This window comes from Nocardia sp. bgisy134 (assembly GCF_965341865.1).
Taxonomy (GTDB): domain Bacteria; phylum Actinomycetota; class Actinomycetes; order Mycobacteriales; family Mycobacteriaceae; genus Nocardia.
Genome location: NZ_CBDQZP010000019.1, coordinates 1 through 113,226, shown reverse-complemented (window position 1 = coordinate 113,226; position 113,226 = coordinate 1). Strand labels below are relative to the sequence as shown.

At 68.9% G+C, this 113,226-nt stretch carries 107 protein-coding genes and 1 pseudogene (1 of these 108 only partly in view); 51 read left to right on the top strand and 57 right to left on the bottom strand.

Annotated features, from left to right (window positions below):
- The 7 genes from ACRWNM_RS28780 to ACRWNM_RS28750 form a co-directional block, all read right to left on the bottom strand.
- Window positions 1-232, bottom strand: the 5' portion of a protein-coding gene (locus ACRWNM_RS28780) for an alpha/beta hydrolase family protein (protein WP_431971244.1). It extends 629 nt beyond the left edge of the window; 232 of the gene's 861 nt are visible here — the first part of the coding sequence; it begins with the start codon at window positions 230-232; its stop codon lies off the left edge, out of view.
- A 61-nt stretch (window positions 233-293) separates the two neighbouring features.
- Window positions 294-899: a TetR/AcrR family transcriptional regulator gene (locus ACRWNM_RS28775; protein WP_431971321.1), complete on the bottom strand. Its 606-nt coding sequence runs from the start codon at window positions 897-899 to the stop codon at window positions 294-296.
- 279 nt (window positions 900-1,178) lie between these two features.
- Window positions 1,179-1,973 (bottom strand): HAD-IIA family hydrolase, encoded by a 795-nt coding sequence (locus ACRWNM_RS28770; RefSeq protein WP_431971243.1) that lies wholly within the window; start codon window positions 1,971-1,973, stop codon window positions 1,179-1,181.
- Between the two features lie 187 nt (window positions 1,974-2,160).
- Window positions 2,161-2,313, bottom strand: coding sequence for a hypothetical protein (locus ACRWNM_RS28765; RefSeq protein WP_431971242.1), 153 nt, complete (start codon window positions 2,311-2,313; stop codon window positions 2,161-2,163).
- 4 nt (window positions 2,314-2,317) lie between these two features.
- Complete coding sequence (locus ACRWNM_RS28760; RefSeq protein WP_431971241.1) at window positions 2,318-3,325, bottom strand: putative FMN-dependent luciferase-like monooxygenase; 1,008 nt, start codon at window positions 3,323-3,325, stop codon at window positions 2,318-2,320.
- Entirely contained in the window at window positions 3,322-3,486 is a 165-nt protein-coding gene (locus tag ACRWNM_RS28755) for a hypothetical protein (protein ID WP_431971240.1), read from the bottom strand. Before ACRWNM_RS28755 ends, ACRWNM_RS28760 begins: the two co-directional genes overlap by 4 nt.
- A 16-nt stretch (window positions 3,487-3,502) precedes the next feature.
- Window positions 3,503-3,961 (bottom strand): MarR family winged helix-turn-helix transcriptional regulator, encoded by a 459-nt coding sequence (locus ACRWNM_RS28750; RefSeq protein WP_431971239.1) that lies wholly within the window; start codon window positions 3,959-3,961, stop codon window positions 3,503-3,505.
- Between the two features lie 104 nt (window positions 3,962-4,065).
- Between ACRWNM_RS28750 and ACRWNM_RS28745 the strand changes: the two genes are divergently transcribed.
- The 3 genes from ACRWNM_RS28745 (at window position 4,066) to ACRWNM_RS28735 (ending at window position 6,665) form a co-directional block, all read left to right on the top strand.
- Complete coding sequence (locus ACRWNM_RS28745) at window positions 4,066-5,043, top strand: SMP-30/gluconolactonase/LRE family protein (protein ID WP_431971238.1); 978 nt, start codon at window positions 4,066-4,068, stop codon at window positions 5,041-5,043.
- An 18-nt stretch (window positions 5,044-5,061) separates the two neighbouring features.
- Window positions 5,062-5,751, top strand: a complete 690-nt coding sequence (locus ACRWNM_RS28740; protein ID WP_431971237.1) for a ZIP family metal transporter — start codon at window positions 5,062-5,064, stop codon at window positions 5,749-5,751.
- Between the two features lie 188 nt (window positions 5,752-5,939).
- The gene (locus tag ACRWNM_RS28735; protein ID WP_431971236.1) at window positions 5,940-6,665 is read left to right on the top strand and encodes a DUF6585 family protein; all 726 of its coding nucleotides are present in this window, start codon (window positions 5,940-5,942) and stop codon (window positions 6,663-6,665) included.
- A 112-nt stretch (window positions 6,666-6,777) separates the two neighbouring features.
- Here the strand turns inward: ACRWNM_RS28735 and groL are convergent, their stop codons facing one another.
- Together groL and ACRWNM_RS28725 are read right to left on the bottom strand one after the other, a co-directional pair.
- Entirely contained in the window at window positions 6,778-8,403 is a 1,626-nt protein-coding gene (gene groL, locus ACRWNM_RS28730; RefSeq protein ID WP_431971235.1) for a chaperonin GroEL, read from the bottom strand.
- A 259-nt stretch (window positions 8,404-8,662) separates the two neighbouring features.
- Window positions 8,663-8,965 carry a hypothetical protein gene (locus tag ACRWNM_RS28725; protein ID WP_431971234.1) on the bottom strand — a complete coding sequence of 101 codons (303 nt, stop codon included), beginning with the start codon at window positions 8,963-8,965 and terminating at the stop codon, window positions 8,663-8,665.
- Between the two features lie 155 nt (window positions 8,966-9,120).
- Between ACRWNM_RS28725 and ACRWNM_RS28720 the strand changes: the two genes are divergently transcribed.
- Window positions 9,121-9,795 (top strand): suppressor of fused domain protein, encoded by a 675-nt coding sequence (locus tag ACRWNM_RS28720; protein ID WP_431971233.1) that lies wholly within the window; start codon window positions 9,121-9,123, stop codon window positions 9,793-9,795.
- A gap of 46 nt (window positions 9,796-9,841) precedes the next feature.
- Window positions 9,842-11,899, top strand: coding sequence for an NAD(+) synthase (locus ACRWNM_RS28715; RefSeq protein ID WP_431971232.1), 2,058 nt, complete (start codon window positions 9,842-9,844; stop codon window positions 11,897-11,899).
- A 187-nt stretch (window positions 11,900-12,086) separates the two neighbouring features.
- On the opposite strand, the gene ACRWNM_RS28710 is transcribed toward ACRWNM_RS28715, so the two are convergent.
- The 6 genes from ACRWNM_RS28710 to ACRWNM_RS28685 all read right to left on the bottom strand — a co-directional run bounded on the left by ACRWNM_RS28710 (window position 12,087) and on the right by ACRWNM_RS28685 (window position 16,998).
- Window positions 12,087-12,824, bottom strand: a complete 738-nt coding sequence (locus tag ACRWNM_RS28710; protein WP_431971231.1) for a Clp protease N-terminal domain-containing protein — start codon at window positions 12,822-12,824, stop codon at window positions 12,087-12,089.
- Window positions 12,825-12,896: 72 nt separating this feature from the next.
- A complete protein-coding gene (locus ACRWNM_RS28705) occupies window positions 12,897-13,985 on the bottom strand; it encodes an NAD(P)/FAD-dependent oxidoreductase (RefSeq protein ID WP_431971230.1) in 1,089 nt (362 codons plus the stop codon).
- A 96-nt stretch (window positions 13,986-14,081) separates the two neighbouring features.
- Window positions 14,082-14,975 (bottom strand): RNA polymerase sigma-70 factor, encoded by an 894-nt coding sequence (locus tag ACRWNM_RS28700; protein WP_431971229.1) that lies wholly within the window; start codon window positions 14,973-14,975, stop codon window positions 14,082-14,084.
- A gap of 34 nt (window positions 14,976-15,009) precedes the next feature.
- Window positions 15,010-15,912, bottom strand: coding sequence for a CDP-alcohol phosphatidyltransferase family protein (locus ACRWNM_RS28695; protein ID WP_431971320.1), 903 nt, complete (start codon window positions 15,910-15,912; stop codon window positions 15,010-15,012).
- Window positions 15,912-16,625 (bottom strand): phosphatidylserine decarboxylase, encoded by a 714-nt coding sequence (locus tag ACRWNM_RS28690; protein WP_431971228.1) that lies wholly within the window; start codon window positions 16,623-16,625, stop codon window positions 15,912-15,914. The genes ACRWNM_RS28695 and ACRWNM_RS28690 overlap by 1 nt, the downstream gene beginning before the upstream one ends.
- 100 nt (window positions 16,626-16,725) lie before the next feature.
- Window positions 16,726-16,998, bottom strand: a complete 273-nt coding sequence (locus ACRWNM_RS28685; RefSeq protein ID WP_431971227.1) for a GlsB/YeaQ/YmgE family stress response membrane protein — start codon at window positions 16,996-16,998, stop codon at window positions 16,726-16,728.
- Window positions 16,999-17,220: 222 nt separating this feature from the next.
- Here ACRWNM_RS28685 and ACRWNM_RS28680 point away from each other — a divergent pair, with 222 nt between their 5' ends.
- Window positions 17,221-18,249, top strand: coding sequence for a beta-ketoacyl-ACP synthase III (locus ACRWNM_RS28680; protein ID WP_431971226.1), 1,029 nt, complete (start codon window positions 17,221-17,223; stop codon window positions 18,247-18,249).
- A 97-nt stretch (window positions 18,250-18,346) separates the two neighbouring features.
- Here the strand turns inward: ACRWNM_RS28680 and ACRWNM_RS28675 are convergent, their stop codons facing one another.
- A complete protein-coding gene (locus ACRWNM_RS28675) occupies window positions 18,347-18,802 on the bottom strand; it encodes an SRPBCC family protein (RefSeq protein WP_431971225.1) in 456 nt (151 codons plus the stop codon).
- Between the two features lie 507 nt (window positions 18,803-19,309).
- Here ACRWNM_RS28675 and ACRWNM_RS28670 point away from each other — a divergent pair.
- The 12 genes from ACRWNM_RS28670 (at window position 19,310) to mnhG (ending at window position 33,211) form a co-directional block, all read left to right on the top strand.
- Window positions 19,310-20,977 (top strand): FAD-dependent oxidoreductase, encoded by a 1,668-nt coding sequence (locus ACRWNM_RS28670; RefSeq protein WP_431971224.1) that lies wholly within the window; start codon window positions 19,310-19,312, stop codon window positions 20,975-20,977.
- A gap of 16 nt (window positions 20,978-20,993) precedes the next feature.
- Window positions 20,994-22,490, top strand: a complete 1,497-nt coding sequence (locus ACRWNM_RS28665) for an ATP-binding protein (RefSeq protein WP_431971223.1) — start codon at window positions 20,994-20,996, stop codon at window positions 22,488-22,490.
- Window positions 22,487-22,840: a UBP-type zinc finger domain-containing protein gene (locus ACRWNM_RS28660; RefSeq protein ID WP_431971222.1), complete on the top strand. Its 354-nt coding sequence runs from the start codon at window positions 22,487-22,489 to the stop codon at window positions 22,838-22,840. Before ACRWNM_RS28665 ends, ACRWNM_RS28660 begins: the two co-directional genes overlap by 4 nt.
- 66 nt (window positions 22,841-22,906) lie before the next feature.
- Window positions 22,907-23,338 carry a hypothetical protein gene (locus tag ACRWNM_RS28655; protein WP_431971221.1) on the top strand — a complete coding sequence of 144 codons (432 nt, stop codon included), beginning with the start codon at window positions 22,907-22,909 and terminating at the stop codon, window positions 23,336-23,338.
- A 126-nt stretch (window positions 23,339-23,464) separates the two neighbouring features.
- Window positions 23,465-25,711: an AAA family ATPase gene (locus ACRWNM_RS28650; protein WP_431971220.1), complete on the top strand. Its 2,247-nt coding sequence runs from the start codon at window positions 23,465-23,467 to the stop codon at window positions 25,709-25,711.
- Window positions 25,712-25,785: 74 nt separating this feature from the next.
- A complete protein-coding gene (locus ACRWNM_RS28645) occupies window positions 25,786-27,099 on the top strand; it encodes a hypothetical protein (RefSeq protein WP_431971219.1) in 1,314 nt (437 codons plus the stop codon).
- 110 nt (window positions 27,100-27,209) lie between these two features.
- Window positions 27,210-30,038 (top strand): Na+/H+ antiporter subunit A, encoded by a 2,829-nt coding sequence (locus ACRWNM_RS28640; protein ID WP_431971218.1) that lies wholly within the window; start codon window positions 27,210-27,212, stop codon window positions 30,036-30,038.
- Window positions 30,035-30,415, top strand: coding sequence for a Na(+)/H(+) antiporter subunit C (locus ACRWNM_RS28635; protein WP_431971217.1), 381 nt, complete (start codon window positions 30,035-30,037; stop codon window positions 30,413-30,415). Before ACRWNM_RS28640 ends, ACRWNM_RS28635 begins: the two co-directional genes overlap by 4 nt.
- Window positions 30,412-32,013, top strand: a complete 1,602-nt coding sequence (locus ACRWNM_RS28630; protein WP_431971216.1) for a Na+/H+ antiporter subunit D — start codon at window positions 30,412-30,414, stop codon at window positions 32,011-32,013. The genes ACRWNM_RS28635 and ACRWNM_RS28630 overlap by 4 nt, the downstream gene beginning before the upstream one ends.
- A gap of 31 nt (window positions 32,014-32,044) precedes the next feature.
- Window positions 32,045-32,617, top strand: coding sequence for a Na+/H+ antiporter subunit E (locus ACRWNM_RS28625; protein WP_431971215.1), 573 nt, complete (start codon window positions 32,045-32,047; stop codon window positions 32,615-32,617).
- Window positions 32,618-32,621: 4 nt separating this feature from the next.
- Window positions 32,622-32,882, top strand: coding sequence for a monovalent cation/H+ antiporter complex subunit F (locus ACRWNM_RS28620; protein WP_431971214.1), 261 nt, complete (start codon window positions 32,622-32,624; stop codon window positions 32,880-32,882).
- A complete protein-coding gene (gene mnhG / locus ACRWNM_RS28615) occupies window positions 32,879-33,211 on the top strand; it encodes a monovalent cation/H(+) antiporter subunit G (RefSeq protein WP_431971213.1) in 333 nt (110 codons plus the stop codon). Before ACRWNM_RS28620 ends, mnhG begins: the two co-directional genes overlap by 4 nt.
- 139 nt (window positions 33,212-33,350) lie before the next feature.
- On the opposite strand, the gene ACRWNM_RS28610 is transcribed toward mnhG, so the two are convergent.
- From ACRWNM_RS28610 to ACRWNM_RS28580, 7 genes are all read right to left on the bottom strand, one after another.
- Window positions 33,351-33,584, bottom strand: a complete 234-nt coding sequence (locus ACRWNM_RS28610; RefSeq protein WP_431971212.1) for a hypothetical protein — start codon at window positions 33,582-33,584, stop codon at window positions 33,351-33,353.
- A 133-nt stretch (window positions 33,585-33,717) separates the two neighbouring features.
- Window positions 33,718-34,707, bottom strand: coding sequence for an Rpn family recombination-promoting nuclease/putative transposase (locus ACRWNM_RS28605; RefSeq protein ID WP_431971211.1), 990 nt, complete (start codon window positions 34,705-34,707; stop codon window positions 33,718-33,720).
- 124 nt (window positions 34,708-34,831) lie between these two features.
- Complete coding sequence (locus tag ACRWNM_RS28600) at window positions 34,832-36,199, bottom strand: DUF5933 domain-containing protein (RefSeq protein ID WP_431971210.1); 1,368 nt, start codon at window positions 36,197-36,199, stop codon at window positions 34,832-34,834.
- Between the two features lie 70 nt (window positions 36,200-36,269).
- Window positions 36,270-37,412: a glutamate--cysteine ligase gene (locus tag ACRWNM_RS28595; protein WP_431971209.1), complete on the bottom strand. Its 1,143-nt coding sequence runs from the start codon at window positions 37,410-37,412 to the stop codon at window positions 36,270-36,272.
- Between the two features lie 13 nt (window positions 37,413-37,425).
- Window positions 37,426-38,115: a superoxide dismutase[Cu-Zn] gene (gene sodC, locus ACRWNM_RS28590; RefSeq protein ID WP_431971208.1), complete on the bottom strand. Its 690-nt coding sequence runs from the start codon at window positions 38,113-38,115 to the stop codon at window positions 37,426-37,428.
- Between the two features lie 126 nt (window positions 38,116-38,241).
- Window positions 38,242-38,823 (bottom strand): LytR C-terminal domain-containing protein, encoded by a 582-nt coding sequence (locus tag ACRWNM_RS28585; protein WP_431971207.1) that lies wholly within the window; start codon window positions 38,821-38,823, stop codon window positions 38,242-38,244.
- Between the two features lie 58 nt (window positions 38,824-38,881).
- Window positions 38,882-39,226: a DUF3263 domain-containing protein gene (locus tag ACRWNM_RS28580; RefSeq protein ID WP_431971206.1), complete on the bottom strand. Its 345-nt coding sequence runs from the start codon at window positions 39,224-39,226 to the stop codon at window positions 38,882-38,884.
- A 358-nt stretch (window positions 39,227-39,584) separates the two neighbouring features.
- On the opposite strand from ACRWNM_RS28580, the gene ACRWNM_RS28575 reads away from it, so the two are divergent.
- Genes ACRWNM_RS28575 through ACRWNM_RS28565 form a run of 3 tightly spaced genes read left to right on the top strand, consistent with a single transcriptional unit; the run spans window position 39,585 to window position 42,001 of the window.
- Window positions 39,585-40,175, top strand: coding sequence for a peptide deformylase (locus ACRWNM_RS28575; protein WP_431971205.1), 591 nt, complete (start codon window positions 39,585-39,587; stop codon window positions 40,173-40,175).
- Window positions 40,165-41,142, top strand: a complete 978-nt coding sequence (locus ACRWNM_RS28570) for an N-acetylglutamate synthase, CG3035 family (RefSeq protein ID WP_431971204.1) — start codon at window positions 40,165-40,167, stop codon at window positions 41,140-41,142. Before ACRWNM_RS28575 ends, ACRWNM_RS28570 begins: the two co-directional genes overlap by 11 nt.
- A gap of 28 nt (window positions 41,143-41,170) precedes the next feature.
- The gene (locus ACRWNM_RS28565) at window positions 41,171-42,001 is read left to right on the top strand and encodes an exodeoxyribonuclease III (protein WP_431971203.1); all 831 of its coding nucleotides are present in this window, start codon (window positions 41,171-41,173) and stop codon (window positions 41,999-42,001) included.
- A 65-nt stretch (window positions 42,002-42,066) separates the two neighbouring features.
- Here ACRWNM_RS28565 and ACRWNM_RS28560 read toward each other — a convergent pair whose 3' ends face one another.
- From ACRWNM_RS28560 to ACRWNM_RS28550, 3 genes are all read right to left on the bottom strand, one after another.
- Window positions 42,067-42,432: a hypothetical protein gene (locus tag ACRWNM_RS28560; RefSeq protein WP_431971202.1), complete on the bottom strand. Its 366-nt coding sequence runs from the start codon at window positions 42,430-42,432 to the stop codon at window positions 42,067-42,069.
- 49 nt (window positions 42,433-42,481) lie between these two features.
- On the bottom strand, window positions 42,482-43,444 hold the full coding sequence (locus ACRWNM_RS28555; protein ID WP_431971201.1) for an oxygenase MpaB family protein: 963 nt from the start codon (window positions 43,442-43,444) through the stop codon (window positions 42,482-42,484).
- Between the two features lie 67 nt (window positions 43,445-43,511).
- The gene (locus ACRWNM_RS28550) at window positions 43,512-45,434 is read right to left on the bottom strand and encodes an acyl-CoA dehydrogenase family protein (RefSeq protein ID WP_431971200.1); all 1,923 of its coding nucleotides are present in this window, start codon (window positions 45,432-45,434) and stop codon (window positions 43,512-43,514) included.
- Between the two features lie 150 nt (window positions 45,435-45,584).
- Between ACRWNM_RS28550 and ACRWNM_RS28545 the strand changes: the two genes are divergently transcribed.
- From ACRWNM_RS28545 to ACRWNM_RS28530, 4 genes are all read left to right on the top strand, one after another.
- The gene (locus tag ACRWNM_RS28545) at window positions 45,585-46,211 is read left to right on the top strand and encodes a TetR/AcrR family transcriptional regulator (protein WP_431971199.1); all 627 of its coding nucleotides are present in this window, start codon (window positions 45,585-45,587) and stop codon (window positions 46,209-46,211) included.
- A 265-nt stretch (window positions 46,212-46,476) separates the two neighbouring features.
- The gene (locus tag ACRWNM_RS28540; protein WP_431971198.1) at window positions 46,477-47,673 is read left to right on the top strand and encodes a homogentisate 1,2-dioxygenase; all 1,197 of its coding nucleotides are present in this window, start codon (window positions 46,477-46,479) and stop codon (window positions 47,671-47,673) included.
- Between the two features lie 14 nt (window positions 47,674-47,687).
- Window positions 47,688-48,887, top strand: coding sequence for a fumarylacetoacetase (gene fahA / locus ACRWNM_RS28535; protein ID WP_431971197.1), 1,200 nt, complete (start codon window positions 47,688-47,690; stop codon window positions 48,885-48,887).
- Between the two features lie 382 nt (window positions 48,888-49,269).
- The gene (locus tag ACRWNM_RS28530) at window positions 49,270-51,558 is read left to right on the top strand and encodes an MMPL family transporter (RefSeq protein ID WP_431971196.1); all 2,289 of its coding nucleotides are present in this window, start codon (window positions 49,270-49,272) and stop codon (window positions 51,556-51,558) included.
- 12 nt (window positions 51,559-51,570) lie between these two features.
- Here the strand turns inward: ACRWNM_RS28530 and ACRWNM_RS28525 are convergent, their stop codons facing one another.
- Entirely contained in the window at window positions 51,571-52,254 is a 684-nt protein-coding gene (locus ACRWNM_RS28525) for a TetR/AcrR family transcriptional regulator (protein ID WP_431971195.1), read from the bottom strand.
- Between the two features lie 92 nt (window positions 52,255-52,346).
- Between ACRWNM_RS28525 and ACRWNM_RS28520 the strand changes: the two genes are divergently transcribed.
- The 3 genes from ACRWNM_RS28520 to thiC all read left to right on the top strand — a co-directional run bounded on the left by ACRWNM_RS28520 (window position 52,347) and on the right by thiC (window position 56,193).
- Window positions 52,347-53,741, top strand: a complete 1,395-nt coding sequence (locus tag ACRWNM_RS28520) for a lipase family protein (protein ID WP_431971194.1) — start codon at window positions 52,347-52,349, stop codon at window positions 53,739-53,741.
- A gap of 94 nt (window positions 53,742-53,835) precedes the next feature.
- Window positions 53,836-54,309, top strand: a complete 474-nt coding sequence (locus ACRWNM_RS28515) for a VOC family protein (protein ID WP_431971193.1) — start codon at window positions 53,836-53,838, stop codon at window positions 54,307-54,309.
- A gap of 240 nt (window positions 54,310-54,549) precedes the next feature.
- Entirely contained in the window at window positions 54,550-56,193 is a 1,644-nt protein-coding gene (gene thiC, locus ACRWNM_RS28510; protein WP_431971192.1) for a phosphomethylpyrimidine synthase ThiC, read from the top strand.
- 166 nt (window positions 56,194-56,359) lie between these two features.
- Here the strand turns inward: thiC and ACRWNM_RS28505 are convergent, their stop codons facing one another.
- The gene (locus ACRWNM_RS28505) at window positions 56,360-56,914 is read right to left on the bottom strand and encodes a TetR family transcriptional regulator (protein WP_431971190.1); all 555 of its coding nucleotides are present in this window, start codon (window positions 56,912-56,914) and stop codon (window positions 56,360-56,362) included.
- A 39-nt stretch (window positions 56,915-56,953) separates the two neighbouring features.
- Between ACRWNM_RS28505 and ACRWNM_RS28500 the strand changes: the two genes are divergently transcribed.
- Entirely contained in the window at window positions 56,954-58,198 is a 1,245-nt protein-coding gene (locus ACRWNM_RS28500) for a KasA/KasB family beta-ketoacyl-ACP synthase (RefSeq protein WP_431971189.1), read from the top strand.
- Between the two features lie 296 nt (window positions 58,199-58,494).
- Window positions 58,495-59,289, top strand: coding sequence for a thioesterase family protein (locus ACRWNM_RS28495; RefSeq protein ID WP_431971188.1), 795 nt, complete (start codon window positions 58,495-58,497; stop codon window positions 59,287-59,289).
- 1 nt (window position 59,290) lies between these two features.
- Here ACRWNM_RS28495 and ACRWNM_RS28490 read toward each other — a convergent pair whose 3' ends face one another.
- Together ACRWNM_RS28490 and ACRWNM_RS28485 are read right to left on the bottom strand one after the other, a co-directional pair.
- Window positions 59,291-59,698, bottom strand: a complete 408-nt coding sequence (locus ACRWNM_RS28490; protein WP_431971187.1) for a VOC family protein — start codon at window positions 59,696-59,698, stop codon at window positions 59,291-59,293.
- Between the two features lie 215 nt (window positions 59,699-59,913).
- Window positions 59,914-60,561, bottom strand: a complete 648-nt coding sequence (locus ACRWNM_RS28485; protein ID WP_431971186.1) for a TetR/AcrR family transcriptional regulator — start codon at window positions 60,559-60,561, stop codon at window positions 59,914-59,916.
- Window positions 60,562-60,651: 90 nt separating this feature from the next.
- On the opposite strand from ACRWNM_RS28485, the gene ACRWNM_RS28480 reads away from it, so the two are divergent.
- Together ACRWNM_RS28480 and ACRWNM_RS28475 are read left to right on the top strand one after the other, a co-directional pair.
- The gene (locus tag ACRWNM_RS28480) at window positions 60,652-61,737 is read left to right on the top strand and encodes an epoxide hydrolase family protein (protein ID WP_431971185.1); all 1,086 of its coding nucleotides are present in this window, start codon (window positions 60,652-60,654) and stop codon (window positions 61,735-61,737) included.
- A 161-nt stretch (window positions 61,738-61,898) separates the two neighbouring features.
- A complete protein-coding gene (locus tag ACRWNM_RS28475) occupies window positions 61,899-62,522 on the top strand; it encodes an NAD(P)-dependent oxidoreductase (RefSeq protein WP_431971184.1) in 624 nt (207 codons plus the stop codon).
- A gap of 208 nt (window positions 62,523-62,730) precedes the next feature.
- Here ACRWNM_RS28475 and ACRWNM_RS28470 read toward each other — a convergent pair whose 3' ends face one another.
- The gene (locus ACRWNM_RS28470; protein WP_431971183.1) at window positions 62,731-63,879 is read right to left on the bottom strand and encodes a GTP-binding protein; all 1,149 of its coding nucleotides are present in this window, start codon (window positions 63,877-63,879) and stop codon (window positions 62,731-62,733) included.
- 76 nt (window positions 63,880-63,955) lie between these two features.
- Between ACRWNM_RS28470 and thiD the strand changes: the two genes are divergently transcribed.
- Complete coding sequence (gene thiD, locus ACRWNM_RS28465; RefSeq protein WP_431971182.1) at window positions 63,956-64,801, top strand: bifunctional hydroxymethylpyrimidine kinase/phosphomethylpyrimidine kinase; 846 nt, start codon at window positions 63,956-63,958, stop codon at window positions 64,799-64,801.
- 172 nt (window positions 64,802-64,973) lie between these two features.
- On the opposite strand, the gene ACRWNM_RS28460 is transcribed toward thiD, so the two are convergent.
- Together ACRWNM_RS28460 and ACRWNM_RS28455 are read right to left on the bottom strand one after the other, a co-directional pair.
- Window positions 64,974-65,702 (bottom strand): TetR/AcrR family transcriptional regulator, encoded by a 729-nt coding sequence (locus ACRWNM_RS28460; RefSeq protein WP_431971319.1) that lies wholly within the window; start codon window positions 65,700-65,702, stop codon window positions 64,974-64,976.
- 24 nt (window positions 65,703-65,726) lie between these two features.
- Window positions 65,727-66,062, bottom strand: coding sequence for a DUF4873 domain-containing protein (locus ACRWNM_RS28455; RefSeq protein ID WP_431971181.1), 336 nt, complete (start codon window positions 66,060-66,062; stop codon window positions 65,727-65,729).
- 194 nt (window positions 66,063-66,256) lie between these two features.
- Here ACRWNM_RS28455 and ACRWNM_RS28450 point away from each other — a divergent pair, with 194 nt between their 5' ends.
- The 8 genes from ACRWNM_RS28450 (at window position 66,257) to ACRWNM_RS28415 (ending at window position 75,964) form a co-directional block, all read left to right on the top strand.
- Complete coding sequence (locus ACRWNM_RS28450; protein WP_431971180.1) at window positions 66,257-67,222, top strand: diiron oxygenase; 966 nt, start codon at window positions 66,257-66,259, stop codon at window positions 67,220-67,222.
- Complete coding sequence (locus tag ACRWNM_RS28445; RefSeq protein WP_431971179.1) at window positions 67,219-68,208, top strand: AurF N-oxygenase family protein; 990 nt, start codon at window positions 67,219-67,221, stop codon at window positions 68,206-68,208. The genes ACRWNM_RS28450 and ACRWNM_RS28445 overlap by 4 nt, the downstream gene beginning before the upstream one ends.
- An 18-nt stretch (window positions 68,209-68,226) precedes the next feature.
- On the top strand, window positions 68,227-69,792 hold the full coding sequence (locus ACRWNM_RS28440; protein WP_431971178.1) for a flavin-containing monooxygenase: 1,566 nt from the start codon (window positions 68,227-68,229) through the stop codon (window positions 69,790-69,792).
- Window positions 69,793-69,805: 13 nt separating this feature from the next.
- Window positions 69,806-70,654: an SDR family NAD(P)-dependent oxidoreductase gene (locus ACRWNM_RS28435; RefSeq protein ID WP_431971177.1), complete on the top strand. Its 849-nt coding sequence runs from the start codon at window positions 69,806-69,808 to the stop codon at window positions 70,652-70,654.
- Between the two features lie 9 nt (window positions 70,655-70,663).
- Window positions 70,664-71,707, top strand: coding sequence for a 2Fe-2S iron-sulfur cluster-binding protein (locus ACRWNM_RS28430; protein ID WP_431971176.1), 1,044 nt, complete (start codon window positions 70,664-70,666; stop codon window positions 71,705-71,707).
- Between the two features lie 114 nt (window positions 71,708-71,821).
- Entirely contained in the window at window positions 71,822-72,451 is a 630-nt protein-coding gene (locus tag ACRWNM_RS28425; RefSeq protein WP_431971175.1) for an SAM-dependent methyltransferase, read from the top strand.
- Window positions 72,452-72,626: 175 nt separating this feature from the next.
- Complete coding sequence (locus tag ACRWNM_RS28420; protein WP_431971174.1) at window positions 72,627-73,886, top strand: glycosyltransferase; 1,260 nt, start codon at window positions 72,627-72,629, stop codon at window positions 73,884-73,886.
- Window positions 73,886-75,964 carry a glycosyltransferase family 39 protein gene (locus ACRWNM_RS28415; protein ID WP_431971173.1) on the top strand — a complete coding sequence of 693 codons (2,079 nt, stop codon included), beginning with the start codon at window positions 73,886-73,888 and terminating at the stop codon, window positions 75,962-75,964. The genes ACRWNM_RS28420 and ACRWNM_RS28415 overlap by 1 nt, the downstream gene beginning before the upstream one ends.
- 155 nt (window positions 75,965-76,119) lie before the next feature.
- Here ACRWNM_RS28415 and ACRWNM_RS28410 read toward each other — a convergent pair whose 3' ends face one another.
- From ACRWNM_RS28410 to ACRWNM_RS28375, 8 genes are all read right to left on the bottom strand, one after another.
- A complete protein-coding gene (locus tag ACRWNM_RS28410) occupies window positions 76,120-76,902 on the bottom strand; it encodes an SDR family oxidoreductase (protein ID WP_431971172.1) in 783 nt (260 codons plus the stop codon).
- Between the two features lie 241 nt (window positions 76,903-77,143).
- The gene (locus tag ACRWNM_RS28405) at window positions 77,144-77,758 is read right to left on the bottom strand and encodes a TetR/AcrR family transcriptional regulator (RefSeq protein WP_431971171.1); all 615 of its coding nucleotides are present in this window, start codon (window positions 77,756-77,758) and stop codon (window positions 77,144-77,146) included.
- A 4-nt stretch (window positions 77,759-77,762) separates the two neighbouring features.
- A complete protein-coding gene (locus ACRWNM_RS28400) occupies window positions 77,763-78,545 on the bottom strand; it encodes an enoyl-CoA hydratase family protein (RefSeq protein ID WP_431971170.1) in 783 nt (260 codons plus the stop codon).
- A 98-nt stretch (window positions 78,546-78,643) separates the two neighbouring features.
- Complete coding sequence (locus ACRWNM_RS28395) at window positions 78,644-79,804, bottom strand: acyl-CoA dehydrogenase family protein (protein WP_431971169.1); 1,161 nt, start codon at window positions 79,802-79,804, stop codon at window positions 78,644-78,646.
- Between the two features lie 4 nt (window positions 79,805-79,808).
- Complete coding sequence (locus ACRWNM_RS28390; RefSeq protein ID WP_431971168.1) at window positions 79,809-81,893, bottom strand: biotin carboxylase N-terminal domain-containing protein; 2,085 nt, start codon at window positions 81,891-81,893, stop codon at window positions 79,809-79,811.
- A gap of 7 nt (window positions 81,894-81,900) precedes the next feature.
- Entirely contained in the window at window positions 81,901-83,499 is a 1,599-nt protein-coding gene (locus ACRWNM_RS28385) for an acyl-CoA carboxylase subunit beta (RefSeq protein WP_431971167.1), read from the bottom strand.
- On the bottom strand, window positions 83,496-84,659 hold the full coding sequence (locus ACRWNM_RS28380; RefSeq protein ID WP_431971166.1) for an acyl-CoA dehydrogenase family protein: 1,164 nt from the start codon (window positions 84,657-84,659) through the stop codon (window positions 83,496-83,498). The genes ACRWNM_RS28385 and ACRWNM_RS28380 overlap by 4 nt, the downstream gene beginning before the upstream one ends.
- On the bottom strand, window positions 84,656-86,371 hold the full coding sequence (locus ACRWNM_RS28375) for an acyclic terpene utilization AtuA family protein (RefSeq protein WP_431971165.1): 1,716 nt from the start codon (window positions 86,369-86,371) through the stop codon (window positions 84,656-84,658). Before ACRWNM_RS28375 ends, ACRWNM_RS28380 begins: the two co-directional genes overlap by 4 nt.
- Before the next feature lie 343 nt (window positions 86,372-86,714).
- Here ACRWNM_RS28375 and ACRWNM_RS28370 point away from each other — a divergent pair, with 343 nt between their 5' ends.
- Window positions 86,715-86,873, top strand: a complete 159-nt coding sequence (locus tag ACRWNM_RS28370; protein ID WP_431971164.1) for a hypothetical protein — start codon at window positions 86,715-86,717, stop codon at window positions 86,871-86,873.
- A gap of 136 nt (window positions 86,874-87,009) precedes the next feature.
- Here ACRWNM_RS28370 and ACRWNM_RS28365 read toward each other — a convergent pair whose 3' ends face one another.
- The 6 genes from ACRWNM_RS28365 to thiO all read right to left on the bottom strand — a co-directional run bounded on the left by ACRWNM_RS28365 (window position 87,010) and on the right by thiO (window position 92,205).
- Window positions 87,010-87,855, bottom strand: coding sequence for an adenylate/guanylate cyclase domain-containing protein (locus ACRWNM_RS28365; RefSeq protein ID WP_431971317.1), 846 nt, complete (start codon window positions 87,853-87,855; stop codon window positions 87,010-87,012).
- Between the two features lie 307 nt (window positions 87,856-88,162).
- Window positions 88,163-88,963, bottom strand: coding sequence for an ABC transporter permease (locus ACRWNM_RS28360; protein WP_431971163.1), 801 nt, complete (start codon window positions 88,961-88,963; stop codon window positions 88,163-88,165).
- Window positions 88,963-89,979: an ABC transporter ATP-binding protein gene (locus tag ACRWNM_RS28355; protein ID WP_431971162.1), complete on the bottom strand. Its 1,017-nt coding sequence runs from the start codon at window positions 89,977-89,979 to the stop codon at window positions 88,963-88,965. Before ACRWNM_RS28355 ends, ACRWNM_RS28360 begins: the two co-directional genes overlap by 1 nt.
- Window positions 89,980-90,097: 118 nt before the next feature.
- Window positions 90,098-90,859, bottom strand: a complete 762-nt coding sequence (locus ACRWNM_RS28350; RefSeq protein ID WP_431971161.1) for a thiazole synthase — start codon at window positions 90,857-90,859, stop codon at window positions 90,098-90,100.
- A gap of 33 nt (window positions 90,860-90,892) precedes the next feature.
- Complete coding sequence (thiS, locus tag ACRWNM_RS28345) at window positions 90,893-91,111, bottom strand: sulfur carrier protein ThiS (RefSeq protein ID WP_431971160.1); 219 nt, start codon at window positions 91,109-91,111, stop codon at window positions 90,893-90,895.
- The gene (gene thiO / locus ACRWNM_RS28340) at window positions 91,108-92,205 is read right to left on the bottom strand and encodes a glycine oxidase ThiO (RefSeq protein WP_431971159.1); all 1,098 of its coding nucleotides are present in this window, start codon (window positions 92,203-92,205) and stop codon (window positions 91,108-91,110) included. Before thiO ends, thiS begins: the two co-directional genes overlap by 4 nt.
- 121 nt (window positions 92,206-92,326) lie before the next feature.
- On the opposite strand from thiO, the gene thiE reads away from it, so the two are divergent.
- Window positions 92,327-93,031 carry a thiamine phosphate synthase gene (thiE, locus tag ACRWNM_RS28335; RefSeq protein WP_431971158.1) on the top strand — a complete coding sequence of 235 codons (705 nt, stop codon included), beginning with the start codon at window positions 92,327-92,329 and terminating at the stop codon, window positions 93,029-93,031.
- Here the strand turns inward: thiE and ACRWNM_RS28330 are convergent, their stop codons facing one another.
- The gene (locus ACRWNM_RS28330; protein WP_431971157.1) at window positions 93,032-93,715 is read right to left on the bottom strand and encodes an NUDIX hydrolase; all 684 of its coding nucleotides are present in this window, start codon (window positions 93,713-93,715) and stop codon (window positions 93,032-93,034) included.
- 142 nt (window positions 93,716-93,857) lie between these two features.
- Here ACRWNM_RS28330 and ACRWNM_RS28325 point away from each other — a divergent pair, with 142 nt between their 5' ends.
- The 3 genes from ACRWNM_RS28325 to ACRWNM_RS28315 are packed head-to-tail and all read left to right on the top strand — an operon-like array spanning window position 93,858 to window position 98,815.
- On the top strand, window positions 93,858-95,234 hold the full coding sequence (locus ACRWNM_RS28325; protein ID WP_431971156.1) for a hypothetical protein: 1,377 nt from the start codon (window positions 93,858-93,860) through the stop codon (window positions 95,232-95,234).
- Window positions 95,235-95,260: 26 nt separating this feature from the next.
- Complete coding sequence (locus tag ACRWNM_RS28320) at window positions 95,261-96,241, top strand: glutamate ABC transporter substrate-binding protein (RefSeq protein WP_431971316.1); 981 nt, start codon at window positions 95,261-95,263, stop codon at window positions 96,239-96,241.
- 6 nt (window positions 96,242-96,247) lie between these two features.
- Window positions 96,248-98,815, top strand: coding sequence for a serine/threonine-protein kinase PknG (locus ACRWNM_RS28315; protein WP_431971155.1), 2,568 nt, complete (start codon window positions 96,248-96,250; stop codon window positions 98,813-98,815).
- A 239-nt stretch (window positions 98,816-99,054) separates the two neighbouring features.
- Here the strand turns inward: ACRWNM_RS28315 and ACRWNM_RS28310 are convergent, their stop codons facing one another.
- Together ACRWNM_RS28310 and pta are read right to left on the bottom strand one after the other, a co-directional pair.
- A complete protein-coding gene (locus ACRWNM_RS28310; RefSeq protein WP_431971315.1) occupies window positions 99,055-100,263 on the bottom strand; it encodes an acetate/propionate family kinase in 1,209 nt (402 codons plus the stop codon).
- Window positions 100,264-100,389: 126 nt separating this feature from the next.
- Complete coding sequence (pta, locus tag ACRWNM_RS28305; protein ID WP_431971154.1) at window positions 100,390-102,462, bottom strand: phosphate acetyltransferase; 2,073 nt, start codon at window positions 102,460-102,462, stop codon at window positions 100,390-100,392.
- Between the two features lie 99 nt (window positions 102,463-102,561).
- Here pta and ACRWNM_RS28300 point away from each other — a divergent pair, with 99 nt between their 5' ends.
- On the top strand, window positions 102,562-103,068 hold the full coding sequence (locus tag ACRWNM_RS28300) for a nitroreductase/quinone reductase family protein (protein WP_431971153.1): 507 nt from the start codon (window positions 102,562-102,564) through the stop codon (window positions 103,066-103,068).
- Between the two features lie 57 nt (window positions 103,069-103,125).
- Here ACRWNM_RS28300 and ACRWNM_RS28295 read toward each other — a convergent pair whose 3' ends face one another.
- Window positions 103,126-103,383: a hypothetical protein gene (locus ACRWNM_RS28295; RefSeq protein WP_431971152.1), complete on the bottom strand. Its 258-nt coding sequence runs from the start codon at window positions 103,381-103,383 to the stop codon at window positions 103,126-103,128.
- Window positions 103,356-104,471, bottom strand: coding sequence for a hypothetical protein (locus ACRWNM_RS28290; protein WP_431971151.1), 1,116 nt, complete (start codon window positions 104,469-104,471; stop codon window positions 103,356-103,358). The genes ACRWNM_RS28295 and ACRWNM_RS28290 overlap by 28 nt, the downstream gene beginning before the upstream one ends.
- Before the next feature lie 685 nt (window positions 104,472-105,156).
- Here ACRWNM_RS28290 and ACRWNM_RS28285 point away from each other — a divergent pair.
- The 3 genes from ACRWNM_RS28285 (at window position 105,157) to ACRWNM_RS28275 (ending at window position 106,776) form a co-directional block, all read left to right on the top strand.
- The gene (locus ACRWNM_RS28285; protein ID WP_431971150.1) at window positions 105,157-105,606 is read left to right on the top strand and encodes an RpiB/LacA/LacB family sugar-phosphate isomerase; all 450 of its coding nucleotides are present in this window, start codon (window positions 105,157-105,159) and stop codon (window positions 105,604-105,606) included.
- Window positions 105,607-105,694: 88 nt separating this feature from the next.
- Entirely contained in the window at window positions 105,695-106,324 is a 630-nt protein-coding gene (locus ACRWNM_RS28280; RefSeq protein WP_431971314.1) for a type 1 glutamine amidotransferase family protein, read from the top strand.
- A complete protein-coding gene (locus ACRWNM_RS28275; RefSeq protein ID WP_431971149.1) occupies window positions 106,321-106,776 on the top strand; it encodes a MarR family winged helix-turn-helix transcriptional regulator in 456 nt (151 codons plus the stop codon). Before ACRWNM_RS28280 ends, ACRWNM_RS28275 begins: the two co-directional genes overlap by 4 nt.
- A gap of 149 nt (window positions 106,777-106,925) precedes the next feature.
- On the opposite strand, the gene ACRWNM_RS28270 is transcribed toward ACRWNM_RS28275, so the two are convergent.
- Window positions 106,926-107,681, bottom strand: a complete 756-nt coding sequence (locus ACRWNM_RS28270; protein WP_431971313.1) for an HAD-IIA family hydrolase — start codon at window positions 107,679-107,681, stop codon at window positions 106,926-106,928.
- A gap of 294 nt (window positions 107,682-107,975) precedes the next feature.
- Between ACRWNM_RS28270 and fgd the strand changes: the two genes are divergently transcribed.
- On the top strand, window positions 107,976-108,986 hold the full coding sequence (fgd, locus tag ACRWNM_RS28265) for a glucose-6-phosphate dehydrogenase (coenzyme-F420) (protein ID WP_431971148.1): 1,011 nt from the start codon (window positions 107,976-107,978) through the stop codon (window positions 108,984-108,986).
- Window positions 108,987-109,147: 161 nt separating this feature from the next.
- On the opposite strand, the gene ACRWNM_RS28260 is transcribed toward fgd, so the two are convergent.
- The 4 genes and pseudogenes from ACRWNM_RS28260 to ACRWNM_RS28245 all read right to left on the bottom strand — a co-directional run.
- Window positions 109,148-109,786 (bottom strand): class I SAM-dependent methyltransferase, encoded by a 639-nt coding sequence (locus tag ACRWNM_RS28260; protein WP_431971147.1) that lies wholly within the window; start codon window positions 109,784-109,786, stop codon window positions 109,148-109,150.
- A gap of 73 nt (window positions 109,787-109,859) precedes the next feature.
- Entirely contained in the window at window positions 109,860-111,152 is a 1,293-nt protein-coding gene (locus ACRWNM_RS28255; RefSeq protein ID WP_431971146.1) for a glycosyltransferase 87 family protein, read from the bottom strand.
- 280 nt (window positions 111,153-111,432) lie between these two features.
- Window positions 111,433-112,302 (bottom strand): amidohydrolase family protein, encoded by an 870-nt coding sequence (locus ACRWNM_RS28250; protein ID WP_431971145.1) that lies wholly within the window; start codon window positions 112,300-112,302, stop codon window positions 111,433-111,435.
- A gap of 509 nt (window positions 112,303-112,811) precedes the next feature.
- Window positions 112,812-113,226 (bottom strand): annotated as a pseudogene (locus tag ACRWNM_RS28245) (pyridine nucleotide-disulfide oxidoreductase); the annotation flags it as partial.

Here is a 113,226-nt window from a genome sequence, read left to right as displayed (position 1 = left end):
GCCGACTGTCGCCGTTGCCGCGCATTTCGCCGATGGCGGCGTCGAATCCGCGCGCGGCGAGCTGCTCGGCGACCAGTTCGTAGTAGGCGCCGGGTACGCCGAGCCCCGGCACGATCACCACGACCGGACGCGGCGCGTCGGGCGTGACCGCATGCCGGTGCTGACCCACGGCCGGGATCAACCGCACCGGGATGGTGCTGCCGTCCGGCACCTGGATCGGAACTGTCTCCATGCAGCGCACGCTACCGCGCGGCGTCGCGTACCGCCGCGCGGGCAGCCGACCACCCGGTCCGCTACGCGCCGACCGCACCCATGATCACTCGGCTGAGCACGCGGATCACGTCGTCCAGCGGCGGGCGCGGATCCGAACCGCTCCACGAATCCACCACGTAGTTCACAGCGCCGATGATCGCCAGCACCCGCATTTCGTAGTCGCCGGGCGGGATTTCCCCCTGCATGGCCGCGTCCTCGGCGGCGCTGGCCAGCAGCGAGCCCCACACCCGGCGTAGCTCCAGGCGGAACTTCTCCACCTTCGGTCCGGCGCCGACCACCTCGACGAGCGCTACCCGCGCTTTGCGCGGATCCGACCCGATGGACTCGACGTAAGCGCGCACCGCGGCATCGATGAGCTCCAGCGCCGACGCGTCGGTCTTCTTGTCCAACGCGGCCGTCACCGCTTCGCGCGACTCCTTGTCGATTTGCTCGTATAGCTCGAGTAGGAGTGACTCGCGGCCGGTGAACTCCTCGTAGAACTGTCGTGAGGAGAGCCCGGCGTCTTTACAGATGGCGCCCACCGAACTATTGGCGTATCCGTCGCGCGCAAAGACCGTCAGGCCTGATTCCAGAAAACGCGCACGCCGCTGGCGTTGCCGGTCCTCTACGGGTTGCCCGGCATACATTCGTCCCGTATTCGCATCCTGTGACATTGCGCCAGACAATACCGAAGGGCCCGATCCCCTCGTCATGGATCGGGCCCTTCGTCTCAACCTTCGACCGACCGCGCGTTAGCCGAAAGTTGGCAGCCTGGTAGCTAGATCAACCATTCCTCCGATCCGACCATCGTGACTCCCTTGTCACTGGCTGTTTGCCGAAAGGGACGATACCCAGTGATGCGCCGCGCCGGAAGGCTTTTGGAGGAAATTAGTAGAACTTTTTTCGGACGAACCGGTCCCTCTTCTTCACACGGCGTCGCCGCTGGTCGACAACAGTTCCGGCAGCGCGGCGACGGAGTCGATCACATGGTCCGGTGCCGTTATGGCCGCCGCGAGCACACCGGGCCGGAATTTGCCGGTGCGAACCAGCACCCCGGACATGCCGACGGCTTGCCCGGCCAGCACATCGGAATGCAGGTCGTCGCCGACCATCACGATCTCGGCGGGCTCCAGGCCCATGAGTTGCGCGCAGGTGCGAAACCCTGTGGGAGCGGGCTTGCCGACCACCTCGATCTCCGCGTTGCCCGCCGCCGAAAGCCCCGGTAGGTACGCGCCCGCGTCGATCCGCAGTCCGTCGTCGGTGGCCCAGGTGAGGCCGCCCTGCATCGCAACGGCGGGCACGCCGTCCAGCATGAGCTCGGCAACGCGACTGAGCGCGCGGTGCGTGAATTCCGTTCCGGCGCCGCCGATCACCACCACATCGGGATGGTCCTCGACGAGCTCGAGCCCGGCGAGATCCTCGGCGATGTCCCCGTGATTCAACAACCAGACCCGGGCACCCGGATAGCGGCGCCGCAGAAATTCGGCGGTCAACCGGCCCGCCGTGACGATTTCCCCGGTATCGATCTCGAATCCGGCGCTCTGCAATCGTTTGCCGATCTCGGCGCAGGTGCGTGACGTGGTGTTGGTGAGAAATGCTCGGCGCAAACCCCTTTCGCGCAATTCGCGCACGGCGGACGACGCTCCGTCGATCGGCCGCCAGGAAGTAACCAGCACGCCGTCGATGTCGTAGAGCACGCCTCTGATCTCGCCGCCCGACATGAATTCAGCCTACGACCGCATCGGGCGTCCCGCACGCGGACCGGCCGCAGGTCTGCGCTCACCGCCACGCGCCCAGCGCGACGCGGCGTAGCCCGGCGCCGGCACCCGCTCGTCGGTCGGTCTCCCCAGCGAGGATCGACACGCGCGGCGCCGGAATCACTGGGCTGCAACGGGTTCGGACGCCACCTTAGCGCCCCGGCGCCAAGGTGGCGGCGACCATCGCCAGCGCCGGCAGGAACACCTGGGCTCCGTCGACGTCGAAGTACTCATCCAGCAGCAGAATGCCGAGGGCAGCGGCTGCGTGCTCTGCGCCGAGCACCGCATCGACGACATCGGTCACGGGACTACCGTTCGGATGCGCGCCAACCCAGGCACGGCGCGACTTCGGCGGCGATCAGCTCGATCGATCGCAGGCTCGCTCGCTGGTCGGGGTCGACGGGATGGATCTGGACGATGAGGTCGGTGGCATCGGCCACCGCGGTGTCGGCCGCGAGGGCCGCCGCGACCTCGTCGGGGGTGCCGACGTAGGAGTCGCGCAGCACCTCCTCGACGGACTCGGCGAACTCCGGAATGCCCGCGGCGCGCAGATGTTCGAGAAATCGCAGCGCGCCGCGTTCGGCCAGACGTGTCGCCGACTCGTGGTCGTCGGCGACGAACACGCTGCGCGAGGCCCCGATGCGGGGCGCGATGTCCGCGGGCAGCGCGGCCGAGTACGCCTCGATCAGCGCGCGCTGCACCTCGTCGAGCCGTGCATGGGGCGAGGCGCGATCGCGCGGCTGTGTCCGCGAAAGCAGCAGACCCGCGCCCGCCGCGCCCGCGAGTTGCGCTCCTGACACGGAAAATGTTGCGTGCCAAAGGTTCTCACGCAGCGTTTCGGTGCGCGGGTGCAGGCTCCGGCCGGGAACCAGCTCCTCGCCGCGCAGGGCCGAGGTCGCCTTGGCCAGCTTGTCGGCGTACACCCGCTGCCGGTCCTCGCTCGCCACCCCGAAAAGCTCGAAGGAACTCTTGGAACCCCCGCTGCCGAAACCCAATTCGAGGCGGCCGCCGGAGAGAACATCCAGCACGGCGGCGTCCTCCGCGACCCGGATCGGATCTTCCAGCCCGAGCGTCACGATCGCGGTCCCGAGCCTGATGCGGCTCGTCTTCGCCGCCGCGTGCGCGAGAAACACCAGCGGCGAGGGCAATCCGCCCTCCGCGGGGTCCACGTGGTGCTGTGCGACCCAGGCCACGTCGTAGCCGAGGCGCTCGGCCAGCTCGATCTGCTCCAGCGCGTAGCGGTACACCTCGGCGGCGTCGTGGCGGTCCTCGGAACGGACCAGCCGGGTGAACAGGCCGAGACGTTTACTACTCATGCGGTCACCTTTCCCAGGTACGCGTCGCGGACGGCAACATTGTCCAGCAGTTCCTCTGCGCTGCCGCGCAACACGATCTGTCCGCCGCGCAGCACGTCGCCGGTGTGCGCGATGGACAGTGCCGGCTCGGCCTGCTCCCAGGGTGCGGAAGATTCGGACAAGCGTCCTGGTTCGGTACTACTTCCCCGGCGCGTCCTGCGCGCGGGTCGCTTCGTAGGCGTCGGCGCAGCGGGTGAGCAGGTCGCGGAGGGTCTCGCGTTCGGCTGCGGAGAACGACGCGTCGACCGCCCGCTCCACCCGGATCGCGCGCGCGTCGGCGTCTTCCATGGCCGCTTCGCCGCGTTCGGTGAGGCGGGTCTCCAGCACGTTCTTGTGCCACGCGTGCGGGGTCCGTTCGATGAACCCCCGCTCCTGCAAGTTGCCGAGCACGGTGTTCATGGTCGGCGGCGTGACGCCGCAGAGCCGGGCGAGGGCGGCGGCGGAGATCCCCGGGTTCTCGGAGAGGTGCAGCAGCGCGGAGTACTGGGCCACCGTGACGCCCGCGGGCTTCAGCGCGGCGTTCTTCGCCGTGTTCAGCGCCTGCTCCGCGCGCTTCACATACGAGCCGATGCGTTCGGAGGCGGGCATGGACGTCATGCCTGGCATCGTATCCGCTCGTTATTTCATTAGAGTCTTGACGAACATTAGAACTCTAATCTATGTTCGCATTCGATCTACAACGGAAGACGAAAGGCTCGAGCATGCCAACCACACGCCCACTGGCGATCGCAGCTCTCGCGCTGGCAGCCGCGCTCTCCGCGTGCGGCTCCCCCGACGACAGCCCGCGCGTCGCCACCGCCTACGAACTCCCCGGCGATCGCGTCTATCCCGAAGGCATCGCGCTGGATGCGCGCACCGGCGACACCTACGTCGGCTCGTACACCACCGGCGCGATCTACCGCGCCACCCCTGGCGCGGAGAAGGCGGAGGTCTTCCTGCCCGAGGGCGCCGACGGGCGAAAGACCGCCAACGGAATGAAAGTGGACGGGGCAGGCCGACTCTGGGTGACCGACTCGACCACCGGTGTCGCCGTGTACGACACCGGCAACCGCGCGCTGATCGCGCGGTTCGACGTGCCCGGCGCCGACCCGCGCTTCGTCAACGACGTCGTCATCACGCCGGACGGCGCCGCCTACCTCACCGACAGCGTCCGCGCGGTGGTCTACCGGGTCACGCCCGATCAGGTGACCGCGGCCGCCGCGCAGGGCGGACGCGGGGAACTGACACCGCGATTCGAGCTGGCGGGCGTCATCGAGCCGCGCGAGCCAGGAGGATTCAGCCTCAACGGCTTGGTCGCGGACTCCTCCGGCCGCTACCTGCTGGTCGTCGACATGGTCGGCGGCGACCTCTATCGCGTCGACCTCACCGCCGACGCACCGATCCGCAAGGTCGACCTGCGCGGCGGCGACCTGATCAACGCCGACGGCCTCGACCTGCGCGGCGACACCCTGTGGGTGGCGCACAACAGGACCAACACGATCTCGCGCTGGACCCTGAGCGAGGACGGCGCCGCGGCGCGGCCGGCCGCACGGCTCACCGACGAGTCGCTCGGCATCCCAACCACTTTGGTGCGCGACGACGAGCGCACGCTGGTGGTCGCTTCGCAGTTCGACAAGGGCGGACCGATGGGGGCGGGCACTCCGGGCGTCTTCCGCGTCGTCGCGGTGAACGGTATCTGAGCCTTTAGGGTGAGCGGCATGGTGACCGCACTGCTCTACGGTCTAGGCACCGCGGTGCCGTTGCTCGTCGGCGCGGCGATCGGACTGCGCTGGACGCTGCCGAGGGCGCTGCTCGCCTCGCTGATGGCCTTCGGCTCGGGCACCATGATCGCCGCGGTCTCTTCGGAACTGTTCGAACCGGCCTTCCACCAGGCGGGCGTGCTGATCGCCGGTGCGGCGCTGTTCGCGGGCGCCGGGGTCTACGTGGTCGCCAGCCATCTGATCGAGACCAGGCTGGGGCCGGCCGCCATCGGCTGGGCGCTGATGCTCGGCACCATTCTGGACGGCGTGCCGGAGAACACCGCGCTCGGCGTCTCGCTGACCTCGGGCGGCGGGCTGGTGCTGCTGGTCGCGGTGGCCGTCGGCAATGTGCCGGAGGCCATCGGCGGCGCGGCGCTGATGCGTCGCGAACACGGTTTCGAACAGGTCCGCGCGTTCGGACTGTGGGCGGCGACGGGCGCCGTGCTCGTTCTGGTCACCGTGCTGGGAAACAGTCTGTCGGACAATCTCTCCGCCACCCACATCAGTGCCGTGCAGGCATTCGCGGGTGGCGCGACCATTGCCGTGCTGGCGGATTCGCTCATGCCCGAGGCCTATCGCGAGGGCGGCTGGTGGGTCGGAATGGCCACGGCAGCAGGTTTTCTGGTCGCCTTCGTGCTCCAGGGCTGATTCCGCCGCAATAGCGACACGCGTATTTCCGGGGGTTGCGGTAGCGGTATTCGGTCCGGTGACATACGCTTCGCGCGGATGAAAACCGCCTCATGGAGGGACTATTGACCACTCCGAGCACGCCGGAGGACGGTGCAGGCGGAACCGATGTCCGGCGAACAATACCGTTGTCGCAGCTTGTCCACTTGATGGCCGAATACGAAAAGCTCGGCACACACCGCCAGACTTTCCTCCCCGCACCGGTGAGCGACACATTCGTGCGCGGATGCGGCATCGTCGCGGGCGGACTCGCCGCGGTCGGTGTCATCTGCGCGGCGGTGGGCTCGGTCGGGGGCGGAATCGCGGTCGGGGTCGTCGCGCTGCTGCCCGCCACACTGGCCTCGGTGCGCGGGCGACAGAACCGCCAGAACCGCTCGGCCCGGCTGGATCTGTTCGACCGCGGCATGACCGTGTACCGCTCCGGCGAGCAGATCGCCGGGTTCCGCTGGGACACGGCCGAAGTCCGGCAGCAGGTCATCCCGTTCCAGAACACCGCGCACACCGAATACTCGCTGGAGATGAGCGGTCCGGACGGGGCGCACGCGTCCTTCGACGACACCGAATTCGCCGACGCGCGCGAATGGGGCAGGGCGATCCAATCGGCCATCACCGGAACCCAGCTGCCGCGCGCCGTCGCCACCATCGACCGAGGCGACATCATGCAATTCGGCGATATCGGCTTGGACCTGACGGCCCTCATCTTCCGCAATCAGGTCTATCCCTGGGAACGCATCCAGCTCATCGACGCCCGCAGCGGCTTGGTCCGCATCAAGGTCGACGGCACCTGGATCTCCCTCGCCCCCGTCGCCGCCATCCCCAACTTCTACATCTTCAACGAACTGGCCGAACGCCTCCGCCTCCCGGCGACCGCCTGAGACCGGTTACGCCGAGTCGACTCCGTTCTGCCACAGCGTGATACGCGGAAGGCCGGTCCACCCGAGGGGTGGACCGGCCTTCGTGACTAGCGAGAACTCGCCGATCCGGGGATCAGAAGTCCATGCCGCCCATGCCACCGGTCGGGTCGCCGGCGGGAGCGGCGGCCTTCTCCGGCTTGTCGGCGACGACGGCCTCGGTGGTGAGGAACAGGGCCGCGATGGAGGCCGCGTTCTGCAGCGCCGAGCGGGTGACCTTGACCGGGTCGGCGACGCCGGCGGCCAGCAGGTCCTCGTACTCGCCGGAGTCGGCGTTCAGGCCGGAACCCGCGGGCAGGTTCGAGACCTTCTCGGCGACCACGCCGGGCTCGAGGCCGGCGTTGAAGGCGATCTGCTTCAGCGGAGCCGACAGCGCGACGCGCACGATGTTCGCGCCGGTGGCCTCGTCACCGGTCAGGTTCAGCGCGTCCAGCGCCGGAGCCGACTGCAGCAGGGCCACGCCACCACCGGCGACGATGCCCTCTTCGACGGCAGCCTTCGCGTTGCGGACGGCGTCCTCGATGCGGTGCTTGCGCTCCTTGAGCTCGACCTCGGTGGCCGCGCCCGCCTTGATGACCGCGACACCGCCGGCCAGCTTGGCCAGACGCTCCTGCAGCTTCTCACGGTCGTAGTCCGAGTCCGAGTTCTCGATCTCGGTGCGGATCTGCGCAACGCGGCCCTTGATGGCCTCCGCGTCGCCCGCGCCCTCGACGATGGTGGTCTCGTCCTTGCTGATGACGACCTTGCGGGCCTGGCCGAGCAGCTCGATGCCCGCGGTCTCCAGGGAGAGGCCGACCTCTTCGCTGATGACCTCGCCGCCGGTCAGGATGGCGATGTCGGCCAGCTGGGCCTTGCGGCGGTCACCGAAGCCCGGGGCCTTGACGGCGACGGACTTGAAGGTGCCACGGATCTTGTTCACGACCAGGGTCGACAGGGCCTCGCCCTCGACGTCCTCGGCGATGATCAGCAGCGGCTTGCCGGCCTGGATGACCTTCTCCAGCAGCGGCAGCAGGTCCTTGACGGTCGAGATCTTCGAGCCGACCAGCAGCAGGTACGGGTCCTCGAGGACCGCTTCCTGACGCTCCGGGTCGGTGACGAAGTAACCGGAGATGTAGCCCTTGTCGAAGCGCATGCCCTCGGTCAGCTCCAGCTGGAGGCCGAAGGTGTTGCTCTCCTCGACGGTGATGACGCCTTCCTTGCCGACCTTGTCCATGGCCTCGGCGATCAGCTCACCGATGGACGCGTCGCCGGCCGAGATACCGGCGGTGGCAGCGATCTGCTCCTTGGTCTCGACCTCCTTGGCGGTGTCGAGCAGCTTGGCGGTGACGGCCTCGACGGCCTTCTCGATGCCGCGCTTCAGACCCAGCGGGTTCGCGCCGGCCGCGACGTTGCGCAGGCCCTCGCGCACCAGCGCCTGAGCCAGGACGGTGGCGGTGGTGGTGCCGTCGCCCGCGACGTCGTCGGTCTTCTTGGCGACTTCCTTGACCAGCTCGGCGCCGATCTTCTCGTACGGGTCCTCCAGCTCGATCTCCTTGGCGATGGACACACCATCGTTGGTGATCGTGGGAGCGCCCCACTTCTTCTCCAGGACAACGTTGCGACCCTTGGGGCCCAGCGTCACCTTGACCGCGTCGGCGAGGCTGTTCAGACCCCGCTCGAGGCCGCGACGGGCCTCTTCGTCGTACGCAATTGTCTTGGCCATTGCGTTGAGATCCTCCATTAGTAATGGGGCTGACACACAGGACGACCCCTTTCGGATCGCCCCATTTACGCTGGCCAGGTTCGGTGCCCGCGACGGACGACCGAGGGTGTCGATGAAACCCGGTCTCACCGTCCCGACCCTGGCACTCACAGGTCGAGAGTGCCAAAGCCATTTCTAGCACTCGAGGGTGGCGAGTGCAAGGTTCGGGGCGGACCGGGCGCACCTCCGGCGGTGCGCGGTCCCCGGGCGGGCTCGGGTCTCAGTGCCGGTCGTCGATGCGCAGAACCAGCGCGACGAACGCGTCGGTGCGGCGATCCTCCGGCGTCCTCGGTTCCTCGTTGTCCACGGTGACGAGCTCGGCGTCGTGCAGCAGTAGCTCGGCCTCGATGCGCATGATGGCCCGGATGAACGGTGGCGCCACTTCGGGCGGCAGATCGCCGTTCACGATGTATTCGCCGTCCGGCCCGGATTCGGTGGAAACATACGACAGGGCGAGCAACAGGTCCGCGCGATGTTCACCCGCGACTAGGTCGGAATCCGTGTCTGCCGATTCATCCGCCATCGCTATAGCTTAGCGGTCGACGGTGACGACATTCGGCCGAGCAACCGGCGGGCACACTCCGCACCCTCCCTCCCGCAGCGCCCCGGACCCGAATCAGGGGCTCACGGCTGAGTCTGCGGAAATTCGCGTCCGCACGGACCCCCTACAGTGACCAGGTGAGTGTTGGACCCGGCCGGGATGCGATCGAGGAAGTCCTGGCACAGCTGTACGGCGAGCTACAACCAGTGCACTGGACGGTCGGGCACCCCTGGTCATTGGGCGGACCCGACCCGCTGGAGGGTGTCAGCGCGTACCCGCGGACCGATCCGGTCCCGCATTGGCACTACATCGGGTACGGCATGAGCGAGCTCGGCGAGAAGGAATGGGACGACCCGGCGGTCTCCGGGTGGGGGTTCGAGTTCACCTTCCGGCTCGCCGGCGACATCGGCGCGGCGCAGGCGCCGATCTGGCCCGCACACTTCCTGCAGGATCTCGCCAGGTACGTCTTCCAGTCGGGCAAGTGGTTCGAGCCGGGCCACACCATCAAGGCGAACGGGCCCCTCGCCGCCGACCGGCCCGATTCGGCGATCCAGGCCGTCGGCTTCGTCACCGACCCGGAGCTGGGCGCCATCGCCACCCCCAACGGCCGGGTCGCATTCCTCCAGATCGTCGGCCTGACGAAGACCGAGTACCAGGCCGCGCTGGGCGGAAAACTGCTCGCCCTGTTGGACGGCCTCGCGCCGCGGCTGCCGCTGTTCGTCACCGATATCGATCGGGAATCGCTGGTCGCCGCGCCCAAGCCGCAGGCGCAGTGGCCACGTTGGGGCGGCGGATTGCGCGGGCGCGCGTAGATTCCGCGGTGGAACACGATCGCGTTCGATCCCGAAAGGGGACGAGATGGGCGGACTGCCGTTCGATTCGATGTACCGGCACGGGTTCGCCCGGGTCGCGGTCGCGGTGCCGAGGGTGCAGGTCGCCGATCCGGCGTACAACGTCGAGGAGACGCTGCGCCTGGCGCGTCAGGCGGCCGCCGACGGCGCGGTGCTGACAGTGTTTCCCGAGCTCGGCCTCTCCGCCTACACCGCCGACGACCTGTTCCATCAGGACGCGCTGGACGACGCGGTGGACGCGGCGCTGACCGAGCTGGTCGCCCAGAGCGCCGACATCGACACGGTGCTCCTGGTCGGCGCGCCGGTGCGCTCCCAGGGGCGACTGTTCAACTGCGCCATCGCCGTCTGCCGCGGGCAGGTGCTCGGCGCCACGCCCAAGAGCTATCTGCCGAGCTATCGCGAGTTCTACGAGAAGCGCCAATTCGCCGCCGCCAGAGAGAATCTCGTGGGCCACCTCACGATCGCCGGGCAGCGCGCGCCGTTCGGCGCGGATCTGCTGTTCACCGCGACCAACCTGGCGACCTTCACTTTTCACCTCGAGATCTGCGAGGACGGCTGGGTGCCGCTGCCGCCGAGCGGTTACGCGGCGCTGGCCGGAGCGACCGTGCTGGTGAATCTCTCGGCCAGCAACATCGTGATCGGCAAGGCCGACTACCGCAGGGCGCTGTGCACCTCGCATTCGGCGCGATTCCTCGCCGCCTACCTGTATTCCGCGGCGGGACATGGCGAGTCGACGACCGACATGGCCTGGGACGGGCAGGCGCTGGTCTGCGAGAACGGCGATTTGCTCGCCGAGGGGGAACGCTTCGCCGACCACCCGCAGCTGGTAACGGCCGATCTCGACCTGCAACGCTTGGCCGCCGACCGGCTCCGCACCACCAGCTTCGCCGACAACGTGCACGACCATCGCGAGCGGCTGAGCGCCATGCGCCGCATCGAGTTCGACCTGCCGGTGCCGGCTGCTGCGGTGGGTCTGCGCCGCGAAATCCAGCGTTTCCCTTACGTTCCCGCCGATCCGGCCGCGCGCAACGAACGCTGCGCCGAGGTACACCACATCCAGGTGGAGGGCTTGAGCACCCGGCTGCGCGCGACCGGCCTGCGGCGACTGGTGATCGGCGTCTCCGGCGGGCTGGACTCGACCCAGGCGCTGATCGTGGCCGCCAAGACCATGGACCGGCTCGGCCTGCCCCGCGCGAACGTCCTGGCCTACACCATGCCGGGATTCGCCACGAGCACGCGGACCCGCACCGACGCCCACCGGCTGATGGCGGCGCTCGGAGTTACCGCGGCGGAGATCGATATCCGCCCCTCGGCGACGCAGATGTTGCGCGATCTGAATCATCCTGCCGCCGAGGGTGTTCCGCAGTACGACGTCACCTACGAGAACATTCAGGCCGGCGAGCGCACCTCGCATCTGTTCCGGCTGGCCAACCAGCACGGTGCGCTGGTGGTCGGCACCGGCGACCTCAGCGAACTGGCACTCGGCTGGTGCACCTTCGGCGTCGGCGACCACATGGCCCACTACAGCGTGAACGCCTCGGTGCCGAAGACCTTGATCAAATATCTGATCGCCTGGTCCGCCGACATCGGGCAGTTCGGCCCCGAGGCGTCGGAGGTGTTGAAGTCCATTCTGCGGACCGAGATCTCACCGGAGCTCGTGCCGGGCGCCGATGCCGACGGCGACGGGCCGAGTCAGAGTTCCGAGGCCACCGTCGGCCCGTACGAGCTCCAGGACTTCCACCTGTACTACCTGCTGCGCTTCGGCTATCGGCCGAGCCGGGTGGCGTTCCTGGCCAGGCATGCCTGGTCGGACCCGGAACGCGGACCGTGGCCCGACTTGATCCCGGCCGATCAGCGCAACGCCTACGATCTGCCGACCATCAAGCGCTGGCTCGCCGAATTCCTGCGGCGGTTCGTCCAGACCAGCCAGTTCAAGCGGTCGACCCTGCCCAACGCGCCGAAAGTCGGCTCCGGCGGCTCGCTCTCGCCGCGCGGTGACTGGCGCGCGCCGAGCGACGCGTCGGCCGCCGCCTGGCTGGACGAGCTCGAGCGCAACGTGCCATGAGCACGGCGACGCGCGGTCCGCACGATCCGGCGACGCCGCGCACATTCGGCATACGCGTACCGAAAACCGTTAAGCAGCAACACTATCCGACCATCGTTCAGGCGCCGACGCGTCCTGGTGACCGGCCGGAGTACCACGGCGACCAGGGCGGCGGCGAGCGCGACCCGAGCGCCGCGGCGCCCCTTCTTCATGGCTTCTGGGCGGCGATCACCGAAAGCAGTTCCACCAGGTGCGCTTCGGTCTTCGCCTTGTCCATGCCGAGGCCGGTCAGCAGGCCCGCACCGTTCTCCTGTTCGAGCAGGGCGAGCAGGATGTGCTCGGTGCCGATGTAGTTGTGGCCGAGGCGAAGCGCCTCGCGGAAGGTGAGCTCGAGCGCCTTCTTGGCCTCGGGGTCGAAGGGCACCAGAGCGGCGGGGCCGTCCTCGCCGGGCTCGGCGGGCGGCAGGGCGGCGGTCGCGGCAGCGTGCACCTCTTCCAGGCCGAGGCCCGCGGTGAGAATCTCCTTGGCGGCAAGGCCTTCGGGCTCGCTCAGCAGTCCGAGCACCAGGTGGACGGGCCCGATGAGTTTGTTGCCCGCGGTCTGCGCGGCCTGCTGCGAGGCCATCACCACCGCGCGGGCGCGCGGGGTGAACTTGGCGAATCCGGCGTTCGGATCCATCGCCGCGGCCTCGGCCGGGTCGCCCGGGCCCTTGGCCACGAACCGCTTCTGCGCAGCCTGCTTGGTGACGCCCATGCTGGCGCCGATGTCGGTCCATGACGCGCCGGATCGGCGGGCCTGGTCCACGAAGTGGCCGATCAGGTGATCGGCCACTTCGTCGAGGTGCCCCGCGGCGATGACCGCGTCGGAGAGCTGCTCGAGCACGTTGTCCGGCCGAGCCTTCTTGATGGCGGAGATGAGGTCGTCGAGACGAATCGAGGAAGTCATGCGTCAACCATAAGTTGACGCATGAGGATCGTCAACCTTTAGTTGACGATCTTGTTCGGCAGCTCCGCGCCGCTATCGCAGCCCGGCCGCGCCCGCCGCACCGCGCACGATGAGCTCCTTGACCCGCGCCCCGAGCCGCCCGCGCAGCACGGTCCGCGCCGGGGTGTCGTCGGCGTGCAGCAGCTGGACGACGGCGTCGCGGCGACCGAGGCCGATGCACTGGAGGATGTATCGAAAGCGCAGGTCACGCGGGTCGCGCCCGCGCAGCCGGGCCGCCACCACGTCGGCCGCGTACTTTCCGGTGGGCAGCGCCGTCGCGCATGCCATCCGCAGCGACCGTCCGCCCGGACCTGCGATCACCGCGCTGTCGCCCGCGGCGTAGATCTCCGGATGCGAGATCGAGCGCAGGGATTCGTCGGTCAGCACCCGGCCCGCGCCGTCCACCGCGAGACCGGCGCGGGCGGCGAGATCGGGTACGCCGAATCCGGTGGTCCAGACCGTGGTCCCGGCCGCGACGAATTCATCGCCCGCGAGCCGGACACCGTCCTCGGTCACCTCGACCACCTTCACCTCCGCGCGGATCTCGACACCGAGCTTTTCCAGCACCGCCCGGATGTGCGCGGCGGCCGTCGCCGAGAGCCAGGCGCCGGGTTCGTCGGCGCTGAGCAGCACGACGCGCGAATCCGGCTGAGACTCGGCGATTTCGGCGGCCAGCTCGATGCCGGTGGCGCCAGCGCCGACGACGGCGATCGTTCCGTCGGTCGCCGTCCACGCCGAATCCTCCGGTGTGGCAACGGACCTGGCGAATTCCGCGACGCCGGGCACGCCGCCGGGATCGGCGAGACTGCCCAGCGCGTAGATCAGCACGTCGTAGTCGATGGAATCTCCGCCGTCCAGCTCGATCCACTTACCCGCGGTGTCGATGTGCGTCGCTCGCGCCAGGACGAACCGAATACCCTTGCGCTCCAAGATCTCCGCCAAGTCCCAGCGACGCAACCGCTGCCCGGCGACCTGCTGGTGCAACCGCACCCGCTCCACGAACTCGGCGCGGGCGTCGACAACGGTGATCCGCGCGTCCCCCGCCCGTCCGGCCAGCCGCCGCGCCGCGGCCAGACCCGCGTATCCGGCGCCCAGAACGACGATGTGCTGTTTCCCGATCATGATGTGGCTCCTCTCGTTGGCCGATACCCCTCAGACTGGATCGGCCCCCGATCCCTGACAGCCTGCGGCATGAGCCGCGTCACACCGTCCGAGCGACTACGACGACCGGTCGGCCGCGGCGAAATAGGCCAGCTTGTCGGGGTTGACGACGAGGTGCAGTGCGCGCGCCCGATCGCCGTCCAGCTCGATGCCGACTATCAGCATGGGAGTTTCGGTGACCCGGACAACCACCGCGAGGGCGCCGTTGACCTCCTCGACGGCGATCGCCATGCCGGGGACCTCCCAGCGGAACAGGCCCACGAGGTAGCGCGCCACCCGGTCGGCGCCGCGCACCGGCCGCCGCGCGGCGTTGATCCGGCCGCCGCCGTCCGCGACGGCGGTGACGTCGGCCGCGAGCATCCGGCCGAGCGTGTCGACGTCGCCGGAGCGGGCGGCCGCGAGGAAACGCTCGATCAGCGCCCTGGCATGACCGGGTTCGACATCGAAGCGCGCCCGGCCGTCGCGCACGCGCTGACCGGCTCTCCGGTAGGTCTGCTGCGAACTCGCCTCGGTGAGGTCGAGCATGTCGGCGATCTCGCGATGGGCGTAACCGAACGCCTCGCGCAACACGAAGACGGCTCGCTCCACCGGGCTCAGCCGCTCCAGCGCGGTGAGCAGCGCCAGCGAGACGAGCTCGCGTTCCTCGACGGTCTCCAGCGGGCCGAGTTCGCCGTTCGCGGTGGCCACCGGCTCCGGCAGCCACGGGCCGACGTAGGTCTCGCGCCGCGCCCGCGCCGAAACGAGCCAGGTGCGGCAGAGATTCACCACGGCGGTGGTGAGCCAGGCCTCCGCGGACCGGATAGTGGCCCGGTCGGTGCCGTCCCAGCGCAGGTAGGTCTCCTGCACCGCGTCCTCGGCCTCGGCCGCCGAGCCGAGCATGCGGTAGGCGAGCGCGAACAACCGCGGCCGATGCGCCTGGAATTCGCGCAGTCCGTCGGGTTCCACCGTCACGTTCCTCCGCGCTCGCCCGCCGCGTTCGTCCGCCTCAGCGAACTACGTCGTCCGCCTGTTCCTTTCGGCCGCCCGGCCTGCGCAGCCGCAGCCGCGCGCTCGAGCTGCGGATGCCGGACCGGATCGCGGGCCTGCGCCGCTGCGCCTTGCGCTGCGCCCGGCGTTCGGCGGGCTTGTGCTCCCAGGTTTCCGGCCGAGCCGCCACCCAGCGCTGCGAATACCAGGCGAACGGAATGTGTCCCAGGTAGAGCGCGACGAGCACCAGCAGCAGCACGATCGGGTAGGTCACCAGCAGTGCCCCCGCCAACGCGACGAGCACCAGCAGCCCGGCCGCGGCCTGCGGCGCCACCGACACCGACTTCATCGCCAGCGTCGGAATCGTGCTGACGCACAACGCCGCCGCGAACACCGTCCAGGCGGCGACCTCATAGAAGCCGACCCACCAGCCGTCACCGAACTGCACGTACAACCCGATCGGCACGAGCGCGATCAGCGCGCCCGCGGGCGCGGGCACTCCGACGAAATAGTCACGCGACCAATCGGGCCGGGTGTCGTCGTCCATCAGAGTGTTGAACCTGGCCAGACGCAGCACGATGCTCACCGCGAACAACAACGCGATGATCCAGCCCGCGCTGTTCTGGTCGAGCAGCGCGATGTACAGCACCAGCGCGGGCGCGACGCCGAAGGAGATCGCGTCGGAGAGCGAATCGAGCTCCGCGCCCATCTTGGTGGTGGCGTCGAGCATGCGGGCCAGGCGGCCGTCGAGGGTGTCCAGCACCGCGGCGGCGCCGACCATGGCCAGCGCGATGTCGAGCTCGCCGTCCAGCGCGAACTTCACCGCGGACAGGCCGGAGGACAGCGCGAGGATGGTCACGATGCTCGGGAGCAGCCGGACGCTGCGGCGCCTGCGCCGTTGGGTGGGCACAGCCGCTTCCATCATGACAACACGGCCAGGACGGTCTCGCCCCCGATGGTGCGCTGCCCCGGCTGCACCAGCAGCTCGGTGCCCGCGGGGAAGTAGGTGTCGACCCGGGAGCCGAAGCGGATCAAACCGTAGGTGTCGCCAATGGTCAGGACGTCGCCGACCTGCGCGTCGCACACGATGCGCCGGGCGAGCAGGCCCGCGATCTGCACCACGACGAGCTGCTCGCCCGCCGGGGTCTCCAGCACCATGCTGTTGCGCTCGTTCACCGAGCTGGCCTCGGGCAGGTCGGCCGAGCGGAACTGGCCCGCCTGGTGGCTGACCACGCGCACGACGCCGGAGACCGGGGTGCGCTGCACGTGCACGTCGAGCACGGAGAGGAAGATGCTGACGCGGGGCAGCGGCTGGTCGCCGAGCCCGAGTTCCGCGGGCGGCGCGGCCGTGTCGACCAGGGCGATCTCACCGTCGGCGGGGGCGACGACGGCGCCGGCCCGGTTCGGCGGAACCCGCGTCGGATGACGGAAGAAGGTGGCGCAGGCCGCCGCGGCGAGCAGACCCGTCCGGCGCACCCATTTGCGCTTTCCGCCGAGCACCGCGACCGCGAGCGGCGCGGCGACGAAGGGCAGCCCGGCGGGATGCAGCGGGGGTACGGCGGCCCGGACCAGGTCGACGACGTGGCCGACGCCGGTCGTTTCGGGCGTGCCGGGCGGGGTGGGACGGCGTGCCACAGGCTCCTCTTTCGTGCTAGATGCAGTCGGTTTGCGCCCTTCAACGATAGGTCCGGCGCAAGCGTTCACACCTTACGGGAGGAGCCCGTGGTACGTCCGGTCAGCGCATGGCCCTGCGACCGGTGACGAGGCCGACCAGGAACAGCAGAATGATCGCGCCGCCGAGGCAGGTGAAGAAGCTGAACCACAGCCCGCCGCCCTCGACGTCGACGCCGAGCAGCTTGAGCAAGAATCCACCGAGCAGACCGCCGATGACGCCGACGACGATGTTCAGCAGGATGCCCTGTTGGGCGTCCGTTTTCATGATCTTGCTGGCGATCCACCCGGCGAGACCGCCGATGATGATCCAGCCGATGATCCCAAGACCGAGCATGGTGACCTCGCATAAATTAGTTGGGACGCACCCCTAGTGGTGAATGGTGTGCTTCCGCAGACATACCCGGCGATTGTGAGAATAAGCACTCCCCCTGGCAACCCTCGGGTAATATGAGGGAGCCTCATGTCTACGCTCTCGTAGCTAGCTGGCACACCGATGAGGAGTTCGAGGCTCCGCCGGATCCCCGGCAGCAGCGCCGCAGGTAATAGGAGATCCATCATGTCTGCTCGAATCGCCCAGACCACCGGAGCTGAGCACACCGCGATCCTCGGGCTCGGCGTCTATCGCCCGGCTCGTGTGGTCACGAACGACGAAGTAGCGGGACCGATCAACTCCAGCGACGAGTGGATCCAGACCCGGTCGGGCATCAAGACCCGGCGTTTCGCCTCCGAGGACGAGACGATCCAGAGCATGAGCGTGGCCGCCGCGCAGAACGCGCTAGCGGCGGCGGGCGTCGACTACGACGACGTCGACTGTGTCATCGTCGCCACGTCGACGCATCTGCTGCTGACACCCGCCGCCGCCCCGCGCATCGCCACCGAGCTCGGCATGAACGGCGTGGCGGCGTTCGACATCTCCGCGGGCTGTGCGGGGTTCTGTCACGCGCTGGCGCTGGCATCGGACCTCGTGCGGTGCGGCACATCCAAGAACGTGCTGGTGATCGGTGTGGAGAAACTGACCAACACCATCAACATGCGCGACCGCTCCACCGCGTTCCTGTTCGCCGACGGCGCGGGCGCCGTGGTGGTCGGCCCCTCCGAGGAGCCGGGCATCGGCCCGACCGTGTGGGGCTCGGACGGCACCCAGCACCATGCGATCCGTCAGGACAAGGACTGGATGGAGTTCTTCGCCGAGATCGACGAGCAGGGCCTCGACGCGGTCCGGCCGTACATGGCCATGGAGGGCACCGCCGTCTTCCGGTGGGCCGCCCACTCGCTGGAGAAGGTGTGCCGCGACGCGATCGATCGCGCCGGCCTCACCACCGACGACATGCAGGCGATGATCCCGCACCAGGCCAACGGCCGGATCATCGAGATCATGGCGCGCGTGCTCAAGCTGCCGGAGGACTGCGCGCTCGCACGCGACATCGAGGAGACCGGCAACACCTCGGCCGCGTCCATCCCGCTGGCCATGGAGGCGCTGCTACGCAACGGCGAGTCGAAGCCGGGCGACACCGCGCTGCTCATCGCATTCGGCGCTGGTCTCTCCTACGCGTCGCAGGTCGTCACCCTGCCGAACTGGAAGTAGACGCTTCCGCCCGTCCGGCGAGTCGTGCCCTCAACCCCGCTCGGGGCGAGGGCACGACCGCGTTCGGCCGCGGTGGACCTATCCGCCGGAGCGAGGGTCAGGCGCTCGCCTCGGCCACGGCCTTGACCTTGGCGAGCGTCTCGTTCATGCCGCGGACCAGGTTGGCCTCGAAGGCCTGCTCACCGCCGAGCACGGCGTCGATGGCCTTGCGGATCACCCAGGTCACGCCGTTGGACACGTCGCGCCGCTCGACCAGCCGGGTGCCGGTCGCGGTGGGCTCGAGCGTGTAGCTCCACACGGTGTGGTTCTCGTTCATCCGGAACGCGAAAGCCTGATTGGGCTCGAACCGCACGATGCGCGAGGTCGTCGGCCAGCGCTTCCAGCCGTCCTTGTTCCAGTTCACGGTCCAGGTGCCCGCCTTCGGCGTGCCGAGCGGGACCATCCGGACCGTCATCGGACTGAACTCGGGCATGCGCGCGAGATCGGAGACGATCTGCCAGACACGCTCCGGGGATGCGGCGATGTCGACGGTCGCTTCGAGATGGTTGGGCAACACTGCCTCCGGTGATGCGAGGTCCGGACATTCCGGACCCTTGTGTACGACGAGTAACAGACATCCTAAACGGCGGACCCTGGAAGACAACTAAGTCACATTTTGGCCTTTTGGTTGCCTCCGGTCGTAATGGTCCGCGCACAATGACGGATAGACGAAGCACAAGCCACAGCCAGCTTTCCCGTCCAGCGTGAGGTGATCGGCCGTGAATCTTCGCTCGCTTCTTCATCGTCGGCAGGCGGACCGAGTTCCGCTGCTTCCCTATTCAGAACCCGATGACGGGCCTGCGGACCGCGGTGCGATCACGCGTCGGACCGAGAAGGCGCTCGCCCGAGAGGAACGGCTGGAGCGATTGCTCACGCCGAGCGAACTCGAAATGGTGCTCCAGCACCGCGTGTGAGCCAGGTCGCGCACCGCGCGACGGCGTCCCTGCCGGGACGCGGGGGATGACCAGGGGGCGGAAAAACTCCGGCGACACTCCCGACGCCGAGGCGACATAATTTTGTGGTGACTGCACCCGCTGCTCCGAAACCGGCAATCCTGAGCGTCGACGACGATCCGGGCGTCTCCCGGGCTGTAGTGCGCGACCTGCGCCGCCGCTACGGCGCCGACTACCGGATTCTGCGCGCGGAATCCGGCTCGCAGGCGCTCGAGGCCCTGCGCGAGATGAAACTTCGCGGCCAGCCGGTCGCCGTGCTGATCGCCGACTACCGGATGCCCGGCATGGACGGCATCGAATTCCTGGAGCAGGCCATGGACCTGCATCCGTACGCGCGCCGCGTGCTGCTGACCGCCTACGCCGACACCAACGCCGCGATCGACGCGATCAACGTGATCGACCTGGACCACTACCTGCTCAAGCCATGGGACCCGCCGGAGGAGAAGCTCTATCCGGTGCTGGACGGCCTGCTCGACGCCTGGCGCAGCAGCGAGCACCGGCCGGTGACCGAGACCAAGGTGGTCGGCAATCGCTGGTCGCCGCGCTCCTCGCAGGTGCGCGAATTCCTGGCCCGCAACCAGTTGCCCTACCGGTGGTACCTGGCCGACGAACCGGAGGGCGTCCGCCTGCTGGAGGCCGCGGGCGCCGACCCGAACCGATGTCCGGTGGTGATCACGGCCTCCGGTGACGCGCTGGTACAGCCGACCGACAGCGCGCTGGCCGAGAGCGTCGGGCTGAACGTCACACCCACCGGCGATTTCTACGACCTGATCGTGGTCGGCGGCGGTCCCGCCGGGCTCGGCGCCGCGGTGTACGGCGCGTCCGAGGGCCTGCGCACGGTGCTCGTCGAACGCACCGCGACCGGCGGCCAGGCCGGGCAGAGCTCCCGGATCGAGAACTACCTCGGCTTCCCCGACGGGCTGTCCGGCGCGCAACTGGCCGACCGGGCGCGGCGGCAGGCCGCCAAGTTCGGCGCCGAGGTGATCACCACCCGCGAAGTGGTGGGACTCGAGGTCAACGGCTCCGCGCGCACCGTGCGTTTCGCCGACGGCGGAACGCTGTGCGGCCACACCGTGATCATCGCGACCGGCGTCGACTATCGGCGTCATCCAGCGCCCGGCGTCGACGATTTCACCGGTCGCGGTGTGTATTACGGCTCGGCGATGACCGAGGCCTCCGAGTGCGCCGATCACGAGGTCTATATCGTCGGCGGCGCCAACTCGGCCGGGCAGGCGGCGGTCTTCCTCTCCCGCAATGCCCGCACCGTGCACCTGGTGGTGCGCGCGGACTCGCTGGAGAAGTCCATGTCGCACTATCTGATCCAGCAGATCGCACAGATCTCGAACATCAAGGTGCACACCAACACCGAGGTCACGGCCGCCGACGGCAGCGATCATCTGGAGCGGATCGTGTTGCGCGACAAGGTCACGGGCGCGGAAGAGAAGGCGGAGGCCGAGCGGCTGTTCCTCTTCATCGGCGCGGCGCCGCAGACCGACTGGCTCGACGGCATCGTCAAGCGCGACGAAGCCGGGTACGTGCTCGCCGGGCCGGATCTCATGGTCGAAGGCGCCCGGCCATCGGGCTGGGAATTGCCGCGCCCGCCACATCATTTGGAAACAAGCGTGCCCGGCGTGTTCGTCGCGGGCGACGTGCACGCCGAGTCCGCCAAGCGAGTCGCCTCGGCGGTCGGCGAGGGCGCGATGGCGGTCATGCTCGTGCACCGGTATCTGGCGTGAATTCAGGAGGGCTGTCGTGACACTCGAAAATGCCGCTCGCCATTCGCATCTGGTCTGCGATCCGGCGGAACTGCGCACTCTGTTCCTGTTCGAGAAACTCGACGACGACCAGCTGGCCTGGTTGTGCGCCGACGGGCGCATCGAGTACATCGAGCCGGGACTGGTGTTCCGCGAAGGCGATCCGGCCACCTGCTTCTACGTTCTGATGGACGGCGAGGTCCGGCTGACCAAGCTGTCCGGCGGCACCGAGATCGAGCTGAACCGCACCGATCACAAGGGCGCTTACGCGGGCGCGTGGAGCGCGTACCTGGGCGACAAGGCCGACGCGAACTACACCGGTTCGATGTACGTCACCCGCAAGTCCCGGTTCTACGTGCTGGACGCGGGCACCTTCGCGCGCATGATGCACGAGTGGTTCCCGATGGCGGTGCACCTGCTGGAGGGCGCGTTCTTCGGCAGCCGCAACACCACCCAGCGGGTAGCCGAGCGGGAGCGCCTGCTCGCGCTCGGTTCGCTGTCGGCGGGTCTGACGCACGAGCTGAACAATCCGGCCGCCGCGGCGGTGCGCGCCACCTCGGGCCTGCGCGAGCGGGTCGCGGGGATGCGGCACAAGCTGGCCATGATGGCAGACGGGAAGTTCCAGCCGGAAGTGCTCGTCACCCTGGTGCGACTGCAAGAGGAGGCGGCGGCCCAGGTCGCCAAGGCGCCCGAGCTGACCCCGATGGAGGCCGCCGACCGGGAGGACGTGCTCGGCGAGTGGCTCGAGGAGCACGAGATCGGCGACGCCTGGAACCTGGCGCCGAACTTCGTGCAGGCCGGATTCGACGTGGACTGGTTGGAGCGGGTGTGGGGCACCCTGGAGGGCTGCCCGAACAAGGTGTTCGAGGGCGCGATCCGCTGGCTCAACTACACCATCGAGACCGAGTTGCTGATGAACGAGATCGCGGATTCGACCGCCAGGATCTCCACGCTGGTCGGCGCCGCCAAGCAGTACTCGCAGATGGACCGCGCCCCGTTCCAGGTGGTCGACATCCATGAGCTGCTCGACAGCACCCTGGTCATGTTGAACAGGAAGCTCGGCGACGGCGTGCACCTGGTCAAGGAGTACGACCGCACTCTGCCGCCGCTGCCCTGCTACGCCGCCGAGCTCAATCAGGTGTGGACGAACCTGATCGACAACGCGGTGTACGCGATGCGCGGCGAAGGCACCCTCACCGTGCGGACCAGCAAGGAGAACGACTGCGCCGTCGTCGAGATCGGCGATACCGGCCCGGGCATCCCCGACGACGTCCGCCGCCGCGTCTTCGAGCCGTTCTTCACCACCAAGCCGGTCGGCGAAGGCACCGGACTCGGCCTCGACATCTCGTTCCGCATCGTCGTCAACAAGCACAACGGCGACATCCGCGTCGATTCCGAACCCGGCGACACCCGCTTCACGGTCCGCCTCCCATTGCACCGCCCGGAGCAAAATGAAGAAGGCGCACTGGAGACATCGACAGGAGTAACTCGATGACGGAAGCGATCGAAGGCATCAACCCAGCCGTCCCGCCCAGCGGCCCCGGCTGCCTCGAATGCGAAGGCGAGCAGGGCTGGTGGGTCCACCTCCGCCGTTGCGCCGAATGCGGCCACGTCGGCTGCTGCGACACCTCGCCCGCCCAGCACGCCACCAAGCACGCGAAGGACACCGGCCACCCGTTCATCCAGAGCTTCGAGCCCGGTGAGGACTGGTTCTGGGATTTCCGCAGCGAGGAGATGTACGGCGGCGGCCCCGAACTCGCACCTCCGCACAGTCATCCGGCCGATCAGGGCGTGCCGGGCCCGCGCGGGCGCGTGCCCGAGGATTGGCAGGCGCACACTCACTGACCGTCCGGTACGCTGCTGCCGACGCGCCGGAGCCTCCGGCGCTGTGTGGCATCGGGAAAGCACCAAATGAAGCGAATTTCCGTCATCGTCCTGGCCGTGGGCGCGGTGGCACTGGCGGCGACCGGCTGCGGCGGGTCGGACGAGTCCAGCGACGCGAGCGGTCTACGCAAGGGCACCACTGGCGCGAGCGTCAGCGCGACGCACGCGCCGACCACGACCGCTTCGGCGCCGACCACGGCCGGTAGCGCGGCGGCGGCCACCACGCAGGCCGATACGTCCGGTCTCGGCCCGGCCTCGCGCACCACGTGCGGTGAGTTCAAGGGGCTCGACAGCGACGCCGAGAAGCGGGTCATCGAGGAGATCCTCGCCGAGAATCCGGACAGCGAGTTCGCTGGCAGCCCGAATGTCGCGCTCGGCACCGCCAAGCTGGTGTGTCTGTCGCCGAGCAACGCCGACAAGCCGGTGGCCGTGGCGGCCCGGATCATCGCACCCGCGTGAACTAGGCCCATCTCCGTGGTCGCGACGGCCGTGCGGCAGCGCCGCGGACGGCCGTCGTCCGGCTGAACCGACGACTTCACCTGCGGACTCGTCCCACTCGCGCGCGGACGCGGGCAGAATGGCACAGTGGCTGAACTGGCGCTCACCGCTCGACTGAATCCGTCCGCCGCCGACGCGCGACGCGGGGTGGTCCGCCTGCATCCGGAGGCTTTGACGGCGCTCGGCCTGCGTGAATGGGACGGGGTCACGCTAGCCGGGTCGCGCCGTACCTCGGCGGTGATCGGCATCGCGCCCGGGGGCACACCGGCGGGCGTCGCGCTGCTGGACGACGTGACGCTGTCGAACGCGGGCCTGCGCGAGAACGCGACGGTGGTGGTCTCCCCGGCAACCGTGTTCGGCGCCAAGCAGATCTCGGTGAGCGGTTCGGTGCACGCCACCCGCAGCATTCCGGCCGCCACGCTGCGTCAGGCGCTGCTCGGCAAGGTCGTCACGGTGGGTGACGCGGTGTCGCTGCTGCCGCGCGATCTGGGGCCGGACATTCCGTCTTCGGCGGCCAGCCAGGCGCTGTCGCGCACCTTCGGCATCGCGTGGACCACCGAACTGCTGACCGTCACGGCCACCGATCCGGTGCGCGGACCGGTGAGCGTGCAGCCCAACACGGCCGTCGTCTGGGGTGCGGGCGCGGTAGCGGCGCTGGACGCCGCCGACCGCGCGGCGGCGGGTTACCCGGCCCCGGTGCACGGAGCGACCGAAGCGGCCGCGTTGGCGGCCGTCACGAGCACCAATGGCGCGACATTGGTGCGCGGTGCGCCGCCGCGGGTGCCCGTCGAGGAACTCGTCGGCGTGCACACGCAGGCCGCGAAGCTCACCGAATGGCTCAGCCTCGCGCTCGACGAACCCGAGCTGCTCAGAACCCTCGGCGCCACACCGCATCTCGGGGTCCTGATCACCGGGCCCGCCGGCGTCGGCAAGGCCACCCTGGCCCGGTCGGTGACCGCCCCGCGGCGCATCGTCGAATTGGACGGGCCCTCGGTCGGCGCGGCGGAGGGCGGCGCTCGGTTGCGCGAGGTGGCTGCCGCGGTGGCCGACGTGGGCTCCGGTCGGGGCGGCATCCTGCTCATCGCCGATATCGACGCGCTGCTGCCCGCCGACCCCGAGCCGGTGGCGACGCTGATTCTGGACCAGTTGCGCGCGGCGATGGCCGAGACCGCCGTGGCTTTCCTTGCGACGACGGCGCATCCGGCCGGTGTGGACGCGAGGCTGCGCGGGCCGGATCTGTGCGACCGGGAGCTCGCGCTTCCGCTGCCCACCGCGGCGATACGCAAGGCGCTGCTGGAGCAAAGACTGCGCAAGGTACCGACCGGCGATGTGAAACTCGACGAGATCGCCGCACGCACACCGGGTTTCGTGGTGTCCGATCTCGCGGCGCTGTGCCGGGAGGCGGCCCTGCGCGCGGCATCGCGGGTCAGCAAGGAACAGGCCGACGCGCGCCTGACCCAGGAAGACCTGGTCGGCGCTCTGGAGGTGATCCGTCCGCTGTCCCGTTCCGGCATGGAGGAATTGGCCATCGGCAGTCTCGGCTTGGACGATGTCGGCGACATGGTCGAGACCAAGCAGGCGCTCACCGAGGCCGTGCTCTGGCCGCTGCGCCATCCGGATTCCTTCGCCAGGCTCGGCATCGAACCGCCGCGCGGCGTGTTGCTCTACGGCCCGCCCGGCTGCGGCAAGACGTTCCTGGTGCGCGCCTTGGCAGGCTCGGGCCAGCTCAGCGTGCACGTGGTCAAGGGCGCGGAACTGTTGGACAAGTGGGTCGGCGCTTCCGAGCGCGCGGTCCGCGAATTGTTCCAGCGGGCAAGGGATTCCGCACCGTCGCTGATCTTCCTCGACGAGGTGGACGCGCTCGCGCCGCGGCGCGGGCAGAGCACCGATTCCGGTGTCGGCGACCGGGTGGTCGCCGCGCTGCTCACCGAACTCGACGGGGTGGAGCCGCTGCGCGACGTGGTGGTGCTCGGCGCGACGAACCGGCCCGAGCTGATCGATCCCGCGCTACTGCGGCCCGGACGGCTGGAGCGGCTGGTGTTCGTCCCGCCGCCGGACAGCGCGGCGCGGCTGGAGATCCTGCGGACCGCGGGCCGTTCGGTACCGCTGGCCGCCGACGTCGACCTCACCGCGCTGGCCGCCGACCTGGACGGCTACTCGGCCGCCGACTGCGCCGCGCTGCTGCGCGAGGCCGCGCTGGCGGCGATGCGCCGCGACGTGGACGCCGCCGACGTCACCGCTGCGGATCTCGCCGCCGCCCGCGCGGTGGTGCGTCCTTCGCTGGACCCGGAGCAGGTCGAAGCCCTCCGCCGCTACGCGGAAAACCGCAGCTGACCGACGTTCGACATGCAGAAGGCTATCCGTCGGCAATCACCGGTTCGACGCCGCGGCGCGGGTATGTTGCCCAAGTGCGGCGATGGATCGGCGACGGAGTCGACGTGGTCACGGCCTTCCTCGGGGCCGCGGTCGCGGGAATCGCGCTGTTCCTGCCGATCACCTTCAGCTGGACCGCGCAGAGCACCCCGTACCGGATCGCCAGCCTGATCAACAGCGCCCCGCGCGGCGCGACGATCGGCATGGTCGTCGCGGTCACCGTCGCGGTGCTGATCGCCACCTTCGCCAAGCCGCTCACCGGATGGATCGTGGCGTTCGGCGCCGCGCTCGGCCTCTTCGTCAACCACTTCGCCGGCCGCAATGTCTCCTCCGCCGACCTGCTCACCACGCAGAACTACATCGACTCGGTGTGCGGCGGAATCCTGTTGGGCGCATTGGGCATCGCCGCGCTGCGCAAGCCCGCCCCGGCGATCGGCTACGTGCTCGGCACGGCGACCTTCTTCGTCTTCGGCGACCTCGCCGACTTCCTCGACCTGCCCGCTCAGGACCCGTGGTCGGTGCTCGAGACACCGCCGCGCTGGATGATCGGCATCTCGGTGGTGCTGCTGTTCCTCGCCATCGCCCGCCATCGCACCCGGACCGGACGGCAGCGCGATTCGACCGTGCCCATCGATCTGCCGATCGCGCCGATCCTCGCGGCGACCGTGCTCGGCCTGATCGTCCTCGCGGCCACCGAATGGCTGGCGGGCCAGTACAACAACGTCTCCGCCCCGAGCGACAACCGGCTGGAGATCGCGATCGCCGTCGTGGCCACCATCATCGCCGCGCTGATCGCGGCCATGCTGCTGCCCGGCCGCGACGGCATCGGCGTGCTGCTCGCGGTGAGTCTGGTCGCGACCGCCGACGCGCTCGGTTACGCGCCGCGGCCGTGGTGGAGCGTGATCGCGGTGCTCGCGCTCACCGCGCTCGGCCTGTTCGCCGGTCTCCGCGCGCCGTCGCCGTTCTTGGCGCTGCTGGCGCTGCTGGGCGTCACCGTGTTCGCGTTCCTCGACGCGCACGGCGACGACGCCGTGTACTACTCCGTCGCGACGGTGCTGCTCGCGTTGACCGCCGGGTACAGCTGCGGCGCTGCCCAGCCCCGCTACGGCCCCAGCGCCGTGCTCGCCCTCGGCGCGCTCTACCTGCCGAGCATCATCACCGCCATGCCGGTGAAGAACGAGACATGGCCGCCGCGGGACAACATGGCCGACGCCGCAACCCCGGGCCGGGTGGCGCTGATGATCGTGCTCGGCTGCGCGGCCGCCCTGCTCCTGGTGTACCGGCTGCGGCCGCGCAGCTACCGCAAACCCGCGCCCCCTGAGTCGCGGGACAAGGTAGCGGACATATAGCCGACGTGCGCCGACATGGCTGACGCCATAGTGAGCTGCCCCGCGAAAAGCCCTGGCTCCACGTAGGCTGAACCCGCACCACCGCCCGCAACGACCTGACGGAGTGCAGTTTGCTCGTAATCCTGCTCGCGCATGCGCTTGCCGCACTGGCCGCGCCGCTGTGCGTACGGGTGTTGGGCCGCAACGCGTTCGCGGTGCTCGCGCTGCCGCCGCTGGCCGGTTTCGGCTGGGTGATCGCGAATTGGGATAGCACGCAGCAGGTTCGGCTCACCTGGGCGCCCGGCATCGCGATGAACATCGATCTTCGCTTCGATTCGCTCGCGGCCGTCATGGCAGCACTGGTGCTCGGCATCGGCACGCTGATCCTGCTCTACTGCATCCGCTATTTCGAGGACGACGAGCCCAGACTCGGTGTGTTCGCAGCCCAGTTCGTCGGCTTCGCTGGAGCCATGTTCGGTCTGGTCACCAGCGACAACATGCTGCTGCTCTACGTCTTCTGGGAGACGACGACGGTGCTGTCGTTCCTCCTGGTCGGCCACCACGCCGAGCGCGCGACCAGCAGGCGCGCCGCCTTGCAGGCGCTGCTGGTCACCGGGGCGGGCGGGCTGGCCATGCTGGTCGGCATCGTCATCCTGGGGCAGACCAGCGGCACCTACCTGCTGTCGGACCTGCTGGCCATGGAGAGCCCGCCGGACGGCGTCGCGGTATCGGTGGCCGTCGCCCTGCTGCTCGTCGGCGCGCTCAGCAAGTCCGCGATCGTGCCGCTGCACTTCTGGCTTCCGGGCGCGATGGCCGCGCCGACCCCGGTGAGCGCCTATCTGCACGCCGCGGCCATGGTGAAGGCGGGCGTGTACCTGGTGGCGCGGCTCGCGCCGGTTTTCGCGAACAGCCCGCCGTGGCATCCGATGGTGCTCGTCCTCGGCGCGGTGACCATGCTGCTCGCGGGTATTCGCGCGTTGCGCGTGACCGATCTGAAGCTGCTGCTCGCCTTCGGCACCGTGAGCCAGCTGGGTTTCCTGATCGTGCTGCTCGGGCTCGGCACACCGGACGCGGCGCTGGCCGGGACGACGCTGATCGTGGCGCACGCGCTGTTCAAGGCGTGCCTGTTCATGGTGGTCGGGATCGTGGATCACGGTGCGGGAACCCGGGATCTGCGCGAGTTGTCCGGGCTGGGACGGCAGGCTCCTGTGCTGTGCGGCGTGGCCGCGCTCGCGGCGCTGAGCATGGCGGGCATTCCGGTGCTGCTCGGCTTCGTCGGCAAGGAGAGCGCGCTCGCCGCAATCCTGGACGCCGACACCGTTGCCGCGCCCGTACGCACGGCGCTGTGCGCGGCGATCGTGCTCGGTTCCATGCTGACCGTCGGTTACAGCGCCCGCTTCGTCTGGGGCGCGTTCGGCGACAGGCCGCTCGACGAGGAGCCGTCGTGGCACGCGCCGGGATGGCTGTTTCTCGCGCCGCCCGCCACGCTGGCCGTGGCGAGCCTGGCGGCGGGCGTCAGTGCGCGGTGGCTGGACGAGGTTCTGCGCGGGTACCCGGAAACGCTTCCGGGAGAACTCGTTTCGCACCTGGCGCTGTGGCACGGGTTCACCCTGCCGCTGGCTTTGTCGGTCCTGATCATCGCCGCGGGTTCCGCGCTTTTCCTGGTGCGCAACCGATTCGGCGAGACCGCACACCCGCGCCTCGGCAATGCCGACCGCGCCTACGACGCCACGCTGCGCGCGATGGACCGGCTCTCACTGCGGATGACCGGATCGGTGCAGCGCGGTTCGCTGCCACTGACTCAGGCCACCATCCTCGGCACCACGATCATCCTGCCCTCGACCCTGCTCGCGCTGGGCAGCAGGACGGGAATCGAACTGCGCCTGTGGGATTCGCCGCTGCAACTGGCCATCGCCGGCATCATGGCGGCCATGGCGTTCGCGGCCACCGTGCTGCGCAACCGGCTCGCCAGCGTGCTCGTGGTCGGCGTCACCGGCTACGGCTGCGGCGTCGTCTTCGCGCTGCACGGCGCACCGGATCTCGCCCTCACCCAGTTCCTCGTGGAGACGCTGACGCTGGTGGTCTTCGTGCTGGTGCTGCGCGCCTTCCCCGCCGAGATCGAGCCGAGCAGGACCGCCGCGTTCAAGGCCCGCCGCGCCATGCTCGCCACGGCGGTGGGCGCGGCCGTGGCGGTGCTCGCCGCCTTCGCCACGGCCGCGCGCGGCGCGGAACCGATCTGGCGCCGCATCCCGGAGGCCGCCTACCGGTTCGGCGGCGGCAAGAACGCGGTCAACGTCCTGCTCGTCGACATCAGGGCGTGGGACACGCTCGGCGAGATCTCGGTGCTCATCGTCGCCGCCACCGGCGTCGCCTCGATGGTGTTCCGCACCAGGCGTTTCGGCGCCGCGCCGCGCGCCGCCGACGCGCCGAACTACAACCCCGACCTGGTCAGCTGGTTGCCCGCGGGACGGCTGGTGGATCGCCGGGAACGCTCGATGGTCCTGCAGATCACCACCCGCCTGCTCTTTCCGACGATCATGGTGCTCTCGATCTACTTCTTCTTCGCGGGCCACAACGCCCCCGGCGGCGGTTTCGCGGGCGGGCTCACCGCGGGCCTCGCGCTGACCCTGCGCTACCTCGCGGGCGGCCGCTACGAACTCGGCGAGGCGCTGCCGTTGGAGGCGGGCCACGTGCTCGGCGCCGGGCTCACGCTGGCGGCGGGTACCGCGGCCACCTCGCTGCTGCTCGGCGCGCCGCCGCTGTCCTCGGCGATCATCGAAGTGACGCTGCCGCTGTTCGGACACGTCAAGCTGGTCACGTCGCTGTTCTTCGACCTCGGCGTCTACCTGATCGTGGTCGGCCTGGTCCTCGACGTGCTGCGCAGCCTCGGCGCCCGCCTGGACAGCGAACTCGGCGACACCACCGAGCAGGCCCCGGCCCCGCGAGGCGGCAACGGATGAGTGCGAACCTGACCCTGCTCGTCCTCATCGGCGTCCTGACCGCCTGCGGCGTGTACCTGATCCTGGAGCGCGCCATCTCCAAGATGCTGCTCGGCATGATCTTGTTCGGCAACGCGGTGAACCTGCTGATCCTCACCGTCGGCGGCCCGGACGGCGAGCCACCCATCGGCGGCGAGGACGGCGCGCACGAGGGCATGGCCGACCCGCTCGCCCAGGCGATGGTGCTCACCGCGATCGTCATCACGATGGGCCTCGCGGCGTTCGTGCTGTCCCTCGCCTACCGGTCCTACATGCTCACCACCACCGACGACGTGCAGAACGATCCGGGCGACGCGGAGGTGGCCGCCCAGCGCGACCGAGAGGATCCGGAGGATTGACCCTCTCCCCGCATCTGTTACCCGCGCTGGCGCCGCTGCCGGTGCTCGTCCCGCTGCTCGGCGCGGCGGCCACGCTGGTGTTCGGACGCCGGCCGCGCATCCAGCGCACCGTCACCCTGGGGGCGCTCGCCGCGGTCGTGGTCATCACCGGCCTGCTGCTGTACCTGGCCGATCGAGACGGCACCACCGCCGTGCAGGTGGGCGGATGGGAAACCCCCATCGGCATCACGCTGGTGGTGGACCGGCTCTCCGCCGCCATGCTGCTCGTCTCGGCCATCGTGCTGCTCGCCGTCTCGGTCTACGGCGCAGGCCAGAACATCCGCGACGGCGACCAGCGCCAGCCGACCTCCATCTACCGCCCCACGTATCTCGTTCTGACAGCGGGTGTTTCGGCGGCCTTCCTGGCCGGCGACCTGTTCAACCTGTTCGTCGGCTTCGAGATGCTGCTCGCCGCGTCGTTCGTGCTGCTGACCGTCGGCGCGACCACCGAACGCATCCGCGCGGGCGTGGGGTACGTGATGGTGTCGATGCTCTCGTCGCTGATCTTCCTGACCGGCATCGGCCTGGTCTACGCGACCACGGGGACGCTGAACCTAGCGCAGCTCGCTGTCCGACTCGGCGCGGCCCCCGACGGCGTGCGCACGGCGATCTACGCGGTGCTGCTGGTAGCCTTCGGCATCAAGGCGGCGGTGTTCCCGCTCTCGAACTGGCTGCCCGATTCCTACCCGTCCGCGCCCGCGCCGGTGACCGCCGTCTTCGCCGGCTTGCTGACGAAAGTCGGTGTGTACTCGATCATCCGGACGCACACACTGCTGTTCCCCGACGGCGGTTTCGACACCGTCCTGCTGATCTGCGGCCTGCTCACCATGGTGGTCGGCATCCTCGGCGCGATCGCGCAGCACGACATCCGACGGCTGCTCTCGTTCACCCTGGTCAGCCACATCGGGTACATGATCTTCGGTGTCGGGCTCGCCACGACGGCGGGACTGGCGGGCGCGGTTTTCTATGTGGCGCACCACATTCTGGTGCAGACCACCCTTTTCCTCGTCGTCGGCCTGATCGAGCGACAAGCCGGATCCACCTCGCTGCGCAGGCTCGGCGGACTGGCCGCGGCGAGTCCGGTGCTCGGCGTGCTGTTTCTGGTGCCCGCGCTGAATCTCGGTGGCATACCGCCCTTTTCGGGGTTCATCGGGAAGGTCGCGCTGCTCCAGGCCGGCGCGTCCGACGGCAGCGGACTGGCCTGGGTACTGGTCGGGGGCGCGGTGGTCACCAGCCTGCTGACGCTCTACGCGATCGCGCGGGTCTGGGTCAAAGTGTTCTGGCGGCCGCGCACCGAAGCGCCGGAAGGACACCTCGCGGCGGCGAAACCGCCCACCCTGATCGAGGATTCGACCGACGTGCTCTACGACGAACGCACCGATCCCGGCCGTATCCCGCCGCTCATGCTGCTGTCGACCATGGCGCTGGCCGCGGTCGGCCTCGGCCTCACCGTGCTGGCGGGACCGATCCTCGGCATCGCCGACCGCGCCGCGGCCGACCTGCACGATCCCGCGGTGTACGTCGGCGCGGTGCTCGGCGAACCGGAGGCGTACCGATGAGGATTTCGTGGGGTATGCCGGAGGTGCGGGCATGAGCGACGACGATATCCGCGAACCGTTCGACGAGACCGTCTCGCGAGGGATCGGCAAAGACAGCGTGGTCCGCGTCGGAGTGCTGCTCTGGCTGGCCGCGGTCTACATGGCGCTGTGGGGCGATCTGAGCATCGGCAATCTGGTGGGCGGTCTCGTGGTGGGTGCGCTGATCATGGTGGCGCTGCCGCTGCCCCGGATTCCGGTGAGCGGTCGGCTCAACCTGTTCGCCATGGCGGAGGCCGCGGTGGTGAGCGCCTACTACGCGCTCGAATCCAGCCTGCAGATCGCGTGGTTCGCGATCCGGCCCGCACCGCCACCGGTCTCCGGGGTGCTGCGAGTCGGCCTGAGCACGAAGTCGGATCTGGTGCTGGTGCTCACCACCGATCTGCTGAACCTGATCCCCGGCACGATGGTGCTGGAGATCGACCGGAACCGCTGCCTGGTCTACGTGCACGTGCTCGACGTCGGCAGCGACGCGGCGGTGGCGCGGTTCTACCACCAGACCCGTCGCCTGGAGCGACTGCTGATCTCAGCCTTCGAGCGGCCCGTCCCGAAATCCGACCGGAGGTGAACGCATGACTGTCGTCGCTGTGCTCGCGGGCGTCCTGCTCGCGGCCGCCGCCGTCATCACCAGCTACCGCATCCTGGCCGGGCCGAGCACGCTCGACCGGGTCGTCGGTATCGACTCGCTGATGGCCATCGCGGCGTCGGGGCTCGCCGTGTGGGCCGCCTACAGCGGCGACACCACGGTGCTGCCCGCCATCGTCGCGCTGGCGCTGGTCGGCTTCCTCGGCTCGGCCGCCGTCTCCCGCTTCCGCGTCAGGGACGACCGATGACGGCCTGGCAGTGGCTCACGGCCGCGCTGATCCTGAGCGGCGCCGTGCTGGCCTGCACCGCCGCGATCGCCATCGTCCGCTTCCCCGACACCCTCACCCGCATGCACGCCGCGACCAAACCGCAGGTGGTCGGGCTGCTCCTGGTGCTCGCGGGCGCCGCCATCGAACTGCGCGGCAAGGGCAATGTGTGGCTGCTCGCGCTGGTAGGCCTGTTCACACTCCTCACCGCCCCGGTGATCGCGCACCTCATCGGCCGCACCGCCTACCGCGAACAGCGGCACCGCGACGGACTCCTGCGCGTCAACGAACTCGGCGACGAACTCGACTGAGAGGGCACCGGCCGCGCACGCCGAAGGTGTTCTCGACGGTCCACGGGCCGGTCCGCTCCTCGCGGAGGATGGATTCGGCAGGTCGGCCGCACCGTTGAAGGCTGCGGCGATGAACCCTCGCCGCTCACGCCGGTGTTGGTCAGGCGAAGACGTCGTTGAAGGCGTCGGCGGTGAGGACGCGGAGGGCCCAGGTCCGTACCAGCGCCGGGTCCGTGGCACGGATAGTGTCGATGATCTCGGCGGGTAGCGACCCGAACTTCACGGTCAACAGATCGATCAAGGTTTCGACGCGCCCTTCCGCGCGCCCTTCGACGCGCCCTTCGACGCGGCCTTCGGCGTGTCCTTCAGCGCGGAGCCGTTCGGCGGTGGTCATGATGGCCTCCTTGGCTCGGGGACCGAGTCGATCGATGAGCGGTTCCGGCAGTCAGCGGGCGGGTTCGGTACTTACGGCGGATGGATTCGGCAGGTCGGCGGCGACGAACAGTCTCCGCTCGCTCCGGTGTTGGTCAGGCGAGGATGTCTTCGAGGGTGTCGGCGGTGAGGATGCGGCTGGTCCAGGCTCGCACCTGGGTGGCGTCCGCGGCGTGGACGGTCTCTATGACTTCGGCGGGTAGCGACCCGAACTTCACGGTCAACAGATCGATCAAGGTTTCGACGCGCCCTTCCGCGCGTCCTTCCGCGCGTCCTTCGACGTGTCCTTCGGCGCGGAGCCGTTCGGCGGTGGTCATGATGGCCTCCTTGGCTCGGGGACCGAGTCGATCGATGAGTGGTCCGAGGTCGTCTACGTGGGTGTCGCCGACGATGTAAATGTACGTGGCGACGCATCGAAGTTCATCCGTGCCGTGGGGGCCGTCGAGGATTGCACGCAGATCCTCGGTCAATGCCAGCAGGTCGACGCCCAGGCGGGTATTGCCGGGTGCGATCTTGTGCAGGGCCAGCATCACGCGGGTCGCGGGAGTGAGGTCGCGGGCGCGCAGTGCGGGCAGGTCCAGGGCGGCGATGTCGTCGAGCAAGAACCGGAAGCGCGGCAGGTAGGGGCCCAGCGCCTGCTGGGTTGTCGGATCGAGATCGATGAGCTCGGTCAGTTCGGTGGGCGCGTTCCATGGGCGGCCGGTGTGGTTGCTGTGGACCACCAGTGGGACCACTGCTGGCAGGGTGCGGGCGTCGGGGTGTTGTCGCAGGTAGTGGTTCCAGATGTTGACCAAGTAGTCCAGCATGCGCAGTGGCATGAACGCGTCGCTGCGGCTCTGATGCTCGATCAGCAGGTAGATGTAGGCGTCGTGCCCGTTCAGGCGGGTTCGGAACAGTAGATCGCTGTAGCGCGAGCGCAGTTGTTTGGACACGAAGCTGCCCGATTGCAGTTCGAGTTCGTCCCAATCGACCCGAGCGGCAACCGCTTCGGGTAGGACTGTGCGCAGCTCGGAAGCGGCATCGGCAGGTCGGCCGAGGACGTGCCGGAAATACGCATCATGCGGGTTCGACGGGGAAACGGCCACGCCGGAAGCTAACCCGCCACCACGGCGACTCGCGCCAGAACGGTCACAGACCTATTGCGCTATCAGCGAATTCGGACACCCAGTGATCGCCTGGTTCCGCGAGGCTCGACTCTCGCACGAAACATCAGCGCTCGACCCGCTCGATCTCCAGCACCACGACAACCTGCTCCCGCTGCCCCGCGAACCAGGTGGCGTGGAACGCCGCAGCCATGCCGGCGAGCAGCGCCAGCACGATGGTCCCCGCGGGCACCGCGTACTCCGCCATCGGCACCGCCAGGTAGCGGTAGGAGACCAGCAGCACGGCCAGCACCGCCGCTCCGCCCGCGACGAGGCGGATGCGGAACCAACCCCAGCCGCGCTCCGGCTCGCGCAGCGCGGATTCCACAGTCATGCACAACACCGCGCCCGCGACGAGGTCGACGCCGTAGTGGTAGCCGAAGCCGAGAGTGGCGGCCAGCGTCGCGAGCAGCCAGAACGTGCCGCCCCAGCGCAGCCAGCGTGGCGCGCGGGAACCGTCGACGTCGCGGCGGGTGTGCAGGAAGACCGACAGCGCCCACGCGGTGTGCATGGACGGCATGCAGTTGCGCGGAGTCGCGGCGTCGAAGGGCAGCGGGGCGGGATTGCGGTCGATCGGCGGGATCACGCCCGGCCAGTAGTTGCCGACCTGGAGCCCGTTGCCGTCCACCCCGAAGGCGAACATCGGCCCGACCACTGGGAAGAGCACGTAGACGATCGGTCCGACCAGCCCGAGCACCAGGAAGGTGCGAACCAGGTAGTGGCTCGGCCACCGCCCCGAATCGACCACCCGCCGCAACTGCCACACCGCGACCACGATCGCGGCCACCGGCAGCTCGATGTAGACCCAGTGCAGCACGGCGTAGACCACCGGGCCGAGCGTGTCGACGACCCGGCCCATCACCCAGGACGGATCGCCGAGCGCGTGGTCGGCCAGCATCACGTACTCGTCCAGCACCTCCGGGCTGCTCATCACGGTGATGTGCAGCCACACGTCGCCGACCTTGGTGGCCAGGATCAGCAACGCGCCGAGTGCGGCGGCGTGCAGTGCGTTGCGCCGCTCCGTGCCGTTCCAGCGCAGCCAGGCGATCAGGGCCAACGCGGTGAGCACGATCACCGGACCGTTGCCGACCGTCGGCGCGTCACCGGAAAGCAGACGCCCGCCCGCGCACACCAGGTCGATGCCCACCGCCGCACCGAGCGCGACGAGCCTGCGCTGCATGGAGATACCGACCAGCGCCAGGATCAACCCGGCCCACGGCACCGACATCGATTTCGGCGTGCCCACGTAATCACGCCACACGCTCTCCAGTGGACCCTCGAAACCCTGCTGAAAGGCCACGATCTGGAGCACGATCAGCAGCGTGGGCACCGCTGCGACGGCCGCTGCCACCCAGGCCCGGGACGGCGGTATCTTCAACCGCCGCACCGCACTTCCTACGCTGGAACCCGGGTCTTCGACAAGCACGTCGACCATAGTAAACGGGGGATGAACGCCGTCCCCCTGACCAGCTGAACGACAAGCGACCGCTCGCCGCAGCGAAACGCTACTTGTCGAGCTCCTTGACCAGCGCGTCCACCACCGCGATCAGGTCGCCCTGGGTCGCCGCGGCCACCTTGCGCTGGCGCTGATAGGACGCACCACGCTGGGGTATTTCGGCGACATAAGACAATTCGTCGGAGCAGCCGAGCCGTTTGGCCGTCGGTTCCAGCCGGTTCAGCACATCCATCAGGTCGTCGGTGACGAGCCGCTCGGTGTTGTCGGAGTCTGTGATGACGATCGCATCCAGGCCGTAACGCGCGGCCCGCCACTTGTTCTCCTGAACATGCCAGGGCGGCAGCGATCCGAGATGCTCGCCTTCCTCGACCCGGCGGTCCAAATCCACGATCAGGCAGTGGATGAACGCGGCGAGCGCGGCCAATTCGGCCCTGGTGGAGATGCCGTCGCAGATACGCACCTCGATGGTGCCCCATTTGGGCGCGGGCCTGATGTCCCAGTGCATGCCGCCCAGCTGCTCGATGACGCCCGTCTGCATCTGGTCGTGCACGAAATGCTCGAACTGCATCCAGTTCTCGAACTGGAACGGCAGCCCCGCGGTGGGCAGCTGCTGGAACATCAGCGTGCGGTTGCTCGCGTATCCGGTGTCGGAACCGGCCCACATCGGCGAGGAAGCCGAGAGCGCGAGCAGATGCGGGTAGGTGAGCAGCAGCGAGTTCAGGATCGGAAAGACCTTCTCCCGGTGCGAGACTCCCACGTGTACGTGCACGCCCCAGATCATCATCTGGCGGCCCCACCACTGGGTGCGCTCGATCAGCTCGTCGTAGTGCGGCGAGCGGGTCAGCTGCTGCGCCGACCACTGGGCGAAGGGATGGGTGCCCGCGCAGAACAGATCGACGCCGAGCGGGTCGGCGGCGCGGCGCACCGTGTCCATCGTGCCGCTCAGATCGTCCACCGCGGCGCCGACGGTGTCGTGCACGCCGGTGACGATCTCCACGGTGTTGCGCAACAGCTCCTTGGTGACCTGCGGAGTGCCGTCCCAGGCGCGCAGGTCACCGACGGAGTCGAAGACCGCCGCCGCGGTATTGGAGAGGTCGCGCGTCACCTTGTCGACAAGCGCGACCTCCCATTCGATGCCGATGGTCGGCCGGGGCGAACCTGGAAATGGAACTTTCTCGATTGCCCCGCCCATATCGACACCTTGTCTACTGGACTACACCGCAGGCAACGCGGCCGCCCGCGTCGCCGGTCGCCAGTGTGTTGTCGTCCGGGCCTGCCACGCCGTCGGCACGGACGTAACGGTTGGGAATGTTGCCGAAGTTGTCGGCATCGGCGTGGATGATCAACGCGCGGTTCTTCAGATCGTCGAGGGTCACGGTGTCGGTCGTGGTGACCAGCTTGCCCTGGCCGTCCGAGCGGACCTGCAGCGAAGTCAGGTCGCCGCTGGCCGGGTGGGCGTTGGCGCTGCCTACCTGGAGGTGGCCGCCCGCCGAGAGGAAGTCACCGGCCGCGCCACCCGTGGGCGCCACCGAGTTGGCCTCGCACTTGCCGACCTGGTGGAAGTGCAGACCGTGGAAACCCGGCTTCAGGCCGTGCCCCTCGACGGTGATCACGAGGTGGTTGCCGTCCTTGGCGATGTTCGCGGTGGCGACCGAGCCGCCGGAGGCGTCCTTCAGCTCGACCTTGGTGCCGGGCTGGGTGGCCGGGCTGCCGTGCTCGGTCCCGGTCCCCTGGCCCTCTGCCGGGGCGGAGGAACCGGTCCAGACCGGCGGAGTCGTTCCCTTGACGTCACTCGACTCTTGACTGTTCGAGCAGGCAGCGAGGCCGAAGACCGCGACCGCAAGCACCGGGGTCACAGTCCGCCAGGACGGGCGACGAGTTGTGGACGGGGCCATCGGGGAACTCCTTTACGAGTACCGAGTTTACGAGTAAAGCTGGGTGGACACTGTCGTTACCGGACAAGATGATGCCACGACCGCCGTGTCGCGCCACGAAGGGGCCGCGCGCGTCGCACTCTTGTTTCAGTTACCCGTCAAAATGACGATGACACCCGCAGACCCGTCTCCGACTCCCGCCGACTTGGGCTCCGCGGTCGCGCCGAGATCCGCGGCGATCACCATCGCCGCCTCCCGCTCGCCAGCCGTATTCCCGTAGTACACAGTCGTTTTCGCGATGTTGCCACCCGCGTAGTTACCCGACGAGACGTTGGTCCAGCCCTTCGCCGACAAGTCGTTGGCGGTACGGGCGGCCAGACCGGCGACCAGGCTGTTGTTCAGAACGCGCACCGGCACGGCCCGATCGACCGTCCCCGCGGGCGCGCCCGCGGTCGTCGTCGGGGCGGCCGACGTGGTCGACGCCACGGTCGTCGTCGGGGCGCCCGTGGCCGACGCCACCGTGGTCGGCGCGGCCGTCGTCGCGGGCGCGGCCGAGGTGACCTGCTGGGCCGCGGTGGCCGACGACGACTCCTCGCCGTTCGTGGCGTCGGAATCGGAACTCGACAACGACATCGCGCCGAGACCTGCGAAAACGATGGCCAGCGCGATCAACACCATCGCCAGCGCGCGCAACGGCGGCCCGCCGGAGGTGGGATTGGTTTGACTCACGCTGTCGACCCTAGTCGCTCATCGGGCGCCGCTGCCTGCATCACGACCCGAAGACGTGTCATACCTGGAAACCGAGACGCCGTGCGGCTCTGGCCTTCTGCCTGCTCGCGCGAAGCCTGCGCAGCCGCTTCACCAGCATCGGATCGACGGCCAGCGCTTCCTGCCGGTCGACCACGGCGTTGAGCACCTGGTAGTACCGGGTCGGTGACATACCGAACAGTTCACGGATGGCCTCTTCCTTGGCGCCCGCGTACTTCCACCACTGCCGCTCGAAGGCCAGGATCTCGTGTTCGCGGCGGCTGAGGCCGCTGCCGTCGCCCTGCTCGGCCGAGGCCGCAGCGCCCGCCGTCGTCTCTTCGCTCGCGGAAGGGCTGTCCTGGATCCGAGCCGCTGCGCCGTCCATCTCGCTCCCTCGCCGAGTTACCACCAGACGAAAAATGGTGCTTGTACGTCGCGGATCATTCAACCACGCGCCAACAGGGATGCTCTCCCTTCGTCCCGGCGTGTTGACGACCCCCAGGTAGGCCTACCTCCGGCCGTGCGCAGGTAGGCGTACCTCCGCCTTCGCTCCGGCCATGCGCACGGCTATCGACGGACTGCGTCCGGCAGCGCAAGTTGGCGTACCTCCGCCTTCGCTCCGGCCATGCGCAGCGCAATCCACGGGCTCCGTCCGGCAGCGCAAGGTGGCGTACCTCCTGCCTTCGCCCATGCAGGGCTATCGACGGACTCCGCGTTCGGCCGCGCAGGTAGGCTTCTTTCCCATGGCAATCCTCCCCATCGTGATCGTCGGTGACCCCGTGCTGCACAACCCGACCGAGCCGGTCACCAAATCACCGGAGGACTTGGCCCCGCTGATCTCGGACATGTACGAGACCCTGGACGCCGCCAACGGCGTCGGGCTCGCCGCCAACCAGGTCGGGGTGCCGCTACGCCTGTTCGTCTACGACTGCCCCGACGTCGGCGCCGACGGCACGGCCGTCCGGCGCCGCGGGGCGGTGATCAACCCCGTGCTGGAGACCTCCGAGATTCCGGAGACCATGCCGAACCCCGACGACGACGAAGAGGGCTGCCTGTCGGTGCCCGGCGAACAGTTCCCGACCGGCCGGGCCGACTGGGCGCGGGTCACCGGCACCGACGAGCACGGCGAGCCGGTGTCGATCGAGGGCAACGGCTTCTTCGCCCGCATGCTGCAGCACGAGGTGGGCCACCTCGACGGCTTCCTCTACGTGGACGTGCTGATCGGCCGCAACGCCCGCGCCGCGAAGAAGGCGATCAAGCGAAGTGGTTGGGGCACACCGGGTCTCAGCTGGGTACCGGGTACCGTTCCCGACCCCTTCGGGCATGACGACTGAGCCCGCCCCGGCGCAGATTCCGCTCGGCCGCCGGGTGGTGATGCGCTACGAACTGCCCGCCGGATATCCCCAACCGCTGACCGACGTGATCGGCGAACTGGTTTCGCTGGATCCGCCGACGGTGCGCGGCGCCGACGGTCGAGTGATCTCGGTGTCGCCCGACCGAGTGGTCGCGCTGAAAGCCATCGGGCCGAGGCCGATTCGGACCAGGGAGATCAGGGCGCTGGAGGCGGCCGCGGCGGACGCGTGGCCGGGAATCGAGACCGCCTGGCTCGACGGCTGGCTGCTGCGCGCCGGGCACGGCTACACCAATCGCGCCAATGCCGCTGTGCCGCTGGGAGAATCCGGACGACCCGCCGAACTCTCCAGCGACACCCTGCACCGCATCGGCGAGTGGTACACCGCGCACGGTCTGCCGCTGCAACTGCTGCTGCCCGATCGGCTCGCACCGGTGCCGCCCGGCTGGCGCACCTGGAACGAAACCCTCGTGCTCGGCATCGACATCACCAATTTCGTACTGCCGCAAGGCCCGCCGATGGTGCGGATCGCGCAGCGTCCCGACGAGGCGTGGCTCAGGCTCCATCGCTATCGCGGCGAAGACCCTGCGGCGCAGCATGTTCCGGAGCCGTCGACCGAGGTGCTGACCGCCGTGCACGAGGGCGAGCTCGGTTTCGCCTCGCTCGGACTGCCGAGCCCCATCGCCATAGGACGGGGCGCGTGCACCACCGCGCCGGACGGGCGCCGCTGGATCGGGCTCACCTGCGTCGCGGTGGCCGCCGAACATCGCAGGCACGGCCTGGCCACGCTCGTGTGCGCCGAACTGATCCGCTGGGGGCACGAGCGCGGGGCCACTCACGCCTACGTCCAGGTGTCGGCCGACAACGCGAGCGCGCTCGAGCTCTATCGCGGCCTCGGTTTCCTGGACCACCACGGCTATCGCTACGCCGCTCCGCACGGCGGAGAATAGACCCCGACCGCAGAAGGAAGGCATTTTCGTGCGTCTGGCGACCTGGAACGTCAATTCGATCCGCTCCCGTCTCGACCGGGTGGCGGCCTGGCTGGACCGCCAGGACATCGACGTGCTCGCCATGCAGGAAACCAAGTGCCGCGACGACCAGTTCCCGTTCGAACGCTTCGAGGAGCTCGGCTACGAGGTGGCCCATCTGGGCATCAACCAGTGGAACGGCGTCGCGATCGCGTCCAGGATCGGCCTGGAGGACGTCGAGCTCGGCTTTACCGACCAGCCCGGTTTCGACAAGGACGCGGGCGAATCCCTCATCAGCACACCGGTCGTCGAATCGCGCGCGCTCGGCGCGACCTGCGGTGGCGTGCGGGTCTGGAGCCTGTATGTGCCGAACGGCCGCGCCCTCACCGATCCGCATTACGCCTACAAACTCGAATGGCTGGAGACGCTGCGCGACAACGCCGCCGCCTGGCTGACCGAGGACCCGCAGGCCAAGATAGCGCTGGTCGGCGACTGGAACATCGCGCCGACCGACGACGACGTGTGGTCGCCCGCGTTCTTCGAGGGCAAGACGCACACCTCCCAGCCCGAGCGCGACGCGTTCACCGCCGTCGTGGACACCGGCTTCGCCGACGTCATGCGGCCCTTCGCCCCTGGTCCCGGCGTCTACACCTACTGGGACTACACCCAGCTGCGCTTCCCGCGCAAAGAAGGCATGCGCATCGATTTCATCCTCGCCTCCCCCGCCCTCGCCGCCGCCACCACGGACGCGAGCGTCGACCGCGAGGAACGAAAAGGCAAGGGCGCCAGCGATCATGCCCCGGTCATCGCCGAATTCGACATTCCCGTAGAGCGCCGCTGACGGCGGCGGCCGCACGCCGATCCGTGGATCGACGCGCGGCCGCCGAGTTGTTCAGCCCGTTGCGATCAGGGCAGCACCTGCGGCACCACGTCCGGCGCGACAGCGCCCACGATAGCGCCGATGACCGCACCGCCGATGGCGCCGGTGATCGCGCCGAGCGGCACCGAGAGGAGCGCGCCGACGCCGAAGGCGAGGATGCCGGGCAGGCCCGTGATGGCGCCGACCACCGCGCCGACGCCCGCACCCGCGGCGGCGCCGTTCTGGATCGGGTCGGAGTTCTGCGCCGCGGGGTTGGTGGCGATCGGCTCGGCGGCGGCCGCGAAACGCGACGCCCGACCCCCATGGCAAATGATCTCCCCCAGGCGAATCGAACGTCTACAAACGTGATTCGAACGCCACAAGTCGTACCGGACCGCCACCGCCGAGATCAAGTGTCGTGTCTGCCATCACATTTCGTGAGCGAGCGGGCAGGGTCCTGCCTCAGCCCGCCGACGCCTTGCCGCGCGCGGCGCGACCGTAGCGTGCGCGGGCCTGTTGCGGGGTGACCGTGACCGGGTGCTGCGGCACCCCGGCGGCGAGGTGTTCGCGGTAGAGGCGCGCGGTCATCGGGCCGAGGAAGCTGCCGAGCACGGCGAGCTTCGCCCGCTCGTTGCCGAGCACCTTGATCGCGGCGCGCATCGGCAGCCGGTAGGCCGCGTCGACGAGGGCGGGTTGATCGAAACCGCCGGTCGACCGCATCCAGCCGGGCAGCGTGGCGATCGCGGCCGGTGCGACCAGCCGGCTGCCCGCCCATAGCTTGAAGCCGCGGTCGCGCGGGGTGTGCAGCAGGTAGTGCATGCCGCGGTGCGCGCGTTCGGAAGTGCACAGCGTCGGCCGGACCGCGGCGAAGTACTCGCGGACCTCCGCGCGCGAGGAAGGCACGTCGGCGGGCTTGCAGGTCTGCAACTCCGCGGCGATCACGCATTCGGCCCAGTAGCGCCGCTCCTCCTCCGGAGTGAGCGGGCCAGGTCCGTAGACCTCGTAGCACTTGAGCACCGAATGCCAGCCGGTGACGTGGATCCACAACTGCGACGCGGGATTGTTTGCGCTGTAACGCTTTCCGGTGATCGGCTCGATGCCCGTCGCCTGCGCGTGCACCGCCATCAGGTGCTCGGACGCCTCGATGGCCATCCGGCTGTCGGCGACGGCCGCGATGAGGAAGTAGGCGAAGGTGTGGTCGAGCCTGCCGGTCGGATCCTTGTAGATGCCCTCGACATCGGCGACCGCCGCGGTCAGCGCCGGATCGAAGTGCTCGAGGACCACCGAGCGCTGGAAGCCGATGACCGCGGTCGGCGCGGTCCACACCTTCCAGGTCGGCGAATCGGGTCCGAAGAATCCGTAGTCGACCTCCCGGATGGTCCGGGCAGGCGCGCCGAATTGCGGACGCGTTGCGGTAGCGGTCATCGTCTGCTCCCTTGCATGCGATGTTCCGGGCTTGCCGGAGATTCCTTCATGACGGTGGTGATCGGGCCTACGGGTTCATGACGTAGCCGCCCGCGTGCGCGCGAGCCTCGGCGAGCACCTTGTCGAAACGGGCGGCATCGGTCGCCGGGCGGCGCACCAGATCCAGCGCCCTCGCCTGCTGCGCCTTGGTCGCGTTCGGCTTGCTGTGCAGAGCGAGCGCGTTCTTGGCGAACTCCCGCACGAAGACGTCGAAGAGCTGGTCGAGCACGGCGGCGTCGGTCCCCTCGATCGCGGCCTGTTCGAGAATCAGCTGCGCGTACGGGATCGCCGTGAACAGCTCACCGATCGCGAACAGGAAGTCCACGTCGCGCTGCTGCTCGGCGGTAGGCGCGGCGGCGGCGAGCAGCGTCTGGAAAGCGAGCGCCTGCTCCAGGAAAATCGCCACGTTCGGCACGTGCGCGTACTTCTCGAACACCGGGCGCCAGTCGGCGAACCGGATGCGGCCCAGACCAGCGCTCGGACCCTGCCGGAACAGGAATTCGTCGTCGGCGGCGTCGCGGCGGATCGGCACCTCGGGGTACCACGCGGCCGCCAGTTCCGCGCGCAGCTTGGGCACCGCCGCGCCCGCTCGCGGGGCGAGCCTGCGGCTCGACCAGCTCAGCGCCGAGGACACCGCCCGCACCGCGCCCTTGGGCGCGGCAGCTGCGCCGGGCAGAACGCGCAGTGCGGCAAGACCGGCATCGGACGGATGGAACATGTAGTTGGCCAGGAACTTCAGCGACAGTGCCATGTTCACGTGCACCGTGCCCTCCAGGCGCGGCAGCCCGAACAGGCCGAGCATGGCCATCGGGAAGTACATGTCGTTCTCGAAGCCGCGGGCGGCGATCACGTCGGCCAGATCCTCGATGATGCGCTGCCCCTGCCGTGTCACGGTCATCTTCTCGATCGCGTTGAACAGCAGGTAGCGCCGGTCTTCCTGGGACGCGGAGCGCAGGTAGTCGATGGCGCGCTCGCTGTAGAGCTTCATGCCGATCAGCCGCGCGTAGGAGTCGGTCAGCAGCGAGCGCACTTGCGGAAACTCGGTCACCCTGTGCCCGAACAGGATTCGGTTCTCCGCGTGCGTGATCGACTCGTAGAAGGCGTGTTCGCAGGCGCCGACGGCGCCGAAGCCGAGGTTGAACTTGCCCACGTTGACGGTGTTCATCGCGGCGTGGAAGGCAGCCTCGCCCCGGTGCAGGATGTCCTCCTCGGCCACCGGATAGTTCTCCAGATCGAAAGCGGCCACGTACATCTGACTGTCGACCACATTGCGGCGCAGCTTGTAGTTCTTGTGCTTGCTGTCCGCGACGAAGAAGAGATACCCCTCGTAATCCTCCTGCGCCGGTTTGGCATTCAGCGCCTGCGCGCTGTCGATGATCGGCTTGTCCGAGCGACGGCCGAACACCGAGACCATGCCAGCCAGGTTTCCGTTGCCGATGTAGTGCTTACCGCCGTTCGCGGTGAAACCGCCGCCACGCTTGGGCTTCAGCACCATGTCGGTGGAGTACACGTCGGCGCCGTGCTCCTTCTCCGACAGGCCGAACGCGAAGATGCTGCCGGAGTCGAGCAGCGCCGCGGCGCGCTGCTTGGCGGCCTTGTTGTCGCTCTGCCAGATCGGGCCGAGCCCCAGGATGGTTACCTGCCAGACGTACCAGTAGGACATGCCGTAGAAGCCGAGGATCTTGCTCATCATCGCGATCCGGCCGGTATCCCAGCGCTTGTTCGGATCGCCGTTGGCCTCGGCCGCCGGGGTGAGGAAGGTCGCGAAGACCCGCTCGCGCTTGACGAAGTCGAGGAAGTCGGAATACCAGACGCGGTCGCGGTCGTCCCGCTTCAGCGCCGCCTTGCCGCGCGCCTCGAACCACTCGACGGTCGCGCGCAGCAGTCGCCGAGTCTCGGCATCGAACTCGGCGAACTCGCAGGTCTTCGGGTTGAACAGGGTTTCGGTCATCGGTGGCTCCTCGGCCGTGCGGACGGCGCCCGGCATCCGACCGGGCCACTTCATTCACGAATGTAGCATTATTATTCATCAGTGAAGGAAACCCGGCAAGGGCCGCCCGACCTGGGAGAACCGGAGGAGGTCGCTGCTATGTTGGTGCCCATGGGTACCGAGCAAGCCGTACGACCGCGTCAGCGGGCGCGGCACCTCGGACCGCAACGCCGCCGCCCGCAGGTGCTCGACACGGCGCTGGCCATCGCCGTCGAGCACGGCGTCGCGTCGGTGACCATCGCCGCCGTCGCCGAGCGGATGAACGTCACCAGGCCGGTGATCTACGCCTGCTTCGCCGACCGCGTCGAACTCATCCAGGAACTGATCCGCCGCGAAGAGGGCCACCTCATCGAGGGGTTGCTCGAGGCCACCCCGCGCCGCGCGGTCGACGCGGGCGAGACCGTCTTCGTGGAGGGCTTCCAGACGCTGCTGGAGATCGCCGCAGCCCGGCCGGACTCGTGGCGGCTGCTCTACGGCAATCCCGATCCCGCCGTGGCGGATTCGTTCGGCCGCGGCCGCAAGCTCGCGGTCGAGCGGTGCACCGAACTGCTGCGTCCCACGCTGCGCGCGTGGGGCACCGAGGACGCCGAACGGAAGCTGCCGATCCTGGTGGAACAGTGGGTCTCGGCCGGCGAGGGCGCGGTGCGTTCGCTGCTGGCCGACGAGGGCGACTGGACGCCGCAGACGCTCGGCGCGTTCGTCGGCGCGGCGGTCTATCGCGCGCTGCGCCAGGCCTGACTCGCCGTTCGAACGAAATCCGCCGATACCGCAGTGAGGCACGCCCGATTGCCGCCGGATGCGGTCCGCCCGAAGCCCACGCGGTCAGAGTCGGTCCGACATTTCTCCTGCAATCTCGATCGACCGTCGGCGAGATACCGACGAACAGGCCGATAAGTCGGCAGATTTGCTTCCGTACGGGGCGCGTTTCCCGATCGCCGCAGGCGTCGGCTCACTACGATGGAGATCGACTGATCCGACCAGCGATCTGGCGGGAGGTGCGAGCATGGCGTTCTATCGGCAGGTCGGTGCGGTGCCGCCGAAGCGGCACACCCAGCACCGCGACGAGCACGGCAGGCTCTACTACGAGGAGCTGATGGGCGAGGAAGGCTTCTCCGGCGATTCCGCTTTGCTCTATCACCGCGGCCTACCGCCCGCCATCGTCGACGCCACGGTCTGGGAGCTGCCGGACCAGACGACGACGCCGAACCACCCACTGCGCCACCGGCATCTGCGCCTGCACGATCTGTTTCCCGGCGACGTCGCGGCCGAAACCGATCCGGTGACCGGCAGGCGGCTGCTGCTCGGCAACGCCGACGTGCGGATCTCCTACGTCGCGGCCAAAGGCGCCTCGCCCTTGTACCGCAACGCGATCGGCGACGAACTGGTGTACGTGGAGGCGGGCGAGGCCACCGTCGAGACCGTCTTCGGCACGCTGCCCGTCCGCCAGGGCGACCAGGTCCTCATCCCGCGCGCCACCACCCACCGCTGGTTGCCCGCCGGTCCGGAACCGCTGCGCGCGTATGCGATCGAGGCCGCGAGCCACATCACGCCGCCCAAGCGCTACCTGTCGAAATTCGGTCAGCTGCTGGAGAATTCACCGTACTGCGAGCGAGACCTGCACGGCCCGGCCGGTCCGCTGCTCGAATCCGATACCGACGTCGAGGTACTGGTGAAGCATCGGGCGAGCGGCCGCGTGGTCGGCACTCGCATGATCTACGCGACGCACCCGTTCGACGTGGTCGGCTGGGACGGGTGCCTCTACCCGCTCACGTTCAACATCGCCGACTTCGAGCCGATCACCGGGCGCGTGCACCAGCCGCCGCCCGTGCACCAGGCGTTCGAGGGGATCAATTTCGTGGTGTGCAATTTCGTGCCGCGTAAGGTCGACTACCACCCGCTGTCGATCCCGGTGCCGTACTACCACTCCAACGTCGACTCCGACGAGATCATGTTCTACTGCGGCGGAAATTACGAGGCGCGCAAGGGTTCCGGAATCACGCAAGGCTCGGTGTCGGTGCATCCCGGCGGCTACGCGCACGGACCGCAGCCCGGCGCCTACGAGCGCAGCATCGGCATCGAATTCTTCGACGAACTGGCCGTCATGGTGGACACCTTCCGCCCGCTCGAACTCGGCGAGGGCGCGCTGGCCTGCGAGGATCCCGCCTACGCGTGGACGTGGTCCGGCCGGGGTCCGCAGTGAGGACGCGCCTCGAAGTGCCGGACGATTCGCTGTTCGGCTCGGACAACCTGCCTTACGGGGTGTTCGCGCCGCGCGGCGGCGGACATCGGGTCGGTGTGCGATTCGGCGAACATGTCGTCGATCTCGCTCTGGCGCTGGATGATTCGGCCTTCGCCGCAGCGGACCTGAATCCCTTCCTGGCGCAGGGGCCCGCACGTTGGCGCGAGGTGCGCGAGCGGGTGCGCGAACTGGTCGACTCCGAGATCCCCGCCGAGGCCGTGCATTCCCTCGCGAACGTGTCGACGGCGCTGCCGATCCGCGTCGGCGACTACGTCGACTTCTACGCGAGCATCGACCACGCCTCCAACCTCGGACGCCTCTTCCGCCCGGATGCCGAACCGCTGCTGCCGAATTGGCGGCACCTGCCCGTCGGCTACCACGGCAGGGCCGGAACCGTGGTGGTCTCCGGCACCGATGTCGTCCGCCCGCACGGCCAGCGCAGAACCGATTCGGGCGCACCGGATTTCGGACCTGCACGACGGCTGGACATCGAAGCCGAACTCGGCTTCGTCCTCGGCGTCGGTTCCGAACTCGGCAGGCCGATCGACATCACCGAAGCCGAGAACCACCTGTTCGGCGTGGCACTGGTCAACGACTGGTCCGCCCGCGACATTCAAGCCTGGGAGTACCAGCCACTCGGACCGTTCCTCGGCAAATCGTTCGCGACCTCACTGTCGGCCTGGGTGACGCCGCTGGCGGCCCTCGACTCGGCGCGGATAGCGCTACCGGAACAGTCCCCACCACCGCTGCCCTACCTCACCGCCGATCAGCCGTGGGGGCTGGACATCGACCTGACCGTGCGCTGGAACGGCCACACCGTCGCCCACCCGCCGTACGGACGCATGTACTGGTCACCCGCGCAGATGCTCGCGCATTTGACCGCCAACGGCGCGGCGACTCGCACCGGCGATCTGTTCGCCTCGGGCACCATTTCCGGCCCGGAGGCCGGGCAACGCGGGTCGTTCATCGAATTGTCTTGGGGAGGAAAGGAACCCGTTGAGGTGGGAGAGGAGTTGCGGACGTTTCTGGAGGACGGTGACGAGGTGGTGATCACGGCGTCGGCTCCTGCGGCGGGGGGTGCCCGCATCGGGCTTGGTGAGGTGCGCGGGCGGATTCTGCCTGCGCGCGATCGGTCCCTCGCGGGATTGCACGAGGCATCGAGTCCCGCCTCATAGTTCGAGTCGAGTCTTGTGTGGCGCTTGCTTGTGGATTGCGGTCGCAGTATTCGTAGTTCGCAGCGAGTGCGCCCGCCCAGCGGATGGGTAGCAGCTTGGCTGGGTTTCGAGTCGCGCGCGCGTTTGGTCGACTGTGCGCGTCGCTCACCGTTCGCAGCGGATCCGCCTACCCAGGTCTTCGCTTGCCGGGCTGGGTCTTTGTGCGGGCTCGCGCCCGCCCACCATCGACCTCGCGTCGGGAAATAGCCCAGCAGCACAGAACGTGACGCCACGCACTTTTAGCCCAAGACGTGGCCAGCATCACCACCCCCGCCGATTCAGTTGGATCGACCCACCGGTTTACCGTTCGGGTGAATCACCCATCGGACGGGAGCCCGCGGCAATGTTGACCACCCTCGCACGGTTCGCCGTCGCGCGCCCGCGCGTCGTTCTCGGCCTCGCGCTGCTGCTCATGCTGCTGTGCGGCCTGTTCGGGGCGACCGCGCAGTCGCACATGAAGTCCGGCGGGTTCGTCACTCGGGACCTGGAGTCGGTCGAGGCCGCCGACTTCATCGCCGACCATTTCACCGGCGGGGACCCGAACTACATCCTGCTCATCACCGCCGAGGACGGGGTCGACAGCGCGGCGGCGAAGGCGGCAGCGCAGCGAGCGACCGACCAGCTGCGCACTTATCCCGAGGTCAGCGGCATCCAGTCGTACTGGTCGGCGCGGCCGGACCTGGCGCAGGCGCTGCGCGGCAGGGACGGGCACAGCGGGATCGTCGTGGCCAGTATCGAGGGCGACGACGGTGAGCTCAGCGAGCGCGCCGCGAAGATCAGCGAGACGGTGCAGACCAGCGGCGATGGCGTCACCGTTCGCGCGGGCGGGCTGGCCGCCGTTTTCGCGGACATGAACTCCCAGATCAGCGAGGACCTGATCGTCGCGGAGGCCATCGCGGTGCCGCTGACCGGGCTCTTGCTGATCCTGGTGTTCGGCAGTGTGGTCGCCGCCGCGCTGCCGATCGCGATCGGCCTGTTCGCCATCGCCGCCGCGCTCGGCATTCTTCGGGCGCTGACGGCGGTCACCGACGTCTCGATGTACGCGCTGAACATGACCACCGCGCTCGGTCTCGCACTGGCCATCGACTACAGCCTGTTCATCGTCAGCCGATACCGGGAGGAGCTGGCCCGCGGCCTGGATTCCGGCGCGGCCGTGGTGCGCTCGATCCAGACCGCAGGCCGCACCGTGGTGTATTCGGCTCTTGTGGTCGCGCTTTCGCTGGCGGCGCTCGCCGTGTTCCCGCAGTACTTCTTCAAGTCGTTCGCCTATGCGGGGATGGCGGTGGTCGCGGCGGCGGCAGGCGCCGCGGTCATCGTGCTGCCCGCGATTCTGGTGCTGGTCGGCGAGCGGGTGAACGCGCTGGACCTGCGGGTCCCGCTGCGCCGCATGCTCGGTCGGCCCGGCCCCGCGGAGCAGGCGCCGGAGCGCAGCCTGTGGTACCGGTGGGTCGTCGGCGTGATGAAGCGCGCCGCTCCGGTCGCGGTGATCACGACCATCGCGCTGCTGCTGCTCGGATCACCTTTCCTGTCCGCGCATTTCGGCTACCCGGATGATCGCGCGCTGACGCAGTCCGCGCCGAGCCGCCAGGTCGGCGACGCGCTGCGCAGCGACTTCTCCGCCGATCTCGGCGCGAGCGCCTACGCGGTGCTGCCCGGATTCCACGGCGGCCAGGCCGAGCTCGGGGCATACGCCGCGGCGCTGTCCAAGGTGGCCGACGTGCCTGCGGTGCTGTCGAGCGAAGGCGTCTACGTCAACGGACTGCGCGCGGCCGCAGCACCGCCCGGAATGTCCGGCGCGGAGGGCGCTTTCCTGTCCATTGGGACCCGCCTCGATCCGTACTCGACGGACGGCAAGGATCAGCTCGCCCAGTTCCGGGCGATCCCCGCGCCCGGCGACGTGCTCTTCGGCGGCGCCGCCGCGCTGAACCAGGATTCGGTCTCCGCGATCGCGGACCGGCTCCCGCTCGCCGCCGCGCTCATCGCCGTCACCACCTTGATCCTGCTGTTCCTCTTCACCGGCAGTCTGCTGCTTCCGGTGAAAGCCCTTCTGCTCAACATTCTTTCGCTGGCCGCGACCTTCGGCGCGATGGTGTGGATATTCCAGGACGGGCACCTGTCCGGCCCGCTCGGCTTCACCCCGACCGGCAAGCTCGACCTCGCGATGCCGATCCTGATGTTCAGCCTCGCGTTCGGCGCGTCGATGGACTACGAGGTGTTCCTGCTCTCCCGAATCAGGGAGGAGTGGCTGGCGGGCGAGAAGACCGCGGCGGGCAACACCCACGCCGTCGCCATGGGCGTGGCCAGGACCGGCCGGATCTTCACCGCCGCCGCATTGTTGATGAGCATCGTCTTTCTCGCGCTCGCCAGTTCCGGTGTCGCGGCCATGAAACTGTTCGGCATCGGGTGCGCGCTCGCGGTGCTCAGCGATGCCACGGTGATCCGCGCGCTGCTCGCACCCGCGCTGATGCGGGTGATGGGTACCGCCAACTGGTGGGCGCCGAAACCCCTTGCGGCGCTGCACAGGCGCTTCGGTCTGTCCGAGGAATCAGAGGTTCCGACGCCGCGAGACACGGGCGTCACCCCGGCGACCGGGGCCGAAGCCGATCCGGTACCCGCCGCGGTTCGCGAATAGCACCGCAGGGGATTACGACTGCATGCCGCGTCCGAGGTAGACCACGCCGACGAATTCGGTCAGGTCGTCGATCAACGTCTGCACATCGTCGCGCGCGCCCCCGTCGTCGTGATGGTGCAGCCAATCGGCGACCAGCTCGAACATGCCGCCGATGGTGGCCAGAGCGAGGGCCAGCCGCCTGCGCTGAGCCCGCTCGTCCGCCGCGGGACCCGCCGACCACTCACCGTCCAGGAACGCCGCCGCCCAACGCCGGTTGCCGCGGCGCTGCTTCTCCACCGCCGGTGAAATACCGCCCGCCTCACCGAAAGTCACCTTCGCCAGGCGCGGGTCGTCGGCGATCGCGTGCACGAACGCGCCGATGACCGCCGCGGCGCGCTGCGACCAGTCGCGTCCCGCCACCTCCGCCGCCACCTCGGCCACGCGTTGCTGGATCTGCGCCGTGATCAGCTCGAGTAGTGCGACGTAGCAGGCTTCCTTGCTGTCGAAGTGATCGTAGAACCCCTTCGTGCCGACGTAGGCGCGCTGACAGATCTGTTCTATCGAAGTACCCGAAAAGCTCTGTTCGGCAAACAGTTCGGTCGCGGCCTCCAGCAGTTGACTGCGACGCTGCGCGCTGCGCTGCTCGGCGTCGAGGCCGCGAATCCGGCGCCGGGCCGGAGCCGGGCCGGGCCGCGCGGCGGGTGTGCTGCGGGTCATCTCACGACGATAGCCGGAGTGGTTTCAGAAAGAAGTCTTGTTGGCAATCGGAACCCGTGCTGTAATCGCTGTACCGATGAGGAGGGACCGAGATGTCGGTGATCGAAGGCGATTCGGCCGGAAGGCGCCCCACGTTCGTGCGCGCCGTCGTCGCCGCGGTGATCGTTACCGTTGGCGTCGCGCTGGCGGTCGGTGGGTCGCTCTCCGTCGCGGTGGCTATGCCACTGCCGCAACATGATTCGTTCTACGAGCCGCCGCAGGACTTCGCGAGCGCCGAGCCCGGGACCGTCCTCCGCTCCCGCGAGGTGCGACTCGCCGTGCTCACGCTGCTGCCGTTGAACGTGCGTTCCTGGCAGTTGCTGTATCGCACGACCGACCTGTTCGACGAACCCGCCGTCGCGGTCACGACCGTGGTACTTCCGGCGGGCGCGGACCCGACCCGCTCGCGCCCGCTGGTGTCGCTCCAGTTCTACTACGACAGCGCAAGCCCTTCCTGCGCACCGTCGTACGTATTGCGGCAGGGTGCGGGACTGCCCGGCGTCGAGGGCATCCATTCCAACAGCGAGCTGATCGCGCTGGCCGCACTGATCAGCCAGGGCTGGGCCGTGTCGATTCCGGACTACGAAGGCCCGTCCGGTCATCTCGCGGTCGCCAAGGAACCCGGGTACATGACGCTCGACGGGATCAGGGCCGCACAACGATTCGAGCCGATTGGCCTGGACGGTGCGAATACGCCGGTGGCCCTTTGGGGTTACTCCGGCGGCGGAATGGCCACCGGGTGGGCCGCCGAGATGCAGCCGAGCTACGCCCCGGAGCTGAACCTGAAGGGCGCGGCGCTGGGTGCGCCCGTCTCGGATGTCGAATCGTTGCTGCACGTCAACGGATCCATGTTCGCCAGTCTGATCGGCATCGGAATCGCCTCGCTGTCCAACGCCTATCCGAGCTTCCACGAGGTGACCTACCGGCATCTCACGCCCGAGGGCCGTGCGCTGCTCGACCGCACCAACGCGCAGTGCCTACCGCGCAACGCGCTCACCCAGATGTTCGTCGATTACCAACGGCTGCTGACGATTCCGATTGCCGACTACCTGGCGCTGCCGGAGATCCGCGAGGTGTTCGATGCGACGGTGCTGGGTGGCAACACCCCGACCACACCGATCCACCTGTACCAAGGCGTCTTCGACGAAGCGGTGCCGGTGTGGACCAACGACTCTCTCGCCCAACGGTATTGCGCGAACGGCGCCTCCGTCGTCTACAAACGCGACCACCTCAGCGAGCATCTGACGCTGCCGTCGCTCGGCATGGCCGACACCTTCGACTGGCTGAAGGAGAGGCTGGCGCCGAACGCGCCGGACCAGGTCGGCTGCCGGACCGACAATGTGGTCTCCATGCTCGCCGACGTCGACGCGCTGCTGAGTCAGCTCGAGATCAATCTGAACGCCGGCTTCGGCGCACTCGGGTTCCCGATCGGTCCCAGCGAACGCTGATCCAGGCCGCACATTTCCTTCTGGATGGTGCGATGAATTCGGCCGGACTGGGAAGTCTGCACAGGCGAGGAACGACCCACGTCAGGAGATGGCCATGCAGAAGATCGTCACGAACCTCTGGTACGACACCCAGGCCGAGGAGGCGGCGAAGTTCTACTGTTCGCTCTTCCCGGACTCCAAGATCACCGACATCCAGTACTACGGCGAGGCGGGGCCGCGCGAGGCCGGACTCGCCATGGTCGTCGACTTCGAACTGAACGGTCAGAAGTTCACCGCCATCAACGGCGGCGGCGAGTACCACTACACGCACGCCATGTCGCTGCTGGTCAACTGCGAAAGCCAGGTCGAGGTCGACCGCCTGTGGCTCGCGCTGCTCGCCGACGGCGGCCAGGAGATCGAGTGTGGCTGGCTCAACGACAGGTACGGCATCCCGTGGCAGATCTGGCCGGTGCAGGCCAACGAGCTGATGAAGGGCGATCCCGCCGCCGTCGCGCGCGCCACCAAGGCCATGTTGGGCATGAAGAAGATCGACGTGCAGGCCATGCGGGACGCCTACGAGGCGGTCTGACCACCGCATTTCACCTCCCCGAATCCCCGCGCGGTGAGGCGCTGGGCTACGTGGACGCGCGCGGGTTCGGGTCATCGCCGGGCGTGTCCGCGCGGCGGGCGGGTATGGTCGACCGGGAAATTTCACATCGCCAACGGGGGCTCGCACCAGCGGGCTGAGAGGACGGCTAGCCCAAGAGGGCGGTAAGGGCCGTCGACCGTATGAACCTGACCGGGTAATGCCGGCGTAGGGAGGAGAAGCATGGCCACCGCCAACGGCGCCGCCGCGCCCGTCGACACCGTGACCACCGGCCCCATCGAGGGCAGCGTCAAGCACTACCAGGAAGTCGACGACCTGCGCATTCCGGTGCGTCGGATCAATCTCACCAACGGTGACACCTTCGACGTCTACGACACCTCGGGCCCGTACACCGACGACAACGCGGCCATCGACCTCGAGGCCGGGCTGCCCAAGCTGCGCGACACCTGGGCCAAGCCGCAGGTGGACGGCCCGCCCACCCAGCTGGCGTGGGCGCGGCAGGGAATCGTCACCCCGGAGATGCGGTTCATCGCCGGACGCGAGGGCGTCGAGCCCGAGCTGGTGCGCGAGGAGGTCGCGGCCGGGCGCGCGGTGATCCCGGCCAACCACAAGCACCCGGAGCTGGAGCCGACGATCATCGGCAAGAAGTTCCTGGTGAAGATCAACGCCAATATCGGCAACTCCGCGGTGTCCTCCTCCATCGCCGAGGAGGTGGAGAAGATGGTGTGGGCCACCCGCTGGGGCGCGGACACCATCATGGACCTGTCCACCGGCAAGAACATCCACGAGACCCGCGAGTGGATCCTGCGCAACTCCCCGGTCCCGGTCGGCACCGTGCCGATCTACCAGGCGCTGGAGAAGGTGAACGGCGATCCGACCCAGCTCACCTGGGAGATCTACCGCGACACTGTCATCGAACAGTGCGAGCAGGGCGTGGACTACATGACCGTGCACGCGGGCGTGCTGCTGCGCTACATCCCGTTGACCGCCAAGCGGGTCACCGGCATCGTCTCGCGCGGCGGCTCCATCATGGCCGCGTGGTGTCTTGCCCACCATCGCGAGTCGTTCCTGTACACCCACTTCGAGGAACTCTGCGAGATCCTGGCGAAGTACGACGTGACCTTCTCCCTCGGCGACGGCCTGCGTCCCGGCTCCATCGCGGATGCCAACGACGAGGCCCAGTTCGCCGAGCTGCGCACCCTGGGCGAGCTGACGAAGATCGCGAAATCCCATGGCGTGCAGGTGATGATCGAAGGCCCCGGACACGTGCCGATGCACAAGATCGTGGAGAACGTGCGGCTCGAGGAGGAGCTGTGCGAGGAGGCGCCGTTCTACACCCTCGGCCCGCTGGCCACCGACATCGCGCCCGCCTACGACCACATCACCTCGGCCATCGGCGCCGCGATCATCGCCCAGGCGGGCACGGCCATGCTCTGCTACGTCACACCCAAGGAACACCTCGGCCTGCCCAACCGCGACGACGTCAAGGTCGGCGTGATCACCTACAAGATCGCCGCGCACGCCGCCGACCTCGCCAAGGGTCACCCGCACGCTCAGCAGCGCGACAACGAATTGTCCAAGGCCCGTTTCGAATTCCGCTGGCGCGACCAGTTCGCCCTCTCGCTCGACCCCGACACCGCACGGGAGTACCACGACGAGACCCTGCCTGCGGAACCCGCCAAGACCGCCCACTTCTGCTCCATGTGCGGCCCGAAGTTCTGCTCCATGCGCATCTCCGCCGACGTGCGCGAATACGCGGAGAAGAACAACCTCACCGACGTGGAGGCCATCGAAGCAGGCATGGCGGAGAAATCCGCCGAGTTCGCCGACCACGGGAAACAGGTTTACCTGCCGGTGGTTTCGTAGTTCCTTCTCGGTTGCGCCCGTCCCGACCTCGCCGGTCTGGGCGGGCGTTTGCCGTTGTGGGCGCGACCCTGCGCCAGTCCAACGTCACACGCTTGCCGTTCGCCCTACATAGGCGGTGCCTATGCGAGGGGTGCACGCGCTGTGTGGGAACGCCGGAACAGCGAACCTAGCGCACGGTGCTCTCGATCAGACGGTGCGCGGCCTTGTCGGTCCGGCTGACGTCTCCCGTGATGATGCGATCTTGAAGTATGCCGCGTAAGCCTGAAACCAGGAGAGTCGCAATAACTTCCGCGTCATCTACGTTGAACCTGCGCAACCCGTCGGCGAGCGCGGCGACGAAGGTGCCGATGGCGTCGGTGGCATAGTCGGCGTAGGGGCCGTTGGAGGCGCAGGCCGCGCCGAGCACTTGGAGCATCACCTTGACGCTGGTCGCGCCGGCGCCGGTGGTGTTGGCGCGCCAGAAATCCCACAGGCGGGCGCGCAGGGCGGGGGCGTCGGCGATGTCGGCGAACAGGGCTCTGATGTTCGGGCGCTGGGTGGCCAGGGCTTGGACCAGCAGTTCTTCCTTGGTGTCGAAGTAGTAGATGAGCATGCGCGAGCTGGTGCCGAGTTCGGCGGCGAGCGGGCGCAGCGAGAGTTCGGCGAGGCCGTGCGCGGCGATGTAGTCGACGACGCCGGAGAGGAGTTCGGCGCGTTTGGCGTGGTCGAGTGGGCGGGCCATGAGTTGACTGTAGCGAGTGCTACAGGTATTCATGACATCGTGACTGTAACACTCGCTTCAGAAACTGCGGACTCCGTCGTCGTCACCGCCTACGCGGCCACCACTTCGCTCGCCGACGACATGGATACGACCTGGTCGGAGCTGTTGCGAGGACAGACGGGCATCGGCGTGCTCGACGACGATTTCGTCGCCGAGTACGACCTGCCGGTCCGCATCGGAGGCAAGCTGAAGGCGCATCCGTCCGCGCAGCTGAGCAGGATCGAGCAGCGCAGGCACTCCTACGTCGAGCAGTTGGCCTTGGTCCTCGGCAGGCGGGTCTGGCAGGCCGCGGGCGCACCGGAGGTCGAGGGTGAGCGGCTGGCGGTGGCCATCGGCACCGGCCTCGGCGGCGGCGACGCACTGATCGATGCCGTCGACGCCATGCGCGCGGGCGGCTACCGAAAGGTGTCTCCGATGTCGGTGCCGATGGTGATGCCGAACGGTCCCGCCGCCACGGTCGGTCTCGAAATCGGCGCCAAGGCAGGCATTTTCGCGCCCGTATCGGCGTGCTCCTCGGGCTCGGAGGCCGTCGCGCACGCGTGGCGGCTGATCCGTTCCGGCGAGGCCGACGTGGTGGTCACCGGCGGCGTCGAGGGGCACATCCACGCCGTGCCGATCGCGAGCTTCGCGATGATGCGCGCCATGAGCACCCGCAACGAGGAACCCGAACGCGCCTCGCGCCCCTTCGACCGGGATCGCGACGGGTTCATCTTCGGCGAAGCGGGCGCGCTCATGGTGCTGGAGTCCGAGCGGCACGCCAGGGCGCGCGGCGCCGAGATCCACGCGCGGGTGCTAGGCGCGGGCATCACCTCCGACGCCTTCCACATCGTCGCCTCCGACCCGGAGGGCATCGGCGCGGCCCGCGCCATGCGCAAGGCCATCGAGACGGCCGGACTGAACGCTTCCGACATCGCCCACGTCAACGCGCACGCCACCTCGACACCGATCGGCGACGCCTCGGAAGCCAACGCCATCGCCGCCGTCACCCCGCACGCCTCGGTCTACGCACCGAAATCCGCGCTCGGGCATTCCATCGGCGCGGTCGGCGCGCTCGAATCCATCCTGACGATGCTCACGCTGCGCGACCAGGTCGTCCCGCCCACCCTCAACCTCGACAACCAGGCTCCCGACATCGATCTCGACATCGTCGCGGGCGCGCCCCGACGGCAGCGGATCGACTACGCGGTGAACAACTCCTTCGGCTTCGGCGGCCACAACGTCGCGCTGACCTTCGGCCGCGCCTGACCCCCCTGCCCAGGACAGAACTCGCCCCACCCGCGCCCACAGAGCTGCCGGCTCTGTGCGGCACGCACGGGATGTGGCACGGGCCGCGACTCGAGCGTCGCGCCGCCGAGCGCGGTATACGGCAGACCAGACCACTCGGCCTGCGTGGCAGAATCGTTAACCGGACGAACTATTCGATGACCGGCAGCGGCGCCGGTCCGAGGGACGGACGACAACGTGAGCGAGCGTCAGCGAGCGAACCATCGACACAGTGTGCTGTCACGCACGACGCAGCCGAGCGTCAGCGAGGCGGAGTCGTGAGTGACGCCTTCTACCTCCCGGATCCGGACGACCCGCAGCGGTTTCTCTCCACCGAACTCACGCGCGGGCCGTGGTCACCCGACGCGCAGCACGCGGGCCCGCCGTCGGCGCTGCTCGGCCACGTCATCGAGCGGTGCGAGCCGCGCGAGGGATTCCAGATCGGGCGGGTCGCGGTGGAGATCCTGGGACCCGTGCCGCTGGAGCCGCTGATCGCCGAGGCCCGCGTCACCCGGCCGGGGCGCAGTGTGGAGTTGCTGGAGGCGACGCTGTCCACCGAGCGCGGTCCGGTGATGAAGGCCAATGCGTGGCGATTCAAGCTGGCCGAACCCGAACTGTCGCTGCCCGAGAAGATCCAGCCGACGGGCGTGCGTCCCGGTCCGGAGCACGCGCCCGCTCCCGCTCCCTTCCCCGCCGCGCACGAGGTCGGCTTCCACACCGCCATCGAATACCGTTTCGTCACCGGCGCTTTCGAAGAACCCGGGCCCGCGATCTGCTGGATCCGGCTGAAGTATCCGATCGTCGCAGGCACCGATCCGAGTCCGCTGGAGAGGACGCTGGCCGCCGCCGATTCGGGCAACGGCGTGAGCTCGGTGCTCGACTGGTCGCGCTACTTGTTCATCAACACCGATCTCACCGTCACCCTGCACCGCCAGCCGGTGGGCGAATGGGTCTGCCTCGACGCGGTCACCTATCCCCAGCCGCACGGCATCGGCCTGGCCGAGTCGGCGCTGTTCGACGAGAAGGGCCCGCTCGGGCGCAGCACCCAGACGCTCTACCTCGGCACTCGGTGAGTTAGGCCCGAGTCGAGATCTGCTGGATTGCCCAGCCGTTGCCGTCGGGGTCCGCGAAGAAGACGAACCCGACGTTGTCGAGTGGGTCCGGCATTGTCGTCGGGCTCTCACCGAGCACCTGGATCTCGCCGACCTCCACACCGCGCTCGACCAATTCGGCGCGCGCCTTGTGGAGGTCGGGGACAACCAGCTGCAAGCCCTGCAACGAACCGGGCGTCATCGAGGGCACCGCACCTTTGCCGATCACGATCGAGCAGCCGGAACCCGGCGGGGTCAGCTGCACGATGCGGATGTCGTCGCCGATCTCGGTGTCGTGGTCGACGGTGAAGCCCAACTGCCACGCGTAGAAGTCCTTGGCCCGGTCGATGTCCGAGACCGGAACCACGACCACCTCGAGCGTCCAATTCATGGCGAACCCCTTTGCGTCCGACGAATGCGTCGTTCCTACCAGCCCGCCGGGCGCCGCGCCGCATTCCGACACGCGGCCGCCATCGCTTGCTGAGCGAGCGTCGATCGATTGCTCTGGTGCGGCAATGTTCTGTCAACCACCGTAGGCATGCCACGGACGGTGGTGTGCCTGGCACTCGTGCCGCAGCTGCCACAGACGGAGTCGCGGGCGCGCATTCAAACGCGCGGCTGCCAGCGCCAAGCGAATTCACCCGGCTCCGGCGGCGGCCCCGGCAGGTCACCCTCCGCCTCGAGACCCGCGACGAGCAGCGCCAGCGTCCGCCTGCGCAGCTCGGCGGTGCGTTCCGCGTCCGGCATGGCGATCGCCGAGCAAGCCTCCAGGATCAGCCCCAGGTCCTGCGGATTCACTTCCGCCCGTAGCCGCCCGGAGGCGTGCGCGCGACGGATCAATTCGGCGTTGACCTCGCCCGAGTGCAGCACGTCGGGCCACATCGCGTCGTCGGGTGTGAAGGTGCCCGCCAGGCGCACGGTCAACGAGTGCACGTCGGCGTCGACCACCCGCTCCAGGAACCCGACCAGCCCGCGCCAGCCGTCCGAATCCTCCAGTGCCGCATCCGCTTCCGCGTTGTAGCGGCGCAGCCCTTCGTGGCAGAGGGTGCGCAGCAGCACTTCCTTGCTCGGATAGCGGCGGTACAGCGCGCTGATGCCGACGCCCGCGCGCTCGGCGACGGCGGCGATCGGGGCGTTGGCGTCGGCGAGGAACACGGCTCGCGCCGCGTCCAGAATCAGCCCGTCGTTGCGGGCGGCCTGCGCCTTGCGGCCGGGCAGGCCCTTGCGAGCTGGGACTTCTTGCGTCTTCGGCATGACTTCAGCCTAGCACTTGAAACGGAATGATCCGTTCTGTTACTGTTTGAACAGAACGAAGCATTCCGTTTCAAAAACGAGGAGCATCCGATGGTCGCCATCACCCCCTTCCGCATCGACATCCCGCAGGCCGAGCTCGACGATCTCCAGTCGAGGCTGGCCCGCACCCGGTGGGCCGATCAGATCCCCGGCTCCGGCGATGCCTATGGCGTGAGCGTCGATCGCGTCCGTCACCTGGTCGACTACTGGCGCACCGGCTTCGACTGGCGCGCGATCGAGGCGAAGCTCAACGCCCACCCTCAGTTCACCACCGAGATCGACGGCCAGACCGTGCACTTCCTGCACGTGAAATCGTCTCGGGACAACGCCTTCCCGCTGATCCTCAGCCACGGCTGGCCGGGCACCTTCGTCGAGTTCCTCGACATCATAGAGCCGCTCTCCGCCGCGGGCTTCGACCTGGTGATCCCGTCCGTCCCGGGGTACGGATTCTCCGGCCCGACAAAGGAATCCGGCTGGGACAACGCCCGGATCGCCAAGGCGTGGGCGGAGCTGATGAGCAGGCTCGGGTACTCCCGCTACGGCGCGGTCGGCAACGACGGCGGTGCGCAGATCTCCGCGGAGGTCGGCCGGATCGATCCCGAACACGTTGCGGGCGTGCATGTCTCGCAGGTGTACTCGTTCCCGTCCGGCGATCCGGCCGAGCTGACCGATCTGACCGAGGAGGAGCAGCAGTCGCTGGCGACGCTGGAGTGGTTCGCGCAGAACAAGATGAGCTTCAACATCCTCCAGGCGCAGCAGCCCCAGACCTTGGCGCACGCGATCACGGATTCGCCGACCGGGCTCGTCGGCTGGAACGCCCAGCTGCTCGGCCCCGAGCTGGACGACGAATTCGTGCTCACCAACATCGCGATCCACTGGTTCACCGGCACCGCGGGCACGGCGATCCGGCAGTACTTCGAGAACGCCAAGGCGCAGCATCCGTCCGAGCCGACCACCGTGCCGTTGGGGCTCTGCGGCTCCACCGGCGATTTCCACGGCATCCGCCGCTTCGCCGAGCGCGACCACAAGGCCATCGCGTCCTGGCGGACCCACGAGGTGGCGACCCACTACCTGCACCACTCGGCGCCCGAGTTGATCGCGGGTGAGATCAGCTCGTTCTTCGCGACGTACCGGTAACCCCGCACCCCGAAACGGTGCACATCCGTCCCGGATGTGCACCGGGGGCGTGTGGACGTTCGCTTATGTCATCGAGAGTCACGGCCATGGTTCGTCTCGCTTCGCGTTGATGTACTGGATTCACCAACGGCACACCAGCTTTCACCGCAAGGGAGAACACCATGAAAATCGCAGTCTTCGGAGCCACCGGCAGCGTCGGCCGCCTGGTCGTCGAGCAGGCGCTCGAGCAGGGCCACGAGGTCACCGCCTTCACCCGCAACGCGGCGGGCGTCACCCAGCGACACCCGCGCCTGCGCGTGGTGGAGGGCGACGTCTTCGACACGCACCAGGCCGAGCGGGCGGTCGCCGGTCAGGACGCGGTGCTGATCGCGCTCGGCGACGGCCGCAAGGGCCTGGTGCGCTACGCCGGAACCAAGTCGGTCGTGGAGGCGATGCACCGGACCGGGGTGAAGCGGCTGATCTGCCAGAGCACCCTCGGCGTCGGCGACAGCCGCGACAACCTCAACTTCCTGTGGAAGCACGTGTTCTTCGGCATGCTGCTGCGCCGCGCCTACAACGACCACGTCGAGCAGGAGGCGTACGTGCGGGCCAGCGACCTGGACTGGACCATCGTGCGGCCGAGCGCGTTCACCGACGGCCCGCGCACCGGCAGCTACCGCCGCGCTTTCCCGGGCTCCGAGCGCGGCCTCACGCTCAAGATCGCACGGGCCGACATCGCCGAATTCCTGCTCGAACAGCTCACCGATTCGACTTATCTGCGCCGGACGCCAGGCATCTCGCACTGATGCCGCGCATCGAAAGCGATCGACGGCAGTTCCCACACAGGCCACACGCCCCTCACAGCGCCAATGCTTATGTGGGGCGTGTGAAACCTGTGTGCGATCACCTGCCGCGACCCACGCCCCCTCAATCGCGCGTGGGTCGCGGCAGGTTCGGTTCCCGAGCGGCGCCGGGAAAGCGGACGCGGCACTTCAGCGGCGCGGCCACCACGATTCAGGCGTGCTCGTGCAGCTCGCCCCACGCCGGGAACGGGTCGTCGAAATCTGCCCAGACCTCCGGTCCCGCAGTGAATTCGGCGTCGGTGAGCAATGCGGCGTCCAAGAGTGCGCGCACCCGGTCGCCGTCCAGCTTCACGCCGATGAAGACGATCTCCTGTCCCGCGGGCACTTCCAGCGAGGACCACCACGCGGCGGGCTCGAAGGTCAGGTTCGGTCCGGCCTGCGACCAGATCGCCGCCAGACTCGCCCTGCTGGCGATCCAGCAGAATCCCTTGCTGCGCAGAATAGCTCGCAGCTGGTCGAGAGCCGATGCCAATCGACCCGGATGGAACGGACGTTCGGCGGTGTAGGTGATGCTGCGGATGCCGTACTCGTCCGTCTCCGGAACATGGCCGCCCGCAAGCTCTTCCGCCCAACCTGCCGTCTCGGACGCGACCACCGGGTTGTACCGTCCGGTGCCGAGCACCTCGCCCAGCTCGACCACGCCGCGCTCGATGCGCAGCACGCGAGCGCGCGGATTCAGCCGTCGCACCGTGGCTTCCACCGTCCCCGCGGCGTTCGCGCTCACCAGGTCGGTCTTGTTGATCAACAGCACGTCGGCGAATTCCACCTGGTCGACCAGCAGATCGGCGATACTGCGCTCGTCACCCTCGCCCGCCTCCAGATTCCGTTCCGCCAGCGCCTGGCCGCGGACCAGCTCGCCGAGGAAGGTCGAGGCGTCCACGACCGTCACCATGGTGTCCAGCCTCGCGATGTCGCCGAGTGTGAAGCCGTCCTCGAATTCCCAGTCGAAGGTCGCCGCCACCGGCATCGGCTCGGAGATCCCCGTCGATTCGATGACCAGCTGATCGAAGCGCCCCTCCCTGGCCAGCCTGCCCACCGCCTCGATGAGGTCCTCGCGCAGCGTGCAGCAGATGCAGCCGTTGGTGAGCTCGACCAGCTTCTCCTCGGTGCGGTCCAGGTGCCCCTGGCCCGCCACCAGGGCCGCGTCGATGTTCACCTCGCTCATGTCGTTGACGATGACCGCGACCCGGCGGCCCTCGCGGTTGGCCAGGATGTGGTTGAGCAGCGTCGTCTTGCCCGCCCCGAGGAAACCGGACAGCACGGTGACGGGCAGCAGATCGGAGCGCGTGGAAGTGGTCACGGATTAATGGTAATGGTTTTCATTTGCTTCGTAGCGGGCGGGTGGGCACCGCCCACCAGGCGTTAGGGTCGGGACTGTGAAACTGCTGCCCCTTCCCGCCGACGGACAGACTCCGGTCCGCGTCCTCACCATCGCAGGCACCGACTCCGGCGGCGGCGCCGGGATCCAGGCCGACTCGCGCACGATGGCGATGTGCGGGGTGCACGCGTGCGTCGCGGTCGCGGCGGTGACGGTGCAGAACTCGGTGGGCGTGAGCGGCTTCCACGAAATTCCGCCGCAGATCGTCGCCGACCAGGTGCGTTCGGTGGTCGGCGATATCGGCGTCGGCGCGGCCAAGACGGGCATGCTCGCCTCGACGGCCATCATCGAGGCGGTCGCCGAGGTCTGCCGCGAAGTGGGCATCGGCCGCGACGGCACGATTCCGCTGGTGGTCGATCCGGTGGCGGCGTCCATGCACGGCGACCCGCTGCTGCACATGGAGGCACTGGATGCGTTGCGCCACACGCTGATTCCGCTCGCCACGGTCGTGACGCCGAACCTCGACGAGGTCCGGCTGCTCACCGGAATCACGGTCACCGACCAGGCCGAGGCGCGACGCGCGGCCGAGGCGCTGCACGCGCTCGGCGCGCGCTGGGCGATCGTGAAGGGCGGACACCTTCGCTCCTCCGAGACGAGCACCGACCTGCTCTTCGACGGCGAGAACTTCCACGAGTTCACCGCGCCGCGCCTCACCACCGGTAACGACCACGGCGGCGGCGACACCCTCGCGGCGGCCATCGCCTGCGCCCTCGCGCACGGCTATCCGGTGCCGGAGGCGGTCGAGTTCGCCAAGGAATGGACCCGCCGATGCCTGGCCGCCTCCTACGATCTCGGCGCGGGCCACGGCCCGGTCTCGCCGCTGTGGCGGCTGCGTCACTCCTGACGTCCACGCCTCGTTCGTCCAGCAGTCCGGCCGCGAAAACTTGTCGGTGGGCGGGTCCATACTGAGGTTGTCGCGAACACGGCCGGCCTCAACGGCGCGGCTCGGCCAGGAACAACGGCGTTCACAGTGGACGCGGCAAGGCCCCTGTGCCGTCCGCGGCGGCACTCCGGGGTCAGGACGATTCGGCCGAAAAGGCCCGGTGCAGGGGTAGATCGGCGTCGATGACGATGCCGTTGAGACGGGCGTTGGCCTCGGCGAGCGCCGAGACGATCTCGGCGATGTAGGCGACGAACTTCTCGATCGGCATCGTGTTGGCCTGGAGTCGATTCGCGCCGAGCCACCAGTCGGTGGCCGAGGCGACCGCACCGAATATCGAATAGTTGACGAGCTCGACACTCGCCACGTCGATCGACTCGTCCTCGACCAGACCGGCGAACAGCTCGGCGGCCCGGCGCGCCGACTGCCTGGCCGATTGCAACGCCCGCTCGGACTCGTCGGCCTGCTGGGTGAAGTGACTGTGCAGCATGAAACGGAAGACGTTCGGGTGCTCGGTGACCACCAGGGCGTACTCCGCCGCGCCGCGGCGCACCAGTTCGCGAGCCGAGTCGTCGGTGAGGTCGATGCTCGAGATGATGCGCTCCCACAGCATGTCGCGCACCCGGTCGACGATGGCGTTGTAGAGGTCGGTCTTGTCCTCGAAGTGCCGGTACAGCTTGGGCTTCGCGGCGCCCGCTTCCTTGGCGATATCGCCCATGCTGACGTCGGGGCCGAACTTGTCCAGCGCACGGAACGCCGCGTCGACGAACTCGTCACGCACCTTCACCCGATGCGCACGCCACCGCTCGGTGCGGGCGTCGACCCGCTTGGGCCGCGCCTTGTCGATTTCCCGGCGGCTGTGCATCACGGCTCCGACCGTACCAATTCCTTACTCGACCTCGGGCAACTCGGTCGGAACCGGAAAAGGCGGGGTGCTCTTGCCCGTGATACGAAAGCGCCGCCACGGATCGGGATCGCCGACATAGCCCTCGCGGGCGCTGTGTTCGGTGCGGATGGTGACCCTGGTGCGCGGCTCGTCACCGAGCGCGGCGGAGAGGTCGTCGTTCGGGCGAATCCGGCCGAACCACCGGTAGATGCCGTCGATCGGTTCCCGATAGCCGCGTAGTTCGACCTGCACCGGGATCTCGCGGCCGTGCACGACGAGGGTCGCCGCGCCCAGGTAATCGGATCCCGCGTGCGGACTGTCGGCGAAGGCGTTGTTCATCCCGGCTCCTGCGTTCGCTCGTAAGGCCCCACTCGACCTCGACCGTTGACATCGAGTGAGACGTAGGACACACTCGTCAATGTACACGGAACTAGCGGTACTGGGTACTAGGAGTTCCGCATTCGCGGGAACCTCGTTCCTCCGCCGTTCCGGCACAGCGGATTGAAACCCAGCACAGAGAGCTGGTGGGGACAATGACGTCCAGCCACGACTACGGCTTCCGGCCCGCCACCACGCCGTCCGGTGCGGCCGTGCGGCGGCGCCGTCATATCGGCGATCGGCAGACCACCGCGCGGCGGCTGCTGTTCGCGGGCGCCGCCGCGGCCGCCTACGATCCCGATCTCGACATCGACTGGGACGCGGCGCCCGATCCCGCGAAGCATTGGCTTCCGCCGGAACGTGTTTCGCTGTACGGCAGCAGGCTCTGGGAGCGGCTGACCCCCGAGCAGCGGCGCGAACTCGGCAAGCACGAGCTGGTCAGCATGCTCGGCATCGGCATCTACGCGCAGTCGATGCTGTCCATGCTGATGTTCCGCGACGTCATCGAAAGCCGCGATCCCGTCGACGATCACACGCGATTCACGCTCGCGGCGATTCACGACGAGAGCCGCAACTCCACCATGTACAGCAGGCTGATCAACGCGACCGGCCTGCCGCCCTACCGGCTGCCCGCGCCGCTGCGCGCGCTGACCAAGCTCACGCTGTGGATCCCGGACGGTCCCACCGCGCTCGGCTTCCGCCTGCTCGTCGAGGAGATGGCGGCTCAGCTGCTGCGCGAGCTCACCGCCGATCCGGACATCCAGCCCCACCTGCGCCAGCTGGCCGTGCTGCACGCCGCCTCCAGCGCGCGCCACATCGAGGCGACGCGCGCGGAGTTGTTGCGCGCCATCGACTCTCGCGGCCCGATTCGCGCTGCATTGCATCGTTGGATGCTCAGCGCCGTGGTCGCCGTCGCCTACGCGACGCTCGTGCACCCGGCGGTGTATCGCGCCGTCGGCATCCATCCGCTCGCCGGCGCCGCGGCCGCGGTCACCACCGGCGCCTATCGACGCAACGCACGCGCCGCGACGGCGACCGTGCGCGATTTCCTCCGCGAAACGCACCGGCCCCAGGGCATGTCGGACGTTCGCTCGATCACGAACGGGAGAGCGGTGCGATGACCACCGAAGCCGAACCCATCGTCACCACCGCGGGCGCCTCGACGGTACGTCGCAAGACCGTCGGCGACCGGCAGAAGACAGCCCAGCGCCTGCTGCGCTCCTCCGCCGAGCGCGCCTACGACGGCGAGGTCGACATCGATTGGGACGCGCCGATCGAGCCGGGCAAGCACTGGATGCCGGAACACCGGCAGTCGCTGTACGGCACCGCGCTGTGGGAACGACTCACCCCGGAGCAGCGCACCGAACTCGGACTGCACGAGCTGGTCAGCGTGCTCAGCTTCGGCATCTTCGCGGAGGCGGGGCTGAGCACGATGCTCTTGCGCACCGTGCTGGAGAGCGAGCAGCTGGTGGACGATCACACCCGCTACGCGCTCGCCGAGATCGGCGAGGAGACGAGGCATTCCACGATGTTCAGCCGCCTGGTGAATCTCACCGGACTGCGGCCGTATCTGCTGCCGAAGACCGGGCGCAAGCTCGGCCGCCTCGCCGCCTTCATCCCGCTCGGCCCTTCTGCTTACGCGGGCACCCTGTTGATCGAGGAGATCTTGGACCGGTTGCAGCGTGAGGCCATGAACGATCCGGACCTGCAACCCCATGTGCGCCAGCTGATGAAGATCCACGTGCTGGAGGAGGCGCGCCACATCACCTACGCCCGTGAGGAATTGGTGCGCGCCATCGAGGCGCGCGGCAAGGTGTCCAACGCCTTCCACCGCGTGGTCTTCGCGGTGATGGTGCTCGGCGTGTATCCCGTGCTGATCAATCCGCGCGTGTACCGGTCGGTGGGCATCGATCCGCTACGCGGCTTCCTCGCCGCGTTCACCTCACCGAACTTCCAGGTGAACGCGACCTTCGCGGGCGAGCCGCTGCTGCGTTTCGCCCACGAGGTGGGCATGCTCGACGGCGCGGTGACGCGGCGGCTCTACCGCATGTCGCGCAGTGTGCCGCAGGACATTCTCGACGACCTCGACCGCCGCGCGGCGGCATGACCCGAGGGAAGTGATGCTATGTCGGCGCGGCATTCGGCTCCGGTGCGCACCGGGGTACTGATCATCGGCAGTGGATTCTCCGGCCTCGGCATGGGGATCGCGCTGGACAAGGCGGGACTCGGCGACTACCTGATCGTGGAGAAGGCCGACGACATCGGCGGCACCTGGCGAGACAACACGTATCCGGGCTGCGCCTGCGATGTGCCGACCCACCTGTACTCGTATTCCTTCGAGCCACGCTCGAATTGGCGACGGCTGTTCTCCGAGCAGCCGGAGATCTTCGACTATCTCCAGGAAGTCGCGGACAAGTATCGGTTGCGCCACCGTATCCGATTCGGCGAGCACATGGTTCGCGGGTACTGGGCCGAGGACGAACGGCGCTGGCACGCGTTCGGCGCCGACGGCCAGGAGTACGTCGCGCGTTTCATCGTCTCGGCCATCGGAGCGCTGCACATTCCGAGCATCCCGCAGTTCCCGGGCAGTTCCGAATTCGGGGGCGCCGCCTTCCATTCGGCGCAGTGGGACCACGGGGCCGACCTGCGCGGCAAGCGGGTGGCGGTGATCGGGACCGGGGCGAGCGCGATCCAGTTCGTGCCGGAGATCGTGGACGAAGTGGGCGCGCTGACGGTGTTCCAGCGCACCGCACCGTGGGTGCTGCCGCGCGCCGACGTCGTCTTCTCCGATCGGTTCCGCACCGCGCTGCGACGGGTGCCCGGACTGCGCTTCGCGCTGCGCAACGGCATCTACTGGGGCGCGGAGGTCGCCGCCTACGCGATGACCCGCAGGCCCGACCTGCTGAAGACGCTGGAATGGTTCGGCAAGCGGCACATCGCGCGCCAGATCGCCGATCCCGCGCTGCGCGCCGCGGTGACGCCCGACTACCGCGCGGGCTGCAAGCGATTGCTCGGCTCGGACACCTATTATCCGGCGCTGGCCGATCCCAAGACGACGGTGGTCACCGACCGCATCGACCACTTCACCGCCGGGGGCATCGTCACCGCGGACGGCGTCGAGCACCCGGCCGACGTGATCGTCTACGGCACCGGATTCCATGTCATCGATTCGTTCACCACCCTGTCCATCACCGGCCGCGACGGCGTCGACCTGGCCGCGCGCTGGACCGTGGAGGGCGTGCAGGCACACCGCGGGATCACCGTGGCGGACATGCCGAATGCCTTCTTCCTGCTCGGCCCGAACACGGGGCTCGGCCACAACTCGGTCATCTTCATGATCGAGTCGCAGATCCACTACGTGCTGGACGCGATCCTGCAGGTGCGAGCGCGCGGCGCGGCGGCGCTGGTGCCCCGGCGGACGGCGCAGGACCACTTCAACGCCGAACTCCAGCGGAAGCTGGGCCGCTCGGTGTGGAACACCGGCGGCTGCCGCAGCTGGTATCTGGACGAGCACGGCAACAACCGAACGCTGTGGTCCGGCTTCACCTGGCAGTACTGGCTACAGACCAGGCGGCTGCGGCCGGACGAGTACGAGTTCATCGGACCCGCGCCGAGCGTCCCGGCGCGACCGACCGTCGTGCTGGAAAACCGTCCCGCCCAAACCTTCCCGACCACGATCACCGGTAGCTGAAGGGGGATATCTCATGCGCCACTTCGACAACAAGGTCGCCGTCATCACCGGCGCGGGCTCCGGCATCGGCCGGGCGCTCGCGCTGGAGCTGGCCCGCCACGGCAGCCGCCTCGCGCTGTCCGATATCGACACCGGCGCGGTCGCCGACACCGCGGGTCGCTGCGAAAAGCTCGGCGCCACCGCGATTCCCTATCAGCTCGACGTCGCGCAGCGGACCGCGGTCTACGCGCACGCCGAGGACGTCCGCACCGAGTTCGGCGGCGTCGACCTGGTGGTGAACAACGCCGGGGTGGCGCTCAGCGCCGACGTCCTCGACATGGACTGGGACGATTTCGACTGGGTGATGAACATCGACTTCTGGGGCGTCGCGCACGGCACGAAGGCCTTCCTGCCCGATGTGATCGCCTCCGGCGACGGACACATCGTCAACATCTCCTCGGTCTTCGGTCTGATGGGAATACCGTCCCAAAGCGCGTACAACGCCGCCAAATTCGCGGTGCGCGGCTTCACCGAGGCGTTGCGGCAGGAAATGCGCATCGCCGGATATCCGGTCGGGGTGACCTGCGTTCATCCCGGCGGCGTGTCGACCGAGATCGCGGTGAACGCGCGCGGCATACCGGACAACGTCGATCGGGAGACGGTGCGCCGCGGCTTCGAGCTGATCACCATGACCAGCCCGGAAACGGCCGCGAAGATCATCCTGCGCGGCGTGCGCAAGAACAAGGCGCGCGTGCTCATCGGGCCGGACGCCCGCGGCTTCGACCTGATCCCGCGGCTGCTCGGGCCGCACTACGAGGATCTCGGCGTGCCGCTGTACCGGCTGGGCAAGCGGGCCGCGAGCCGGTTCGGCATCGAGCTGTAGGCGGGACCGATGACGCGGGCCAATTCCCATGTGCACACCCTGGAAGTGGTGGAGGTGATCGAGGAGACGGATGCGGCGGTTTCGCTGGTGTTCGAGATTCCCGACGCGCTCGTCTCTCGATTCCGTTACCACCCGGGGCAATTCCTCACCCTCGAGGTGCCGAGCGACCGCACCGGATCGGTGGCCCGCTGCTATTCGCTGTCCAGCTCACCGCACTCGGACGACGACGCGATCGTCACGGTGAAGCGCACGCCCGGCGGCTACGCCTCGAATTGGCTGTGCGACAACGTGTCCGTGGGCATGCGGCTGCGGGTGCTCGCGCCGTCCGGGGTGTTCGTGCCGAAATCGCTGGACGCCGATCTGCTGCTGCTGGCGGCGGGCAGCGGCATCACCCCGATCATGTCCATCGCGAAGTCGGCGCTGATCGCAGGTTCGGGCACGGTGCTGCTGATCTACGCGAACGACGACGCGGGCGCGGTGATCTTCGGCGCGGAACTGGAGGACATCGCGGTCGAATTCCCGGATCGGTTCACGGTGGTGCACTGGCTGGTCGACGAGCGCGGCGTGCCGACGACGCCCGCGCTGCGTGACCTGCTGCTCCCCTACCCACGCTACGACGCGTTCCTCTGCGGCCCAGCGCCTTTCATGGCAGCGTGCACCGCTGCGCTGCGCGCGATCGGCATGCCGGAGTCGCACATCCACCACGAGAAGTTCCAGTCGTTGACCGGCGATCCGTTCGCCGACATCGAACTGCCCGGCGCGCCCACCGAATCCGGCGCGGCAACCGCCACCGTCACACTCGACGGACGCACGCTGGAACTGCCGTGGCCGCGCACCCGCACGCTGCTCGAGGTGCTGCTGGCCAACGGCTACGACGCGCCGTTCTCCTGCCGAGCGGGCGAGTGCAGTGCGTGCGCGTGCACGGTCCGCGCGGGCGAGGTGCGGATGCTGCGCAACGAGACGCTGGTCGACGCCGATCTCGCACTCGGCCTGACCCTCGCGTGCCAGTCCGTGCCTGTCTCCGACCGCGTCCACATCGACTTCGATCAGTAGTCGATTGCCGAAACGGCAAAGAATCTGGCACGGCTTCTCGACCTGCGTGCACCATGCTCTTGCGGGTTCCCCCGCGGTCCATCACCGGCATACGCAGGTCAGGAGAGGCGTTCGATGACCGAAACCACCGCTCAGGAGTACTGGGAAGACTTCTACCGTGAGCGCGAGCAGATGTGGACCGGGAAACCGAATGTGTTGCTGGTCCGCGAAGCCGCCGATCTCGCGCCTGGCGCCGCGCTCGACCTGGGCTGCGGCGAGGGCGGCGACGCCATCTGGCTGGCCGAGCGTGGCTGGCGGGTGCTGGCGGCCGATGTGTCGGCCACCGCGTTGGAACGGGCGGCCGAGCGCGCTGCCGCGGCGGGCGTCGGGGACCGAATCACTTGGGAGCGGCACGATCTCGCGCATTCCTTCCCCGAGGGCTCGTTCGATCTGGTGTCGGCCCAGTTCCTGCATTCGCCGGTCGCCGCGGACGGCGAACGCGACAAGATCTTGCGGCTCGCCGCCGAGGCCGTCGCGCCCGGCGGTGTGCTGATCGTCGTGGCGCACGCGGGCTGGCCGACCTGGATGACCGAGCCGCCGTTCTTCGAATTCCCGACCATCCCCGGCACGCTCGCCGCCCTCGATCCGAAGCCAGGGGAATGGCGGGTCGAGACCGAGGAGGTCGTCGGTCGCGAATGGCCCGGTCCCGAGGGGCAGGACGGCCGCAGGGAGGACACGGTGCTGCGTATCCGCCGCCTGCGCTAGGCGTACATCCGGCCACGCGCAGGGCTGAGGATGGACTGCGGCAGTGGGCGTACCTCCGCCTTCGCTTCCGCCATGCCGCGGCGCTGGGGACGTCCGGCGCGTGGACGTTAACGTACCCAGCAACCTCACAGCCCGGTCCCAGCGTCACGGCAGCTACACCGCCGACGGTGGGAGCATGACCGAAACCGTGGCCGTCGCCAGCGCGGCGCAGCAGAATCGAGCCACGGGCCGACCGCCCGTGCTCGACGTGGTGATTCCCGTCTACAACGAGGAGACCGACCTGGGCATCTGCGTGCAGCGACTGCACGCGTACCTGGGCGGCGGCTTCCCCTTCCCGGCGCGTATCACCATCGCCGACAACGCGAGCACCGACGCGACTCTCCAGGTCGCCCTGCTGCTCGCGGCCGAATACGACGACGTGCGCGTGGTGCACCTGGACGCCAAGGGCCGCGGCCGGGCGCTGCGCGCCGTGTGGGAGCACTCCGACGCGCAGGTCGTCGCCTATTTGGACGTCGACATGTCCACCGACCTCGACGCACTGCTGCCCCTGGTGGCTCCGCTGGTCTCCGGCCACTCCGACCTGGCCATCGGCACCCGCCTGACCGCGGGCTCGCGGGTGGTGCGCGGACCGAAGCGCGAGTTCATCTCCCGCAGCTACAACCTGATCCTGAAGGCCGCGCTGCGCACCGGGTTCTCCGACGCGCAGTGCGGTTTCAAGGCGACGCGCACCGATGTCGCTCGGCGGCTGCTGCCGCTGGTGCAGGACGGCGAATGGTTCTTCGACACCGAACTGCTGGTGCTCGCCGAACGCGCGGGTCTGCGCATCCACGAGGTGCCGGTGGACTGGATCGACGATCCCGACAGCCGCGTCGACATCGTCGACACCGCGCGCAAAGATCTTCAAGGCATCTGGCGGCTCGGCCGGGCCATGGCCACCGGCGCGCTGCCGCTGGACGACGTGCGGCGGGCCATCGGGCGGGAACCGCTGGTACCAGGCGTGCCGCTGGGCATGGTGGGTCAGGTGGTACGGTTCGCGCTCATCGGCGTCGCCTCGACGGTCGGGTACCTGCTGCTCTACTTGTTGTGGCAACCGCTGACCGGGCCGCAGGCGGCGAATTTCCTCGCGCTACTGGTGACGGCCGTCGGCAACACCGCGGCCAACCGCGCCTTCACCTTCGGTATGCGCGGCACGAACGGCGTTGTCGCACACCAATTCCAGGGACTGCTGCTCTTCGGGTTCGGCCTGCTGGTCACGAGCGGTTCGCTGTTCGCGCTGCATCGCTGGGCGCCGGACGCGCCCGTGCACTGGGAACTGCTGGTGCTGGTGGTCGCCAATCTCGTGGCGACCCTGGCGCGGTTCGTCGGATTGCGCTGGGTCTTCCGGCACGCGGGCGGCCGGCAGTACCGGACGACCGTGGTGGACGAGGGCCGCTGATGAGCACCGCGACGCTGACCCCGCCGAAATCCATTTCGCTTCAGCAGAACTCGAGGCTGCCGAAGCGCAATCGCTGGGAGTACCCGGCGCTCGCCGCGCTGCTCATCGGAACCGGCGTGGCCTACCTCTACAACCTCGGCGTGAACGGCTGGGCGAACGCCTTCTATTCGGCCGCCGTACAAGCGGGTTCGCAGTCGTGGATCGCCTTCTTCTTCGGCTCCTCCGATGCGGGGAACTCGATCACCGTCGACAAACCGCCCGCCTCGCTGTGGCTGATGGAACTCGCGGTGCGCCTGTTCGGCCTGAGCAGCTGGAGCATTCTGGTGCCGCAGGTGCTGCTCGGCGTCGGCACGGTGGCATTGCTGTGGGCGACGGTGCGCCGTTCGTTCGGGCCCGCCGCGGGCCTGCTCTCCGGGCTCGTCCTCGCTGTGACTCCCGTTGCCGCGCTGATGTTCCGGTTCAACAACCCCGACGCGCTGCTGGTGTTCCTGATGGTCGCCGCGGCCTGGGCCATGCTGCGCGCGGTGGCGGACGGACGCTGGCGCTGGCTCGTGCTCGCAGGCGCTTTCATCGGTTTCGGATTCCTGGCCAAACAGTTGCAGGTGCTGCTCGTGGTGCCCGCGCTGGCGCTGACCTATCTGATCGCGGGTCCGCCCGCGCTGGGCAAGCGGATCGCGCAGCTGTGCGCGGCGGGCGCCGCGATGGTGGTGGCGGCGGGCTGGTGGCTGCTGGCGGTGGAGCTCTGGCCCGCGTCCTCGCGGCCGTGGATCGGTGGCTCCCAGAACAATTCGATCCTGGAGCTGACGCTCGGCTACAACGGACTCGGCCGCCTCAACGGCAACGAGACCGGCAGCGTCGGCCCCAGCGCGGAAGGCGGCCGGGGCATGATGTGGGGAGACACCGGCATCACCCGGCTGTTCGAACCCGCGCAGGGCGGGCAGATCGCCTGGCTGATCCCCGCGGCTCTGGTAGCGCTGATCGCCGGGATCGTTCTGTGCGGCAGAGGTCCTCGAATCGACGGCAGACGAGCCGCGCTGGTGCTGTGGGGCGGATGGCTGCTGGTGACCGGCCTGGTCTTCAGCTTCATGGCGGGGATCTTCCACCAGTACTACACCGTCGCGCTGGCGCCCGCGATCGCGGCGTTGACCGGATCCGGTGCGGTCCTGCTCTGGCGCGAACGGGACCGGGTCCTGGCTCGGGTGGCGCTGGCCCTCGCTACCGGCGTGACGACCGCGACCGCCTGGATATTGCTCTCGCGCAGTGTCGACTTCGTGCCGTGGCTGCGGTGGGCCGTACTGGCGGTGGGTGTCGCCGCGACGGTGGCGCTGCTGTTTCCCTTGGGGCGCAAGCGTTCCCTCGCGGCCGCGTTGACCGTCGCGTTCGTCGGCCTGGCCGGTCCGGTCGCGTACACCGCGCACACGTTGGCCACACCGCATTCCGGTCCGATCCCGTCGGCGGGTCCGAGTGTCGGCTTCGGCTTCGGCGGTCGCCCCGGCGGACCGGGCGACGGTGGCGGTATGCGTGGTGGACCGATGATGCCAGGGCGCAACGGAAGCGACGGGGCACTGCGCGGCGCGCCAGGAGCGCCCGGCATGACTCCGGGGGGCGGCGCCCCCGCGATTCCGGGCGGTACGGCCACAGGTCCGAACGGCACGGCGCCGTCGCAGTCGGGTGACGGAACTATGGGCGGCCCAGCCGGTTTCGGCGGTCCGGGCGGCGGGTTCATGAGCGCAAGCATGCCCGGCGATCGACTGATCGCGTTGCTCGAAGACGACGGCGACGCCTACACCTGGGTGGCGGCGACGGTCAGCTCCAATCAGTCGGCGGGCTATCAGCTCGCCACCGAGCTGCCCGTGATGCCGATAGGCGGCTTCAACGGCACCGATCCGTCGCCGACGCTGGCCCAGTTCCAGCAGTACGTGGCCGAGGGCAAGATTCACTACTTCCTCGGCGGCGAGGACAACCGCCCGAACGGCGGCGAGTCGTCGGAGGGCGCGAAGATCACCGCATGGGTGCGGGGCAACTTCACCGCCCAAGAGGTGGACGGCGTCACCGTCTACGACCTGACGGCACGCTGAAAAACCGCTGCGCACAGGCTCTTTCGAGATCCGGTGCGCAGCGGCGTTGGGCAATGCGCGGCGTCATCGAACAGCACGCGGCGTCATCGAATACTGCGCAGCAGCTCGCACACCGCACAGCGGTGTCGAACATTCAGCGCGGCGGCGTCGAGCATTCAGTTGGCGGCCGAGTACGTCGCTTCGACCCACTCCGCGAACGTCGGACCCGCCAGGGTGGCGTGCGGACCGGCCAGCAGTGTGCCGTCCTCGAACCGCTCGCGGTCGGGGTTGGCCGGGTCGCTCATCTCCTGCACCCGGACCGCGTCACCGCGCCGGGCGGCGAGCAGCGCGGCCGCGCCCGCCATGGTCTCCGGCTGGGGTCCGGCGATCTCAGGGAACGGTCCGTCGGTGGTCTCCGGGGCCGGGTTCACGGCCAACTCGACGAGTTTCTCGGCGACGGCGCGGGCGGCCACCAGCTGGGTGCGCATGTTCGGCAGGTAGGCGACCTCACCCTGGGTGCCCCACTGCATCATCACCTCGACCAGCTCGTGGAACTGCGCGGCCCGCAGGATCTGCACCGGCAGCGGGCCTTTCGCCAGCTCCTGCTCGTGCGCCAGCTTCGCGGCGTTGTAGCCCGCGACCGTGCTGTCGATGCCGATGATGGACACCACGACCAACCGCTCGACCCCTGCCTCGCTGCCCGCCTCGTGCAGGTTGCGCGCGGCGGCGGTGAAGAACGCGGTGGCGACGTCCTTGTCGGCGGAGGGCGTACTCGAGGCGTCGATCACCACGTCCACCCCGGCCAGCGCCTCGACGAGGCCCGCGCCGGTCTCGATGTCCACGCCGTTGGCGCGGGAGAAGGCCACCACCTCGTGTCCCTGCTCGTTCAGCACGTCGACGACGTGACGGCCAAGACGTCCGGTGGCTCCGGCGACGGCGATCTTCTTGCTGGCGTTCATGTCCTGCTCCTTGTGTTCCGCTGCGGCGGTGTTCCGCGTTCACAGGGAGGACGACACGGGGCCGACGAGTGTGACATCGCGCAGAACATGCAGGTCAGGAGCTACTCAGCGCGGAGCAGCACTATTCGGGAGCCGCACTGCGTAAGAACCGCACAACCCGAGAGCCGCACAACGCGGAAGCCGCGCCATGCGAGAGCCGCACAGCGCAGGAGCATGGTTCAGCAGCCGCGCAGTGCAGACCTCAGCGTGGCGTGGTGAGGGCAGAATGCAGTGTCGCCGACCACTGCTGGACGATCTCCTTGCGACGGGCCGAGTCGTCGGTGAGGACGTCGGCGAGACCGAGCCCGCGAGCCAGGTCGAGGGTCGCCTGCACCAAGTGGTGCGCGACGGGATCGGAGTCGTCGACGCCGAGCGCCTCGACGGCCCTGCGGTGCGCGACGCGACCGAACTTCGCCTCCAAGGGCACGATGCGCTCGCGGAGCACCGGATCGGCGGCGGCGTGCGTCCACACCTGCAACGCCGCCTTGAACAGCGGCGAGGTGTAGGACTCGACCAGTCCGGCCACGACGGCCTCCGTCCGGCCCACGCCCTCGGCCACCCCCGCGATCGTCCGCGCCTCCGTCTTGGCCTGGTCCATGCGGGTGTCGAACATGTACTCCAGCGCGCCGGTGATCAGATCCTCCCTGGTCGGGAAGTGGTGCTGGGCGGCACCGCGCGACACCCCCGCCCGTTCGGCGACCACCGCGACCGTGGCGGCGGCCCAGCCCATCTCGGCCAGGCAGTCGATGGTCGCCTCTAGCAGCCGCTGCCGTGTCGCTCGGCTGCGGTCCTGCTTGGGTTCGTGGGGTGTCGCCATGGCGCTATTCTGCCCAGCTCGGTGCGCGCCGCTGCAGGAAGGCCAGCATCCCCTCGTGCACCTCGGGGGTGCCGAAGAAGCTCGCCGAACGCCGCGCGAGTTCTTCGGCGGAGGCGTCGAACCCGGCCAGGATGTCCGCGTTGACCAGGCGCTTGGCCTCGGCCAGGCCCTGCGGGGAACCCTTGCGCAGCTCACCGATCAGCCGTGCGACCTCGGCCGCCGGGTCGTCTGCGGTAATCGTGACCAGCCCGATCTCGGTGGCCGCCTCGGCGCCGAACTTCTCGCCGGTCAGGTAGTAGCGGCTCGCCGCGCGCGGGGTCAGCCGCGGCAGCAGGGTGAGCGAGATCATGAAAGGCGCGAGGCCGATTCGCACCTCGGTGAGCGCGAAGGAGCTGCCGGGCCCGGCCACCACCAGATCGCAGGCCGCGACGATGCCCATGCCGCCCGCGCGCACGTTACCGTCGATCTGCGCGATCACCGGCTTCGGGATCTCCACGAGCCTGCGCAACACGTCGATCATCACGCGGGTGCGCTGGTCGGCGGCCACCGCGGGGTCGGCGTCGCTGGCCTCGCTGAGGTCGGCGCCCGCGCAGAAGGTGTTGCCGGTGTGCGCGAGCACGATGCCGCGCACCGCGGGATCGGCGGCCGCGTCGTCCAGGCCGCGGAGCAGGTCGGCGACCAGGCGCGAGGACAGCGCGTTGCGGTTGTGCGGCGAGTCGAAGGTGAGGACCGCGAAGCCGTCGCGGATCTCGTAGCGAACGAGCGGCGCGGTGGAAGTGTCGGTCATCGGGTCTCCTGTGATTCGTCGATCGGGGGATCCCGCTCCGTCTTTCGGATCGTCGCGAAACCGCGCTCGAGGTTCCGGACGGAGCGGGATCGACTGCGTCAGTAGGACTTCGGCAGACCCAGCGAGAACTGGGCGACGAAGTTGAGCACCATCTCACGGCTGACCGGGGCGATACGGCCGATACGGGATGCCGCGAGCATGGCCGCGAGTCCGTAGTCCGCGGTGAGACCCGCGCCGCCGTGCGTCTGGATCGCCTGGTCCAGCGCCTTGATGCTGGCCTCGGCCGCCGCGTACTTGGCCATGTTCGCGGCCTCGGCGGCGCCCATCTCCTCGCCGGCGTCGTAGAGCGTGGCGGCCTTCTGCATCATCAGCTTGGCCATCTCCAGCTCGATCTTCACCTGCGCCAGCGGATGCGAAATGCCCTGGTGCGCACCGATCGGCGTCTTCCAGACGGTGCGCTCCTTGGCGTATTCCACCGCGCGATCGATGGCGTAGCGGCCGAGGCCGACGGCCATCGCGGCGCCCATGATGCGCTCCGGGTTCAGACCGGCGAACAGCTGCATCAGCGCCGCGTCCTCCTTGCCGACCAGGGCGCTGGACGGCAGGCGGACGTCGTCGAGGAACAGGTTGAACTGGTGGTCCGGCTCGATGATGTCCATCTCCTGCGCCGTCTTGGTGAAGCCGGGAGCGTCGGTCGGGACGATGAACAGGGCGGGCTTGAGCTTGCCGGTCTTGTGGTCCTCGGTGCGCGAGACGATCAGCACCGCCTCGGCCTGGTCCACGCCGGAGATGAAGATCTTGCGGCCGTTGAGGATCCAGTCGTCACCGTCGCGGCGGGCCGTGGTGGTGATCTGGTGCGAGTTCGATCCGGCGTCCGGCTCGGTGATGCCGAAGACCATCTTGCCCGAGCCGTCGGCGAGCTTGGGCAGCCAGTGCTGCTTCTGCTCGTCGGTGCCGTACTTGGTGATGATGGTGCCGCAGATGGCGGGCGAGACCACCATGAGCAGCAGGCCCGCGCCCTGCGCCGACAGCTCCTCCATCACCAGCGCCAGCTCGTACATGCCGGCGCCACCGCCGCCGTACTCCTCGGGCAGGTTCACCCCGAGGAAGCCGAGTTTGCCCGCCTCGTCCCACAATTCGGTGAGCGGCTCGCTCTTGCGCGCCTTGGGCAACACGTAGTCGCGGTAGCTGTACTTCGCGGCGAGCGCGGCCACCGCGGCCCGCAGCTGCTTGCGCTCGTCGGATTCGATGAAACTCATGGGGTTACTGCTCCTGGTTCTCGTTGACCGCGTCGTCGGGATCCACGACGGCAAGGACTGCGCCGATGTCGACCTGCTGGCCGACGGTGACATTGAGTGCGCTCAGCACACCGGAGGTGGGCGCGGCGATGGTGTGTTCCATCTTCATCGCTTCCAGCCACAGGATCGGCTGCCCGGCGTCCACCCGGCTGCCTGCCTCCGCGCCGAGCCGGATCACGCTGCCCGGCATGGGTGCTAGCAGCGAACCGGTGGCCACCTGGTCGGCCGGATCGCTGAAGCGCGGCAGCCTCCGTGCGCTCACCGGTCCGAGCGGTGAGTCGACGCAGACCAGATCGCCGTAGCGCGCGACGGTGAACACCCGCCGCACCGGTCCGTGTTCGCCGGGCACGCTCAGCACCACGCGCTCCGGGTTCAGCTCCACCAGCTCGACACCCTCATGGCCGTCCACCGTCACGCCGGAGCGGGTGAACCGGTAGCCGACCTCGTGCACGCCGCTGATGCGGCTCTCGTAGGACTTGCGCTGCGACTGCGAGGGCAGGTTGCGCCAGCCGCTCGGCAGCCCGCCGCTGGTCCGCGCCGCCGCACGGTTGGCCGCGGCGTCCGCGAGCGCGGCCGCGACGATGGACAGCGCCTCGTCGGCCTCGGACACCAAAGGCGCTGCGAGCGTAGACAATCCGTGCGTCTCGAAGAACGCCGTGTCGGTGTCGCCCGCCAGGAAGGCGGGGTGCCGCAGCACCCGCACCAGCAGGTCGCGGTTGGTCACCAGACCGTGAATGCGGGCCCGCTGCAAGGCCGAGGCCAGCAGTCGCGCCGCCTCGGTCCTCGTCTCCGCGTAGGAGATGACCTTCGACAGCATCGGGTCGTAGTGCACGCCGACGACCGAACCGTCGACGACGCCGGTGTCCAGGCGCACGCCCGCACGGTCGAGCAGATCGAATTCCGCCGTGACCGAGGGGATGTCGAGCCGGTGCACGGTGCCGCTCTGCGGCTGCCAGTCGTGCGCGGGGTCCTCGGCGTAGAGCCGGACCTCGATCGAATGCCCGCGCATGGCGGGTGGTTCCGCGGGCAGCCTGCCGCCCGCGGCCACCTCCAGTTGCAGGCGTACGAGATCCAGTCCCGTGGTGCACTCGGTGACCGGATGTTCCACCTGGAGACGGGTGTTCATCTCCAGGAAGAAGAAATCGCCCTGCTCGTCGGCCAGGAACTCGACGGTGCCCGCGCCGGTGTAGTCGATCGCGCCAGCGGCCAGCCGGGCCGCCTCGAACAGCCGCTCACGCATGCTCTGCCCATTGGCCATGCCCGCGGACCCTCCGTGGCCACGCTCCGCTACCGCCTCCGGGCCTGAAGCGCGCATGGCGTCGATGCGCTCCACCAGCGGCGAAGGCGCCTCTTCGACGACCTTCTGGTGGCGACGCTGAATGGAGCACTCGCGCTCGCCGACCGACCAGATCGTGCCGTGCGTATCGGCCATCACCTGGACCTCGATGTGCCTGCCGGTCTCCAGGTACCGCTCGCAGAACACGGTCGGATCGCCGAACGCGGACTCGGCCTCGCGCCGGGCCGCCGCGATCTGCGGTTCCAGGTCGGCGAGATCGCGCACCACCCGCATGCCGCGCCCACCGCCACCGGCGGACGCCTTGATCAGCACCGGCAGGTGCGCCTCGGTGACCTCGGTGGGATCCAGCTCGGCGAGGACCGGCACGCCCGCGGCGTCCATCATCTTCTTGGACGCGACCTTCGAGCCCATCTGCTCGATGGCCTCGATCGGCGGTCCGATCCACACCAGACCGGCCGCCTGCACCGCACGCGCGAATTCCGCGTTCTCCGAAAGGAATCCGTAGCCGGGGTGGATGGCATCGGCGCCCGCGCAGAGCGCGGCCGCCACGATCAGCTCGCCGCGCAGGTAGGTCTCGCCGGGCGTATTGCCGGGGAGCCGGACCGCGGCGTCGGCCTCGCCGACGTGCGGGGCCGCGGCGTCCGCGTCGGAGTACACGGCGACGGTCCCGAGGCCCATACGCCGACAGGTGGCGAAGACGCGACGGGCGATCTCCCCGCGGTTGGCGACCAGAACGGTCGAAATTGAATTCACGGCTGCCTCACATCCGGAAGACGCCGAAGCCCTCGGCGCCCTTGATCGGGGCATTGTGGATGGCCGAGAGCGCCATACCCAATACCGTGCGGGTGTCGCGGGGGTCGATGACGCCGTCGTCGTAGAGCCTGCCCGACATGAACATCGGCAGCGACTCGGCCTCGATCTGCGCCTCGATCATGGCGCGCATGCCCGCGTCGGCCTCCTCGTCGAACGGCATGCCCTTCGCCTCGGCGGCAGCACGGCCCACGATCGAGATGACACCGGCCAGCTGCGCTCCGCCCATGACCGCGGATTTCGCACTGGGCCAGGCGAAGACGAAGCGCGGATCGTACGCGCGACCGCACATCCCGTAGTGCCCGGCGCCGTAGGAGGCGCCCATCAGCAGCGAGATATGCGGCACCTTGGAGTTGGAGACCGCGTTGATCATCATCGCGCCGTGCTTGATGATGCCCTTCTGCTCGAACTCCTTGCCGACCATGTAGCCGGTGGTGTTGTGCAGGAACAACAGTGGCGTATCCGACTGGTTGGCCAGCTGGATGAACTGCGCCGCCTTCTGCGCCTCCTCGGAGAAAAGCACACCGCGCGCGTTGGCGAGGATACCGACCGGATAGCCGTGCAGCTCGGCCCAACCGGTGACCAGGCTGCTGCCGTACAGCGGCTTGAACTCGTCGAAATCGGAGCCGTCCACGACGCGCGCGATCACCTCGCGCGGATCGAACGGGATCTTCAGATCGGAAGGAACGATGCCGAGCAGCTCCTCCTGATCGAGCAGCGGCTCGATCACTTCCGCGCGCGGCGCGGGACCCTGCTTCTTCCAGTTCAGGCGTTTGACGATGGAGCGGCCGATGCGAATCGCGTCCTGCTCGTCGGCGGCCAGGTAGTCGGCCAGACCCGATGTCCTGGCGTGCATTTCGGCGCCGCCGAGGGATTCGTCGTCGGACTCCTCACCGGTGGCCATCTTCACCAGCGGCGGGCCGCCGAGGAACACCTTGGAGCGCTCCTTGATCATCACCGTGTAGTCGGACATGCCAGGGATGTAGGCGCCGCCCGCCGTGGAGTTGCCGAACACCAGCGCGATGGTCGGGACGCCCATCGCGGAGAGCTTCGTCAGATCGCGGAACATCCGGCCGCCGGGGACGAAAACCTCTTTCTGCGTGGGCAAGTCGGCGCCGCCCGACTCGACGAGGCCGATCACCGGCAGCCGGTTCTCCATGGCGATGTCGTTCATGCGCAGGTTCTTGCGCAGCGTCCACGGGTTCGAGGTGCCGCCGCGCACCGTGGGATCCGGCGCGACGATCATGCATTCGACGCCTTCGACGATGCCGATGCCCGCGATCACGCTGCCGCCCACATGGAAATCGCTACCCCACGCGGCAAGCGGGCACAGCTCGAGAAACGGCGAGTCCTCGTCGATGAGCAGTTCGATGCGTTCGCGCGCGGTCAGCTTGCCGCGCTTGCGGTGCCGCGCCATCTTGTCCGGACCACCGCCCGCGACATTCTTGGCGAACTCGGCGCCGATCTCGGTGAGCTTGGCGTTCATCGCCTCGGCGGCGGCGCTGTACTCCGCCGAACCGCTGTCGAGCGTGCTGCGCAAGATCGTCATGACTGGTACCCCAATCGTTTGGCGGCGAGTGCGGTCAGGATCTCGGTGGTACCACCGCCGATGCCGAGGATGCGGATGTCGCGGTACTGGCGCTCCACCTCGGATTCGCTCATGTAGCCGAGCCCGCCGAAGAGCTGGACGGCCTGGTTGGCCACCCACTCGCCCGCCTCGACGGCGGTGTTCTTCGCGAAGCACACCTCGGCGATCAGGTCCGTCTCGCCATTGGCGCTGCGCTGCACCACATCTCGGGTGTAGACGCGGGCGACGTCGATGCGCCGCGCCATCTCGGTCACCGTGTTCTGCACGGCCTGCCTGCTGATCAGCGGACGGCCGAAAGTCTCACGGTTGCGCACCCATTCGAGCGTCAGCTCGAGGCAGCGCTGCGCCTGCGAATACGCCTGCACCGCGAGGCCGACCCGCTCGCTGACGAACGCGCCCGCGATCTGATAGAAGCCGGAATTCTCCTGGCCCACCAGGTTTTCCACCGGCACGCGCACGTCGACGTAGGACAGTTCCGCGGTGTCGGAGGCGCGCCAGCCCATCTTGTCCAGCTTGCGGCTGACGGTGAAACCGGGCGTGCCCTTCTCCACGACCAGCAGCGAGATGCCGCCCGAGCCGGGGCCCCCGGTGCGCACCGCGGTGACCACGAAGTCGGCGCGGCAGCCGGAGGTGATGTAGGTCTTCGCGCCGTTGACGATGTAGTGGTCGCCGTCGCGGCGCGCGGTGGTGGTGAGGTGGCCGACGTCGGAGCCGCCGCCCGGTTCGGTGATGGCCAGCGAACCGATCTTCTCGCCGGCCAGGGTCGGACGGGCGAAGCGCTCGATCAAGTCCTCGTTGCCGGAGGCGATGATGTGCGGCACCGAGATGCCGCAGGTGAACAGCGAGGCGAACAGCCCGCCGGAGGCGCCCGCCTGGTGCATCTCCTCGCAGACGATCATGGCGTCCACGCCGTCGCCGCCGGAACCGCCCGCCGACTCGGGGAACTGCGCGCCGAGCAGACCCAGCGCGCCCGCCTTCTTGTGCAGCTCGCGGGGTATCTCGCCCGCGCGCTCCCAGTCCTCGAGGTACGGCAGGATCTCGCGCTCCACGAAACCGCGCACGGTGGAGCGCAATTCGCGCCGCTCCGGCGTGTTCCACGGACTGACTACGGCACTGGTCATGAGAGCAGCTCCACGGGGATATCGAGGTGACGGGACCGCAGCCATTCGCCGAGCCCCTTGGCCTGCGGATCGAAGCGGGCCTGGTAGGCCACGCCCTTGCCGAGCAGGCCGGAGATGATGAAGTTCACGGCGCGCAGGTTCGGCAGCACATGCCTGGTGACCGACAGCGACGCGGCCTCGGGCAGCAGTTCCTTGATGCGGTCCACGGTGAGCGTGTGCACCAGCCAACGCCACTGTTCGTCGGTTCGCACCCAGACGCCGATGTTCGCGTCACCGCCCTTGTCACCGCTGCGCGCCAGCGCGACCGTGCCGAGCGGGGCGCGGCGAGTCTCGCTCGCGGCCAACGGCTCCGGCAGCTCGGGTTCCGAAACACTCTCCAGTGCAGTTGTTTCCGTCGCGGCCGCGACCTCGACGCGGCTGCCGTCCGGCAGCACCGCGGCGTGCGGCACCTCGCCCGCGTCGACGAAGCCGGGCGTGAACACGCCGTACGGCGAGCCGTTGCCGGGCAGGGTGGTGAAGGTGCATCCCGGGTAGCTGGCCAGGGCCAGTTCCACCGCGACGTTGGAGAAGGCGCGGCCGACCTTGTTCGGGTCCTGGTCGCGGACCACGCAGCGCAGCAGCGCGCTGGCCTGCTCCTCGGTGTCGGCGTCCGGCCGGTCGAGCCGGGCCAGCGTCCACTCCAGCTCGGCCGGGCGCACCGGCAGCCAGGATTCCAGCTGGCGTTGCGCCAGCGCGGCTTTCGCCGCGATGTCCAGGCCGGTCAACACGAATTCCATCTCGTTGCGGAAGCCGCCGAGGGTGTTCAGCGACACCTTGAGCTGCGGCGGCGGCGCCTCGCCCGTGACGCCGCTGATCAGCACCCGGTCCCGGCCCTCCTGGCTCAGCCGGATGCTGTCGAGCCGCGTCGTGACGTCCGGGCCCGCGTAGCGCGCGCCCTGGATCTCGTACATCAGCTGCGCCTCGACCGTGTCGACGGTGACCGCGCCGCCGGTGCCCTCGTGCTTGGTGATCACGCTGCTGCCGTCGCGGCGGATCTCGGCGATCGGGAAGCCCGGCCTGCCGAGATCGGCGAGTTCGGTGAAGAAGGCGTAGTTGCCGCCGGTGGCCTGGGTGCTGCACTCGATGACGTGGCCAGCGACCACCGCGCCCGCGAGCGCGTCGTAATCGGTTCGGCCCCAGCCGAAGTGCGCGGCGGCCGGGCCGACGATCACCGAGGCGTCGGTGACCCGGCCGGTGACCACGATGTCGGCGCCCGCGTTCAGGCATTCGACGATGCCCCACCCGCCGAGGTAGGCGTTGGCCGTGAGCGGGCTGCCGAGGCCGAGTTCGCTTGCGCGCGAGAGCAGATCGTCGCCCTCGACGTGCGCGACCTTGGCGTCCAGCCCGAGATCGGCGGCCACCTTGCGCAGCTTCTCGGCCAGCCCGGCCGGGTTCAGGCCGCCCGCGTTGGCGACGATCTGCACATTCCGTTCCAGAGCGAGCCCGAGGCAGTCCTCGATCTGCTTGACGAAGGTCTTGGCGTAGCCGAGGCTCGGGTCCTTCATCCGGTCCCTGCCCAGGATCAACATGGTCAGCTCGGCAAGATAGTCGCCGGTGAGCACGTCGAGCTGCCCGCCCTCGAGCATCTCGCGCATGGCGCTGAGCCGATCGCCGTAGAACCCGGAACAGTTGCCGATGCGGATGACATCCGGATCGGCGGCCAATCTACTCATCAGCCGGAGGCCTCCCTTGCGGTGGAGTTCACGTTCCGGAGTTCAGCATCACATCCGATCGAGAAAAAATCAAGCGTGCGTGCTTGTTAATTGTTCAAGCAGGTCACACCCATGAGCGTGCAGCCCGAACGTGCCAACAACGCACTCCCAGGGCGAGTCTTACGAGCCCGTTCGCGGCCCGTCTCGCTTCCGAGCGGTCGAGATGCATGCGACGCAGTCGCGAGTCTCGACCGCTCGGAAGCGAGACACCAGGGGCCGCGAACACGCGCGCGCCAGCGCGCCAAAAACACAGCCCGCATACCCGCCCTCGGCCACTGCACCTGCGACCCACCAGAATGGCCCCATGTCCACCGACGTCACCGTGATCCTGCTGCTCGCCCTCGCCGGCTTCCTGATCGGCGGCGCGTACTCCACGTGGAAGACCTCCCGCCCCCTCTCCATCTCCCTGGCGGTCTGTGCGGTACTCGCCGCGGCAGGCGCGATCGCCTGGGGCTTCCTCTAGTCTCGGCCGCCAGCCGCCTCATCCGCATCTGAGCGACACCTCACGTCCGGACGGTTGTCGCGAAACTGCGGGCCCCGCCCGCACCGACCGTCCCGCCTGCGAATTCGGCCGGAACGGGCCACACGCGGCGACTGGGCTAGTTCTTCGACAACCGGAAGATGCGGAGGTCTTCCGGGACGCCGCTGAGGGGGGCCGCGAAGAAGCTGCGTCGGTAGGGCTTGACGGTCAAGCCGAGTTCGGTGAGGGTTTCGGGCTCCAGTGATTGGAGGGTGGCCTCGGAGAGCATGGTGTTGCCGTTGCCGCCCGCCTCCATGACGCGCGCGGCGATGGTGACGTCGACGCCGAGCCAGTCGCCGCCGATCTCGCGCGGCGAGCCGGTGTGCAGGCCCATCCGCATGCGCGGGCGGTAGCCGCGCAGGTCGATCTGGCTCAGATTGCGCTTGGCCTGCACGGCGGCGCGCACGGCGCGATCGGCGGAGGGGAACACCGCCATGACGCCATCGCCCATCCGCTTCACCACCCGGCCGCCACGGTCGGCGATGGGCGGTTCGATGGCCTTGGCCACCTCGCGCAGCAGTTCGAGGGTCGCCTCGTCGCCCGCCGTCAGCGACCAGCTGGAGAAGGCCACCAGGTCGGTGAACATGACGGTGATCTCTTCACCGCCCTTTCCACGGCCGACACGCTCCAGCATGGCCTGCCAGACCTGCAACGCGCCGAAACCGATCTCGCGGGCCGCGCTCGGATTGTCGCCGACGAGTTTGTCGGCGGCCCTGGCGACCGCGCGGGCGCCGCCAGGCCCGCTCACGGACAGCGGATCGCCGAAGGACGGATCACCCGGAAGTTGTTCGCGCGCCTTGCGCAGCACGTCGATCAGATCCGGACGCTGATTGGCCGCGTTCATCAACGCCGCGATCTGCTTCTTGCGAAGAGCCCGCCCCGAACGACGGGCGCCGTTGGCCTCGTCGGCGGGCGACAACGGAATCACGACCTCGGGTTCGGCGCCGCCATCGTCCTCCGGTCGCGACCCTGGTCTGGGACCGCCGGACGGTGTATCGCTCACGCCCCGAGCGTATCTCAGCCGAAGGAGCGTCGGCCGGTTACCAATGATCGCCGAAAAACAACCACCGGCCCGGCGGTGAAGGGGGATTGCTTCACGCACCGGGCCGGTGACCCGCACAGCCCGCCGGGCAGTGGCGGACAGTGCTACCGGGGTCGCGAACCTCCCGACAAGGTCGCGTCCCCGGGCCCGAGTAGCGAGGGAGGGCAACTCGGGCAGCTCTTCGATTTTCTCAGGCGTCGCGCTTGTTCACCACGACCAGCGCCGCGCCGAACACCAGGGCGACGAAGGCCGCGAAGTAGAGCAACGCGGGCCAGGCGCCCCAGTGCCACGGCAGCGCGGTGTCCTCGAGGCCGAGGAAGCGGTTGGCGTTCTGGAAGGGCAGGAACACCTGGATGTTGCGGCCGTACTTGCCGAAGGCGCCGATGATCGGCTCGATCAGCACCGGCCACACGATCAGCAGCGACAGCGCGCCCGCCGACTGGCGGATCAGGGCGCCGACGCCCACCGAGAGGAAGACGACCAGCGCGGCGAAGATCGGGACCGCGTAGAAGACCTTCAGGTCGCCGTCGGTCAGGCTGAGCTTGCTGCCGACATCGCTGTCGGTCAGCCCCTCGAGTATGAGGAAGCTGAGGAAGGTCAGGATCCCCGACAGCACCGCGGCGCCGACCGCGATCATGCTCGCCTTGGTGGCCAGCACCACGGAACGGTGCGGCACCGCGAGGAAGGTGGCCTTGATGGTGCCGAAGCGATATTCGCTGGTCACCGCCAACGCGGCCAGGATCATGATCAGGATGTAGCCGAAGCCGGGGATGAACGAGACGCCGGTGATGCCGAGGCCCGCCATCACGTTCTCCGCGTACGGCGGATCCGGCGTGATCGACGGGTCTTCCCGGTAAGCGTTCATCGACACGTTCAGCAGCAGGCTGAACAGGGCCGTGATGCCGAGGGCGAAGACCACCGTGAGAGCGGCGCACCACCAGGGCGACCTGGTCGAGGTGAGTTTGATCCGTTCCGCTGCCAACACGCCCATCAGAGCGCACCTCCCATCGCTGTGTAGGACGCGGCGTCCGCGGGTCCCTTCGTGGTTACGCCAGCTGCCGCCTCCGGGCCCGTCGCTCCCGCCGGGTCGAAACCCTCACCGTGGTACTGCACCGAACCGCCCGTCATCCGCATGAACGCCTCCTCCAGCGAGGCCCGCTGCGGCGAGAGCTCGAACAGCGTGATGTCGTTCGCGCCCGCGAGCTTGCCGACCGCGTCGCTCGGTACGCCGGCGACCAGCAGCGCAGGTCCGTCCTGGCCCGCACCGTCCTCGCGCACGGTCATGCCGTTGGAGGTGAGCAGGCTGCGCAGCTGGTCCAGCTGCGGGCTGCGCACCCGCACCGACTGCTCGGAGGCTCGCTCGATGAATTCTTGCGTCGTGGTGTCGGCGATCAGCTGACCGCGACCGATCACCACCAGGTGCTCGGCGGTCTGCGCCATCTCCGAGAGCAGGTGACTCGACACGAGCACCGTGCGGCCCTCGGCTGCCAATCGCTGCATGAACCGGCGGATCCACAGGATGCCCTCCGGGTCGAGACCGTTCACCGGCTCGTCGAACAGCAGCACCTCGGGATCGCCGAGCAGGGCGCCCGCCAGGCCGAGCCGCTGCGACATGCCGAGCGAGAAGCCGCCCGCGTTCTTGCCCGCGACCTCGGAGAGGCCCACGAGCCGCAGCACCTCGTCCACCCGCGACTTGGCGATGCCGTTGGACGCGGCGAGCCATTGCAGGTGCGAGCGCGCCGAACGGTTCGGATGTACCCACTTGGCGTCCAGCAGCGCGCCGACGGTGCGCAGCGGATGGCCCAGCTCGTGGTACTGCTTGCCCTTGATTAGCGCGGTACCCGCGGTCGGCGTGTCCAGGCCAAGGATCATCCGCATCGTGGTGGACTTACCGGCGCCGTTCGGTCCCAGGAAGCCCGTCACCTGGCCGGGTCGCACGGTGAAGGACAGATCCTGAACCGCGGCGGTCTGGCCGTAATGTTTGGTCAGGCCCCTCAGTTCGATCATGGTGTCCAGCATTCCGCAAAACCGCGCGTCGCGCGTCACTACAAAGTTGTCGATTCAGTCATCCTTGCGGATGAGTTGCCCCTGAGGCCCCTGGTTCGTTGCCCCTGAGTACCCCGGTTCAGAGCTCCGGGGAGGACGCCTGGGCCCAGAAGCGCTTGGGGATGCGGCCCGCCTGCCTCGCGAGATGGCCCGCGCGGACGGCGTCGGCCATTGCCGCGGCCATCAGTTCGGGGCGCTTGGCGCGAGTGACTGCGGTCGCGAGCAGCACCGCGGAGCAGCCGAGCTCCATGGCGAGGGCGGCGTCGCTCGCGGTGCCGATGCCCGCGTCCAGGATCACCGGGACGCCGGCGGCGGCCACGATCATCTCGATGTTGTGCGGGTTGCCGATACCGAGCCCGGTGCCGATCGGGGCGCCGAGCGGCATGACCGCGGCACATCCCGCGTCCTCCAGGCGCCGCGCGAGCACCGGGTCGTCGGAGGTGTAGGGCAGCACGACGAAGCCTGCGTCAACCAATTGTTCGGCGGCGCTGAGCAATTCGATCGGATCGGGCAGCAGGGTGCGTTCGTCGGCGATCACCTCGAGCTTCACCCAGTTGGTGTCGAGCGCCTCGGCGGCCAGCTGCGCGGTGAGCACGGCCTCGGCGGCGGTGCGGCAACCCGCGGTATTGGGCAGCGGCATGATGTCGAGACGCTTCAGCAGGTCGAGCACGCCGGTGCCGCCCGCGGCGTCCACCCTGCGCATGGCGACCGTGGTGAGCTCGGTGCCGGAGGCGACCAGCGCCTCCTCCAGCACGGTGAGGCTCTCCGCGCCGCCGGTGCCCATGATCAGCCGGGACCCGAATTCGCGGTCGGCGATCCGTAGCGGGGTCTGCGTACTCACATTGCCTCCGTAGCACTGTCGAACGGCGCCGGCTCAACCACCTTGGACCGCCGTGAGCACCTCGATGTTCCAACCGCGACCGACCTGCTCGTCCCAGCGCGACTTCGGGAACACCGCACCGTCGACGGCCAGCGCCACCCCCTGACAGGGCAGCTCCAAGCGGGCCAAAAGCTCACGGACGGTGAGCGGTTCGGCGAATTCGTGATCCTGCCCGTTCACTGTGACGCCGATGGGAACGGATGTCGCGGTCATCGAACTCCTCCTGCGGTGGATAGGGACGGCGCTCCCGGCGTCGTCGAAAAGCGTTGCGGGTCAGCGGCTTGCGCCTCGGCAAGCACCGTGCCGTCGAGCAGGGCGAGCACCGCGTCGACGGTCAGCGGGACGGTGAGCATGCCGTTGCGGCCGTGCCCGGTGGCGGCGATCACCCGGTCGGCGAGCCTGCCGATCAGCGGCAGGTTGTCGGGGCTGCCCGGCCGCGAACCCGCCGCGGCCTCGGCCAGTTCGTATTCGCCGATGCCGGGCAGCACGGCCTCGGCGTCGGCGATCAGGTCGCGGACACCGGCCACGGTCACCGCCGTGTCGAAGCCGGCCTCGTATTGCGTTGCGCCGACGACGATTCCGTCCCGGCGTGGCACCAGATACACCGGTCTGCCGTGCACCCTGGCGCGGATCACCCGTCGCGGCGCGGGCGCGGCGCCCGGCCGGTGCCGCAGCCGCAGGATCTCCCCCTTGACGGGCCGCACCGGCAGTCCCGGCCACAGCCGCGCCGAGGCCGCGCCCGCGGCGAGCACGATCTGGTCGTGGGCGAGCGCGTCGAGGTCGGTGATCTCCTCGGCGCGCAGCTCGACGCCCGCCGCGGCCACGGCGTGCCGCAGGCCGTCGAGCAGACGCCGGTTGTCGATGGCGGGTTCGGCGGAGGCCAGCAAACCGGCGCGCACGGTGCGCGCGAGCGCCGGTTCCAGTGCGCGCACGCCCGCGCGATCCAGCACGCGCAGCTCGTGACCGTGTCCACCCACCCAGTCCGCGACGGTGCGCAGGTCGGCGGCGTCCGCGCCGTCCAGCGCGACGGTCAGGGTCTCGTCGGCGACGAAGACCTGTGCGCCCGAGACGGATTCCAGCCTGGCCGCGAACTCCGGCCAGCGGGCCAGCGCGGCGGCGCCGAATTCGAGTACGCGATCCTCGCCGGGCCAGCCTTCCGAGAGCGGAGCCAGCATCCCGCCGGCCACCCACGAGGCGCCCGATCCGACGGCGGGATCGAACAGCGTGACCTGCCATCCCGCCTCGGCGGCCCGCCACGCCGCCGACAGCCCGATGGCGCCGCCACCGACGACGGCGAGAGTCCGCATGCTGTCCACCTACCTCATCCGTGCGGGGGGGTACTCGCGCACCGTCTCAGCGCGCCGCGGCCGCCGTGCTCGTCCCGCCTTCTGTTCGCATCCCCACGGTAGCGCGGCTACCGTCGAAGGCGTGCAACCCTCCCTCCCGAACCGAACGCTGCCGCCACGGGAGCGCCTGGCTACCGCGCGGCTCTATCTGTGCACCGACGCCCGGCGCGAGAAGGGCGATCTGGCCAAGTTCGCCGAAGCCGCGCTCGCGGGCGGGGTCGACATCATCCAGCTCAGAGACAAAGGGTCGCCGGGCGAGGCCGAATTCGGGCCGATGGAGGCCAAGGCCGAACTCGGCGCGCTCGCCGAGCTCAAGGCCGCCGCCCGCAGGCACGGCGCGCTGCTCGCGGTGAACGACCGCGCCGACATCGCGCTCGCCGCGGGCGCCGACGTGCTGCACCTGGGCCAGGGCGACCTGCCGCCCTGGTACGCGCGCCGCATCCTCGGGCCGGACGTGGTGATCGGCCGCTCGACGCACAACCGCGCCCAGGCCGGGCTCGCCGCCATCGACGAGCACATCGATTACTTCTGCACCGGCCCGGTGTGGTCGACCCCGACCAAGCCGGGCCGCCAGGCCGCGGGCATCGATCTGATTCGCTCGACCGCCGACGCGCATCCGACCCGGCCCTGGTTCGCCATCGGCGGGATCGATCAGCGGCGACTGCCCGAGCTACTGGAGGCGGGCGCCGAGCGGATCGTGGTGGTCCGCGCCATCACCGAGGCCCGCGACCCGGAGGCCGCCGCCCGCGAACTCAAGTCCGCGCTGCTGGCCAACGCGAGGCCGTAGTCAGGACAGCACCTGTCCCCTGGTCAGCGAAAGCGCCGTGACCGGGGGCGGCAGCTCCTCGGCAACCGGTTCCTCGACGGGCGCGTCGACGATTCGTGCGACGCCGCCCGGTCCTTCCGGATCCGAGTGCAGCCAGATGAATCCCTGGTCGGCGAGGTCGACGGTGCGCGGAAGGGCCGCGGCGACGGCCTGCGAATCGTCGAGTTCGGTGAGACAGGCCCGGGCCGGGACGGCGCGCAGCGCGGGCCAGGCGACGGCGAAACCGGGGTGCAGCGGCCGCGCCTCGACCTCTTCCTCCGGCACCCAGGCCAGCTCGGTGCTCTCCCGATTGGCGCTGGTCGGCAAAGTCATCACCGCGTCGGCGATCACCGTGGTGTAGGTCCAGCCGCTCAGCGCGGACGCCGTTACGCGTTCCGCGCGCACGTGGACGTCCGCGGGATGGATGCCCGCCTCCTCCCAAGCCTCGCGCACCGCCGCGTGCACCGGCGTCTCGTGGCTGTCGCGCGCACCGCCGGGCAGCGCCCAGGTCCCGCCCTGATGACTCCACGGGGCGCGATGCTGGAGCAGCACCGCCGAGCCGCCCGCCGCGAGCGGCGCGCGTAGCAACAATCCGGCAGCACCGAACTTGCCCCAGTGCTTCAGTCCGTCCGGACCTCGCGACCACCCGTCGCCGTCACCGCGCATCGCTAACCATCCTCATCCAGCCGCGGTCGTGTGCGCATCCCGAGCACCCCATCAGGGGGTGTTTCACACGCCACGGCACCGGTAGGACCACAATAAACTGCGACGCAGGCGCACAGGTGGGGCGCGGACCCGGAGGTGGACAATGGCTCGGACCGAGCAGCTTGCGGCCCCGCGGCCGCCGTCGGTCGCCGCCGAGCACCCGCGCAAACACCTCGGCGGCGTGTCCGCCGCGGCCGTCCGCGAGCACCTCGATCCCGCCAATCTGCGATCCTTCGCGCACTCGTCGCCGGGTCGGCTGATAGCCCTCGGATTGCTGCTCATCGGCCTGTGCCTGACCGCGGGCGCGGTGACCGCGTCGACGGTGGGCGATCGCCAAGAGGCACTGCACATTCTGCTCGACGACACCGAGCCTGACGCGCACTCCGCGCACCGCCTCTACACGTCGCTGTCCATCGCCGACGCCGCCGCGAGCACCGCCTTCATCGCGGGCGGTGTGGAGCCGGAGGCGGTGCGCGACAGATATTCCCAGGCGGTCGGCGAGGCGGCGGCCGAGCTGGTCATCCAGTCCGGGCATACCGCGGGGTACGCCGACACCGGCGCCGACGTGCGCCTGCGGACCGGCATCGCGACCGGCCTGCCGATCTACTCCGGCTTGGTCGAAACCGCTCGCACCAACAACCGCAGCGGTTACCCCGTCGGCGCGGCGTATCTGAGCGAAGCGTCGAACCAGATGCAGACCAGCCTGCTGCCGATGGCCGAGGAACTCCAGGAGCACCGTTCGGACGCGGTGGACGCCGCCCAGCGCGCCCATGTCCGCCCGCCGTGGACGGCTATCGGATTGCTGATTCTCACGCTGGTCGTGCTGGTATGGGCACAGACGCAACTGGCGAGGCGGTGGCGCCGCACCTTCAATGTCGGTCTGCTACTGGCCTCCGGTGCGATGCTGATCCTCTTGGCGTGGACCGTGATCGCCGGATCGCTGTCGGCCGCCGCGATGATCAGCGGCCGCGACGACGCGGCCGTGCCCGCCTCCCGGCTGATCGAAGGTCGCATCCTTGTCCAGCAGGCCAGGGCCGCGGAGACGCTGAAGCTGGTGCGCCGGGAAGTGACCGGCGACTACGACCGCACCTTCGACGCCGACGTCGCCCGTCTCGACGAGCTGCTCGCCGGCTACCCGGGTTCCGCGCCCGCCGCCGACGAGGTCGCGAATGCCCGTGCCGCACTGGAGCGTTGGCGTACTTCGCATCAGCGGATGAACGACGCGCTCGCGCACGGCGATTACCACGGCGCGGCGGCGGTGGCCACCGGTCCTGGCGCCGCCCAGTCCACCGCGCACGTCGACGCGCTCGACAGCTCGCTCGACAGCGGCATCACCGAGACGCGAAACACCTTGCGCTGGGAGATCTCCCGGGCGATTCGCGTGCTCGACCTCCTCGCCACCGGCGCCATGGTGCTCGGCATCGTCGCCGCCGCCTATGTCGGCATCGGCCTGTGGCCTCGACTACGGGAGTATCGATGAGCGCATCATCGACCACGACGGCCCCGATGCGTACGGCGCGCGGCCTGCTGGCCGCCGCACTCGCCGCCACCGCCTTCCTCGGCGGCTGCGCGTCGTCCACCGACACCGTGGGCACCACCAAATCCGGCTCTTACACCGAGCCGCCGCTGCCCGCGAAAGCCATTCCAGTAGAGACCGATACGCCGCTGCCGCACACCGCCGAGCCGCAGTGCGGCGACCCCACCGCCAGCCTGCGGCCCACGGGTTCCGGCCCGGCCGCGAGCGGCCCGACCATCGACGCCATCCGGGCCCGCGGCCGGTTGCTGGTCGGCCTCGACGCCGGAAGCAACCTGTTCAGCTTCCGCGATCCGGTCAGCGGCACCCTCGTCGGCTTCGACGTCGACATCGCCCGCGAGATCGCACGCGACCTACTCGGCAACCCGGATCTGATCGAATACCGCATCCTCGGCTCGGCCGACCGGGAGCGCGCCCTGCAGGACCACACCGTGGACGTGGTCGCCAAGACCATGACCATCACCTGCGAACGGCGCACGAAGGTCGCGTTCTCCACCGTCTACCTGCGCGCCGACCATCGGGTGCTGGCCATGAAGAACTCCGGCATCACCGGCATCACCGATCTGGCGGGCAAGCGAGTGTGCGTGGTGCTCGGCACCACCTCGCTGGACCGCATCCGGCGCGAACAGCCCGCCGCCAGCCTGCTGACCGTGCCGACCTGGGCCGACTGCCTCGTAGTGCTGCAACAACGGCAAGTCGACGCGGTGAGCACCGACGACGCGATCCTGGTCGGCCTGGCCGCCCAGGACCCGTATACCGAGGTGGTCGGCGGCAGCCTCAGCGTCGAACCGTACGGCATCGGCATCGCCAAGGAAGCCGACGATCTGGTGCGTTTCGTCAACGGCACCCTGGAGCGGTTGCGCACCGACGGCACTTGGGTGCGGATCCACGAGCGGTGGCTCGCCACACTCGACCCGACGCCCACTCCACCCGCTCCCACGTATCAGGACTGAGGAGCGATGACCACGCGATACCTCCCCTTCCCGCGACCGGACGACGACCAGCCGATGGGTTCCGGGCCTTCTGGCTCGGAACCCGAGAACGCCGAAGCGCCGCCGACGATCCGCTCGTCCGACACGCCCGTGCCGGGCCGTGGCCGAACAGCCAGCGGCACAGCGCATTCCGAGGACGAAGGACCGGCCACCCAGCTGAGTCCCTCGTCCTCGCACACCGACGACGACGGGCCCACCGGGCCGGTACGGGACCACCGGACGGCGTCCGGGGATACCGCGGCACGCGCAGCCGCGACCGCCGCGGCGCGACCTCAGGACCGAACCGTCGAACCGACCGGCACCATGGCGTTCGCCGAACCGCCGGGCACGATGGCCGCCGAAGTCAGCGACGAGACCCCCCGCTCCGAGCCGGATTCCGCTGGGGCATCGCGCACTTCGGGCCGCAGCGTGCGCACCGCGCGGTCCCGGCCCTCGGTGCGCAGGCTCGGCGGCGGCTTGGTGTCGATCCCGACGGTCCCGCCCACGGACCCGATGGCGGCGGTGCTCACGAATCCGGTGGTCTCCGAGGGCAGGCGCTTCTGCTGGCGCTGCGGCAATCCCGTCGGCCGAGCGACCGCGGTGCGCCCGGCGACGACGGCAGGCGCCTGCGAGACCTGCGACGCGCCTTACGATTTCCGTCCTTCGCTGCACCCCGGCGATATGGTCTCCGGCCAGTACGAGGTCCAGGGCTGCCTGGCGCACGGCGGACTCGGCTGGATCTACCTCGCGATCGACCGCAACGTCAGCGACCGATGGGTGGTGCTGAAGGGCTTGCTGCACGCGGGCGACGCCGAAGCGCAGGCGGTCGCGGTGGCCGAGCGTCAATTCCTCGCCGAGGTCGCCCATCCCAGCATCGTCAAGATCCACAACTTCGTCGAGCACCCGGGCCAGGACGGCTCCCCGATCGGCTATATCGTGATGGAGTACGTCGGCGGGCGTTCACTGCGCGCGGTGCTCGACAGCTACGAGCGGCCGACGCGGATGCCGGTCGCCGAGGCGATCGCCTACGTGCTGGAGATCCTGCCCGCGCTGGATTACCTGCATTCGATCGGCTTGGCCTACAACGATCTCAAGCCCGACAACATCATGATCACCGAGGACCAGGTCAAACTGATCGACCTCGGCGCGGTCACCACCATCGAGGCATACGGAAACCTATACGGCACCAAGGGATTCCAGGCCCCGGAGATCGCCAGGACCGGTCCGACGGTGGCCTCCGACATCTGCACCGTCGGGCGGACGCTCGCCGTGCTCACCCTGAACCTGCCGATGGAGCACGGCCGCTACCTGGACGGCATTCCCGATCCGGCACAACAACCCGTGCTGGAACGCTACGAGTTCTTCCACCGCCTGCTGCTCACCGCGACCGATCCGGACCCTGCGCGCCGGTTCGGCTCGGCCCGCGCGATGGCCGCCCAGCTGTCGGGCGTCTTGCGGGAGATCCTCGCGCTGGACACCGGCGCCGAGCATCCACAGTTGTCCACAGTGTTCAGTCCACAGCGCTCCAGCTTCGGCACCGAGGAACTGATCAGCCAGACCGACGCCTACGCCGACGGCATCGGCCGCAGCAGCCTGCTGCGCTCCGCGGACATCGCGGCGGCGCTGCCGATTCCGCTGATGGACGCCGCCGACCCGTCCGCTCCCCTGCTCGCCGTCGCCGTGCACACGGAGCCACGGCAGGCGCTCGAGGCGCTGCACGAGGCTCGCGAACGCGCCGCCGCCGACCCCGAGAACGCCCCGGAGACTTTGGATCTGGAACTCTCCCTCGCCGAGGCGAGGCTGCGGCTCGACATGCACGAGTCGGCCGCGGTGCTGTACCTGCTGTCCCGAATACCGGCGCACGACTGGCGGATCGACTGGTACACCGGGCTCGCCGAGCTGCGAGAGCAGAACTACGAGCGGGCGTTCGCGGCCTTCGAGGCGGTGCTGCACGTGCTGCCCGGCGAGATCGCACCCAAGCTCGCCCTCGCCGCGACTGCGGAACTGATTCTGCAGCACTGGGATTCGGAGGACCCGGAGCAGTGGCGGGCCTACGCGGAGAAGTTCTACGGCACCGTCTGGCGCACCGACCAGGCGGTGGTGAGCGCGGCATTCGGGCTGGCCAGGCAGCTCGCGGCGGCGGGAGGGGTCGAGGCCGCGGTGGACGCGCTCGACGAGGTCCCCAGCTTCTCACGGTGTTACGCCGCGGCGCGGATGACCGCAGTGCTCTTGCAGCTCACGGCGTCCCCGGTGGCCGAGCTCGACGAGTCGACGCTGCACGTGGCGGCCTCGCGCGTGCAGACGCTGCCCGCCGGTGAGAGCCGCGCGCTCCAGATGCGCGTGCTGGTCCTCGGCGCCGCACTGACCTGGCTGCAAGCGGGCAACACCCCGAAACGCCCCGATGCCGAGCTGTTCGGCGCGACGTTCACCGAACGGGATCTGCGCGACGGCACCGAATCGGGGCTGCGCGCCCTCGCTCGCCACGCGCCCGGGCGCAAACATCGCTATGCCCTGGTGGATCTCGCCAACAGCATCCGCGCCCAAACCTGGTTCTGACCCGAGAAACCCGGCCGCTGCGGCGGAACAGCGGCCGGGCCGGATCCGGGCGCGGGAGCAGTCGGCGGCCGGGAGGTCCCGCGGGGCGCGCCGGTCCGGGGGCAGCCGGAGCGGCTGTGGGAGGCGAGGGCATCGCTCCCTACGGCTCGCGGGGCTCCTCGGATACCTGGACCCCGATCCGCTGTCCATGCTGGCGGGGCGACCATGAGGAATCCGTGAGGTTTTCTAGAGCTGTTGTCCTACCGCTCCGAAACCACCTGCCTGGCGGCGCGGGCTATGGCGAGTTCCTCGTTGGTCGGGACCACCAGGACCGCGACCGGGGCGTCCGGCGGGGAGATGAGCCGGGCGGAGCGGTTGGCGGCGGTGTTGCGCGCCGGGTCGACCTCGATGCCGAAACCGGACAGACCGGCCAGCGCGTCGGCGCGGACCTGGGGGCTGTTCTCGCCGACTCCCGCGGTGAACGTGATGGCGTCGACGCCGCCCAACTCGATCAGATACGCGCCGAGGTAGCGGCGCAGCCGGTGGATGTAGACGTCGTAGGCCAGCCGGGCCGCGGCGTCGCCCGCGTCGATCAACCGTTGCAGTTCACGGAAGTCGTTGACACCGGACAGGCCCTTGATGCCGGAGTTGCGGTTGAGAAGTTCCTCGATCCGATCGATGTCGAAGTGCGCCGAGCGCACCAGGTGACCGATGATGCCAGGGTCGATGTCGCCGCCCCGGGTACCCATCACCAGCCCCTCCAGCGGCGTCAGACCCATGCTGGTGTCGATCGGCTTGCCGCCGCGGATCGCCGACGCGGACGCACCGTTGCCGAGGTGGAACACGATCTGGCGCAAGGTTTCCGGGTCGCGATCGAGCACCTGGGCGACCTGGCCCGACACGTATTCGTGCGAGGTGCCGTGAAAGCCGTACCTGCGGATGCCGTGCGCGGCGGCGACTTTCGCATCGATCGCGTATGTCCTGGCCGCCTCGGGCAGACCGTGGAAGAACGCGGTATCGAACACCGCGACCTGCGGCACACCGGGCAGCAGCTCCCTGGTGCTCTCGATTCCGGTGACATTGGCCGGATTGTGCAGCGGGGCGAGGGCGGACAGCTTCGAGATCTCCTCGACCACCGCGTCGGTGATCAGCGTCGGCTCGTAGAACACTTCCCCGCCGTGCACCACCCGGTGCCCGACGGCCCGCACGCCCGCGCCGCTCAGGTCGTAACCGGTTTCCGCGAACAGGTCGAACACCACCTGCAACCCGGCCTTGTGATCGGCGATCGCCTCGGTGCGCTCGATAGTGCGGCCCCCTGCGCGATGCTCGACGGCGCCCTCCCGCTCCCCGATCCGTTCCACCAGACCGGAGGCCGCCACGGCGCCCGTCTCCGGGTCGAGCAGCTGGTACTTGATGGACGACGAGCCGGAATTGATCACCAGCACAAGGTCATCGGCCGCGTTGCTCATCATGCCTCCTGCGTCTCCTTGCGACCTCGCACCGTCCCGGCGCGCGGCCCCTACCCGCGGCAACCCTGCTCACCGCACGTTTGTTCCTGGTGGGCGAGTGCCCAGTCTCCACGCGAGTACGCAGCCTCACTGCCCTTGCGCCTGGATGGCGGTGATCGCCACGGTATTGACGATGTCGGCGACCAGCGCGCCGCGCGAGAGATCGTTGACCGGCTTGCGCAGGCCCTGCAGCACCGGGCCGATCGCGATGGCGCCCGCGCTGCGCTGCACCGCCTTGTAGGTGTTGTTGCCAGTGTTGAGATCCGGGAACACGAACACCGTGGCTCGCCCGGCCACCTCGGAGTCGGGCAGCTTCGTATCGGCTACCGTCGGCTCGATCGCCGCGTCGTACTGAATCGGGCCCTCCACCAACAGTTCCGGGGCGCGCTCGCGGACCAGCTTGGTCGCCACCCGCACTTTGTCCACGTCGGCTCCGCTGCCGGATTCGCCCGTGGAGTAGGACAGCATGGCGATCTTCGGGTCGATGCCGAACCGCGCGGCCGTCTGCGCGGAGGAGATCGCGATATCGGCCAGCTGTTCGGAGCTCGGGTCGGGGACGACAGCGCAGTCGCCGTAGGCGAGCACCCGATCGGCCAGACACATGAGGAACACACTGGAGACGGTGGAGACGCCCGGCACCGTCTTGATGATCTCGAAGGAGGGCCGGATGGTGTGCGCCGTGGTGTGCGCCGCACCGGAGACCATGCCGTCGGCGATGCCCTTGTGGACCATCATGGTGCCGAAATAGGAGATGTCGGAGACGGTTTCGCGGGCCCGCTCCAGCGTCATGCCCTTGTGCTTGCGCAGTTCGGTGTACTCGGCGGCGAACTCGTCCAGGTAGCCGGAGGTGCGCGGGTCGAGCACCTCGGCCTCGGAGATGTCGACGCCGAGTTCGGCGGCGCGGGCCCGGATGGCGGACTCGTCGCCCAGGACGACCAGATCGGCGATCTTGCGCTGCAACACGCGCCCCGCCGCGCGCAGGATGCGGTCGTCGTCGCCCTCGGGCAGCACGATCCGCTTGCGATCGGCCCTGGCCTGCTCGATCAGCTGGTACTCGAACATCTGCGGGGTGACCACGGAGCTGCGCGGAACGCTGACGCGCCGCAACAACTCCGGCGCGTCCACGTGCTGTTCCATCAGGGCGAGCGCGGTGTTCACCTTGCGCGGGTTGCCCGCCGACATCCGGCCCCTGGTGCGGTACGCGGCGCTGGCCGTGTCGTAGGTGCCCAAGCTCGTGGTGAGGATCGGCAGCTTCTGTTTCAGGCCCGCCATCAGGCGCGCGACCGCGGGATGCGGCAGCATGCCGCCGTTCATGATGATGCCGGACAGCGACGGAAAGCCTTCGGCCTCATGGGCGTTCACGACGCTCAGCAGCACGTCGGAGCGGTCGCCCGGCGCGATCACCACGACGCCGTCGACGAGGCGTTCGAGGATGTGCTCGGCGGTCATGCCGCCGACCATGACCTTCAGCGCCTCGCGCTGCAGCAATTCATGGTCGCCGCTGTACATTTCGCCGTCGACCGCCTCGCACAGCTCGGCCATGGTCGGCGCGATCAGCAACGGCACCTCCGGCAGCGACCAGGACGGAACATCGAAATCACTCAGGACGGAACAGATTTCGTTCAGATCGTCCGGATCACAACGGTTCGCGACGATCGCCACCAGCGCCGCGTGCTCCTGGTGCAGCTCGCTCGCGCACAGCTCGACCAGCTGCCTGACCTCGGCCGGAGTGCGATCGGAACCGCGCACCACGAGCAGCACCGGCGCGCCGAGATTCACCGCGATCCTCGCGTTGAAACGCAGCTCGCTCGGGCTGGCCACGTCGGTGTAGTCGCTGCCGATCACCACCACCGCGTCGCAGACCTTGGCCACGTCGTGGAAACGCATCACGATCTCGCTGATGGCGGCGTCCGGATCGCTGTGCACCTGTTCGTAGGTGACGCCGACGGCCTGGGCGTAGTCGATGTCGGCGGTGCTGTGCTCGAGCAGCAGCTCCAGGATGTAGTCGGGCTCGGTGGTCGAGCGGGTGATCGGACGGAACACCCCGACCCTCGCGGTGGTGGCGCACAGCATCTGCAGCACGCCGAGCGCGACCGTCGACTTGCCGGTGTCGCCCTCCGGCGAGGCGATGTAGACGGTGGACGGAGCGGATTCGACCATGATCCCGAGCTTAGTGAGCCGCCACGCCGAGGCCCGGCCAACCGATGGCAAATATTCGGGAAATCACGTTCGGCCGCGACCTCGCCTATATTCCGGCGTATGACGACGCAGTTCCCGGACCGGCAGTGGGGTTCGCGCACCAGCATCCTGTCCCGCGTGGCGAACCGTTTCGCGGCGACCGAACCGGGGTCCTGGGTGATTCGCAAGATCACCCCGCTGGACCGCCGGGTGCTGGAGCGCACCGACGCCAAGTACACGATTCTGGGACCGATCGGCGCGCCGGTCATCCTGCTGACCACCACGGGTCGCAAATCGGGTCAGCCGCGCACCCAGCCGCTGCTGTACGTGCACGACGGCGACACCCTGTACGTCATCGGCAGCAACTTCGGCCAAGCGCACCACCCGGCCTGGACCACCAACCTGCTCGCCGACCCGAACGCGACGGTCGCCATCGCGGGCGAACGCATCCGCGTCACCGCGACCTCGGTCGAGGGCGAGGCCAAGGAGCCGATCTTCCAGCGGTTCGTGGAAGTGACCGGCGCGTACGCCGCCTACCGCGACCGGACCACCCGCGATCTGCGCATCTTCGCGCTGACTCGCGCCTGAGTCGGTCGGGCGGCGAGGTCCCGCTCGTCCCTGCCGGAGTCGACCTGTCTCGCCGGATCAGCCCATCGCACTATTGGCCGTGAGCTGCTCGGTCCGGCAGGCGGTCGGCTCGGAACCGGAGCGCACACCGCCCACTCGGTCCACCGCCCACGGGCGATCCGGTGCGAGCTGCCCGGCGTGGACCGGGTCCGACGACGCGGTGAGATCGCGCATGACCACCGGTGAGGGTTTGAAGTACCGGCGCAAGTCCTCGGGTTTGCGGTGCCGGGATTTCGATCGGCCACCGATCAATCGCGCGAGGGGTCGGGTTGCCATGGGACATAGGGTCGGCCATCGGCTTCCGCTGCCTGCTCGGCGGAATGTAGCTGGAACGGAGTGATGCCGCCGCCGTCCCACGGGCCGACCGATCCGGCGGCGACCGCGGCAGACGACTTGGGCGTCAGGTCGATCTCGTTGCGCACCACGGTGATCGGGCGGTCCGCGAGGGTGAACCAGTCCAGGTCGAGGAAATCGTGGCTGCCCTTGGTGAGGGCGCCGCGGCGCATGGCGTCGGCGAGGCGGGTGGCCATGCCCGCGGTCCGCAGGTGGCCCTCGTTGGCCTCGAACAGGCCGGCGCCGGCGTGGAGGTAGCCGGTTTCGAAGAGGGAGACCACCATGGCGAGCAGGCTGAAAGCGCGCGGGTCGTCGTTGGCGCGCGCCATGAAAGCGAAGACCTCGATCTCGTTTTCCAAGGTGGTGCCGTATCCGGCGAGCACATGCACCCAATCGTGCTGGGCCAGCAGTGGCGGCGCCGAACCGGGCAGACCCGGGGTGACGAAGCCGCGATCGCGGTAGAAGTCCGCGACGCCGCGGCCGAGGGTCCCTACCGGCAGATCACGCAGCGACGCCCAGCGTGCGGCCAGCGCCGGATCGTCGCCGACCTGACCCCAGGAACTGTCCAGGCTCTCGGTGTGCAGCGCGGTGAGCCTGCGCGGGTCGAGGCCGCCGAGGTATCCGTTGCGTGCGAAATCGACCGCGGCGAGATCGATGGCGCCTTCGGCGTACTTGTGCGCCACCGCGATCATGTCGTCGTCGACGTCCAATGCGTCGGCGAACTCCCGCAACCGGGTCGCGACCACCGGCGGCAGCGGCCGCACCACCAGCGCAGACAGCAGCATGGTCTGCACGATCCGTGCACGGAAGATCCGGTTGCGCCGAGCCAATCGGACCGCGAATTCCGGTGCGGTGATGGGCTCTACTGTCGCCAACTCGACCGGGTGACCGGTCATTGACAGGAACAGCGCGGGAATCAGCAACTGCTGCAACGGTGTCAGACCGTCCTCCCCCTGCGCGGCCGTGACCACACCGCGCGCGAGGAGCTGCACCTCGTCGAGGTCTGGCGGGGTCAGCAGTACATCGTCCATCCGGTTCACCCTCCGGCCTCTCGAGCATCGGTAGTCGCGGCTCATTATCGATGCGAATCGGCTTCAGCGCGTAGTGGTTTCGCCGTCGGCGTACGCGGCGCCGCCTCGAGAGCCTGCGCCGCCGCCCACCGGCCACGAACGCAGAGCAGAGCCGGGAGGCTCGCGCCATGCTGCCCCGGGCGGATGTCCCGGGGCAGCGGTGTCAGCGTTTCTTCGCCTGTTACTGCCGGGGAATCCGGGTGGCCATGAGGCCGGCGAAGATGGTCAGCAGCACCTGAACTGCAGTCGGCCAGTCGACCAGAAAGCCGACGGGGACCGCCAGGATGACCGCCGCGTACAACTCCCAGAAGGGAACCTGCCCCGAGGGTGTCGGCTGTGGGCGGTGATCTTCGATTCCGGCCGCTGCCTGCTGCGATCAGGTGCGGTCCATCGACCTTCGGATAGCCGGAGCCGAAGGTGCGTCGTTATGAAACTGTTACAGAGCTTCCGCGGTTGCCCAGGCGTCCAAACCCAGTTCAAAGCAGGTGTCCAGGCGACAACAGCGTGCACACCTCAGCGCGTAGGTTATCAATTCGTTACCTATCGAGGCAGCCTTGGCCGGTCCTCGCCAACACTTCGACACCAGTAAGAGGACGACGATCCGTTACCCGCTCCCCGAAGCCACGTCGCGCCCTATCGTGGTGACATGCGAATCTCGGTGGCGGCGGACGAGCGCGTTGGCGTGGCAAAGGAACTGGTCGACGAGCTGGGGAGGCGCGGGTTCGACGGGGTGCTCACGCACGGCGCGCTGTCGGAGAGCGAGCGGGACGACTGGGCGTGGGCCAGCGAGGCCGCGGCGCGCGATGTCGCCGAGGGCCGCGCCGACCAGGCGATCGTCTGCTGCTGGACCGGGACCGGCGCGTCCATCGCGGCCAACAAGGTGGCGGGCGTCCGTGCCGCGCTGTGTGGTGACGCGACGACCGCCGCGGGTGCGCGCAAGTGGAACGACGCGAATGTGCTTGCGCTGAGCCTGCGTTCGACCTCGGCGGCCGAGCTCACCGAGATTCTCGACGCCTGGTTCGCGGGCGAGCCCAGCACGGACGCGGCCGACCGGGCCAATATCGCGCACCTGACCAAGATCGAGCGGGGGCACTGAGCTCGGCTCACGGACCACGCACGACTCCCATCGCATACCCGATCTATTGACAGTATCCTGTCAAATATGACAGGATACTGTCATGCCGATGAAGACAGTGCACACCGCGATCTACGACACCCTCGCCGACTGGGAGGTGGGAGCCGCCACCGCGCACATCAACAATCCGGCCTGGCAGGTCGCGCCCGGCACCTTCGAGGTCAAGACCGTCGGGCTCACCCGCGACCCGATCACCACCAAGGGCGGCATGCGGATCACGCCCGATCTGACGCTGGCCGAGCTGTCCCCCGCCGAGAGCGCGATGCTGATCCTGCCGGGCGCCGACACCTGGATGACCGGCGAACTCACACCTTTCGCTCGCATGGCGCGCGAATTCCTCGACGTGGGCGTACCGGTCGCGGCCATCTGCGGCGCGACCTTCGGACTCGCGAACGAGGGCCTGCTGGACGACAAGGCGCACACCAGCAACGTGGCCGAGTTCCTGGCCTACAGCGGTTACGCGGGCGCGGACCGCTACGTCGAGCAGCCCGCGGTGACCGACGGCAATGTCGTCACGGCCTCGGCGACCGCGCCGTTCGAGTTCGCTCGCGAGGTACTCGGACTGCTGGGCGTCTACGAACCGCACATCCTCGACGCCTGGTACCGGCTCTTCGCGCACAGCGATCCTGCGGCGTACGCGGTGCTCGACGCCTATGACAGGGCGGCGTCGCAGGCATGACCGAGACACCGGAGCAGGAGCTGTTCAGCATCGCCGCGATCACCTCGTTCCGGCTCAACGGCCAGTTCCTCGCCATCGCCGAGGAACTGGCCAAGCCCGCCGGGCTGACCGCGGCGTGGTGGCAGGTGCTCGGCGCGGTGCTTCGCGAGCCGCTGCCGGTGGCGGGCATCGCGCGCGCCATGGGCATCACCCGGCAGAGCGTGCAGCGCATCGCGGACCTGCTGGTGGACAAAGGACTCGCCGAATACCGCTCGAATCCAGCGCACCGCCGCGCGAAGCTGGTGGCCGTCACCGACGAAGGCCATGCGGCCGTCCGGCGCATCAATCCCCGGCACGCGGTGATCGCCGACCGGCTCGCCGCCGAACTCGGCGCGGACGACTTCGCCCGCGTCGTCGAGGCGCTGACCCGGCTGTCCGCGGCGGTCGACGCAATCACCGAGCGCGAAGACTAGCGGTCGCCGGACTCTCGCCGCCGACCGGCCCGCCGCCGAACTCGGCGCGCAGGAGCTCGCATGCACCACCGAATCACTGGCGCGCCTGCCAGCGGCGGACACCGCGCTCACCGAACGCGGATCAGCGGTGAGCGCACGCGAAAATCGGCTCAATCGAACGGCTTGTCGGTGCGCCCGACCAGATCCGCGACCGAGTCGATGACCCGCGTCGGCCGGTACGGGTAGTGCTCGACGGACGCGCGGGTCGAAATGCCGGTGGTCACCAAAATGGTGCGCATGCCCGCCTCCAGTCCGGAGATCACGTCGGTGTCCATGCGGTCGCCGATCATCACGGTGGACTGCGAGTGCGCGCCGATGCGCCGCAGCGCCGAACGCATCATGAGCGGGTTGGGCTTGCCGACGTAGTACGGTTCGCGCCCGGTCGCGCGAGTGATCAACGCGGCGACCGAGCCGGTGGCGGGCAGGACGCCCTCGCGCGACGGGCCGGTGGCGTCCGGATTGGTGGCGATGAAACGGGCGCCGCGTTCCACCAGCCGGATGGCGGTGGTGATGGCTTCGAAGGAGTAGGTGCGGGTCTCGCCGAGCACGACATAGTCGGGGTCGCTGTCGGTGAGCACGTACCCGATCTCGTGCAACGCGGTGGTGAGCCCGGATTCGCCCACCACGTAAGCGGTTCCGTTGGGGCGCTGATCGTTGAGGAAGGTGGCGGTGGCCAGTGCGGAGGTCCAGATGGCCTCCTCGGGGATGTCGAGCCCCGTCTGACGCAGCCGCGCTTGCAGATCGCGCGGTGTACGGATCGAGTTGTTGGTGAGCACGAGGAACGGCGTTTCCTTGGCGCGCAGTTCGGCGAGGAACTCGTCGGCGCCCGGCACCAGGTGCTCCTCGCTCACCAGCACCCCGTCCATATCGGTCAGGTAGGACAGGATCGGCTCATCATCTGCGGTCACCAGACAATTGTCGGTTATCGAGGCACGTGAGCGCATCGGACCGGGCACAGATGCGGCCGGTCACACACTCCGACTCCGCCCTGACTATGGTCGAAGCAGGCCGTGCGAGAACCCGATCGCGCGTGCCCGTCCGTCCGATGCGGCGGAGCGATCTCGCTCGGCCCACGGGATGCGGCACCGATCGGCTCGTCCGAACGACCGACGGGATGCGGAAGGCCGCACCCGCACAGCGAAGCGACAGGAGTGGCGCACATGGGTGAGTTGAGGCTCGGATACAAGGCGTCGGCGGAACAGTTCGGACCGCGTGAACTGGTGGAGATCGCGGTGCTCGCGGAGGAGCACGGCCTGGACAGCGCCACGGTGAGCGACCACTTCCAGCCCTGGCGGCACAAGGGCGGGCACGCACCGTTCTCGCTGGCCTGGATGGCCGCGGTCGGCGAGCGCACCAAGCGCATCCAGCTCGGCACCTCGGTCCTCACGCCGACCTTCCGGTACAACCCCGCGGTGATCGCGCAGGCCTTCGCCACCATGGGCTGCCTATACCCGAACCGCGTCATGCTCGGCGTCGGCACCGGCGAGGCGCTCAACGAGATCGCCACCGGCTACACCGGCGAATGGCCGGAATTCAAGGAACGTTTCGGCCGGTTGCGCGAATCGGTTGACCTGATGCGCGCGCTGTGGACCGGCGATCGCGTCGATTTCGACGGCCAGTACTACCGGACGGTCGGCGCGTCCATCTACGACGTGCCCGAGGGCGGCATCCCGATCTACATCGCCGCGGGCGGCCCGCTGGTCGCGCGTTACGCGGGCCGCGCGGGTGACGGCTTCATCTGCACCTCCGGCAAGGGCATGGACCTCTACACCGAGAAGCTGATGCCCGCCGTCGCCGAGGGCGCCGCCAAGGCGGACCGCAGCGTCGACGACATCGACAGGATGATCGAGATCAAGATCTCCTACGACACCGATCCCGAACTGGCGCAGGAGAACACGCGCTTCTGGGCGCCGCTGTCGCTGACCGCCGAGCAGAAGCACAGCATCACCGACCCGATCGAGATGGAAGCCGCCGCCGACGCCTTGCCCATCGAGCAGATCGCCAAGCGCTGGATCGTCGCCAGCGACCCCGACGAGGCGGTCGCCCAGATCCAGCCCTACCTCGACGCGGGCCTCAACCACCTGGTCTTCCACGCCCCCGGCCACGACCAGCGCCGCTTCCTCGACCTCTTCCAGCGCGACCTGGCCCCCCGCCTTCGCAAGCTCGGCTGAGCCTCACAGAACTTCTACACGCTTCGCAGGGGCTGCGGCCTCTGCGAAGCGCGTGAAGACTCTGGCTTCCCGGCATGGCGTAGGCGCGACGGAGCCCAGTTCGCGATGCGGATTCGCCGCGACGAACTCCAGCAGCGACGTCGTGCCGATCCGGGCGAGATCTAGTGTTTTTCGCAGACCAACAGGTGGAATTCCATGCGGCCGTTGCGGATACGTCGGTCTTCCTGGACCGCCAAACCAGCGGCTTCCAGTCGTTCGGCGATCTCGGCGATAGGGCGCAACCGAAAGCGGTTCTCGGTGAACGGCATTCGGGCCATGTCGGCGGGATCGCCGATGCCGAGCACCACCCGGCCCGAGGGCCGCAGCACCCGCGCGAGCTCGGCGAACGCCGGGGCTAAGTCGTCGATGAAATAGACGGTGTTGGTGCTGATCGCCGCGTCCAGTGATGCCGTGGCCAAGGGCATTTCGTGCATGGCCGCGGTGTGGAGCACGAGCCTGCCCGCGGCGATTTCGGCGCGGTACCGCTTGCTCGCCTCATCGAGCATGGTCGGTGCGATCTCCACGCCGTGCACAGCGCCCGTCTCGCCGACCGTGGCCAGCAACTCGTGGAGGCCGATGCCGCCGCCGAAGCCGATATCGGCCACCGTCGCGCCCGCACCCGCTTCCGTGGCCGCGACGGCGGCGGCCACGGTGGCGTAGTTGCCGCGGTTGAGAATTCGGCCGACCACGCGTCCTGCTACCCCGTCCGGCCGCCCCAACTGCGAGGCGACCGAGTCCCACAAACGATCTGCGATCCGCATGCCGACCATCATCGCGACCACCGGCGCGGAACGGAACGCCGACGCGCGACCCGGCGCGAATCGGTGCTGTCGTTCACCGGTCGGCGGACGAGCAGTCGAAGTTCTTGCCGCCCGGTCTCGTTGGTTCATCTCGATCGCTCTGCGCCGCGGACCGGGCCAGGCGGCGGACCATGAACGCGACCGCGCCGAGCGTCACCAGATACGCGATGACGTACGCGTTCATCAGCAGCGGCGCGACGGGCCAGGACGGCGGCAGCAGGAAAACGCCGACGCTCACCCAGGTTTCGCTCCAGTGGTAGGTCCAGCCGCCGATCGACAGGTACAGCACAGCGGCGGCAATCCACCAGCGCGGGTTCACCTGCGCCCGGTGCACCAGGTAGACGAGCAGCGGTACGAACCACACCCAGTGGTGCCCCCACGAGAACGGCGAGACCGCACAAGCGGTCAGTCCGGCGAGGGTGACCGAAAGGAGCCGCTCCCCGTGCCGATGCAGGGCCGTGGCGGCGACGATGCCCGCGGCCAGCACGGGCAACGCCAAGAGCAGCCACAGCCACAGCGGCGCGGGGCCGTGCGTCAGGTGGGCGAGGACGCCACGCAGGGATTGGTTGGCGGGGTGAGTGTCCGGGGCGATGCGCTCGGACTGGAAGAAGGTCGTCGTCCAGTACCTGCTGGAATCGGCGGGCAGCACGAACCAGGTCAGCACGACGGAGGCGAGGAAGGTCAGCGCTGCCGTGCCCGCCGCGCGCCACTGCCGCGACGCGAGCAATTGGACGACGAAATAGAGCGGCACGAGTTTGATGCCCGCCGCGACGCCGACGCCGATGCCGCGGAGTCTGCTGCGATCCGCGCGCGAGAAATCCCAGAGCACCAGCAGCATGAGGACGAGATTGATCTGACCGTAGAACAGCGTGGTGCGAACCGGTTCGATGAAGGTGCAGGTGAGCGTGAGCAGGGCGCTGCCCGCCGCCAGCCGCCCGGTGAACCGGTAGCCGAGCAGCCGCCAGCTCAGCATGATGCAACTGAACAGCACGGCGAGGTTGAGCGTCAGCCAGAGCGGGCTGAGGAATTGCCAGGGTATGAGATTGGTCGGCAGGAAGACGATCGCCGAGAACGGGGTGTAGGTGTAGAGCAGCCCGCGGAGAGTCGGCTCGGTGTAGAGGGGCTGATCGTGCAGGACGCGCCAGGCGCCGTCCCGATAGACGTGCACGTCGAGCCCGCCGACCAGGATGCCCGCCTTGTCGAGCCAGGGATCGACGGTGGTGAAGATCAATGTCACCGCGACGATCGCGCAGCCGAGCAGAAGGAGCAGCGTCGCGTTGGTCGGCGAGGCGACGAGCCGGGCGGACGGCGCGACCTGTCTATTCACACAGGCCGATTCGCGCACGGCGCCCGGTCTTCGCGCCGCTCGCGACGAGGGAAAACGCCTGTGCACAGCCTTGTTCGAGCCGTGGCGATGCAACTGATCGATGCCTGCGTCGTGACGGTCCTCCGTGTCTACGGAGCCTTCGCAGCGACGTTCGTTACCGAGCCTCATCAACTTCGACCATAACCGCCGCCGTCCGGACGGTGGCGGCCGCGTCGGCGGACATCACCTGCGCGGCAGCGGATTCGGACTCCGAACCGCGCCGATCAGCCGCAGCACAAGCTCATTCGATCACGGGAAACGGAATCGTATCCGCCGGTTGGATTCTCGGCAGTTCGTCGCGGCGCAGCGGGAGGGTCGGCTGCTCCGTGCGGTGCAGTGGCAGCGTCGGAGCTGGGTCGTACGTCGGACGCTCCCTGGCCGGGAGGCGGTAGAAGGCGCGGGCGTTGTCCTCCAGGACCGCATACATGTCGACGCCGACCACGTCGCAGATCAGATCGACGTCCGCGTCACGGAACGGCCGTCCGGCCCTGGTGCCGGGCAGGTCGGTGCCGAACATCAGCGCCTGCGGGTTCACGGCGTGGATGCGGCGCAGCGTGTTGGCGACATTCATCTCGACCCGCCCGAAACCGGTCGCCTTCACGCGGGCGCCACGGTCGACGAGGTCGAGCAGGTACGGCAGGCCCTCGTCGGACATCCCGAGGTGGTCGACCGAGAGGGCGGGCAGCTTGGAGATCACCGGCTGCAGCGACGCCAGCATCTGGCCGTCCATGTACAGCTCGACGTGCCAGCCGGCGAGCTCGTGGGCGCGCAGCGCCTGCAATGTCATCTGGGTGATGTCGGCGGCGGCGCGCTTGAGGTTGAAGCGCAGCGCCCGCACGCCGACGCGATCGAGTTCGAGGATCTCCTCGTCGGAGGCATCCAGGTCGAGTCTGGTCACCCCGACCCATCCCTCGCCGAGCTCGGCCAGCGCCGCTTTCAGATAGGCCTGATCGGTCCCCTGGAACGACGCGCTGACCACGGCCCCGCCGCCGATGTCGAAGCGGGACATGCGCTTTCGATAGTCGGCGATGGTGTACGGGTCGGGCAGGTAGCCCTCGTTCTCGATCAGCGGAAACCGCGGATCGATGATGTGGACATGGGCATCGAACACTTGTACAGAATGCCAGGGACAGGTGAACCTTTCCACGGGGAGGTTCGACAGGTGAACCTTTCCACAGGGAGGTTCGACAGGTGAACCTTTCCACAGGGAGGTTCTCCGGATGAGTACCTGCAACGGAAAGACAGGGGCTGCTCGTGCGCCGTCTACGCACATGAGCACCTGCCCCGGCAGGTGCTCATGTGCGGCAGGTGCCCATGTGCCGCCCGGCAGGTGCCCATGTGCCGCAGGTGCCCATGTGCCGCCCGGCAGGTGCCCATGTGCCGCCCGGCAGGTGCCCATGTGCCGCAGGTGCTCATGTGCCGCAGGTGCTCATGTGCCGCAGGTGCCCATGTGCCGCAGGTGCTCATGTGCCGCAGGTGCCCATGTGCCGCAGGTGCTCATGTGCGGCAGGTGCCCATGTGCCGCAGGTGCTCATGTGCGTAGAGGGCACACAAGCAACCTGGTCTTATCCGTTGGCAGGTGCTCATGTGGAGAACCACACCATGAGCAGGTACACCTGCTCACACCTTGTGCGGCTCGCTGGCGCGGAGCATGTCCTCGCGCTCGACGACCTTGACGCGCTCGCGGCCCTCGGGCTCGCCCAGTGCGCGCTCGTGGGCGTCGAGGCGGTACCAACCCGCCCAGGTGGTGAACGGGATGCCCTTGCCCTCGAGGAACTCGAGGACGGCCTGCGGGTCCGGGTTCTCCGCCGGAGCGAAGCCGGGGGCGTCGTCGAGCAGGCAGGCGATGGTCTCGTTGGCGTCGCCCTTGGTGTGGCCGATCAGGCCGACCGGGCCGCGCTTGATCCAGCCGGTGACGTAAGTGGCGGGCAGGTAGCGCGCCGGGCCGTCGGCGTTCTCGTCGGCGATCACGCGGCCCGCCTCGTTGGGCACGGTGCCCGCCTGATCGTCGAACGGCAGCTGGTTGATGTTCTGC

Bases quoted from the DNA above. Each gene is read 5' to 3' on its own strand.
- ACRWNM_RS28330 (WP_431971157.1), bottom strand. From the start codon at position 93,715: ATGCGCGGTGACGGCGACGGGTGGTCGCGAGGTCCGGACGGACTGAAG.
- fgd (WP_431971148.1), top strand. From the start codon at position 107,976: ATGGGTGAGTTGAGGCTCGGATACAAGGCGTCGGCGGAACAGTTCGGA.
- ACRWNM_RS28710 (WP_431971231.1), bottom strand. From the start codon at position 12,824: ATGACTTCCTCGATTCGTCTCGACGACCTCATCTCCGCCATCAAGAAG.
- thiO (WP_431971159.1), bottom strand. From the start codon at position 92,205: ATGCGGACTCTCGCCGTCGTCGGTGGCGGCGCCATCGGGCTGTCGGCG.
- ACRWNM_RS28685 (WP_431971227.1), bottom strand. From the start codon at position 16,998: ATGCTCGGTCTTGGGATCATCGGCTGGATCATCATCGGCGGTCTCGCC.
- ACRWNM_RS28545 (WP_431971199.1), top strand. From the start codon at position 45,585: ATGGGTACCGAGCAAGCCGTACGACCGCGTCAGCGGGCGCGGCACCTC.
- ACRWNM_RS28680 (WP_431971226.1), top strand. From the start codon at position 17,221: ATGTCTGCTCGAATCGCCCAGACCACCGGAGCTGAGCACACCGCGATC.
- ACRWNM_RS28555 (WP_431971201.1), bottom strand. From the start codon at position 43,444: ATGACCGCTACCGCAACGCGTCCGCAATTCGGCGCGCCTGCCCGGACC.
- ACRWNM_RS28275 (WP_431971149.1), top strand. From the start codon at position 106,321: ATGACCGAGACACCGGAGCAGGAGCTGTTCAGCATCGCCGCGATCACC.
- ACRWNM_RS28280 (WP_431971314.1), top strand. From the start codon at position 105,695: ATGAAGACAGTGCACACCGCGATCTACGACACCCTCGCCGACTGGGAG.
- ACRWNM_RS28725 (WP_431971234.1), bottom strand. From the start codon at position 8,965: ATGGCGGATGAATCGGCAGACACGGATTCCGACCTAGTCGCGGGTGAA.
- ACRWNM_RS28715 (WP_431971232.1), top strand. From the start codon at position 9,842: ATGGGCGGACTGCCGTTCGATTCGATGTACCGGCACGGGTTCGCCCGG.
- ACRWNM_RS28410 (WP_431971172.1), bottom strand. From the start codon at position 76,902: ATGAACGCCAGCAAGAAGATCGCCGTCGCCGGAGCCACCGGACGTCTT.
- sodC (WP_431971208.1), bottom strand. From the start codon at position 38,115: ATGGCCCCGTCCACAACTCGTCGCCCGTCCTGGCGGACTGTGACCCCG.
- ACRWNM_RS28260 (WP_431971147.1), bottom strand. From the start codon at position 109,786: ATGCGGATCGCAGATCGTTTGTGGGACTCGGTCGCCTCGCAGTTGGGG.
- ACRWNM_RS28705 (WP_431971230.1), bottom strand. From the start codon at position 13,985: ATGATCGGGAAACAGCACATCGTCGTTCTGGGCGCCGGATACGCGGGT.
- ACRWNM_RS28635 (WP_431971217.1), top strand. From the start codon at position 30,035: ATGAGTGCGAACCTGACCCTGCTCGTCCTCATCGGCGTCCTGACCGCC.
- ACRWNM_RS28580 (WP_431971206.1), bottom strand. From the start codon at position 39,226: ATGGACGGCGCAGCGGCTCGGATCCAGGACAGCCCTTCCGCGAGCGAA.
- ACRWNM_RS28550 (WP_431971200.1), bottom strand. From the start codon at position 45,434: ATGACCGAAACCCTGTTCAACCCGAAGACCTGCGAGTTCGCCGAGTTC.
- groL (WP_431971235.1), bottom strand. From the start codon at position 8,403: ATGGCCAAGACAATTGCGTACGACGAAGAGGCCCGTCGCGGCCTCGAG.
- ACRWNM_RS28285 (WP_431971150.1), top strand. From the start codon at position 105,157: ATGCGAATCTCGGTGGCGGCGGACGAGCGCGTTGGCGTGGCAAAGGAA.
- ACRWNM_RS28570 (WP_431971204.1), top strand. From the start codon at position 40,165: ATGACGACTGAGCCCGCCCCGGCGCAGATTCCGCTCGGCCGCCGGGTG.
- ACRWNM_RS28440 (WP_431971178.1), top strand. From the start codon at position 68,227: ATGTCGGCGCGGCATTCGGCTCCGGTGCGCACCGGGGTACTGATCATC.
- ACRWNM_RS28595 (WP_431971209.1), bottom strand. From the start codon at position 37,412: ATGGGCGGGGCAATCGAGAAAGTTCCATTTCCAGGTTCGCCCCGGCCG.
- ACRWNM_RS28625 (WP_431971215.1), top strand. From the start codon at position 32,045: ATGAGCGACGACGATATCCGCGAACCGTTCGACGAGACCGTCTCGCGA.
- ACRWNM_RS28475 (WP_431971184.1), top strand. From the start codon at position 61,899: ATGAAAATCGCAGTCTTCGGAGCCACCGGCAGCGTCGGCCGCCTGGTC.
- ACRWNM_RS28770 (WP_431971243.1), bottom strand. From the start codon at position 1,973: ATGTCGGGCGGCGAGATCAGAGGCGTGCTCTACGACATCGACGGCGTG.
- ACRWNM_RS28315 (WP_431971155.1), top strand. From the start codon at position 96,248: ATGACCACGCGATACCTCCCCTTCCCGCGACCGGACGACGACCAGCCG.
- ACRWNM_RS28660 (WP_431971222.1), top strand. From the start codon at position 22,487: ATGACGGAAGCGATCGAAGGCATCAACCCAGCCGTCCCGCCCAGCGGC.
- ACRWNM_RS28375 (WP_431971165.1), bottom strand. From the start codon at position 86,371: ATGAGTAGATTGGCCGCCGATCCGGATGTCATCCGCATCGGCAACTGT.
- ACRWNM_RS28425 (WP_431971175.1), top strand. From the start codon at position 71,822: ATGACCGAAACCACCGCTCAGGAGTACTGGGAAGACTTCTACCGTGAG.
- pta (WP_431971154.1), bottom strand. From the start codon at position 102,462: ATGGTCGAATCCGCTCCGTCCACCGTCTACATCGCCTCGCCGGAGGGC.
- ACRWNM_RS28325 (WP_431971156.1), top strand. From the start codon at position 93,858: ATGGCTCGGACCGAGCAGCTTGCGGCCCCGCGGCCGCCGTCGGTCGCC.
- ACRWNM_RS28740 (WP_431971237.1), top strand. From the start codon at position 5,062: ATGGTGACCGCACTGCTCTACGGTCTAGGCACCGCGGTGCCGTTGCTC.
- ACRWNM_RS28430 (WP_431971176.1), top strand. From the start codon at position 70,664: ATGACGCGGGCCAATTCCCATGTGCACACCCTGGAAGTGGTGGAGGTG.
- ACRWNM_RS28735 (WP_431971236.1), top strand. From the start codon at position 5,940: ATGGCCGAATACGAAAAGCTCGGCACACACCGCCAGACTTTCCTCCCC.
- ACRWNM_RS28750 (WP_431971239.1), bottom strand. From the start codon at position 3,961: ATGACGTCCATGCCCGCCTCCGAACGCATCGGCTCGTATGTGAAGCGC.
- ACRWNM_RS28435 (WP_431971177.1), top strand. From the start codon at position 69,806: ATGCGCCACTTCGACAACAAGGTCGCCGTCATCACCGGCGCGGGCTCC.
- ACRWNM_RS28530 (WP_431971196.1), top strand. From the start codon at position 49,270: ATGTTGACCACCCTCGCACGGTTCGCCGTCGCGCGCCCGCGCGTCGTT.
- ACRWNM_RS28455 (WP_431971181.1), bottom strand. From the start codon at position 66,062: ATGAACAACGCCTTCGCCGACAGTCCGCACGCGGGATCCGATTACCTG.
- thiC (WP_431971192.1), top strand. From the start codon at position 54,550: ATGGCCACCGCCAACGGCGCCGCCGCGCCCGTCGACACCGTGACCACC.
- ACRWNM_RS28310 (WP_431971315.1), bottom strand. From the start codon at position 100,263: ATGAGCAACGCGGCCGATGACCTTGTGCTGGTGATCAATTCCGGCTCG.
- ACRWNM_RS28300 (WP_431971153.1), top strand. From the start codon at position 102,562: ATGACGACGCAGTTCCCGGACCGGCAGTGGGGTTCGCGCACCAGCATC.
- ACRWNM_RS28485 (WP_431971186.1), bottom strand. From the start codon at position 60,561: ATGCCGAAGACGCAAGAAGTCCCAGCTCGCAAGGGCCTGCCCGGCCGC.
- ACRWNM_RS28270 (WP_431971313.1), bottom strand. From the start codon at position 107,681: ATGGACGGGGTGCTGGTGAGCGAGGAGCACCTGGTGCCGGGCGCCGAC.
- ACRWNM_RS28520 (WP_431971194.1), top strand. From the start codon at position 52,347: ATGTCGGTGATCGAAGGCGATTCGGCCGGAAGGCGCCCCACGTTCGTG.
- ACRWNM_RS28445 (WP_431971179.1), top strand. From the start codon at position 67,219: ATGACCACCGAAGCCGAACCCATCGTCACCACCGCGGGCGCCTCGACG.
- ACRWNM_RS28760 (WP_431971241.1), bottom strand. From the start codon at position 3,325: ATGAGTAGTAAACGTCTCGGCCTGTTCACCCGGCTGGTCCGTTCCGAG.
- ACRWNM_RS28745 (WP_431971238.1), top strand. From the start codon at position 4,066: ATGCCAACCACACGCCCACTGGCGATCGCAGCTCTCGCGCTGGCAGCC.
- ACRWNM_RS28450 (WP_431971180.1), top strand. From the start codon at position 66,257: ATGACGTCCAGCCACGACTACGGCTTCCGGCCCGCCACCACGCCGTCC.
- ACRWNM_RS28380 (WP_431971166.1), bottom strand. From the start codon at position 84,659: ATGACCAGTGCCGTAGTCAGTCCGTGGAACACGCCGGAGCGGCGCGAA.
- ACRWNM_RS28540 (WP_431971198.1), top strand. From the start codon at position 46,477: ATGGCGTTCTATCGGCAGGTCGGTGCGGTGCCGCCGAAGCGGCACACC.
- ACRWNM_RS28320 (WP_431971316.1), top strand. From the start codon at position 95,261: ATGCGTACGGCGCGCGGCCTGCTGGCCGCCGCACTCGCCGCCACCGCC.
- ACRWNM_RS28395 (WP_431971169.1), bottom strand. From the start codon at position 79,804: ATGAGTTTCATCGAATCCGACGAGCGCAAGCAGCTGCGGGCCGCGGTG.
- ACRWNM_RS28420 (WP_431971174.1), top strand. From the start codon at position 72,627: ATGACCGAAACCGTGGCCGTCGCCAGCGCGGCGCAGCAGAATCGAGCC.
- ACRWNM_RS28490 (WP_431971187.1), bottom strand. From the start codon at position 59,698: ATGAATTGGACGCTCGAGGTGGTCGTGGTTCCGGTCTCGGACATCGAC.
- ACRWNM_RS28355 (WP_431971162.1), bottom strand. From the start codon at position 89,979: ATGATCGAACTGAGGGGCCTGACCAAACATTACGGCCAGACCGCCGCG.
- ACRWNM_RS28575 (WP_431971205.1), top strand. From the start codon at position 39,585: ATGGCAATCCTCCCCATCGTGATCGTCGGTGACCCCGTGCTGCACAAC.
- ACRWNM_RS28505 (WP_431971190.1), bottom strand. From the start codon at position 56,914: ATGGCCCGCCCACTCGACCACGCCAAACGCGCCGAACTCCTCTCCGGC.
- ACRWNM_RS28460 (WP_431971319.1), bottom strand. From the start codon at position 65,702: ATGCACAGCCGCCGGGAAATCGACAAGGCGCGGCCCAAGCGGGTCGAC.
- ACRWNM_RS28405 (WP_431971171.1), bottom strand. From the start codon at position 77,758: ATGGCGACACCCCACGAACCCAAGCAGGACCGCAGCCGAGCGACACGG.
- mnhG (WP_431971213.1), top strand. From the start codon at position 32,879: ATGACGGCCTGGCAGTGGCTCACGGCCGCGCTGATCCTGAGCGGCGCC.
- ACRWNM_RS28655 (WP_431971221.1), top strand. From the start codon at position 22,907: ATGAAGCGAATTTCCGTCATCGTCCTGGCCGTGGGCGCGGTGGCACTG.
- ACRWNM_RS28515 (WP_431971193.1), top strand. From the start codon at position 53,836: ATGCAGAAGATCGTCACGAACCTCTGGTACGACACCCAGGCCGAGGAG.
- ACRWNM_RS28400 (WP_431971170.1), bottom strand. From the start codon at position 78,545: ATGACCGACACTTCCACCGCGCCGCTCGTTCGCTACGAGATCCGCGAC.
- ACRWNM_RS28295 (WP_431971152.1), bottom strand. From the start codon at position 103,383: ATGGCAACCCGACCCCTCGCGCGATTGATCGGTGGCCGATCGAAATCC.
- ACRWNM_RS28370 (WP_431971164.1), top strand. From the start codon at position 86,715: ATGTCCACCGACGTCACCGTGATCCTGCTGCTCGCCCTCGCCGGCTTC.
- ACRWNM_RS28620 (WP_431971214.1), top strand. From the start codon at position 32,622: ATGACTGTCGTCGCTGTGCTCGCGGGCGTCCTGCTCGCGGCCGCCGCC.
- thiS (WP_431971160.1), bottom strand. From the start codon at position 91,111: ATGACCGCGACATCCGTTCCCATCGGCGTCACAGTGAACGGGCAGGAT.
- ACRWNM_RS28385 (WP_431971167.1), bottom strand. From the start codon at position 83,499: ATGACGATCTTGCGCAGCACGCTCGACAGCGGTTCGGCGGAGTACAGC.
- ACRWNM_RS28695 (WP_431971320.1), bottom strand. From the start codon at position 15,912: ATGGAAGCGGCTGTGCCCACCCAACGGCGCAGGCGCCGCAGCGTCCGG.
- ACRWNM_RS28290 (WP_431971151.1), bottom strand. From the start codon at position 104,471: ATGGACGATGTACTGCTGACCCCGCCAGACCTCGACGAGGTGCAGCTC.
- ACRWNM_RS28480 (WP_431971185.1), top strand. From the start codon at position 60,652: ATGGTCGCCATCACCCCCTTCCGCATCGACATCCCGCAGGCCGAGCTC.
- ACRWNM_RS28525 (WP_431971195.1), bottom strand. From the start codon at position 52,254: ATGACCCGCAGCACACCCGCCGCGCGGCCCGGCCCGGCTCCGGCCCGG.
- ACRWNM_RS28600 (WP_431971210.1), bottom strand. From the start codon at position 36,199: ATGGTCGACGTGCTTGTCGAAGACCCGGGTTCCAGCGTAGGAAGTGCG.
- ACRWNM_RS28610 (WP_431971212.1), bottom strand. From the start codon at position 33,584: ATGACCACCGCCGAACGGCTCCGCGCTGAAGGACACGCCGAAGGCCGC.
- ACRWNM_RS28360 (WP_431971163.1), bottom strand. From the start codon at position 88,963: ATGGGCGTGTTGGCAGCGGAACGGATCAAACTCACCTCGACCAGGTCG.
- ACRWNM_RS28775 (WP_431971321.1), bottom strand. From the start codon at position 899: ATGTATGCCGGGCAACCCGTAGAGGACCGGCAACGCCAGCGGCGTGCG.
- ACRWNM_RS28415 (WP_431971173.1), top strand. From the start codon at position 73,886: ATGAGCACCGCGACGCTGACCCCGCCGAAATCCATTTCGCTTCAGCAG.